101 protein-coding genes (1 of these 101 running past the window's edge) are annotated in these 115,343 nt (G+C 44.8%); 76 read left to right on the top strand and 25 right to left on the bottom strand.

The features are described 5' to 3' along the window. The first annotated feature begins 74 nt into the window (after positions 1-74). The 6 genes from metK (at position 75) to DFP79_RS11865 (ending at position 6,279) form a co-directional block, all read left to right on the top strand. Positions 75-1,238, top strand: coding sequence for a methionine adenosyltransferase (gene metK, locus DFP79_RS11890; RefSeq protein ID WP_133504152.1), 1,164 nt, complete (start codon positions 75-77; stop codon positions 1,236-1,238). Positions 1,239-1,289: 51 nt separating this feature from the next. Next, on the top strand, positions 1,290-2,021 hold the full coding sequence (locus DFP79_RS11885; RefSeq protein ID WP_133504151.1) for a 16S rRNA (uracil(1498)-N(3))-methyltransferase: 732 nt from the start codon (positions 1,290-1,292) through the stop codon (positions 2,019-2,021). 124 nt (positions 2,022-2,145) lie between these two features. Then, positions 2,146-3,654 carry a TolC family outer membrane protein gene (locus DFP79_RS11880; RefSeq protein ID WP_133504150.1) on the top strand — a complete coding sequence of 503 codons (1,509 nt, stop codon included), beginning with the start codon at positions 2,146-2,148 and terminating at the stop codon, positions 3,652-3,654. After that, positions 3,654-4,262 (top strand): OmpA family protein, encoded by a 609-nt coding sequence (locus DFP79_RS11875; RefSeq protein ID WP_133504149.1) that lies wholly within the window; start codon positions 3,654-3,656, stop codon positions 4,260-4,262. The genes DFP79_RS11880 and DFP79_RS11875 overlap by 1 nt, the downstream gene beginning before the upstream one ends. A gap of 148 nt (positions 4,263-4,410) precedes the next feature. Then, entirely contained in the window at positions 4,411-5,358 is a 948-nt protein-coding gene (gene gshB, locus DFP79_RS11870) for a glutathione synthase (RefSeq protein WP_133504148.1), read from the top strand. 57 nt (positions 5,359-5,415) lie between these two features. Further along, on the top strand, positions 5,416-6,279 hold the full coding sequence (locus DFP79_RS11865; protein WP_133504147.1) for an energy transducer TonB: 864 nt from the start codon (positions 5,416-5,418) through the stop codon (positions 6,277-6,279). A 75-nt stretch (positions 6,280-6,354) separates the two neighbouring features. Here DFP79_RS11865 and rpoH read toward each other — a convergent pair whose 3' ends face one another. From rpoH to ftsY, 4 genes are all read right to left on the bottom strand, one after another. Further along, positions 6,355-7,221: an RNA polymerase sigma factor RpoH gene (rpoH, locus tag DFP79_RS11860; protein ID WP_133504146.1), complete on the bottom strand. Its 867-nt coding sequence runs from the start codon at positions 7,219-7,221 to the stop codon at positions 6,355-6,357. A 154-nt stretch (positions 7,222-7,375) separates the two neighbouring features. Continuing rightward, on the bottom strand, positions 7,376-8,389 hold the full coding sequence (gene ftsX / locus DFP79_RS11855) for a permease-like cell division protein FtsX (RefSeq protein WP_133504145.1): 1,014 nt from the start codon (positions 8,387-8,389) through the stop codon (positions 7,376-7,378). After that, positions 8,389-9,060 (bottom strand): cell division ATP-binding protein FtsE, encoded by a 672-nt coding sequence (gene ftsE / locus DFP79_RS11850; protein ID WP_133504144.1) that lies wholly within the window; start codon positions 9,058-9,060, stop codon positions 8,389-8,391. Before ftsE ends, ftsX begins: the two co-directional genes overlap by 1 nt. A gap of 48 nt (positions 9,061-9,108) precedes the next feature. Continuing rightward, complete coding sequence (ftsY, locus tag DFP79_RS11845; protein ID WP_133504143.1) at positions 9,109-10,410, bottom strand: signal recognition particle-docking protein FtsY; 1,302 nt, start codon at positions 10,408-10,410, stop codon at positions 9,109-9,111. Positions 10,411-10,572: 162 nt separating this feature from the next. On the opposite strand from ftsY, the gene DFP79_RS11840 reads away from it, so the two are divergent. The 11 genes from DFP79_RS11840 (at position 10,573) to DFP79_RS11790 (ending at position 24,773) form a co-directional block, all read left to right on the top strand. Continuing rightward, positions 10,573-11,850 carry a hypothetical protein gene (locus tag DFP79_RS11840; RefSeq protein ID WP_133504142.1) on the top strand — a complete coding sequence of 426 codons (1,278 nt, stop codon included), beginning with the start codon at positions 10,573-10,575 and terminating at the stop codon, positions 11,848-11,850. Then, on the top strand, positions 11,847-12,443 hold the full coding sequence (gene rsmD / locus DFP79_RS11835) for a 16S rRNA (guanine(966)-N(2))-methyltransferase RsmD (RefSeq protein WP_133504141.1): 597 nt from the start codon (positions 11,847-11,849) through the stop codon (positions 12,441-12,443). Before DFP79_RS11840 ends, rsmD begins: the two co-directional genes overlap by 4 nt. A 215-nt stretch (positions 12,444-12,658) precedes the next feature. After that, a complete protein-coding gene (locus DFP79_RS11830) occupies positions 12,659-14,557 on the top strand; it encodes a methyl-accepting chemotaxis protein (protein ID WP_133504183.1) in 1,899 nt (632 codons plus the stop codon). 236 nt (positions 14,558-14,793) lie between these two features. Continuing rightward, a complete protein-coding gene (metX, locus tag DFP79_RS11825; RefSeq protein ID WP_133504140.1) occupies positions 14,794-15,951 on the top strand; it encodes a homoserine O-succinyltransferase MetX in 1,158 nt (385 codons plus the stop codon). Between the two features lies 1 nt (position 15,952). Then, positions 15,953-16,543 carry a methionine biosynthesis protein MetW gene (metW, locus tag DFP79_RS11820; RefSeq protein ID WP_133504139.1) on the top strand — a complete coding sequence of 197 codons (591 nt, stop codon included), beginning with the start codon at positions 15,953-15,955 and terminating at the stop codon, positions 16,541-16,543. A gap of 48 nt (positions 16,544-16,591) precedes the next feature. After that, on the top strand, positions 16,592-17,200 hold the full coding sequence (gene rdgB / locus DFP79_RS11815) for an RdgB/HAM1 family non-canonical purine NTP pyrophosphatase (protein ID WP_133504138.1): 609 nt from the start codon (positions 16,592-16,594) through the stop codon (positions 17,198-17,200). After that, the gene (hemW, locus tag DFP79_RS11810) at positions 17,197-18,372 is read left to right on the top strand and encodes a radical SAM family heme chaperone HemW (protein WP_133504137.1); all 1,176 of its coding nucleotides are present in this window, start codon (positions 17,197-17,199) and stop codon (positions 18,370-18,372) included. The genes rdgB and hemW overlap by 4 nt, the downstream gene beginning before the upstream one ends. Before the next feature lie 375 nt (positions 18,373-18,747). Next, the gene (locus DFP79_RS11805) at positions 18,748-20,331 is read left to right on the top strand and encodes a BCCT family transporter (RefSeq protein ID WP_133504136.1); all 1,584 of its coding nucleotides are present in this window, start codon (positions 18,748-18,750) and stop codon (positions 20,329-20,331) included. Positions 20,332-20,655: 324 nt separating this feature from the next. Further along, positions 20,656-21,204, top strand: coding sequence for a TMEM165/GDT1 family protein (locus DFP79_RS11800; protein ID WP_133504135.1), 549 nt, complete (start codon positions 20,656-20,658; stop codon positions 21,202-21,204). A 247-nt stretch (positions 21,205-21,451) separates the two neighbouring features. After that, on the top strand, positions 21,452-22,507 hold the full coding sequence (gene dctP / locus DFP79_RS11795) for a TRAP transporter substrate-binding protein DctP (protein WP_133504134.1): 1,056 nt from the start codon (positions 21,452-21,454) through the stop codon (positions 22,505-22,507). A gap of 37 nt (positions 22,508-22,544) precedes the next feature. Further along, positions 22,545-24,773, top strand: coding sequence for a GGDEF and EAL domain-containing protein (locus tag DFP79_RS11790; protein ID WP_208111424.1), 2,229 nt, complete (start codon positions 22,545-22,547; stop codon positions 24,771-24,773). A 53-nt stretch (positions 24,774-24,826) separates the two neighbouring features. Here the strand turns inward: DFP79_RS11790 and DFP79_RS11785 are convergent, their stop codons facing one another. The 7 genes from DFP79_RS11785 to DFP79_RS11755 all read right to left on the bottom strand — a co-directional run bounded on the left by DFP79_RS11785 (position 24,827) and on the right by DFP79_RS11755 (position 33,934). Further along, the gene (locus DFP79_RS11785) at positions 24,827-25,891 is read right to left on the bottom strand and encodes a LacI family DNA-binding transcriptional regulator (RefSeq protein WP_133504132.1); all 1,065 of its coding nucleotides are present in this window, start codon (positions 25,889-25,891) and stop codon (positions 24,827-24,829) included. 86 nt (positions 25,892-25,977) lie between these two features. Next, the gene (locus tag DFP79_RS11780; protein WP_133504131.1) at positions 25,978-27,597 is read right to left on the bottom strand and encodes an alpha-glucosidase family protein; all 1,620 of its coding nucleotides are present in this window, start codon (positions 27,595-27,597) and stop codon (positions 25,978-25,980) included. A gap of 32 nt (positions 27,598-27,629) precedes the next feature. Further along, positions 27,630-28,727 (bottom strand): ABC transporter ATP-binding protein, encoded by a 1,098-nt coding sequence (locus DFP79_RS11775; RefSeq protein WP_133504130.1) that lies wholly within the window; start codon positions 28,725-28,727, stop codon positions 27,630-27,632. A 101-nt stretch (positions 28,728-28,828) separates the two neighbouring features. Next, positions 28,829-29,965, bottom strand: coding sequence for a carbohydrate ABC transporter permease (locus DFP79_RS11770; protein WP_133504129.1), 1,137 nt, complete (start codon positions 29,963-29,965; stop codon positions 28,829-28,831). 2 nt (positions 29,966-29,967) lie between these two features. Beyond that, on the bottom strand, positions 29,968-30,978 hold the full coding sequence (locus tag DFP79_RS11765; RefSeq protein WP_133504128.1) for a carbohydrate ABC transporter permease: 1,011 nt from the start codon (positions 30,976-30,978) through the stop codon (positions 29,968-29,970). A gap of 145 nt (positions 30,979-31,123) precedes the next feature. Further along, positions 31,124-32,485 carry an ABC transporter substrate-binding protein gene (locus DFP79_RS11760; protein WP_133504127.1) on the bottom strand — a complete coding sequence of 454 codons (1,362 nt, stop codon included), beginning with the start codon at positions 32,483-32,485 and terminating at the stop codon, positions 31,124-31,126. Positions 32,486-32,965: 480 nt separating this feature from the next. After that, positions 32,966-33,934, bottom strand: a complete 969-nt coding sequence (locus tag DFP79_RS11755) for a carbohydrate kinase family protein (protein WP_133504126.1) — start codon at positions 33,932-33,934, stop codon at positions 32,966-32,968. Positions 33,935-34,137: 203 nt separating this feature from the next. On the opposite strand from DFP79_RS11755, the gene DFP79_RS11750 reads away from it, so the two are divergent. Then, on the top strand, positions 34,138-34,884 hold the full coding sequence (locus DFP79_RS11750) for a response regulator (protein WP_133504125.1): 747 nt from the start codon (positions 34,138-34,140) through the stop codon (positions 34,882-34,884). Continuing rightward, entirely contained in the window at positions 34,868-36,322 is a 1,455-nt protein-coding gene (locus DFP79_RS11745; RefSeq protein WP_133504124.1) for an ATP-binding protein, read from the top strand. The genes DFP79_RS11750 and DFP79_RS11745 overlap by 17 nt, the downstream gene beginning before the upstream one ends. 18 nt (positions 36,323-36,340) lie before the next feature. Here DFP79_RS11745 and DFP79_RS11740 read toward each other — a convergent pair whose 3' ends face one another. Further along, positions 36,341-38,071: a putative bifunctional diguanylate cyclase/phosphodiesterase gene (locus DFP79_RS11740; RefSeq protein WP_166637695.1), complete on the bottom strand. Its 1,731-nt coding sequence runs from the start codon at positions 38,069-38,071 to the stop codon at positions 36,341-36,343. A gap of 472 nt (positions 38,072-38,543) precedes the next feature. Between DFP79_RS11740 and DFP79_RS11735 the strand changes: the two genes are divergently transcribed. From DFP79_RS11735 to ushA, 5 genes are all read left to right on the top strand, one after another. Continuing rightward, positions 38,544-39,794, top strand: a complete 1,251-nt coding sequence (locus DFP79_RS11735) for an ABC transporter substrate-binding protein (RefSeq protein ID WP_133504122.1) — start codon at positions 38,544-38,546, stop codon at positions 39,792-39,794. 223 nt (positions 39,795-40,017) lie between these two features. Further along, positions 40,018-40,947: a carbohydrate ABC transporter permease gene (locus DFP79_RS11730; protein ID WP_133504121.1), complete on the top strand. Its 930-nt coding sequence runs from the start codon at positions 40,018-40,020 to the stop codon at positions 40,945-40,947. Further along, complete coding sequence (locus DFP79_RS11725) at positions 40,940-41,821, top strand: carbohydrate ABC transporter permease (RefSeq protein WP_133504120.1); 882 nt, start codon at positions 40,940-40,942, stop codon at positions 41,819-41,821. Before DFP79_RS11730 ends, DFP79_RS11725 begins: the two co-directional genes overlap by 8 nt. Before the next feature lie 100 nt (positions 41,822-41,921). After that, positions 41,922-43,031 (top strand): ABC transporter ATP-binding protein, encoded by a 1,110-nt coding sequence (locus tag DFP79_RS11720; RefSeq protein WP_133504119.1) that lies wholly within the window; start codon positions 41,922-41,924, stop codon positions 43,029-43,031. A 490-nt stretch (positions 43,032-43,521) separates the two neighbouring features. Next, positions 43,522-45,132 carry a bifunctional UDP-sugar hydrolase/5'-nucleotidase UshA gene (gene ushA / locus DFP79_RS11715; RefSeq protein WP_133504118.1) on the top strand — a complete coding sequence of 537 codons (1,611 nt, stop codon included), beginning with the start codon at positions 43,522-43,524 and terminating at the stop codon, positions 45,130-45,132. Between the two features lie 111 nt (positions 45,133-45,243). Here ushA and DFP79_RS11710 read toward each other — a convergent pair whose 3' ends face one another. The 3 genes from DFP79_RS11710 to rph form a co-directional block, all read right to left on the bottom strand. Continuing rightward, entirely contained in the window at positions 45,244-46,233 is a 990-nt protein-coding gene (locus DFP79_RS11710; RefSeq protein WP_133504117.1) for an alpha/beta hydrolase, read from the bottom strand. 242 nt (positions 46,234-46,475) lie between these two features. Then, a complete protein-coding gene (locus DFP79_RS11705) occupies positions 46,476-47,006 on the bottom strand; it encodes a hypothetical protein (protein WP_133504116.1) in 531 nt (176 codons plus the stop codon). Between the two features lie 259 nt (positions 47,007-47,265). After that, complete coding sequence (gene rph, locus DFP79_RS11700; protein WP_133504115.1) at positions 47,266-47,991, bottom strand: ribonuclease PH; 726 nt, start codon at positions 47,989-47,991, stop codon at positions 47,266-47,268. 151 nt (positions 47,992-48,142) lie between these two features. Between rph and DFP79_RS11695 the strand changes: the two genes are divergently transcribed. The 5 genes from DFP79_RS11695 (at position 48,143) to DFP79_RS11675 (ending at position 51,886) form a co-directional block, all read left to right on the top strand. Then, positions 48,143-49,009, top strand: a complete 867-nt coding sequence (locus DFP79_RS11695; RefSeq protein WP_133504114.1) for a YicC/YloC family endoribonuclease — start codon at positions 48,143-48,145, stop codon at positions 49,007-49,009. A gap of 49 nt (positions 49,010-49,058) precedes the next feature. After that, a complete protein-coding gene (gene hepT, locus DFP79_RS11690) occupies positions 49,059-49,484 on the top strand; it encodes a type VII toxin-antitoxin system HepT family RNase toxin (RefSeq protein ID WP_208111423.1) in 426 nt (141 codons plus the stop codon). Positions 49,485-50,374: 890 nt separating this feature from the next. Beyond that, positions 50,375-50,689, top strand: coding sequence for a helix-turn-helix domain-containing protein (locus tag DFP79_RS11685; protein ID WP_133504113.1), 315 nt, complete (start codon positions 50,375-50,377; stop codon positions 50,687-50,689). Positions 50,690-50,701: 12 nt separating this feature from the next. Beyond that, complete coding sequence (locus DFP79_RS11680; RefSeq protein ID WP_208111422.1) at positions 50,702-50,941, top strand: hypothetical protein; 240 nt, start codon at positions 50,702-50,704, stop codon at positions 50,939-50,941. A 204-nt stretch (positions 50,942-51,145) separates the two neighbouring features. Beyond that, entirely contained in the window at positions 51,146-51,886 is a 741-nt protein-coding gene (locus DFP79_RS11675) for a class I SAM-dependent methyltransferase (RefSeq protein WP_133504112.1), read from the top strand. A gap of 6 nt (positions 51,887-51,892) precedes the next feature. Here the strand turns inward: DFP79_RS11675 and DFP79_RS11670 are convergent, their stop codons facing one another. Next, on the bottom strand, positions 51,893-52,615 hold the full coding sequence (locus tag DFP79_RS11670) for a TrmH family RNA methyltransferase (protein ID WP_133504111.1): 723 nt from the start codon (positions 52,613-52,615) through the stop codon (positions 51,893-51,895). A gap of 187 nt (positions 52,616-52,802) precedes the next feature. Here DFP79_RS11670 and rlmE point away from each other — a divergent pair, with 187 nt between their 5' ends. The 8 genes from rlmE to DFP79_RS11630 all read left to right on the top strand — a co-directional run bounded on the left by rlmE (position 52,803) and on the right by DFP79_RS11630 (position 67,551). Continuing rightward, positions 52,803-53,423 (top strand): 23S rRNA (uridine(2552)-2'-O)-methyltransferase RlmE, encoded by a 621-nt coding sequence (rlmE, locus tag DFP79_RS11665; protein ID WP_133504110.1) that lies wholly within the window; start codon positions 52,803-52,805, stop codon positions 53,421-53,423. Positions 53,424-53,493: 70 nt separating this feature from the next. Then, positions 53,494-54,564: a 23S rRNA pseudouridine(2604) synthase RluF gene (rluF, locus tag DFP79_RS11660; RefSeq protein ID WP_133504109.1), complete on the top strand. Its 1,071-nt coding sequence runs from the start codon at positions 53,494-53,496 to the stop codon at positions 54,562-54,564. A 309-nt stretch (positions 54,565-54,873) separates the two neighbouring features. Then, positions 54,874-56,460, top strand: a complete 1,587-nt coding sequence (locus DFP79_RS11655) for a TadE/TadG family type IV pilus assembly protein (RefSeq protein WP_133504108.1) — start codon at positions 54,874-54,876, stop codon at positions 56,458-56,460. Between the two features lie 40 nt (positions 56,461-56,500). Then, the gene (locus tag DFP79_RS11650; RefSeq protein ID WP_133504107.1) at positions 56,501-61,540 is read left to right on the top strand and encodes a beta-propeller fold lactonase family protein; all 5,040 of its coding nucleotides are present in this window, start codon (positions 56,501-56,503) and stop codon (positions 61,538-61,540) included. A 34-nt stretch (positions 61,541-61,574) separates the two neighbouring features. Beyond that, entirely contained in the window at positions 61,575-63,266 is a 1,692-nt protein-coding gene (locus tag DFP79_RS11645) for a TolC family protein (RefSeq protein WP_133504106.1), read from the top strand. Then, positions 63,263-64,078: an efflux RND transporter periplasmic adaptor subunit gene (locus DFP79_RS11640; protein WP_133504105.1), complete on the top strand. Its 816-nt coding sequence runs from the start codon at positions 63,263-63,265 to the stop codon at positions 64,076-64,078. The genes DFP79_RS11645 and DFP79_RS11640 overlap by 4 nt, the downstream gene beginning before the upstream one ends. Beyond that, positions 64,075-65,424, top strand: a complete 1,350-nt coding sequence (locus tag DFP79_RS11635) for an efflux RND transporter periplasmic adaptor subunit (RefSeq protein WP_133504104.1) — start codon at positions 64,075-64,077, stop codon at positions 65,422-65,424. Before DFP79_RS11640 ends, DFP79_RS11635 begins: the two co-directional genes overlap by 4 nt. Positions 65,425-65,430: 6 nt before the next feature. Continuing rightward, on the top strand, positions 65,431-67,551 hold the full coding sequence (locus tag DFP79_RS11630; RefSeq protein WP_133504103.1) for an HlyD family efflux transporter periplasmic adaptor subunit: 2,121 nt from the start codon (positions 65,431-65,433) through the stop codon (positions 67,549-67,551). Here the strand turns inward: DFP79_RS11630 and DFP79_RS11625 are convergent. Together DFP79_RS11625 and DFP79_RS11620 are read right to left on the bottom strand one after the other, a co-directional pair. Beyond that, on the bottom strand, positions 67,548-68,924 hold the full coding sequence (locus tag DFP79_RS11625) for a sensor histidine kinase (RefSeq protein WP_133504102.1): 1,377 nt from the start codon (positions 68,922-68,924) through the stop codon (positions 67,548-67,550). The genes DFP79_RS11630 and DFP79_RS11625 overlap by 4 nt on opposite strands. Positions 68,925-68,927: 3 nt before the next feature. After that, on the bottom strand, positions 68,928-69,593 hold the full coding sequence (locus DFP79_RS11620) for a response regulator transcription factor (protein WP_013663209.1): 666 nt from the start codon (positions 69,591-69,593) through the stop codon (positions 68,928-68,930). Positions 69,594-69,972: 379 nt separating this feature from the next. Here DFP79_RS11620 and DFP79_RS11615 point away from each other — a divergent pair, with 379 nt between their 5' ends. From DFP79_RS11615 to DFP79_RS11550, 14 genes are all read left to right on the top strand, one after another. Then, positions 69,973-70,170 (top strand): Flp family type IVb pilin, encoded by a 198-nt coding sequence (locus DFP79_RS11615; protein WP_013663210.1) that lies wholly within the window; start codon positions 69,973-69,975, stop codon positions 70,168-70,170. 16 nt (positions 70,171-70,186) lie between these two features. Beyond that, the gene (locus DFP79_RS11610; RefSeq protein ID WP_013663211.1) at positions 70,187-70,735 is read left to right on the top strand and encodes an A24 family peptidase; all 549 of its coding nucleotides are present in this window, start codon (positions 70,187-70,189) and stop codon (positions 70,733-70,735) included. 18 nt (positions 70,736-70,753) lie between these two features. After that, positions 70,754-71,701 carry a Flp pilus assembly protein CpaB gene (gene cpaB / locus DFP79_RS11605; RefSeq protein ID WP_133504101.1) on the top strand — a complete coding sequence of 316 codons (948 nt, stop codon included), beginning with the start codon at positions 70,754-70,756 and terminating at the stop codon, positions 71,699-71,701. A 47-nt stretch (positions 71,702-71,748) separates the two neighbouring features. Next, a complete protein-coding gene (locus tag DFP79_RS11600) occupies positions 71,749-73,143 on the top strand; it encodes a type II and III secretion system protein family protein (RefSeq protein ID WP_133504100.1) in 1,395 nt (464 codons plus the stop codon). A 16-nt stretch (positions 73,144-73,159) separates the two neighbouring features. Next, positions 73,160-73,834 (top strand): CpaD family pilus assembly protein, encoded by a 675-nt coding sequence (locus DFP79_RS11595; RefSeq protein ID WP_133504099.1) that lies wholly within the window; start codon positions 73,160-73,162, stop codon positions 73,832-73,834. A 15-nt stretch (positions 73,835-73,849) separates the two neighbouring features. After that, positions 73,850-75,094, top strand: coding sequence for a CpaE/TadZ family protein (locus tag DFP79_RS11590; protein ID WP_013663215.1), 1,245 nt, complete (start codon positions 73,850-73,852; stop codon positions 75,092-75,094). After that, the gene (locus DFP79_RS11585; protein ID WP_133504098.1) at positions 75,091-76,458 is read left to right on the top strand and encodes a TadA family conjugal transfer-associated ATPase; all 1,368 of its coding nucleotides are present in this window, start codon (positions 75,091-75,093) and stop codon (positions 76,456-76,458) included. The genes DFP79_RS11590 and DFP79_RS11585 overlap by 4 nt, the downstream gene beginning before the upstream one ends. Next, positions 76,459-77,442, top strand: a complete 984-nt coding sequence (locus DFP79_RS11580) for a type II secretion system F family protein (RefSeq protein ID WP_133504097.1) — start codon at positions 76,459-76,461, stop codon at positions 77,440-77,442. Beyond that, a complete protein-coding gene (locus DFP79_RS11575) occupies positions 77,439-78,389 on the top strand; it encodes a type II secretion system F family protein (RefSeq protein WP_133504096.1) in 951 nt (316 codons plus the stop codon). The genes DFP79_RS11580 and DFP79_RS11575 overlap by 4 nt, the downstream gene beginning before the upstream one ends. 2 nt (positions 78,390-78,391) lie before the next feature. Then, positions 78,392-79,279, top strand: a complete 888-nt coding sequence (locus DFP79_RS11570; protein WP_133504095.1) for a tetratricopeptide repeat protein — start codon at positions 78,392-78,394, stop codon at positions 79,277-79,279. Then, positions 79,279-79,764 (top strand): TadE/TadG family type IV pilus assembly protein, encoded by a 486-nt coding sequence (locus tag DFP79_RS11565; RefSeq protein ID WP_013663220.1) that lies wholly within the window; start codon positions 79,279-79,281, stop codon positions 79,762-79,764. Before DFP79_RS11570 ends, DFP79_RS11565 begins: the two co-directional genes overlap by 1 nt. Continuing rightward, positions 79,764-80,327, top strand: a complete 564-nt coding sequence (locus DFP79_RS11560) for a TadE/TadG family type IV pilus assembly protein (protein WP_133504094.1) — start codon at positions 79,764-79,766, stop codon at positions 80,325-80,327. Before DFP79_RS11565 ends, DFP79_RS11560 begins: the two co-directional genes overlap by 1 nt. Positions 80,328-80,366: 39 nt before the next feature. Beyond that, positions 80,367-80,714 (top strand): YbaN family protein, encoded by a 348-nt coding sequence (locus tag DFP79_RS11555; protein ID WP_243730256.1) that lies wholly within the window; start codon positions 80,367-80,369, stop codon positions 80,712-80,714. Between the two features lie 101 nt (positions 80,715-80,815). Then, on the top strand, positions 80,816-81,475 hold the full coding sequence (locus DFP79_RS11550; protein ID WP_243730255.1) for a biliverdin-producing heme oxygenase: 660 nt from the start codon (positions 80,816-80,818) through the stop codon (positions 81,473-81,475). 125 nt (positions 81,476-81,600) lie between these two features. Here DFP79_RS11550 and DFP79_RS11545 read toward each other — a convergent pair whose 3' ends face one another. Then, positions 81,601-82,491, bottom strand: coding sequence for an alpha/beta hydrolase (locus tag DFP79_RS11545; protein ID WP_013663224.1), 891 nt, complete (start codon positions 82,489-82,491; stop codon positions 81,601-81,603). Positions 82,492-82,692: 201 nt separating this feature from the next. Further along, positions 82,693-83,553, bottom strand: a complete 861-nt coding sequence (locus DFP79_RS11540; RefSeq protein WP_133504092.1) for an AraC family transcriptional regulator — start codon at positions 83,551-83,553, stop codon at positions 82,693-82,695. A 264-nt stretch (positions 83,554-83,817) separates the two neighbouring features. On the opposite strand from DFP79_RS11540, the gene DFP79_RS11535 reads away from it, so the two are divergent. The 5 genes from DFP79_RS11535 (at position 83,818) to DFP79_RS11515 (ending at position 88,634) form a co-directional block, all read left to right on the top strand. After that, entirely contained in the window at positions 83,818-85,041 is a 1,224-nt protein-coding gene (locus tag DFP79_RS11535; RefSeq protein ID WP_133504091.1) for an MFS transporter, read from the top strand. A gap of 82 nt (positions 85,042-85,123) precedes the next feature. Continuing rightward, entirely contained in the window at positions 85,124-85,750 is a 627-nt protein-coding gene (gmk, locus tag DFP79_RS11530) for a guanylate kinase (RefSeq protein WP_133504090.1), read from the top strand. A gap of 57 nt (positions 85,751-85,807) precedes the next feature. Beyond that, positions 85,808-86,035, top strand: a complete 228-nt coding sequence (gene rpoZ, locus DFP79_RS11525; RefSeq protein ID WP_133504089.1) for a DNA-directed RNA polymerase subunit omega — start codon at positions 85,808-85,810, stop codon at positions 86,033-86,035. 66 nt (positions 86,036-86,101) lie between these two features. Next, complete coding sequence (locus DFP79_RS11520) at positions 86,102-88,213, top strand: RelA/SpoT family protein (RefSeq protein ID WP_133504088.1); 2,112 nt, start codon at positions 86,102-86,104, stop codon at positions 88,211-88,213. A gap of 34 nt (positions 88,214-88,247) precedes the next feature. Continuing rightward, positions 88,248-88,634 carry a RidA family protein gene (locus tag DFP79_RS11515; protein WP_133504087.1) on the top strand — a complete coding sequence of 129 codons (387 nt, stop codon included), beginning with the start codon at positions 88,248-88,250 and terminating at the stop codon, positions 88,632-88,634. A gap of 110 nt (positions 88,635-88,744) precedes the next feature. On the opposite strand, the gene DFP79_RS11510 is transcribed toward DFP79_RS11515, so the two are convergent. Continuing rightward, complete coding sequence (locus tag DFP79_RS11510; protein ID WP_133504086.1) at positions 88,745-89,614, bottom strand: NAD-dependent epimerase/dehydratase family protein; 870 nt, start codon at positions 89,612-89,614, stop codon at positions 88,745-88,747. Positions 89,615-89,720: 106 nt separating this feature from the next. Between DFP79_RS11510 and DFP79_RS11505 the strand changes: the two genes are divergently transcribed. From DFP79_RS11505 to DFP79_RS11495, 3 genes are all read left to right on the top strand, one after another. Further along, entirely contained in the window at positions 89,721-90,629 is a 909-nt protein-coding gene (locus DFP79_RS11505; RefSeq protein ID WP_133504085.1) for a hydrogen peroxide-inducible genes activator, read from the top strand. Positions 90,630-90,686: 57 nt separating this feature from the next. Continuing rightward, positions 90,687-92,768 (top strand): ATP-dependent DNA helicase RecG, encoded by a 2,082-nt coding sequence (recG, locus tag DFP79_RS11500; protein WP_133504084.1) that lies wholly within the window; start codon positions 90,687-90,689, stop codon positions 92,766-92,768. A 245-nt stretch (positions 92,769-93,013) separates the two neighbouring features. Beyond that, positions 93,014-93,841 (top strand): ComEA family DNA-binding protein, encoded by an 828-nt coding sequence (locus tag DFP79_RS11495; protein WP_166637694.1) that lies wholly within the window; start codon positions 93,014-93,016, stop codon positions 93,839-93,841. A gap of 87 nt (positions 93,842-93,928) precedes the next feature. Here DFP79_RS11495 and DFP79_RS11490 read toward each other — a convergent pair whose 3' ends face one another. After that, positions 93,929-94,405: an Lrp/AsnC ligand binding domain-containing protein gene (locus DFP79_RS11490; protein ID WP_133504082.1), complete on the bottom strand. Its 477-nt coding sequence runs from the start codon at positions 94,403-94,405 to the stop codon at positions 93,929-93,931. Positions 94,406-94,987: 582 nt separating this feature from the next. On the opposite strand from DFP79_RS11490, the gene DFP79_RS11485 reads away from it, so the two are divergent. From DFP79_RS11485 to phoR, 9 genes are all read left to right on the top strand, one after another. Then, positions 94,988-96,010, top strand: a complete 1,023-nt coding sequence (locus DFP79_RS11485) for an amino acid ABC transporter substrate-binding protein (RefSeq protein ID WP_133504081.1) — start codon at positions 94,988-94,990, stop codon at positions 96,008-96,010. Positions 96,011-96,142: 132 nt separating this feature from the next. Beyond that, positions 96,143-97,315 (top strand): amino acid ABC transporter permease, encoded by a 1,173-nt coding sequence (locus DFP79_RS11480; RefSeq protein ID WP_133504080.1) that lies wholly within the window; start codon positions 96,143-96,145, stop codon positions 97,313-97,315. A gap of 13 nt (positions 97,316-97,328) precedes the next feature. After that, positions 97,329-98,429, top strand: a complete 1,101-nt coding sequence (locus DFP79_RS11475) for an amino acid ABC transporter permease (protein ID WP_133504079.1) — start codon at positions 97,329-97,331, stop codon at positions 98,427-98,429. Positions 98,430-98,453: 24 nt separating this feature from the next. Then, complete coding sequence (locus DFP79_RS11470) at positions 98,454-99,233, top strand: amino acid ABC transporter ATP-binding protein (protein WP_013663240.1); 780 nt, start codon at positions 98,454-98,456, stop codon at positions 99,231-99,233. A 138-nt stretch (positions 99,234-99,371) separates the two neighbouring features. Beyond that, entirely contained in the window at positions 99,372-100,640 is a 1,269-nt protein-coding gene (locus DFP79_RS11465) for an HDOD domain-containing protein (RefSeq protein ID WP_243730254.1), read from the top strand. Continuing rightward, the gene (locus DFP79_RS11460; protein ID WP_133504078.1) at positions 100,637-101,191 is read left to right on the top strand and encodes a chorismate--pyruvate lyase family protein; all 555 of its coding nucleotides are present in this window, start codon (positions 100,637-100,639) and stop codon (positions 101,189-101,191) included. Before DFP79_RS11465 ends, DFP79_RS11460 begins: the two co-directional genes overlap by 4 nt. 114 nt (positions 101,192-101,305) lie before the next feature. Next, positions 101,306-102,160 carry a 4-hydroxybenzoate octaprenyltransferase gene (gene ubiA / locus DFP79_RS11455; protein ID WP_133504077.1) on the top strand — a complete coding sequence of 285 codons (855 nt, stop codon included), beginning with the start codon at positions 101,306-101,308 and terminating at the stop codon, positions 102,158-102,160. Between the two features lie 118 nt (positions 102,161-102,278). Then, positions 102,279-102,974 (top strand): phosphate regulon transcriptional regulator PhoB, encoded by a 696-nt coding sequence (gene phoB / locus DFP79_RS11450; RefSeq protein ID WP_133504076.1) that lies wholly within the window; start codon positions 102,279-102,281, stop codon positions 102,972-102,974. Positions 102,975-103,010: 36 nt separating this feature from the next. After that, complete coding sequence (gene phoR, locus DFP79_RS11445; RefSeq protein ID WP_133504075.1) at positions 103,011-104,357, top strand: phosphate regulon sensor histidine kinase PhoR; 1,347 nt, start codon at positions 103,011-103,013, stop codon at positions 104,355-104,357. Between the two features lie 19 nt (positions 104,358-104,376). Here phoR and DFP79_RS11440 read toward each other — a convergent pair whose 3' ends face one another. After that, on the bottom strand, positions 104,377-105,225 hold the full coding sequence (locus tag DFP79_RS11440) for a response regulator (RefSeq protein ID WP_133504074.1): 849 nt from the start codon (positions 105,223-105,225) through the stop codon (positions 104,377-104,379). Positions 105,226-105,259: 34 nt separating this feature from the next. Then, the gene (gene cysZ / locus DFP79_RS11435) at positions 105,260-106,033 is read right to left on the bottom strand and encodes a sulfate transporter CysZ (RefSeq protein WP_133504073.1); all 774 of its coding nucleotides are present in this window, start codon (positions 106,031-106,033) and stop codon (positions 105,260-105,262) included. Between the two features lie 163 nt (positions 106,034-106,196). On the opposite strand from cysZ, the gene DFP79_RS11430 reads away from it, so the two are divergent. From DFP79_RS11430 to oppF, 6 genes are all read left to right on the top strand, one after another. Further along, positions 106,197-107,810, top strand: coding sequence for a peptide ABC transporter substrate-binding protein (locus tag DFP79_RS11430; RefSeq protein WP_133504072.1), 1,614 nt, complete (start codon positions 106,197-106,199; stop codon positions 107,808-107,810). 232 nt (positions 107,811-108,042) lie between these two features. Further along, entirely contained in the window at positions 108,043-109,665 is a 1,623-nt protein-coding gene (locus DFP79_RS11425; protein ID WP_133504071.1) for an ABC transporter substrate-binding protein, read from the top strand. Positions 109,666-109,791: 126 nt separating this feature from the next. After that, complete coding sequence (gene oppB, locus DFP79_RS11420) at positions 109,792-110,712, top strand: oligopeptide ABC transporter permease OppB (RefSeq protein ID WP_133504070.1); 921 nt, start codon at positions 109,792-109,794, stop codon at positions 110,710-110,712. 11 nt (positions 110,713-110,723) lie between these two features. Then, positions 110,724-111,650: an oligopeptide ABC transporter permease OppC gene (oppC, locus tag DFP79_RS11415; RefSeq protein ID WP_133504069.1), complete on the top strand. Its 927-nt coding sequence runs from the start codon at positions 110,724-110,726 to the stop codon at positions 111,648-111,650. 9 nt (positions 111,651-111,659) lie between these two features. After that, entirely contained in the window at positions 111,660-112,634 is a 975-nt protein-coding gene (gene oppD / locus DFP79_RS11410) for an oligopeptide ABC transporter ATP-binding protein OppD (RefSeq protein ID WP_133504068.1), read from the top strand. Beyond that, positions 112,631-113,653, top strand: a complete 1,023-nt coding sequence (gene oppF, locus DFP79_RS11405) for a murein tripeptide/oligopeptide ABC transporter ATP binding protein OppF (RefSeq protein WP_166637693.1) — start codon at positions 112,631-112,633, stop codon at positions 113,651-113,653. Before oppD ends, oppF begins: the two co-directional genes overlap by 4 nt. A gap of 109 nt (positions 113,654-113,762) precedes the next feature. Here oppF and DFP79_RS11400 read toward each other — a convergent pair whose 3' ends face one another. After that, complete coding sequence (locus DFP79_RS11400) at positions 113,763-114,056, bottom strand: SemiSWEET transporter (RefSeq protein WP_133504180.1); 294 nt, start codon at positions 114,054-114,056, stop codon at positions 113,763-113,765. A 263-nt stretch (positions 114,057-114,319) separates the two neighbouring features. On the opposite strand from DFP79_RS11400, the gene DFP79_RS11395 reads away from it, so the two are divergent. Both DFP79_RS11395 and DFP79_RS11390 read left to right on the top strand, forming a co-directional pair. Beyond that, positions 114,320-114,847 carry a putative pterin-binding protein gene (locus DFP79_RS11395; protein WP_133504066.1) on the top strand — a complete coding sequence of 176 codons (528 nt, stop codon included), beginning with the start codon at positions 114,320-114,322 and terminating at the stop codon, positions 114,845-114,847. Positions 114,848-114,863: 16 nt separating this feature from the next. Then, on the top strand, positions 114,864-115,343 hold the 5' end (the start) of the coding sequence (locus DFP79_RS11390; protein WP_133504065.1) for a sensor histidine kinase. The gene runs 1,353 nt beyond the window's last position; the window shows 480 of its 1,833 coding nt (coding positions 1-480); it begins with the start codon at positions 114,864-114,866; its stop codon lies off the right edge, out of view.

Below are 115,343 nucleotides of genomic sequence, written 5' to 3'. Positions count from 1 at the left end.
GCAAAATTTATGCTAAGCGGGTTTTTTTATGCCTGTTTGGCGCTTTTTTATCTTATTCGATAGAGGCACTAAACATGTCAGAATATTCTTTATTTACTTCCGAATCTGTTTCAGAAGGTCACCCAGACAAAGTGGCCGACCAAGTTTCAGATGCCATCCTTGACGCCATTCTTGCAGAAGACAGCGAAGCACGCGTCGCATGTGAAACTCTTGTAAAAACCGGCATGGTTTTAGTCGCAGGCGAAATACGCACAAACGCATGGGTTGATATCGAAGAGATCGCTCGTGGCGTTATAAAAGAAATCGGCTATAACAGTTCAGAAATGGGGTTTGACTGGGAATCTTGTGCTGTTATGAATGCCATCGGCAAGCAATCCGCAGACATTGCAGTCGGTGTAGACGAAGCAAACGAGAAGGAACTCGGAGCAGGAGACCAAGGTCTAATGTTCGGTTTCGCAACGAATGAAACCGACGTTCTTATGCCCGCTCCTATTACTTACGCTCACCGCCTAGTAGAACGCCAAGCTGAAGTACGCAAAAACGGCACGTTAGATTTCCTTCGCCCAGATGCGAAAAGTCAGGTCACTTTCCGTTATGATGAAAACGGCAAACCATGTGCAATTGATGCTGTTGTATTGTCAACACAACACAGTGCAGCCGTTAAGCAGGCAGACCTTCGTGAAGCGGTTTTGGAAGAAATCATCAAGCCTGTACTTCCTGAAGAGTGGTTGTCTAACGAGACTAAATACTTCATTAACCCTACCGGCCAATTCGTCATTGGTGGCCCAGTAGGTGATTGTGGTCTAACTGGTCGTAAAATTATCGTTGATACCTACGGCGGTATGGCTCGTCACGGCGGTGGTGCGTTCTCGGGCAAAGACCCATCAAAAGTTGACCGTTCTGCGGCTTACGCAGGCCGCTACGTCGCTAAAAATATCGTTGCTGCTGGATTAGCCGATAAATGCGAAATTCAAGTATCTTATGCAATCGGCGTGTCTGAACCAACCTCGATCAGCATAAATACATTCGGGACGGGTAGAATTAGCGATGCACAAATCGTAGAAATCGTTCGTGAGCATTTTGATCTACGCCCAGCTGGTTTAATTCAAATGTTGGATCTGAAACGCCCAATTTACCTACCAACTGCAGCTTACGGCCACTTCGGACGTACTGGTGACAACTTCACTTGGGAAAAAACAGACAAAGCAGACGTATTACGTACCGCTGCTGGTTTATAATTCTCTCAAATTCCGTTATAAAAGCCTTCTCACGTGAGAGGGCTTTTTTGTATGCGAATACCGCGAATATATGTAGAAATTGATTTGGCTGAAAACACCACGATTACCTTGCCGGATTCAGCCTTCCAGCATTGCTGCAAAGTGCTAAGATTAAAAGAGGGGCAGTCGCTAACCTTGTTTAACGGTACAGGAGGCGAATACGACGCTACGCTGGCGGATGTTCAAAAGCGAACCGCCAATGCGCATTTAAAGAACTATCGAATACTGGAAAACGAATCGCCTTTGAAAGTAACCATTGGCCAATCCCTCTCTCGTGGCGAACGCATGGATTACGCAATTCAAAAAGCGGTAGAGTCAGGTGTTTTCCAAATACAACCACTCTTCAGTGAGCGCTGTGAAGTAAAGCTTCAAGATGACAGGATCGAAAAGCGTCTTAAACATTGGCAGCAAGTTTCAATCAGCGCAGCGGAACAATGCGGTCGAGGAATCGTTCCTAAAATACTTTCGCCTATCAATTTATTAGATTGGGTAGAGAAATGTAACGATTTGTTAAAGCTCACTTTGCACCACCATTGCGCTCAGCCTATCCAACATTTTGAACCACCAAAAGAAAATGATATTGCACTGCTAATCGGCCCAGAAGGCGGGTTAACAGAGACGGAAGTAACAAAAGCTTGTCAATTTGGCTTTCAGGCTATCGCGCTTGGCCCCAGAGTGTTAAGAACAGAAACCGCTCCTATTGTCGCATTGACGACACTAAACCTACTGTGGGGCGATATTTAGACGAAGATTAGCAACAAATTTTTACGCTAAATTCATGCTATTTAGCGTCATACTATTGGGGATAACTTAGTACTTTATGGTTAGGAAGATCATAATAATGATTCAATTTGGATACAGGTGAAATATGCTGTTTAAAAGACGACTTATCTCTAGTGCATGCACTGTTACTTTAGCATCGATTTGCGCTAGCGCTAGTGCCATTTCGCTTGAACAAGCTACTTATATTGCGATAGAGAATAGCCCCACAGTACGCCAGACAATATCTGCGTACAGAGAAGGTTTAACCAACACTGAAATTACTCATCGAGGTGGTTTATACCCCCGGATCGACCTTTCGGCAGGTATCGGTCATGAAACAACGTATGACTTCCAACAATCGGGGGAAGACGTAGACTTGACTCGTCGAGAACTGTCTCTGACGCTAACTCAGCCTATTTATGACGGTTCTCTTTCCAGAAACGAAACAAAACGTCTTTCTGACGAAGCAGAAGCGTCTCGCTGGCAAGCTCTGGCTTCGGTAGAAAATACTGCACTGGAAGTTGCCGAAGCGTATGCCAACATTCTTAGATTTCGTGAGCTGGTCGATTTAGCCGATTTAAACCTTGAAACTCATACTCGCATTTACAAACAAATCAAACTAAAAAGTAACGCGGGTGTAGGTCGTCAATCTGATTTTAGTCAGATCACGGCTCGATTAGCCAAAGCGAAATCCAATCGTTTGTCTGCCGTCAACAATTTGCGAAATGCAGAAAGCCAATACAAGAAGGTGGTTGGCGAATTGCCACCCGAAGAACTGACCTATCCTGTCCCAGATAGAGAGCTGCTCCCCAAAAGTCTTGACGATGCATTAGATCAGGCCATGAAAAAGAACCCTGCTATAGAAGGTTCATATTGGGATGTTATGGCTACGGACAGTTTCATAAAAGCAACAAAGGCGGACAATCTACCCACCATTAACTTTGAGCTTGAACGAACGTTCAATAACAATCTAGATGGCAGCGAATCCGCTTCTGAAGATCTAACGGCTATGTTCCGCTTAACGTATAACTTATACAGTGGCGGCCTTACTACTCGTCGAACTCAAGTCGCAACAGAGCAGAATACTCAAGCGAAAGAAATTCAACGAGAAACTCAAAGAGAAACTGAGTTGACGGTTCGACAATCATGGGCAGCGTACGAAGCGACTTTGGAACAAAAAGAACACATTCGCGAATACGTTATTGCCACTAAAGAATCGCAAATTGCCTACGAAAAACAATTCCGTTTAGGTCGTAGAACCTTACTAGATGTCTTAGACAGTGAAAATGAGCTATTCCAAGCTCGACAAGACTACGTCAACACCGACTACGACGAACTGTTTTCAGAGTTTCGCTTATTCAATGCAAAAGGCGATTTAATGCGCGCGTTCCGCATCTACCGTCCACCAGTCTTAGGCTTCGAAGATGAATTTATCGACGATAAACCGCCTGTTGGGCAAACAGCAATCGAAGAGTTGCAAGACGCAGAAACTCAAATAACACCCGCTACAGTCCCCGCTGCGCCTGCACCATCAACAGAATTACCAGATACCGATAACACGACATCGGAAGACGAGTTATTCCTTGATACTGGTGAAGAGGGAGGCAACTGGTAATGAAACGTGGCCCGTTAGTCCTGTTATTATTAGGGCTGGTTGGAGTATGGATCCATTCTCCAGCCACAGCGGGCTCTGTTTACGGAGACAACGTTCAGGAGAGCCGACTTGCCGACAACGACAAAGACGGCGTTATTAACATTCGTGATCGTTGCTCCAATACACCTGCTGGAGCAGAAGTTGACAATCACGGCTGTCCGCACGTAAACAAGCGTTTGCTTTCTGTGGAACTAAACATACTGTTTGATTCAGGGAAGTTCCAAGTCAAGCCTCGCTTCTATGGCGAAGTCAAAAACCTTGCTGATTTCATGAAAAGCAATTCGGGAAGCAGCGTTGTCATAGAAGGCCACACGGACGATGTCGGAGCGGCTGAGTATAATGAAAACTTGTCTCAAAACCGAGCAGATGCCATTGCGGATGTATTGATCAACAGCTTTAAAATTGACCGAAAAAGGGTCAGAGCCATCGGTTATGGTGAGAGTCGTCCCATTGCTGACAATGATACTATTGATGGCCGCGCAACCAATCGCCGAGTTGTCGCAGAAGTGTTTGCAAGTAAGGTTGCAGATGTACAACGCTGGACGATTTACAGTGTAGACCGACGTTAAATTTTTACCTTTCGTCCAGGTAAGCCTATTATTTCTTCTCTTAGCCCCTATATTTCTATAGCATCTACTACATTAATTTCGATAGCGGCTGAATTCTGTATCCACTCATTTAGCTCTATCTTCTTTTAGCGCGGACGGAACAAAACAGATGACCATTAAACTCGGCATCGTAATGGACCCAATTCAATCCATTACCTATAAAAAAGACACTTCTTTAGCGATGTTATGGGCGGCAGCAGACAAAGGCTGGGAGCTTATTTACATGGAACAATCTGACCTGTTTCTTAAGCAAGGCAAAGCCCATGCAATGGTGCGCCCTTTAAAAGTATTTAGAGATGAAGAAAAATTTTACGAATTAGGCTCAGAGCAACAATGTGCTTTAGGAGATTTAGACGTTATCTTAATGCGTAAAGACCCGCCATTCGACGGCGAGTTTATGTACAGCACAATGATACTGGAGCAGGCACAAAGAGACGGCGCGATGGTCGTTAACAACCCAGCAAGCCTGCGAGACTGTAATGAGAAGTTATTTGCCACTCAGTTCCCGCAGTGTTGCCCAGAAGTACTCGTAACACGCCGTCCAGACCTACTACGAGCGTTTCATAGCACTCATAAAGACGTCATATTTAAACCGCTAGACGGAATGGGTGGCACGTCGATATTTCGATTAAAAGAAGACGATCCAAACGTCAGCGTTATCATCGAGTCGTTAACAGAAATGGGAAGCCAGCAAATTATGGCTCAAAAATTCATTCCTGAAATCAAAGAAGGTGACAAACGCATTCTGATCGTAAACGGTGAGCCCATTCCCTATGCTTTAGCCAGGATTCCCGCAAGCGGTGAAACCCGAGGAAACTTAGCAGCTGGAGGCCGTGGTGAAGGTCGACCACTATCAGATCGAGATCGATGGATTTGTGATCAAGTCATTCCAACTTTGAAAGAAAAAGATCTAATGTTTGTAGGTCTGGATGTTATAGGCGACTATTTAACGGAAATCAACGTCACCAGTCCTACCTGTGTCAGAGAATTGGACAACCAATACGGCCTCAATATTGCTAAGCAACTGATGGACGCTATTGAAGCTAAACTAATATAAGTGATCACTGTTTATGATGCATAAATATTTGCGTTCACTGTAGGCGACACATTAATCGTGCGAGCTGCAGATCGTTTTTCTATCGCTTTATTCATAGCGATCACATTGCATGTGGTCGCCGTGATGCTCGTGAGCTTTGATTTCTCTCTCGGTGCACCCGCTCGCCCTCCTACGTTAGAGATCACTCTCGTCCAGCATAAAACGAAAGCGCCAAAAGAAGCCGACTTCCTCGCACAAGCAAATCAGCTAGCCAGTGGCACAGAGATTCGTAAACAAAAACTAACGAGCACAGAGACCGCTCAGTTCATTGCTGACGAAATTCAGGACATTACCCCGCCCGTCCAACCTCAATTAGCGTCTAAACAGCCTGTGGATCAGCCTGATGTCATTGTAAGTGCACATCAAGAAGCGAAACTCATTATTAATGACAACATGGAGCAAGAGCTTAAAACACTTGAAGAACAGTTTCGAGGTGAAACTCAAATACCCAGCCGACTCTCTAGCGATATTGCCTCTCTTGAAGCTTTATTGGATCAACAACGCCAAGCCTACGCAAAAAGGCCACGTATTCGTCGCTTAACATCCGTTTCAGCAAAATCAGCGCTCGATGCAGAATACTTAGACAACTGGCGAAAACGGATTGAACGTATTGGTAATATCCACTATCCATCTGAAGCGAAACGTCAAAAGCTATTTGGTCAGTTACGATTAGCGGTAGTTTTACAGCCCAATGGTTATGTGGATAAAATCGATGTTTTGCAATCTTCTGGCTTACGCATACTAGACGACGCTGCTATGAGAATCGTCCGACTATCAGAGCCCTTCGCCCCTTTTCCAATAGAGATGAAAAAAGAAGTCGATAAACTAGAAGTCATAAGGACTTGGAAATTTGTTCCAGGCAATCAACTTCAAAGCCGCTAACAAGCATAAACAGTAAAAACAAAAATGCCCTCATATAAGAGGGCATTTTTTATCTATTAAGCAGTACGCGTACGACTACTGAAACTGTTCTTCACCCATTGCTAAGCGAATTTTCTTCATCGCGTTTTTCTCAAGTTGACGAATACGCTCAGCGGAAACACCGTATTCATCCGCAAGATCATGCAGTGTGGATTTGTTTTCAGATAACCAACGCTGCACAAGTATATTTCGGCTGCGCTCGTCCAAATCAGACAGTGCTTGCTCTAGTCGACGATTAGAATCGGCTTCCCAGTTACCGTTTTCGAGCAACATCGCAGGGTCATATCGGCCGTCTTCCAAATAGTTTGCAGGCGCCTGAAATACACTGTCATCGTCATCGTCTGTTGTTGCATCAAACGCCATGTCAGTAGAACTCATACGTCCTTCCATCTGGCGAACAACTTCAGGAGACACGCCCAAATCGTTTGCAACCGCATCCACTTCTGAGTTGTTTAACCAAGACAACGTCTTTTTGGCGCTGCGTAGGTTAAAGAACATTTTGCGTTGCGCTTTGGTCGTCGCAACTTTCACAATTCGCCAGTTTTTGAGAATAAACTCATGAATTTCGGCTTTGATCCAATGAACAGCAAACGAAACCAAGCGAACCCCAACTTCAGGGTTGAATCGTTTCACGGCTTTCATTAAACCAACATTACCTTCTTGAACTAAGTCACCTTGAGACAATCCGTATCCTGAGTAGCTTTTTGCAATGTGGACAACAAATCTTAGGTGCGACATAACTAATGCGCGGGCCGCTTCTAGGTCACCTTCATAATAAAGGCGCTCTGCTAGCTTTTTTTCCTCTTCTGCTGTAAGAATTGGAATTGTGCTGACGCCCTGAACATAGGATTCCAAATGTTGGCCAGGAATCATCATGTCAATTGGCTGAAGAGCTTTACCCATTTTTGTATTCACCTCTAAATTGTTCATACAACACAGTATGACCAAATACTAACAAGTTTGTTCCAAATATTTGTGGCATAAATATGAATAAAAATGCCACACTTGTAAAGATGGAGAAACAATAAATATCTCCGCGGAACAACTATTCCTTAAATTACTGCAATTCTATGTCGGCAATATGGCGGCTTACCGCTATCCATGCCCCACTCGTGCCAACGATTGCGCTAATAGTTAAGCATAAAACGACTTCGCTCGCATTAAAAGTCTGCAACTCAAAACCACTATGGTACAGCTCTATTAACCGCACAGCAGGTGTACTGACCCACCAGCTTAAAAGCAAAATCATCATACAGGCGAGCAAACCGCCAAGCGTACCGAACCAAAAGCCCATATATAAAAACGGTCGTCTTATATACGCATCGGTAGCGCCAACCAGTTTCATCACCAAGACTTCTTCTCGCCGACTTTCCACCGCCATACGAATGGTATTACCGACAATCAACAATACAGCAGCAATAAGCAATGCGGACAACGCATAAACAAACCGTTGCCCAAAATTAAGAATCGTCGCTAAACGCTGTAACCATTGCGCGTCCAATTCTACATACTCTACCTGCGCTAACTCGGCTAAATCCTCTTTTAAGTCGGTCAAAGATTGTAATGTCGCCAATGAGACTGGCGCCGTCGGGATTACTTTTAGCACAATCGGAAGAGGGTTTTCAGGCAAAGCAGACAGTATCTCTTCATAACCACTGGATTGTTCGAAATAACGCAAGCCTTCTTCTTTGGAAATGTATTCAACAGAACGAATATCAGAACGTGTCGACAACTGATGCGAGAGCGATAACGCTTCTGTATCGTCAAGGTTGGAAAACAAATACAAAGAAATAACAGATTGACGCTCCCATTGATCTGTCACACGCTCAACGTTTTTGAGCATCACAAACAAACCACCGGGAAGAGACAGTGAGATGGAAATCACGACAACGGTCATAATGCTGGCAAGCGGATACCCGAATAATCGGATTAGGCTTTCCAACATCGTTTGCTGATGCAAACGAAAATATTGAGCGAAACTGAACCCTTTAGCGCTTGCCAATTTTGACTGAGTCGAGACACTCGGTGCGGCTTGTCGGGTCGCGCCTCGACGGTTCTGTTTAGGGCTCATTAGTTAAAGCCCCCATCATTAACAATACGACCTTGGTTGAGGGTTAACACCCTATGTCGCATTCGCGCAATCAAGGCCAAATCATGGCTCGCAACCATAACCGTCACGCCCACACGATTAAACTCTTGAAACAAGTTCATGATCTCTGCTGAAAGGCGAGGATCAAGGTTACCTGTTGGTTCATCTGCAAGTAATAGTTGAGGTTTATTAACCACTGCTCGCGCAATGCCAATGCGTTGCTGCTCCCCTCCAGACAAAGCCATGGGATTAAACTTTTCTTTTCCAAGCAATCCAACTTTGTCCAACGCGGCCCGCACTCGCTTGCCGATTTGCATAGGGTCTGCACCGCTAACTTGTAACGGAAGCGCAACATTATCAAAGACGCTGCGGTCAAAAAGCAGTTGATGATTTTGAAAAACAACGCCCACTCGACGGCGATGAGCAGGAATGGATTTTGGCCCTAACGTTCGAAGATCAACGCCGTCGACTAAAATCTGACCATAACTCTGACGCTCAATCATCATTATCAGCTTCATTAAAGTACTCTTACCCGCGCCAGAATGCCCAGTAAGAAACGCCATTTCGCCCTGCCTCAAGTGAAAGTTCACCTGAGACAACGCCTCTTGACCACTGTCGTACTTTTTACCTACCCGCTGAAATTCGATTTCCACGTCAGAGCAAGTCCTTACTGTTTAAATATTGAATGGTTTGTTTCACTCTTACTCATTTTCAAATAAAGCGTCAACAAATTCTTGAGCAACGAAAGGTCTTAAGTCTTCTGCTTGTTCACCTACGCCAATATAGCGAATAGGCAAATTAAACTGTTTAGCAATTGCGAAGATGATGCCACCTTTCGCCGTTCCATCGAGTTTGGTTAATGTGATACCGGAAACGCCAACCGCTTCCATAAATAGCTTCGCCTGACTCAATGCATTTTGTCCGGTTCCCGCATCCAGCACCAACATAACTTCGTGTGGCGCAGACACATCAAGCTTTTTCATTACACGAACTACTTTTTCTAATTCGCTCATCAAGTTTGCTTTGTTTTGCAAACGTCCCGCCGTATCCGCGATCACAACATCAACGCCTTTTGCCTTAGCGGATTCGATCGCATCATAGATAACGGAAGCAGAGTCAGCGCCAGTATGCTGTGCGACAACAGGAACTTGGTTACGTTCGCCCCACACTTGCAGTTGCTCAACAGCGGCGGCTCGGAACGTATCACCAGCTGCCAGCATAACACTCTTACCTTCGGCCTGATATTTTTTCGCTAGTTTACCGATTGTTGTGGTCTTTCCTACGCCGTTAACGCCAACCATCAAAATAACAAAAGGACCGTCTTTCTTTTCAAGTAATAATGGCTGCTCTGAAGTGATCAGAATGTCATTCATATCGGCTTTAAGAGAAGACATCAATGCATCTGCGTCTTTTAGCTCTTTTCGGTTTAGCTTTTCAGTCAATCCAGCAATAAGAGACTGAGTGGCATCGATTCCCACATCCGCAGTCAGTAATTGGGTTTCCAACTCTTCAAGCAGATCATCGTCGAGTTTTTTACTGCCTAATACAAGTGAAGATAGCCCGCTCCCTAAACCGCTGCGTGTTCTGGAAAGGCCTGACTGAATACGTTCTCGCCAAGATAGGCTAGGCTCTTGGGGTATTTTCTCGGCTTCTTGGTCATTCCCAACGGCCGCACTTTCGACTTGCTCAGGTTCTGTTGCCTTTGCAGTGTCGGCATTTTCGTTGGCGCTGTCTACTTCAACCTTCTGCCCATCACTTAGAGTCTCAGAGGCTTGATCCGGCAGCGTACTATCCGAACCTTGATCATCGTGTTCTTTTGTTTCCTGAGCTTCTGTTACTTTTTTCTCGGCTGCTTTAATATCTGCACCCATACTTTTTACAGTACGGCGTTTCACTAAAATGGCCAGTAACGCTAAAATAACACCAATGGCGATGGGGGCAAAACGAGCGTACTCGCCCAAGTATGGCGTAAAGAACGCAATGATCTGATTCACTATTTCCATTAAATTTTCTCTTGGCTAATACCGTTGTTGCATAAAGGTTTCCAACTATAAACTGAAAAGAAACCTTTTAGACACATATAGAATGATGATTTTATCATCATTCTGATTGGCAAAAAGCCCTAGATTCATGGAAAAATGCACTCACTATGATAATGGAACTCAATGCGCACTATGTTTGATCGAAATAAACCTCTGTTTAGTCGCCCTGTCTTAGCTGCAATCATGGTGTTTGCCACACTTGGAATTTGGCTGCTCAACCTCATCTCTTCTGATGTGAAACTGCCCTCGCCTGACGTCACCTCATGGGAAACAGAGAGTGGCATCCCCGTTAACTGGATTAACATGGATCCTTGGGGAAACGGCAACAAAATCATTGTGAAGTTTGTCTTTGAAGCTGAGCAAACTGAGAACAGACTCACGGAAGCTACTTTTGACCTTCTAATGGGAAACAGCCTTCCAATCAGTCAATCCACCATCAATCAGCGCCTTTCTCCCCTTTCAGCAAAAGCATCAAGCTATGTCACGCCGTTGCAGCAAACATTACAACTTACACTTAATTCTGAGGGAAATTATTTAACACCCAGCTTATCGGTAATTGAAAACTGGCTACAACATGCAACGTTTAAACCTAGATCGCTAGTCAGCTGGCAAAAAAGGCATTCAGACATAAAAAGCGACGAACAGAAGTTACTGGATATGCTACTTATCAGTAACGGCACTCCGACTGACGAGATTTCATTAGATGCCATCAATGCGTATTACACGGTAATTCAACAGTCTACCTCACACATCAGTATCGTAGGCCACCTAGACAAGACCTCTCAGACCACGCTCAAGCGTTTTTTGAATACACTGTCTGGTCATTTTAAGCCAAGAGCAACGTCTTCAATCATTCCGCACATTCAACCCAGTTCACAGCTGCAATTTGGAGAAGGACACCTGCACGATAGCCACAGCATGCTGGCTGTCCTGCAGCCAGCCAGTGTACAAGATTGGGCAACCTATTTAATCTGGGCAAGAGATGCCGTAGCCCGCGCCAACAATCATGCAGAAATCAATTTTATGCAATGGCATCTAAGCTTAACTACCATGCCTAGCTATGTTTGGTGGAGCCAACAATATGCCTCTACTCAGAAAGAATCAGCTCCTACGCCAGATCACTGGATGGATTATCAAGACTTGCAGTCTTACTCCGATGGTCAGCACTTCAAATTGCTAAAAGAACAACTGCTTACTCAGTTGAAATCGCGAACGCTTACGCCAGATTGGTGGGCTTATATCAGTACTCAAATTACACACCCAAATTCGTCGCTGGCACTCGAAACCTTTATAGAAAACTATAGTGATGCCCTGAATTCCTTTACTATAGAAGATTATAGAAACCGTTTAGAAACGCTGATCGATCTCAACAGCTATCAGGAAATCCAAGTCAATCGATGAAAAAGAACGCCCGTAAACAAAATGCCGTAACAAGTAAGAACGCAAAACTTCGTATTATTGGCGGAGATTGGCGTTCACGCCAACTTCCGATCCCAGAAGTTGAAGGGCTTCGGCCAACACCTGATCGAGTAAGAGAAACCGTTTTCAATTGGCTAAACTTCGATGTTGCTGGTGCGCATTGCGCAGACTTGTTTTGTGGTACAGGTGCTCTGGGCTTAGAAGCACTATCACGAGGGGCAGCAAGCTGTACTTTTGTTGATGCAAACCGCTCGGCATCACAACAACTTAAAAACAACCTCAATACACTGAACGCGACCAATGGCGAAGTTCATTTTACCAACGCGCTATCCTATCTGGATCAAGAAAACAGCCGCCCCTTAGATATTGTTTTTTTAGATCCTCCTTTTCGCAAAGGATGGCTTGAACAAATCCTGCCATTGCTCGAAGAAAAAAAGTGGCTCGCACAAAAAGCACTGATATACATCGAACGCGAAAGCGAGAATTCACCGAACTTTCCTTCCCACTGGCGATTACTAAAAGAAAAGTCCGCAGGTCAACTTACGTACGCTCTTTACGAACGTCAGGCTAACTAGCCTCTTTTCCCTCTCTATTTTGTTTTAGGTGCACTGCAATCTACATTTGTTGCGCACCAAAACAACGCGAACCATTCTGCTCTCACACTATCTCGCATCGAAAATTATCCTACTCAATACTAAACATCATGGATGCAACGAATGTGTATGGAACTTGCATTCTCAAAATCGCTCAACACTTTTTAGCGTTTATGATTACAACGGAGGTACTCGTGATGTTCAATAATCTTTCGTTCAGAACCAAACTGACCAGCTTGCTTATCAGTGCTATTTTAGGTTTTGCCATTTTAGCCAGTGTCGCGGTCATGTCTTTGACCTCACAGCAAGAAGCCAGCAACACACTCAGGCAGTACTTTAGCACTCAGGCTTCTGTAAACCATCTTTCAATGGGAATGCTAGAACTCGGAGACAGATTGTGGACATTAACCGACGCTGATTACAGTGCATACCAAGAGGATCTATCAACCAGCTACAATGAATATGGCGCTCTACTCAGCAAAGCGATAGACAACGTATCTGATCCAAAGATATCCACCGCCCTTACCGATTTAAAGAAACACTTAATCCGATATGAATCCGCGCTTAAGCAATACGTAGCCCAAAAAGGAACCGTTGGCTTTACTACACAAACCGGTTTACAAGGGAACATCATCTCTCTAAGTGATCAAATCACCGCCTCAGTAGCAAAACTAAGCTTGCTTAAACGCGAGTTCGTAAACGTAAAGAAAGCAGAAACAACCTATTTAATTCAGCCTACTGACGAGAACATGCAACCGATTACAAAAAGTTTTGAACGGTTTAAAATCCGCGTAGATAACTTTGGTTTCTCTGAAACCATTGGTAAACAAGCGGATGAATATTATAACCACCTTAAATCGTATCGAACTGAATTTGATCGACTGGTCACCCTTAGCACGACGTTTAAACAGGAAAAAGCACTCTATGATGAGTATCAGCAAGCCGCCATTTATTTAATTAAAGATTCAGTTAAAGGCGCGGAAGATCAAGCAACCCATCAATCACAACAATCCCTTACCGCCCTTATCGTCATCAGCGTAATGGTTGCCTTATTTGCAGCCATTCTTATGTTCTCTATCGGTAAAAACGCACGTAATACTCTACAAAAAATAGTGACCGACTTAACCAAAGTAAAACAAGGCGATATGACGGCAGTGGCCGAGGTTAACAAAAAACGAAATGACGAGTTTGACACTCTAAGCCAATCCCTTAATGAAATGACAAACGGTTTAGGAGGCGTTTTATCTGATGTAGTGAACTCAACATCCGAAGTGACAGGAATGGTGTCCGAATTAAATAGCACGCTCAATAATATTGCAGGTAACAACCGCTCTACTACCGAACGTACCAACGACATTGCTGCGTCAACGGACGATATATCCAATCGCATCGCTTCACTATCAGATACAACAGAAGAGCTTCGCGGGCACTCGAACGAAACCTACGAATCCGCTAAGGCGGGAGCGAAAACGATTCAAGACGTTCTCGGCAACTTGAATGAAGTGGTCATGCAAGCCAACATAACCAGTCAGCAGTTGGATGAATTGGGCCACCTATCCAGCAACATAGACAATGTTATTGAAATGATTAATGACCTAGCCAATCAAACCAACTTACTCGCGCTCAACGCGGCCATTGAAGCGGCACGCGCGGGCGAAGCTGGCCGTGGCTTCTCCGTCGTTGCAGACGAAGTACGTTCACTGGCTGAAAAAACCGTTGATGCGACCTCAAGAATCACATCGACTGTCGGCGCAATTCAGCAATCCACCAAATCGGCAATCGAATCAATGAAACAAGGTCAACACAGCCTTAAGCGCATTGAAAGCAGTGGTAGCGAAGCGGAAGATGCCATGAAAATCATCGAGCAAAACGCGATGACCAGCTCAGATGCTTCAAATGCTATGGCGCAATCCATTCATAACGTTGCAAACACTGCATTGAAAATGAGCGACGACATGGATCAAATCGCAGAACAACTCCGAAATGACAGCAGCTCGATTGAAATAATCGTCAATAAAACAGAACAAATCAGTGGTATTTCGTCCGATCTAGCAGGCAAAACTCAAGTATTTACCCTTCCCAAAGCAGTCGCATAAGGCAAAATATAAGCAGAGTGATTGAAAGAAACTCTGCTTATATTCTCATGAATAAACGGGCTCGTAAGTCTGCTACTTGATGCAACAAACGGCACAGGATAGACTGTGCCACACTGTATTTATCGAGTTACTTCAACCCTAGTAAACGATTCAACACTCGATCATGTTGTAATTGACTTGCTCATGGTGACTCGACCCATTTATTCACTTTATATTCATCAGGATATTCACTACCTATGCCAGACGTCATTCCTGTTGATTCCGTCGGTATCGTCACTCCAAAAATCGCTCAATTCGCGGAGCCTTTGGCACTTACATGTGGCAAATCACTGACAAGTTATCAGCTTATCTATGAAACTTATGGCACCTTAAATCAAGATGCTTCTAATGCGATTTTGATCTGCCATGCTTTAAGCGGCGATCATCATGCGGCGGGCTATCACTCGATGGATGATAAAAAACCAGGTTGGTGGGACTCTGCAATCGGCCCGGGAAAAGCCATAGATACCAACACACACTTCGTCGTCAGCTTAAACAACCTAAGCGGTTGTTGCGGAAGCACGGGGCCAACCAGTATCAATCCGGAGACAGGCAAAATTTGGGGCGCGGATTTTCCCATTGTTACGGTTGAAGACTGGGTCGAAAGTCAAGCAAGGCTGGCAGACAAACTGGGTATCAAAACCTTTGCCGCTATTATTGGTGGCAGTTTAGGCGGGATGCAGGTTCTTGAATGGAGCATTCGTTTTCCCGATCGTTTAAGAGCGGCCGTTGTGATCGCTTCGGCTCCTAAACTGTCGGCTCAGAATATTGCCTTTAACGAAGTAGCACGCCAGTCCATAAGCCGTGATCCAGATTTCAGGCATGGAAACTACCTCAATGAAGAAACCCTGCCGAAAAATGGATTGGGGTTAGCCCGCATGCTTGCCCACATTACCTACCTATCAGACGATTCAATGGATTCTAAGTTTGGTCGCAAGATGCGACACGACGCATTCCAATACAATTATGACATTGAATTTGAGATCGAAAGCTATCTTCGTTATCAAGGCGAAGCTTTTACCAATCGTTTTGACGCCAACACCTACTTGTTAATGACCAAGGCTCTAGATTACTTTGACCCTGCCGCACGAACGGGCGGTGATTTATCAAAGGCTCTTGAAAAAGCAACGTGTGAATTCCTGCTGGTTTCCTTCACTACTGATTGGCGCTTTTCTCCTGCTCGAAGTGAAGAGATTGTAGACGCGCTCGTAAAAGCAGGTAAAAAAGTATCGTACGCTAAAGTAGAAGAAGACGGAGGACATGACGCATTTCTTTTCCCTATTCCTCGCTATATGGCCGCTTTAAAGGGCTTACTAAATCGAATTGGTAACCAAATTAAAGAGGAGGCGAACTAACATGCGTTCGGATCTCGTAATAATCAATGATTGGATAAAACCGAACTCCCGAGTGCTTGATTTAGGGTGCGGTGACGGTGAACTGTTAAGCCATTTAATTGGTAACAAAAGCGTTAACGGCTATGGCTTAGAAATCGATGCAGATCAAATCAATACCTGTATCGAAAAAGGCGTACCAGTTCTAGAACAAAACATTGATAACGGCTTGCAGAACTTTGGGAATCAGAGTTTTGATATCGTTGTTATGACGCATGCTCTTCAGCAATTTCGACGCCCTGATTTGTTACTTGATGAAATGCTGCGCATCGGAAAAGAGTGCATCATCACCTTTCCAAACTTCGGCCATTGGCGCAACCGACTTCACCTTGGATTAAAAGGCCGTATGCCGGTATCTGAGTTTTTGCCTTACAACTGGTATGACACACCTAACATTCACTTTTGTACATTTGAAGATTTTCGCCGACTTTGCGATGAAAGGGGCATAAAAATCGAACGTTGGGCCGCCGTCGATGGCGATTTAAAAGGGCATCTATGGACACGCTTGATGCCCAATCTATTTAGCGAAACCGCTATCTTTCATGTCAGCCGATAACGACTAATTTAAATCAATGGTTAGAATGCCATTTTGGACTAAACGATTATGAGCAAAACCATCGTTCTGGCCAGCAACAACGCTGGTAAAATTAAAGAGTTCAATACTCTGTTCTCACAATATGGAATTGAAGTAAAACCTCAAGGTGAATTTAATGTTGACGAGGCAGAAGAAACAGGCCTGAGCTTTATCGAAAATGCGATCCTTAAAGCTCGAAATGCCTGCGAACACACAGGGCTGGCGTCCATTGCTGATGATTCAGGTATCGAAGTCGATTATTTAGACGGAGCCCCCGGTATTTACTCCGCTCGCTTTGCGGGTGAGCATGGAGACAATGAAGCCAACAACGCGTTATTGCTTCAAAAACTTGAAGGCGTTCCTACTGAACAACGCACCGCTCGCTTTCATTGTGTTCTCGCCTACATGCGCCACAAGGACGATCCGACGCCTCTTGTTGTTCAAGGTAGCTGGGAAGGTCGCATCCTTGAATCGAGCGCTGGAGTGGAAGGGTTTGGTTACGATCCCATCTTTTTTGTACCAGAAAAAGGCTGCAGTTCGGCAAGCCTACCGAAAGAAGTAAAAAACCAGTTGAGCCATCGGGCGAAAGCACTAAATTTACTCATGTCCGCATTTAAAGAGAAAAATATCCTCGCATGAGTTCTAATCTAGCTCTCCCTCCTCTGAGTCTATATATTCATCTTCCTTGGTGTGTACGTAAGTGCCCTTATTGTGATTTTAACTCACATCAAGCAGATCGATTCGAGCAAAACGGCAAACTCCCTGAAGACGCATACCTTAATCAACTGTTAGCCGATCTAGAAGTAGACCTTCCGTACGTTGCCAACAGACCGATTCAAACAGCGTTTATTGGCGGTGGAACTCCCAGCTTAATGAGCGCCGATTTCTATTATCGCCTGATGGAAGCCCTGAAATGCAAACTCAATTGGGCTGACGATGCTGAGATCACCATGGAAGCTAACCCAGGCACCTTTGAACAAGAAAAATTCGCCCATTTTAGAAAAGCTGGGATAAACCGACTGTCTATTGGTATCCAAAGTTTCCACACAGACCTGTTGAAAACCCTAGGAAGAATCCACAACCGCGAAGAAGCCATCAAGGCTGTGGAAAAGTCGAGACTGGCTGGGTTTGAGAACATTAATCTTGACCTAATGCACGGTTTACCTGATCAATCTATTGATATGGCTCTGAATGATCTGTATCTCGCAATGGATCTGGCTCCTGAGCATTTATCCTGGTATCAATTAACCATTGAACCCAACACAGAGTTCTACCGCCGCCCTCCAGAGCTCCCTGAAGACAACACGCTTTGGAATATACAAGATGAAGGCTTATCAGCATTAGAGTCCAAAGGTTATCAACAATATGAGGTCTCTGCCAACGCACGATCAGGAAAGCAGGCGCAACACAATTTAAACTATTGGCGATTTGGTGATTACATCGGAATTGGCGCGGGTGCTCACGGGAAAATCACCCTTGAAAATGGCGATATATTTAGAACTCGAAAGACTCGACACCCTAATCATTATTTATCTAATCTGCCAGAAGCGCTTGTAATTAAAGAATCAATTGAGACCGAAGACTTGCCCTTAGAGTTTATGATGAATCGACTGCGTTTATTCGAGATATTTGATCTTGATGATTTTTCTCGGTTCACCTATCAAAAAGTACCGAAAAAACTACTAGAAGGATGCGAAAAGGCCTTAAAAATGGGGCTTATTAGTCACGAAGCATGGAGCATGAATCAGGTACGAACCACCCAGAAAGGCAAGCTCTTTTTAAATGAGTTACTCGAACTCTTTCTTCCTTAAGATTTACCCAAATGCGCAAGAAATAAGTAAAGGGATTTTAATTCATTAGACATCAAATTATTTGTTATACACTACCTACCCGCTGTGCATTTCAGCACAGCGAAAAAAATCGCTAATTCACTGATTTCTGTATTTTTTCTTAATAACGCACTTTGTGTAAAAAACGTTCAAATAGAACAGTATTTGTCGCAGAGAGTTAATTAATTGAACTCAGCTTTAATATTATCAAAGGGTGGGGAGCGCCGTCTTCCCTCTTTGATTTAAGTACTCCATGAGTACCGCGACATTAAGATTCAATATCCACCCGAAATACAGCTAAATTAATATTCGCTACCAACTAAGAAGCTTAAGCTTCCATCGTGAAAGGAGAAGAGTATGGATCATTCAAAGCCCAACTCGGGCCGAGAAGAATACGATACAGAATACGAAATAGGACAAGATAATATTCAATTTATGGGCTTGGATGTCCACAACCCCGTCTTTAGTATAAGTGCCCTACTTGTGCTTGCTTTCATTGTCGGAGCCATCGCTTTTCCAGGAGATGCAAAAGATATCCTGCTGAGCGCTCGAGGCTGGTCAATTAATAACTTTGATTGGTTCTTCATGATTGCGGGCAATATCTTTGTACTTTTCTGTCTCGCCTTAATTGCCCTACCTATGGGTAAAATAAGACTAGGCGGTAGTAACGCAACACCAGAGCACTCAACACTGACTTGGTTTTGCATGCTGTTCGCAGCAGGCATGGGCATCGGCCTAATGTTCTGGAGCGTAGCAGAACCTGTCGCTTACTATACTGGCTGGTATGGAACACCTTTAGATGTTGCAGCGAAAACACCCGATGCTAAATCTCTCGCGATGGGAGCAACGATGTTCCATTGGGGGCTTCACCCATGGGCGATTTACGGTGTCGTAGCACTTTCCTTAGCGTTTGTTGCTTACAATAAAGGCTTGCCACTGACGATTCGCTCTGCATTCTACCCACTGTTTGGCGATAAAGTTTGGGGCGTTTTAGGACATGCTATTGATATTCTATCCGTCATTGCGACCATTTTTGGTCTTGCAACGTCATTAGGATTCGGAGCTCAACAGGCGACCAGTGGATTAAACTTCTTGTTTGGCATTCCAAATACATTAGCCACTCAAATTGTTGTCATCGCCGTCGTTACGGCTGTCGCGATCATTTCCGTTGCGCGTGGCTTGGAAGGCGGTGTTAAACTCCTTTCTAACGTCAACATGATCATTGCGGCATTGCTCGCTGCTTTTGTTTTAATTGTCGGCCAAACTGGCGCTATTTTCGGCGCAATAGGCACCTTGTTCGTTGGGTATGTCGAAAACATCATTCCACTCAGTAATTGGGTCGGTCGAGAAGACACAACCTTCTATCACGGATGGACAGTATTCTATTGGGCTTGGTGGATATCTTGGTCACCATTCGTAGGCATGTTCATCGCGCGCGTATCTCGTGGCCGTACAGTTCGAGAATTCATCATTGCCGTATTGCTTGTTCCAACGCTTGTGTCCGTTCTATGGATGGCAATCTTTGGAGGCTCTGCAATTGAACAAGTTGAAAATGGCGTTGGCGCTTTGTCGAACGGTATTTCAGATGCTTCGTTGGCAATGTTCCAAATGTTTGAGCAGCTTCCACTTACTTCAGTCATTTCATTCGTCGCAATTATACTGGTATTGGTATTCTTCGTGACGTCATCTGACTCAGGTTCACTTGTGATCGATGGTATTACCGCTGGCGGTAAAACAGACGCTCCGATGACTCAGCGCATATTCTGGGCAGTGTTAGAAGGTGTCATTGCAGTCGCATTGCTAGTCGGTGGTGGTTCAGAAGCACTCACAGCGATCCAAGCCGCAGCCATTACTATTGGCCTACCTTTCACACTATTAATGTTATTAATGTGTGCAAGTCTATGGAAAGGCCTGCGTTCAGACATGCATTTGATAAAGTAGCGTTCTACCGAATCAACTGAAGATCTGATATGCAGCAATCGCCCCTACTTATGTTTTAAGTCTGAAGTCGGGGGCGATTGCAATTCAACGACCAGTTACGCTATTATCTCGCCAATCTTAGGGGAGTAATCTCTTTTGTTTCCTCACTAGAGGAATTCGAAGGTTTTCTGTCAACATAATCGAGCCTCAATGCTCGTGGCAGGAGAGTCTAATGAACGTTCAAAGCCGTTTACTAGATTGATGAGACTTAAGACAATACTTGGTTCGTAAGGTGGGCCCAGGTACTTGTCTTTTCGTCATTATGCCCACCAAGATAATAATTAAATGGAATCACTTCTAACGTCTACTCTAACCGTTGCTCTCGCTGAAATCGGCGACAAAACGCAACTTCTAGCACTCTTTCTAGCTACACGTTTCTCCTCTAAACGCCAGATTGTTTTAGGGATTCTTGTCGCGACACTGTTGAACCACGCCGTTTCAGTTTGGTTTGGAATAACGCTCTCCGAATGGATACCCGCAGACCAAATAAACCATATCATTGCCATCAGTTTTATCGCTGTGGGCCTTTGGCTTCTAATACCTGACAAAGACGACAACGATGAAAACACAAAAACCAAGCGCAACGCCTTTATCACTACATTTTTATTGTTCTCTATTGCAGAAATAGGGGACAAAACTCAAGTAGCAAGCATGATACTCGGCGCTCATTATCAATCTGTTTTACTGGTCACGATAGGCACAACGATAGGCATGATGGCCGCCAATGTACCCGTCGTTTTTGCCGGACAACATATAATGAAGAAATTGGGCTCTTTAAAAGTCAATCGCATTGCTTGCATACTGTTTGTCGGCATAGGTCTGTTTATCTGGTAAGTAATTACTTATTTTGGCGATTTTTCCAACATAAAGGCCTCAAAACAACCATAAAATCACTCGCCATAAATTATGAACCACATTATACTTTTTTGAAGTGAGCATCTAATATCTCACCCAATATAAGAATTAGTCTCAAGAAAGGAGATTGATTCTTATCTGATAGAACTGAAACTTAAGGGAGTTGTTACTACTTCATTTGATCTGTATTCGAAATAGCGTCCTGTATACTGTCGAGGCATTTAAAATGTTACATTTCAAAAATACCCTAGTAATCGTTTTTTTGCTTTTAACGCTCTCAGGATGCCATTCTAAAAAAGACGCCGATATTTTTAAATGGCGACTGCAATCTCAAGCCCCCGCTTCAAGCGTCAGTTTTATAGAGCTACAAACTTTTTGTCAGAATATTCAAGTGATGACCAATGGACGCTTGATCATCACGCCCTTCCCAGCAGGTGAACTTGTTAGAGGCCCTGATATTTTTAATGCTGTGAGCGAAAACCGCATTGAAATGGGCAATGGATGGCCGAATTGGTGGTCAGCTCAACACCCTGCTTGGTCGCTATTAAACGCAGGACCGTTTGATTTAATGAACCTAGATGCCTCAATGATATTTTTCTTTGAAGAAAATGGCATTGAGCTTGCAAACACAATATCCCAACCAAAAGGTATTATTTGGCGTCCAGCTTGGTGGACAGGTATGGAATTTGGATTAGTCTCCAGCACGCCACTGTCTAACCTAGACGACCTAACTGGCAAGAAAATCCGCATTGGACCTGGCATACCTAGTGAAGTTCTGACGGAAGCGTCTGGTAGCCTTGCGATTCCTCTTGTACCGGAAGAAATAAAAGCGTCTTTAGAAAATGGTAACCTCGACGCCGCTGAGTGGACCACCGCCGACGGCATTCTTGAGTTAGGCCTTGATGAAATTGCACCTCATGCGCTGGTTCCTGCCATTTGGCAACCGTCCGTACTTTCTGATTTCTTAATCAACCAAACGGCCTACGAGCAATTACCAGTAGATATAAAAACAACCTTAGAAACTGCCATAAAAGCCTACACACTGACCACGACACTAAAGTCAAAAGCAAAAGACATCGATGCGCTCATTTCGCTCCGTAGGGGCGGTATGACATTACGCACATGGAATGATAATGACCTAAAACGATGGAAAAAAGCCACGGAAAAAGTTTACAGCCGCTATACTAATAATGATGGGCTTTCTGCAGAAATATATACGGAAAAGAAAGCATTCAAGGATAAGTATGTTGATTACTATCAACTATTTGGCCCATATAAGTAACTTTTTTATGAAATATACGTTCAACTTTAGAATATTTTTGACCCTAATAATCAGCACTGTCTTTATTATGTCAGTCTTTGTAGCGGCTCGGTTTCACTTTTCTAGCATTGAATTTGATAAGGATCTTAATTTTCAAATAGCCCAGTCGGCCAATAGGATTGGCGAAGCAGTTAAGCCCGCTATATGGACTCTTTTCAGCAGTTCAGTAAAACGCTCATTCTCCGATGAATTTTCTTCCAGCCTACTCGACTCGGAACTGCAAAATAAGTTTCTAAAAGGCATCGTTGTTTACAGCCAGTTCGGTCGAAGATACATGGGAAGAGTAAAAGTAAATCAATCCACTGCACCGTATTCAACGTCCATGAGAGAGAAATTACTATCAGAATCCGACTTAGTGAGTTCTTACCCTATCAAAATCGAAACAATGACTTTTGGAAGAGTCGAACTGTTCATCGACTTAAAGGATCACAAAGAAGCGCAGTTTCGATCTTTAATGATCGAGCTTCTTCAGATCGGGATAGTCTCAATCTTTTTCGTTTTTATTTTGTATTTTTCCATAAAGAAAGCCTTAGCCGAACCTGTCAGTCGCCTTCAAGTCGCAAGAAAAACCTTTGAAAGCATGGGTGAAGGTGTCGTTTTCACCAACAGTGATGGTTATATTTACGATTCAAATCCCGCCTTCCTCACGTTCTTAAAAACAACAAACAACGCCATCACTAACAAACACATCGACGACTTTCTCTTAACGACATTCTCACAGATTAAAAAACTCATTAATGAAAACCCTTCCCAAGCAAGTTGGACAGGGGAATCCGAGTGTTTACTGGAAACCCACAAAATTCCCGTTTGGCTTATCGTTACCCAAATCAGCAGTAAAAAAAGTGATGTAAGCGATGAATATGCGTTTATCGTCAACGACATTTCTGAGGACAAAGAGCAACGAGAAAAGCTGCGAAAGTTGGCTTATTACGATGTTCTCACTGGCTTACCAAATCGCCAGTTCTTTGAACGGGAAATAGAAAACCGTATTCAAGAGGCAAAATCCAAACACAGAAAAGTAGGCCTGATCTTTATCGACCTAGATAACTTCAAACACATTAACGATGGTCTAGGTCATGAAAGTGGCGACATCGTCATTACCGAGGCAGGCACGCGGTTACAGCAGAACATAAAAGAAGGCTGCTTTTTAGCTCGATTGGGCGGCGACGAATTCACCATCATTGCAGACGATATTATCAGTGACGATTGTCTTGAAACGCTTGCCAATAACTTAATTAAAGCCTTTCATAAGCCGTTTATCATTCACGAAGTAGGCTACAAAGTCAGTATTAGCGTGGGGCTGTCGACCTTTCCAACAGACGCTGCAGATAAAAAGAACCTGATCAAAAATTCAGATATCGCCATGTACAATGCCAAACGACTTGGCAAGAGCCAGTATTCATTCTTTTCTCACGCTTTGAATGACGAGTTTACCCATCATTTAGACGTGTACCGAGACATAGAATCTGCACTGGAAAAACAGGAATTTACGCTGTACTTCCAACCTAAGATTGATTTAATCGACGATAAAATCGTCGCTGCTGAAGCGCTCATTCGCTGGATAAAGCAAGATGGATCTCTCATTAGACCTGATAAATTTATTCCTATCGCGGAAGAAACCAAACAAATTATTCCGATAGGAGAGTGGGTTATCCAACAAGCGATCGCTCAACTTCTATCGTGGAAAAACACCGAACTCAGTGAGTTATCAATTTCCGTAAACTTATCTACCGTTCAACTTTATGATGAAAATATCGTTCATTATTTAAAAGAGAACTTGCAAGAAAGCGGCATCAGACCCGATCTACTTGAAATTGAAATAACCGAATCTTCCATCATCAAAAATATGGAACGTGCAATTGATATCTTGAATCAGATAAAAAGTTTGGGGGTGAAATTATCACTGGATGACTTTGGAACAGGTTACTCGTCATTAAGCTACTTACAACGCTTGCCCGTAGACACGCTCAAGATTGATCGCTCTTTTATTGCGACGGCGACAAAAGAAAATGTGAGCGGGAAGATACTTAAAACAATCATTGAGCTTGCCCAATCTCTGTCTATGGAAGTGGTTGCAGAAGGCGTTGAAGACATTGAACATCACCAGCTCATCGTCATGCATCACTGCCAATATGGACAAGGCTACTATTATTCACCGCCCATGGCAGAAGACACGTTCGAACGTTACGCTAGAGACAACCAAAAGCAACTCACCGTGATCCAATAAGGAAGGGCACAAATCTCTGTTAGAACGTGTTCCGCCTTCCTTGTATGTTCAGATCAAGACAAGGTGTGTGGGCAACTTTCGCGAATGACCAATTCTGTTTCCAGAACGACGTCTTTCTCCTCGCGAAGGCCGAGAAATACTTCCGCAGCGACACGCCCTTTTTCAACCGTTTGCTGGTGTACGGTCGTTATTGAAGGGTGAAAATTTCCACTCTCTGGAATGCCATCAAAACCGACAACCTGAAGCTCTTCAGGTACCTTAATGCCCATATGCAATGCAGCTTGAACGGCCGCAATGGCAATCCGGTCACTCATACAAATTAATAGTTGCGGTCTGTCAGCCATGGTCAAGGCTTCACGTGCAGCTTGGTAAGCCAACTTATGGCTGTTGATTGGAATATGCCAGACACGCTCAGACGGTAGGCTCATTCCAGTCTCTTTGAGTGCTCTTTCATAGCCTTTTAAACGCTGAATGGAGATTGACGCCGCCGCATCCCAAAGCTCATCTTCACGGATACGACATACCCGATCCGTATCCAACAACGCCAGCCCCATAATAGCGACACTGGATGGCTTATGAGACAACGCATGACGAGCAATTTGATAAGCGCTCTCGGAGTTTTCAACGTTGACCGATGTCATGCCCTTTATAAAGCTGTCGACCGTAATAACGTTTTTATTCGAAACAAGCCAAGGTGCGTTTTTACACTGCTGAGGTTTATGGCCGTACACCACAAATCCATCCACCATAGAGGCTTGCATTCTAGACTTGGCATCCTGCTCCGATTCATAGGCAGACAGAAGCAGCATGTTGTAATCGTTTTCACTCAATACCTCTGCCATTCCTTTTAAGAATTGGTTGGCTACAGGATCGGTAAGCGAGTAACTCAGATCGTCTGACAATACGATCCCCACAATCCCCGTACGGCCGGTACGTAGGCTTCGAGCTGCCGCGTTTGGACCAAAATAGCCCATTTGTTCACATTCATTCAGAATGCTCTGACGAAGATTGGCCGAAAGCTGATCAGGTCGATTAAACGCATTAGAGATGGTGGCAGTTGATACATTAAGATGATCGGCCACGTCCTTGAGAGTCAGTTTTTTACTATTATTTTTCATACTATTCTCAAATATAAGCCAGCGATATGAACCACTCAATCCATTGTATGTGGCTCATTAATCACAGTTCAGTTGTCGCAATTTAATTAAACAAGTTTAACATAAGCGACTTGATAAGGTGGCAATGTAACCGTGTTACCAGAAATAGATACATCGAAGCCATGCCCTTCAATCGAAGTTTCTAGCGTGCCTTCAAGTTGAGCTGTATGCGTGTCTGCGGTCATATTCAACACAACCACCCAACGCTCACCTTCAAATTCACGAACAAAACTCACCAATTTCTCGTTTCCTACTTCAACCAAAGTCAAAGAACCGTTAACAAGTACTGACTGTTGTTGGCGCCATTTTATAAATTGGCGTACCTTGTGAAGTAAGGCACTCGTATCCTTTTCCTGTTCCGCTACACTCAAAGGCAACTGATTTGCGTCGACAGGTAGCCATGGCTCAACGTTTGAAAAACCACCCTGCTGAGTATTCTCCCAAACCATTGGCGTACGACAACCATCACGACCTTTAAATACAGGCCACAAAGGAATGCCATAAGGGTCTTGTATGCGCTCAAACGGTACGTTAGCTTCCGGTAGGCCCAGCTCTTCACCTTGATACATACACACACTGCCACGCAAAGACATAATCAATGCTAATGCAACGAGAGGATACGCTTGTGGATCTTCCTCGGCACCCCAGCGAGTGCGTGAACGCACCACATCGTGGTTAGACAGAGCCCAACAAGGCCAACCGTCTCCAACAATCTCATCCATATTCGCCAATACTTCGCGAATATATTCTGGAGAATGAGGCTTATTTAAGAAATCAAATGTATACGCCATATGCAGCTTATCGCCACCTGAGGTGTATTCAGCCATGCGCTCAAGAGGGAAATCATCTCCGATCTCCCCTACCGTTGTTGTACCAGGATACTCATCCATCATCTCGCGCAAGTCTTTAAGGAAGTCCAAGTTTTCAGGACGACTTAAGTCATATACATGACGCTGGTAAGAGTACGGGTTATCTTCTGGAGCGCCTTTGGTTTTTGGCTCACCGGCAGGAACTGGTGGGTTATCTTCAAGGCCTTCGCTGTGGAAGTAAAAGTTAACCGTATCCAAACGGAATCCATCGACACCTAACTCTAACCAGAAGCGCATGTTATCCAAGTTCGCCTGACGTACTTCAGGGTTATGGAAGTTCAAGTCTGGCTGAGTGTCTAAAAAGTTATGCAGATAATACTGAAGACGACGACTGTCCCACTTCCATGCGCTTCCACCGAAAATAGACAGCCAGTTATTTGGTGGCGATCCATCGGGTTTAGGGTCTGCCCAAACATACCAATCCGCTTTTGGATTGGATTTATTTTGGCGGCTCTCTTCAAACCATGGATGCTGATCGGAAGAGTGACTGATAACCTGATCAATCATAACCTTAAGGCCCAAATCATGGGCACGATCTGTCATCTCTTTAAAATCGGCCAATGAACCGAACATAGGGTCAATGTCTCGATAATCAGACACATCGTACCCAAAGTCCTTCATGGGTGAGGTAAAGATTGGAGAAAGCCAAATCGCATCGACACCTAAGGAAGCAACATAGTCTAGTTTGCCTGTAATCCCTTTTAGATCGCCGACACCATCACCATTGGAGTCCATAAAACTGCGTGGATAAATTTGGTAAATAATCCCGCCTTTCCACCAATTAAGATTGGATGTCATAACCTTCTCCAAATTTTAATTCTTTATCTCAATTACAAGCAGCGGTAAGACTGCTCATCTTGATTAAATAGATGCAGTTTTTCCGGTACTGCGGTCACGCGTATTGTATCGCCTTTCTGAATCTGAAGAGTACCTTGCTGCTTAGAAATAACAGCCTCTTCCAAACCAGGCACGGTAATATACAACAGAGTTGCTTCACCTAGAGATTCAACAAAAGACACTTCACCTTCCAATAACGCAGGTTCGCCGTCTTGTGCCAGTGCGAGGTCCTCAGGACGTACACCGAAGAAACCTGGCTTACCGCTGTCACCCGCTGGTGATGCAATTGGCGTATTGATTGAGAATGTATTCGCTACTTTAATTTGAGTATTTTCTCCAGCAGTCTCAACGATGCACGGCATTACGTTCATTGCAGGAGAGCCGATAAACTTCGCGACAAATACATTTTCTGGGTTTGCATACAGATCCAGAGGTGAACCCACTTGCTCAATATTACCCGCAGAAAGCAAAACAATACGGTCCGCAAGCGTCATCGCTTCAACCTGATCATGCGTTACATAGATCATGGTCGAATCAGGCATGCTTTCTTTTAAATTCGCAATTTCCATTCGTGTCGCAACACGAAGAGCCGCATCTAGGTTAGACAAAGGCTCATCGAATAGGAAAACTTTAGGGCGACGTACAATCGCTCGGCCAATCGCGACACGTTGACGCTGACCGCCTGAAAGCGCTTTTGGCAAGCGATCTAAATAAGGAGTCAGTTGTAGCATCTCAGCAGCGCGACGCACTTGAGCATCCACTTCTTTCTTATCAATTTTCGCGATTTGAAGGCTGAACGCCATGTTGTCGTACACCGTCATATGCGGGTACAACGCGTAGCTTTGGAACACCATCGCCACACCACGTAGTGAAGGTGGGACTTGAGTTACATCTTGATTGTCTATTTCAAGCGTGCCAGAAGAGATGTCTTCCAAGCCAGAAATCATACGTAAAAGCGTTGATTTACCACAACCTGATGGACCAACGAATACAATAAATTCGCCTTGTTTAATATCTAAGTTAATGTCGCGCATTACTTCGACATTATTCGAGTAGACTTTCTTTACGTTGGTTAATTTTACATTTGCCATCTTAATCTTACTCCGTTGTCGCTCTTGTGAGCATAATGCCTTCCTTTCTTGTTATGCAATTTATCGCTGCTAGGAAGGCATTCAGTTATTTTTGCTGTTTACTATTTAACAGAACCCGCTAATAAGCCACGTACTAAATAACGTTGCAGCCCGAAGAAAACACACAGCGGGATAATAATCGTAATAAACGCGGACGCTGTCAGAATTTCCCAATTACCGCCGCGAGATCCGAGAAGCTCACGCAAACGACCAGTCAATACAAGACTTTCTTCCGTATTCCCCAAGAATACCGTGGCAATCAACAGATCATTCCATACCCATAGGAATTGGAAGATCGCAAACGATGCCAGTGCAGGGAACGACAACGGTAATATAATTTTGCGGAAAATCACGAAATCAGAGGCGCCATCCACGCGTGCAGATTCAATAATTTCACCGGGTAGACCGGAAATGTAGTTACGCAATAGATAGATCGCAAGCGGTAAACCAAACCCAGTATGTGCGAGCCATATCCCGACATACCCTTTAGCATCAACACCGAAGAAAGCGCCTATTTTGCTGTACACCGTAAGCAAAGGAATCAACGACATTTGCAGCGGTACAACCAACAGTCCGACCACACCCGCGATTAGTAATGCGCGTCCCGGAAACTTCATCCAAGCCAATGCATACGCAGCAAACGCCGCAATCAAAATCGGAATAACGGTTGCCGGAATCGTAACGGTTAAAGAGTTAATAAAAGACTGACCTAACCCTTCTGAACTCATGACGGTGCGATAGTTGTCCAGCGTAAAACGAGGCGGTATTTCGGCCGTATAGAAAATACGAACACCACGACGGAAGGATTTTTCTGAAATCACTTCATAGTCGCCATTTTCCATCACCTTGAACCTAACATCGCGACGGCTTTTGGCTTCTTGACCGGGCGCAAATGCTTCTGGTTTTAGTGAGCTAATACCGAACTTAGTCACCTCACCGCTTCCACCTTCTAGCAGGTTTCCACGCAACACATACACGCCGTTTTCCTGAATTTCGGATTCAGCGCCAGCAGTACGATAGACTTTTTGCTGCTCAGAAGCAGACAAGGCAGTCCACCAGCCAGAGACTGACAACTGGTCTTTATCACGAATAGACGAAATAAACAGTCCAGCCGTTGGAATCGTCCACATAATAACTAAAAAAAGCACGGTTGCATGAACAACCAGATTTAATGCAGAGCCTTTATTTGATGTAACCATGATTAACGACCCTCCATTTCAGCATTGGCGTTTTTAATGTTCCAGACCATAATCGGTACCACCAAAGCCATGATAACCAAAGCAATTACTGCGCTTCGACCGTAATCACCGCCGCCTTGGAACAGCCAACTAAACATCTGATTTGCGAGAACTTGTGTTCCCCATTGCCCGTTTGTCATGGCCAATACGATATCGAAAACCTTCAACACCAGAATGGTAATGGTTGTCCAGACAACAGCAATCGTGCCCCAAATTTGTGGTACCATGATGCGGAAAAATATCTGAAGGCCACTCGCGCCATCCAGTACCGCTGCTTCAATGGTTTCATCTGGAATACCACGTAATGCAGCAGACAAAATCACCATAGCAAAACCGGTTTGAATCCAAACCAATATGATCATTAGGAAGAAGTTGTTCCAGAATGGTATTTGGATCCACGTCTGCGGCTCACCACCAAAGAACACAACCAGCGCATTTAATAGGCCGATTTGTTCATCGCCGCCACTGCGGTATTCGTAAATAAACTTCCAAATAATGGAAGCACCAATGAAAGAAATCGCCATTGGCATGAAAATTAAACTTTTGGCAATGTTGCCCCACCAGATACGGTCTGTCATTGTCGCAATGATTAAACCGAAAAAGGTCGATAAAGTAGGCACAACAATCAACCACAGCATGTTGTTGCGGAACGATTCTAAAAATTCACCGCTCTGGAACAGCCAAATGTAGTTGGCAAATCCCACAAATTCTTCCCCAGTACGGCCATAAAAAGACAAGATGGCGGACTGTACTACTGGATAAAACAGATAAAAAACCAATAGCAGCAAAGCAGGCCCTAAGAACAACCAAGGGCGAACCTGATTAACGATACGCAAATTTCGTGCGATGACTTCTGCGGGGCGGTTTTTTGATGGAAAGATAGAGTCCAAGAGCGCGTTAGAGCCATAAAAATAGCCTGCGCAGGCAAGGACGCCAAGGGTCATGGTCACAAACGCAATAGCGAGCTGTCCCATAGAGTCTCCGTTTTACAATGTTTGATTACGTGGAGTCACAAAAATGCGAGTATTCGATGAGAGTCCGTTCTCTAAATAGCAGTTAAAAATAAAGCGTCAGGTTTCATCAACCTAACGCTTTATGGCTATTTATTCTTAAAGTGTTTTACTTAAGAGCATCCCAAGTTTTTTGGATTTCTTTCGTAACGCTTTCTGCGCTTTCTCCGTCAGCATAGTTAACCATGCCAGTCCAGAATGCGCCTGCTCCAATTTTACCTGGCATTAGATCAGATGCATCAAAGCGGAATGTCGTAGCGTAACGTAGAATTTCACCTTGTTTTTTAGCCGTCTCCGTCGCATACAACTCAGGGTTTGCACCCAAATGAGCACTTAAGAAGCCTTTTTGAGCCATCCAAAGTTCGTGTGCAATCGGTGAGCGAATGAAATCGATGAATTCACGAGCCGCTTCAGAGTCATTGGTAATACTGACCAAGGTACCAGCACCCAGTACTGGGCTACCCAGATCTTTTGACTCATATGAAGGGAAGTAGAAGAAATCCGCATCAAGGCCTAGCTCAACGTCTTCTGGGAAGAACGCAGGAACGAAGGATGCTTGACGATGCAAATAACATTTTGGTGGTGATGCAAACAATCCTTTAGGGCTATCACGGAAATCAGTCGCCGCGACCGCTTTCGTACCGCCATCAACAAAGGCATCGTTATGAGCAAACCAACCGAACTCTTCAACAGCACCAACAACACGAGGATCATCAAACTTAATGTCGTTTGTTACCCATTGGTCATACACATCAGCAGGTTGAGTACGAAGCATTAGATCTTCTACCCAGTCTGTCGCTGGCCAACCCGTTGCAGCGCCTGAACCCAGACCGATACACCAAGGAGTGCCGCCATCGGCAACAATTTGCTCAGTCAACGCTTTTAGGCTTTCCATGGTTTTAGGCACTTCGTAGCCTGCATCATAGAAGTTATCAGGAGAGTACCACACCAACGATTTCAGATCGGCACGGTAGAAAACACCGTACAAGTCTTTATTTCCGTCTTGGTCTTTGAAGGTAGCAAGATCAACCCAAGATTGCCCTGCGGCATAATCTTTCTTAATCGCATCTTTATCTTCATCATCTAATGGCGTTAGCAAACCTTTTGCTGCTAAATCCGCCGCCAGACCTGGCTGTGGGAATATAGAAATGTTTGGCGCACTGCCAGCTTGTGCATCAATAACGACTTGCTGCTCAAACGAATCAGAGCCTGCATAACTTACTTTTGCACCCGTTGCATTTGCAAAATACGCAATAACTTTATCAAAACGTTCTTTCTCAGAACCCAACCAAGGGCCAAATACAGTCAAAGATTGACCTGTCAAATCGACAGATTTCAGATCTTCATAGCTAGACCAGTGGAAACGAGAATCTTGGCCAGGTTCAAAAATTAAACCATCATGACCATCTGCGTAAGAGAACGAGGCACTGAGAGTTGCAGCAACAGCTACAGACAAGAGACGCTTTTTCATATTCACTCCTCAAATCGGCTTCATGCGCTAGAGCATAAAACCTTGTTGTTATTATCTGTTGGGGATAAGTTTATGTATAACCTTAACACACCATCTTTATGCATTAAGATGACCTAGAATTATTGTCAATCGTTCAAAGTTCATCAAGCAAGATACAGACTTAAATTTAACTTAATTTTAGAACATACCAGTAGAAAATTAGTACAGAAACCATCAAGCTATTTAGATCAATTGCTTACAAAGCAACCTACACTGGTTATAAGTCATACAAAAAATTTATAAAACAAACCAATCAGATTAAATTTGACACAATTTTATGGAGCAATAATATCACGGTTAACCCGCAGAGTTTGCTTTTGATTTGTAATTTGGAAGTGAGAGACAAGGCTCTTAAGAAAATCTTAATCGTTTTAAGATCCTGGAAATTCATTCACCTTCTATTTTCGAAAATGAATGAATTTTTGGGCAGGTTATAACAGGTTAAATTTGAGCTAAACGCGCTTCGACCTGTGCCAAGTTAGGCAACGATGGATACGCGCCGAGTCGCGTAACAGAATCAGCACCGCAAGCGACAGCAAAACGTATAATTGCATGAAGCTGGTCAGCGGTTAGCGACTGAATGGAAGCACGATCTCCCGCTTGTTCCGCAAGCTGATAAAGTAATCCACCCACAAAGGCATCACCTGCTGCAGTGGTGTCTTTCACAGCAACGGTTGGTGTTTGTACCTCACCTTCTCCTGCCAAAGTATAATAACGAACAGGGTTCCCACCGTCTGTCAGTACGAACACTGCGACTTCATTTTCAAGCGACGCTTTAATCAACTCAAAAGGGTCTGACGCTAAAACGCTTAGCTCTTCAAGGCTCGCTTTCACGACATCCGCAGCTTGCATCCATTGAATAACGCGCTCTGAATCCACTTCATTGTTCGGCCATAAGTTTGCACGTAAATTGACATCAACGCTCACGACCCAATTTGCTTCTTTTGCCAACGCCATTCCCGCCATCGTTGCAGCAGTAATATTGTCGTCAGTAAGCGTGTTTGAGCAGGTATGGAAAACACCTTGGTCACTCTCAAACCAGCTCGACTGAAAATCGTCACTTGCAAATAACATATCAGCAGAAGGGTTACGATAGAATTCAAAGCTACGCTCCCCGGTCTCGTCAAGGCTAACAAACGCCAATGCTGTTTTTGCTTCCTTGGTCATGAGCATGGCATCGGTTTTTACACCGTATCCTTCAAGCTCACTTTTTAAGAAATGACCGAACGCATCATCACCAACTTGACCAACAAAGTGGCTATCGCCACCCAACAATGCCGCAGCAACCGCGACATTCGCAGGCGCACCACCAGGGAATTTCGTAAACGTTTCTAATTCACCTGTTTGAATCGCACCATTGGAAAGAAAGTCGATTAACGCTTCACCAAAAGAAAGTATTTTTGTTGTCATAACTGTTTGTCTCAAATGTTCAAAGGCATATACCGGAAGTTTGATGAAAAAGTATGCGGATAGAAGGGCATTAAATCAACTAAATTTATTTAATGCCCTTCTATCCGCATACTTTTATAAATTTAACTTATTTTTTGCGTCTCTATATCATAGGTGAGGTTTTACAGTATCATTTGATAAATTAGGGACTAGGATATGTTGTTATGACAAAATCAAGGTATGTTTATGTAGTCGACGACGACAATGATATCCGCTCATTGTTAAAATCTTATCTTGAACGACATCAATTCCAAGTATTAACTGCAGAGTCTGGCGAAGCGTTTCTAGAGAATTTTCATCCCGATCTCGGCGTTGAACTCGTCATTCTAGATATCATGCTACCTGGGCAAGATGGCTTTGCAGTCTGCCGTGCACTTCGATCCGTATCTGAAGTGCCTGTCATCATGCTTACCGCCAATTCCGATGAGATGGATCGAATCATTGGTCTTGAGATCGGGGCAGACGATTACTTAGCAAAACCGTTCAACCCTCGCGAACTACTGGCACGGATGAAAGCCATCCTCCGCCGTATTGAACCTAGCGACATTACAAAAGAAGAGCCCGAAAAAAGCAAAGCCTGCCGCTATTATCAATTTGCCCAATTTACACTGGATACATTATCCCGAGAGCTGATGTATGAAGACAGCAAAGAGGCATTAACAGGAGCAGATTTCAATTTACTCATGCTGTTCTTAGCAGGGCCTGGAGAAGTATTAAGCCGAGATTATATTGCCGAAAACACCCGAGGTAGAGACAGCGCGCCGCTGGATCGCTTTATCGATGTACATGTCAGTCGACTAAGACAACGCTTAAAAGAAGATGCTCGACACCCCCAACTGATCAAAACCGTAAGGGGCGAAGGCTATATCATGACCGCAACCGTAGAAACACGTAATGAGCTTGCTGAGTAAGCGCCTCTCGCGCTGGTTTCAGTCTTTAACAGGGCAAATCCTCATTATAATGGCGCTTGGTGTAGCCAGCGCCCAGCTCATCAGTTCGGCCATTTGGTTGCGCCAGATCGAGACAGATACGGAGAAAAATGTCCAAGAAGTATCGACTCATATGGCCTTTCGTATTGCCGCAACCGTCAGCTACTTCAGCTCTCTTCCGCAAAATTATCGCCACATTGTCATTGATCAGCTGCAAGATATGGGGGGAACTCGATTTTTTGTTACGCTTAATAAAACACACATTCATATAAACGCTCTGCCCGAATCGAAACTCAAAAACATCGTGAAGGACGAAATTCACGATACGCTTTCACGTCAACTGGGCATCCATAACGCAGATATTTCGTTCTCCAGCCCTACCAACTTACATGTCATCAATAATCAAACCAAACTGTCGGATTTACCCGAACGTTGGGGGCATCATAGCCTGATGATGAAGCCGTTAACCCCTCCTATTGTCGTCATCCAGATTCAAATCAATGAATCTGATTGGTTGTACTTAGCGAGCATAATGCCCTCCCCGTACTTCCTTGATGAATCCTCTCTGTTAACGGCCGACCGTTTATTCTCGCTGACGGCGTCAGTGATTACCGTACTGTTGCTGACGCTTCTTTTTATTCGACGTGTGACACGCCCACTTGCGCTACTTGTCCGAGCTGCGGAGCAATTTGGTAAAGGAGATTGGAAGCCTCTAAAAGAAGACGGCGCACTGGAAGTCCGAAAAACCGCCCACGCATTTAATGACATGCAAAAGCGCATTCAACGCTATGTTGATGACAGAGAACGTTTGTTTGCTTCCATTTCTCACGATTTAAAAACGCCCATTACACGTCTACGCTTGCGCGCTGAAATGCTCGACGAAGACGAGGCTCGTGAAGCCATGATCCGAGATTTGGAAGATTTGGACATGCTCGTAAAAGGCGCGCTTCAGAGTGTAAAAGAGACGGACATTCACGAAAATCGCGTCGAACTCAATATCGAGCGCTTACTAAAAGACATTCAAAGCTCAGCCAATATTCAAGGCACCAAAGTTCAGGTGTCAGGAACATTGCTTCACCCTTACGTCGGCAAACCATTGGCGATAAAACGCTGCATCGGCAACCTAATAGACAATGCGCTCTATTACGGCAGTAGCGCAGACATCATCATTGAAGACACCGAAGATTCATTGTGCATTCGTATCCGTGACAAAGGGCCAGGGATTCCGCTTGATAAACTGGATAAAGTCTTTCAACCCTACACGCGATTGGTTCCTGAGCACGTTGGACATCATCCTACAGGAATGGGACTAGGCTTAAGCATCGCTCGCAACATTGCCCGAGCACACGGCGGAGAAGTGTCGCTCAGTAACCAAGCCAATCAAGGGCTTGAAGCGAGACTTTGGCTACCAAGGCATTAAAAGTACCTTGCCTACTTTCTAGTAGGTTTCTTGTGCTTTGTAGCCAATTTCTGGGAATAATATTTGATTAAGTAAACGCGATGGAATCGGTGGACTGAACACAAAGCCCTGCACTTTATCGCAACCAATGTCTTTCAATGTTTGTTTTTGCGCTTCCGTCTCAACACCTTCAGCGACCACATCAAGAGACAGGCCTTTCGCTAAGAAAATAATGGCTTGGGTAATGGTAGGATCGGACAATTCCACCCCCTCTCCACCTGAAATAAAGGTTTTATCTATCTTTACACAATCAATGGGCAAGACTTTCAAATACCGCATTGAAGAGTACCCGGTACCAAAGTCATCAATGGCAATTCTGACGCCCGCCTGCCGGATCTCTTGAAGAATAAAGATATTGCTCGCGCCAGTTTCCACTAACGCTTCTTCCGTCAATTCTAACTCAAGAAGCCCTGGGTCAATATCATAGCGCTTTACCTTTTCCAGAAGCTTTCCAGTGAATTCTGGAAGCTTAAGGTGTCTAGGCGATATGTTGACGGCAATGGGAATACGAGCGCCTAAATCACGCCATTGGGCAATTTGCTTACACGCCACTTCAAGTGCCCATTCGCCAATAGGAATGATCGCGCCGGTTCGAACCGCTTCAGGGATAAAGTCTCCTGGCATTCGGATCGAGCCATCCGGCATGGGCCAACGAATCAAAGCTTCAACCCCAATAACAGTTTCGCTTTTCAAATCGATTTTAGGTTGATAATACAGCTCAAACGCTTCTGTCTCGATGGCATGATTCAATTCACGTTCTAATGTCAGCATATGCTTAAGTTTTTCCTGCATACGCTCATTAAATAGCAAAAATTGCTGATCAAGTTGCTGCTTACATTCGTACAAGGCCATATCGGCTTTTTGCATGAGTTCGGTACAATTTGTTCCATGCTGAGGGTACATCGCGACCCCCATACTTGCACTTACCTCAATAGAATGTTCACCGATAATGGCGGGACGAGTAACCGCATGTAGAATTTTGCCAGCAATCAAACTGGCATTATTAGGGCGCTCAATATTGTCCAGTAACAAAACGAACTCATCCCCGCCAATACGAGCAACCACATCGCTTTTACGGATTGAACGATCAAGACGTTGGGAAATAAGCGTTAGCAACAAATCCCCTACATGATGACCTAACGAGTCATTTACTTGCTTAAAGCGATCCAAATCCATGAAAATAACGGCAATTTGATAGGAATTTCGTCTCGCTCTAGCAATCGCTAATTCAGCATGCTCTTCAAAAATCAGACGATTACCTAACCCCGTCAGCGGGTCACGTTTCAATAATTGAGCAATTTGGGTTTCTATGTATTTTCGTTCTACAACGTGGCGGATACTGCGTTCGAGCAAGCCACGAGTCAATTCAGATTGAGGAATAAAGTCCGAAGCCCCCAGATGTAGCAACGCTTCTTCAAGTTCAGAGACATCTTTCGTCACACGATCGTCATTCAAGACAATAACAGGCATCTCAAAGCCGACAATATTGGCATGCTTTAAAAAGTCCGTTGCGATCAAGCCATCCACCGACATGTCTAGCAAGACCAGATCAAAACGGTCACTCATCAATCGTGCGATGGATTCGTGAAAGCCATTTGCAACATCGACCGAGAATTCCGTTTTCTGGCATTGCTCCAGATAACGGCGAACGACGCTAGGAGGTTGATGCTCACCTTCAACTAATAATAATGTGTAGTGTTGTTTTTCCATTAACATTCACTCTTAATTTTGAGTTAGTTTTACTCACTTATCGTGACTCTTACGCCCTCTTTCCTAGTAATAAGGACGTCCATAATAAAAGATCCGGCGAGTCCCGATAGTATAGTGCACCTCTGAAAATTGCAGAGTACTGGCCACAAACTGTACAAAATTTAACCTTAGTTCCAATATGTAACTTCCCAGTTACACTTTGATAAATTGCATCGCGTAACATTGTTCTTCGTTAAAACCCATTAGAGATTAATCAAATACAGCTTGCAAGACTTTGTTACACTAGGTTGCTCTACTTTACTCCCACAGCAACAAGGCTTTTGCTATCTTCAGGGTAAGCTTCATTTAAGCTATTTATTAGCAGCGGATTCATATATCAGGCGCTTTTGCCTGAACACAATCCAATCTGAACGCTTACTAAGAATCATAAAATACGTGATTACGACAGATAACAATAACAAGGGTTACTATCATGAAAAAAATTGCATTCGGTTTATCTACCGTGGCTTTATCACTTGCCGCTGCCACAGCTCAGGCAGGCGAAGTAGAAGTTCTCCACTGGTGGACATCAGGCGGTGAAGCAGCAGCGATTAACGTTCTTAAACAAGAAATGACCGATGCCGGTCATACCTGGAAAGATTTCGCTGTAGCTGGCGGCGGCGGTGAATCCGCAATGACGGTTCTTAAATCTCGCGCAATTGCTGGCAACCCTCCTGCCAGTGCTCAGATCAAAGGCCCCACTATCCAAGAATGGGGTGATCTAGGTTTCCTAACAAATCTTGACGATGTCGCAGCAAAAGGCGAATGGGATACAGTACTTCCAAGCGTGGTCAGCAGCGTAATGAAGTACGATGGCCACTATGTTGCAGCGCCCGTGAACGTTCACCGTGTAAACTGGATGTGGGCAAACCCTGAAGTCTTCAAGAAAGCGGGTGCGAGCATCCCGACCACATGGGATCAATTCATCACAGAAGCGAAAAAAATCAAAGCCGCTGGGTTCACGCCTTTGGCGCACGGCGGACAAGCTTGGCAAGACGCAACACTATTCGAAGCCATTGCTCTGGCGAAAGGATCTGATTTCTACAACAGTGCTTTCCTATCTATGTCTGACGAGACATTGCGTAGCCAAGACATGATCGATGTATTTTCTACGTTCAAAGCCATGCGTGAATTCGTTGATCCAGGTTTCTCAGGTAGAGACTGGAACATCGCAACGTCTATGGTCATCAACGGCGAAGCAGCTATGCAAATCATGGGTGACTGGGCGAAAGGCGAGTTCACCGCAGCAGGTAAAAAAGCCGGTATAGACTATGTTTGTTACCCAGCACCTGGCACCAGCGGTCAGTTTACCTTTAACATCGACTCATTAGCGATGTTCGAAGTGGACAGCGAAGACGCGCAAATGGCACAACAAGACCTTGCTCGCCTTATCCTAGAACCGACATTCCAAGAAACATTCAACCTGAATAAAGGTTCGATCCCTGCACGTTTAAACATGCCTCGTGACAAGTTTGATACCTGTGCACACGCATCTATGGACGCATTTTTAGCCAGCGCTTCAACGGGTGATTTAGTACCGAGTTATGCTCATGGCATGGCAGTGAACTCTATGGTTCAAGGTGCGATCAATGACGTTGTAACAAACTTCTTCAACAGCGAATCCATGACCGCTGAAGAAGCGGTCGACAAGTTAGCTCGTGCAGTGAAAGCCGCTAATATGTAATTCACTCTCTGATCAGGCTTTCATCTGAGCATTTGATGGAGGCCTTTTCGAAGACTGTACTCTAAATAAAACGCAGATGGATTGAGCTTTTCAAACTCTGTTGAGAATCTTAACCCTTCTGTGTTTTATTTAAATTCACTCTTTCAAAGAGATTATTTTAAATCGTTACGCTTTTAGTTAACCGTTTTGAAATGACCTCTTTCATAGCGAAGAAACATCAATTATGACTACTAAATCCGCCAATTCTGGGTCAGGAATGACTCAGTCAAGGCGTCCTGCACGCCTTAGTTTGGCCGACTGGATGCCCAAACTGGTTATGGCACCGACTGTCATTACGACGATAGTGTGCATTTACGGCTATATGATATGGACTGCCGTACTGTCTTTTACCAACTCGCGTATGCTGCCAACGTACAAATTTGTCGGTACCGCTCAATATGAACGCCTTTTTGAAAACGACCGTTGGTTGGTTGCCCTGTCGAATTTAGGTGTATTTGGTGGATTGTTCATCCTAATCTGTCTGTTTCTAGGGGTTATGCTGGCCATTTTCCTAGACCAGAAGATCCGAGCTGAAGGCGCCATTCGAACCATTTACCTTTACCCAATGGCGATTTCTTTCATCGTAACGGGTACCGCTTGGAAATGGCTCCTCAACCCAACCAATGGTATCGAGAAAATGATGATCGAGTTTGGGTTTGAAGATTTCAAATTCAACTGGTTAAGCGACCCAGACATGGTGGTTTACTGTCTTGTTATTGCCGCCGTTTGGCAGGCATCTGGCTTTGTTATGGCGCTCTTTTTAGCAGGCCTTCGCGGTGTTGATGGCGAAATGATAAAAGCCGCGCAACTTGATGGCGCAGGCATTTTCACCACCTATCGTCGCATCATCTTGCCATCACTGAAACCCGTCTTTTTCAGTGCTTTAGTGATTTTGTCCCACATTGCGATTAAGAGCTTTGATTTGGTGGCGTCTTTAACAAACGGTGGTCCGGGATACTCATCAGACCTTCCCGCTAACTTCATGTACACGCACGCTTTTAACCGCAGCCAGATGGGACTCGGCTCCGCCTCCGCTATGGTGATGCTGGGTTGTGTTCTTGCCATCTTAATCCCATACCTGTACTCAGAATTGCGAGGTGAGCGTCATGAGTAATATTGCAAAACGCCAAACCTCTACACTCGATAAAGTACTGCGCGTTGCACTGTATGTAACGTTGCTTGCCATGGCATTCGTTTACCTAGCGCCCTTCATAGTAATGCTGCTAACGTCACTGAAAGACGTCGAAGAGATCCGTACAGGAACCTTACTCTCGTTGCCAGCAAGCTTAGATTTCTACGCTTGGGGTAAAGCATGGTCGGGTGCCTGTACAGGCGGAACATGTGAAGGCATTGCGCCTTACTTTCTTAACTCTTTCCAGATCGTTATTCCCGCCGTTTTGATTTCTACGATTGTCGGTGCGCTGAATGGCTATGTTATTTCACACTGGAAGTTTCGCGGTAGTAACTTCTTCTTCGCCGCTTTACTACTGGGCTGCTTTATCCCATTTCAAGTGATTCTTTTGCCGATGGCGAAGACATTGGGCTGGTTGGGCGTCGCCAACACCACATCAGGGCTGGTGTTTGTTCACGTCGTCTACGGTGTTGCCTTCACGACGCTGTTCTTCCGTAACTTTTATCAAGCGGTTCCGGCTGAATTGGTAAAAGCAGCGCGTTTAGATGGAGCAGGTTTTTTTACCATTTTCTATCGTATTATTTTGCCAATCTCGACTCCGATCATTGTCGTAACGATCATTTGGCAATTCACACAAATCTGGAACGACTTCCTATTTGGTGTCGCCTTCTCAGGGTTTGATACTCAACCTGTAACGGTCGCACTGAACAACTTGGTAAATACCAGCTTTGGCGGTAAGGAATACAACGTCGACATGGCTGCTGCCATCATCGCCGCATTACCTACATTACTCGTCTATGTATTGGCAGGTAAATACTTTGTCCGCGGTTTAACCGCTGGTGCGGTAAAAGGTTAATCACATTTTATTCGAAGCACACGCCGACTGATTCAGGTGAGTTTCATGAGAGCTGAGCCAACAAGACGGCACGCTCGTTACAGTATTCTGGAGTAAAAACATGGCAAATTTAGTCATTGAAAATGTTAAAAAGCGTTACGGTCAAAATGAGATCCTAAAAGGCATCAATATTTCCATCGAGACGGGTGAGTTCCTAATTCTAGTTGGTCCGTCTGGCTGTGGTAAATCGACTCTTATGAACTCGATTGCGGGTCTAGAAGAAGTAAGCGATGGTCGCATTATGATCGATGGGCAAGACGTCACCTTTGCAAGCCCGAAAGACCGCGACATCGCAATGGTTTTTCAATCATATGCCCTGTACCCAAACATGACCGTTGCAGAGAACATTTCCTTTGGTTTGGAAATGCGTAAAGTCCCTAAAGAAGAACGCGAAAAGGAAGTCTCTCGCGTGGCAGACATGCTGCAAATTGGACACTTACTGAAACGTAAACCCGCGCAACTATCAGGCGGACAACGCCAACGTGTAGCTATGGGTCGCGCATTGGCACGTCGACCAAAAATGTATCTGTTTGATGAGCCGCTGTCCAACCTTGACGCTAAGCTGCGTGTTGAAATGCGCACCGAGATTAAAAAGCTCCATCAAAAGCTGGGCACCACCATTGTTTACGTAACTCACGATCAGATCGAAGCAATGACATTAGCAGACCGTATCGCGGTCATGAAAGACGGTGAAGTACAGCAACTTGGTACACCTCAAGAAATCTACGATGATCCAGCCAACTTATTTGTGGCTGGCTTCATGGGCTCACCGGCGATGAACTTTATTCCCGCGCAAGTTGTTGAACAAAACGGTGTGTGTGCTTTGTCACTAAAAACTCAATCCAATGTGGTATTGCCCTTCCCTAAACCTGACGCTCTTTCCGGTCACCTTGGTCAAACCGTATTACTTGGCTTGCGCCCTGAGATGATCACCGAACCTCAGCCCCATAAAGAAGGTTTAGAGTTTGTCGTAAAAGCCGACATCGAAGTGGAAGTTACAGAACCGATGGGAGCAGACACCATGATTGTCACACGCATTGAAAACGCCGAAGTAAACTGTCGTTCAAACCCCGCGTACTCCGCTCAACCAGGCGACACCATCGCCATGATGTTCGACACGTCTAAGGCCGTTGTCTTTGATTGCGAAACCGAAGAACGTTTAGACAAATAATACTCCAACATACTCTTAAGTATGTACTTTTCGACCAGCCTTCGGGCTGGTTTTTTTCGCCTCTCGATTGTATTTTTTACTCAAAAAACGAAAATATAATAACAATGAAGAACAAGCAGATGAGCACGATTCTGAAGCAAAGCCCTTAGTAGAATAATGTCTACTCAAGCCACTGGCAGAAAGCACTCCACCTAGATATCCGTTCTAACAACTTACTGTTAAAACACGTTCAATTTTGAAAAAATCACCCTTAAGTCCTGTATCTATCAAACGGTATAGGGCTTTTTTTATGCTTATTCCTTCCTTAAATTGGCCTCAGTCTTACTAAATCTGATCAAATGGTTAATTATTGTGCTATTTGCACTCGAACTTGTAACAATTATGAGATAGAGTGATATGACGTCGTTTTGTCCAAAACAAAAACCGCATAATCAGTTTGGTTCAAACGAGTGTTAAACGGATCACTAACAACTCTGCAAGGTAAGTAATAATGAAAGCAACTCGCTATTTTACGCATCTAGCTGTGTCAGGCGTTGCTCTGGCAGTAGCTGGCTGTTCAGTTATGTCTGGTACGTCTGAAGGCCCAATGTGGGAACAAGATAAAGAGTACAACCTAACTATACTTCATACGAACGATCACCATGGTCGCTTCTGGAAAAACGGCAAAGGCGAGTACGGCATGGCTGCTCGTAAGACGCTGATTGACAACATTCGTGAAGAAGTTGCATTAGAAAACGGTAACTCGTTGTTGCTTTCAGGTGGTGACATCAACACAGGTGTTCCAGAGTCTGACCTACAAGACGCAGAGCCAGATTTCCGTGGCATGAACATGCTTAAGTACGATGCAATGGCATTGGGTAACCACGAATTCGACAACCCGATCTCTGTACTTAAACAACAGCAAGAGTGGGCGGGTTTCCCATTCCTTTCTGCAAACATCCTAGACAAAGAAACAGGCAAGCCTCTGTTCGACGCGTACAAAATCTTCCAAGTTGAAGACCTTCGCGTTGCAGTAGTCGGTTTCACTACCGATGATACAATCCGTATCGGTAACCCTGAATACCTTGAAGGCCTAGAAATCAAATCGCCTGTCGAAGTGGCGAAAACCTTGATTCCTGAGCTTCGCAAAAAAGCGGACATCGTCATTGCTGCGACTCACATGGGGCACTACGCAAACGGCAACTACGGTGGTAATGCACCGGGTGACGTAACACTAGCCCGCTCTGTACCCGGCATCGACATCATTGTTGGTGGTCACTCTCAAAACCCATTGTTCGAACCTGATGTGCAAAATGGCACACTCATTCTTCAGGCATACGAGTGGGGTAAATACGTGGGTCGTTTAGACTTCACGTTCAAAAACGGCGAAATCGTAGCTCCAGATTACCGACTCATTCCAGTTAACTTGAAGAAGAAAGTGAAACAGGCTGACGGCACTAAGAAGCGCGTATTCATCGAGAAAGAAATTCCTGAAAACGCTGAAATGCTAGAAATGCTGACACCTTTCCAAGAAAAAGGCCAAGCAGAGCTTAATGTTAAAATCGGTTACGCAACGGCTGACCTAGTAGGTGAGCGTAAAGTTGTTCGTAGCAACGAGACTAACCTAGGTAACTTGATTGCTACTGCAATGATGGACAAAGTTGGCGCAGACATCGGCATCATGAACTCTGGTGGTATTCGCGACAACATGGAAGCAGGCGACATCACCTACAAAAGCGTATTGAAAGTACAGCCTTTCGGTAACGCGATCTCTTACGTTGATCTAACGGCTGAAGAGCTTAAAGATTACCTATCTGTTGTTGCTGCGAAGCAACAAGGAAGCGGTGCTTTCGCTCAATTCGCAGGTGTTGCTCTAACGCTTAAAGACGGCCGTGCAACTGAGATTCAGGTAAACGGTGCGCCTTTAGAAGAAGGTAAAACGTACCGCATCGCGATTAACAGCTACGTAGCAACAGGCGGCGACGGTTACCCTAAAGTAACGGATCACCCTAACTACGTGAACTCTGGCTATGTTGATGCAGATGTATTGGTTGAATACTTCCAAAACAACTCTCCAGTAGACGTTGCAGCATTCGCTCCATCTGGCGCAGTTAAGCGTTAAGACTCTTCTTTAACTCTGCGTAATGCTAAAAAGCCCTGACAAGTTATCTTGTCAGGGCTTTTTTAATTCTTCTTTATTATTTCTTATCTTTGATCAAAACGCGTTAACGCTCTAATCAATATTACGTTGTATAAAATTATCCACAATATCGAGCATATCATCTTGCCAATACGGCGCTCTGCCGTGATCTGCATTGTGCAATCGAATCATGCGCGCAGGTTGCTTGTGCTTTTTTAACGTTTCAAACAACATCACACTTTGTCCAAAAGGGACTAATCGATCTTTGTCACCATGAACAATCAAGTACGGTGGCATATTTTCTGTGCTGGAAACATAGTGCATAGGGTTGGCAAGCTTGGCTTTATCTTTGTTCTCCAAAACATTTACCCCACCCAATAACATACCTTCTGGCGAATTCGGCTGAATATGATCGTAAGTGGACGGCTCTTCGTTCATCTTATCGATGGCTGTTGGTCCGTAGTAGTCCACAACCGCCTTTAAGGTAATCGCAGGTTTTGTCGTGTCGTCAAAATCACGCGTATCAAGCGTTGCACCCACCATCGCAGACGTATGGCCGCCGGATGAATCCCCCCAAACAATCATATTATTAGGATCACCCAAATATTGCTTAGCATGAGCCTTCATATAATGAATCGCGGTTTTGGTATCTTCTACCTGTGCTGGAAACGGAGCAAGAGGTGACGGCCTGTACTCTACCATCGCGACCACATAACCACGCTCAGCGAAACGAGCAAGTTGCGCTAATCCATTGTCCATATCTTGTTTAAACCAAGCAGAGCCTGGAACATAAACGATCATTGGAAATTGGCTATTTTCCTCTGTTTCACCCAGCACTCGTCTAAGCTCTGGTCGAATAATGGTAAGGTGCAAATCCATATCCGATTTGTGCGCATACTTCACCTTCGTAAATGTACGCAAAGAACGTCGGTCTCTTTGAGCATTCAACGTTTCAATGCCGTCAGTGGACACTGTGCTGAACGGGAAGTCTTCAAAACTGGAAGGTGTCGCAGGAATGATGTGATCGTGAGCCAAGACGTTCAAGCTGAACGTAAGCGCGATAAGCGGTAAACCGTATTTCATACAAAATCCTTATTATTGTTTTCAAACAAACGGCCCAAAAGCAAGGTACAGAGAGTCCATTGCAACCGAACCCGTATTCGCCATCTTAAACCTCTCAAGTGTCGGATGAAAATGCTTTGTTCGCTATTTCAATTTCTGCTTTTTGATTTCGATTTGTGCGAATAATAAGGGCGCACACCTGCGAGAGTTGCTGTGCCGCTTTTCCCCCTTACTTAAGAGGGAGACAGAAGCAAGTCTTTAAATCAGCGTTTATAAGTAAGCGTCCAAGTAAGCGGTTTGGGCAACTTTTCCGACTCCAGTGTCGCAGTATATTCCAATGTATTGGGATCGGTCAGCAGCCAATAATTGGTGCGCGTTCCTCGGTCAGAAGCAAGCTCGATGGTTAGGCTCTTTTCATCAAACTGGACAGTATTGTAAATCGTTCTGTCTTTATCATCTTCAGCCTTCGTCTCATAGCGAAGAGCATTGGCAGGCAACTCTTGTGCTGACTCGTCGCCACATTGCCAAAGAACGGTTTTGCTATCGAGCAGTATCTGCCATGTGTCGCATACTTTTGTTTCTTTTTTCAGAATGGGGCGGGCAAATGAGCGAACAAAGAAGTTCATATCTGCCACCACTTCGTCAACTGAGCGCTCTAGCTGTTTGGAAATATCACCCTCTTGATTCAATTGCCAAACCCCTTCAATCGGCGAGGCAGCCAACGTATTCATAGCTACAAGAGCACTGATAGAAACAACAGAGCCCATAACCCTTCTAAAACACGCTCGTTTCATGGTTTTTCACCTCTTGTTTTTATTGTTGGTATTCATTGATAAACGGTACAAGTTTGACACAGACCGGTCTCAAATTTAGGCGCAAAAAACATCAAACTGGGTGACATATTGAATCAATATCTCTCTACCATCTAATCCTACGAATGTTCAAATAACAAACAGCGAAACAAAACGAAAAAACGACCTTACTAAAAATGAACCAAAAAAAAGGAGCCAATGGCTCCTTTCGTCAACAGAGATTAAAGAGAGTCTGAAGCTCTTATTCTGCCTCGTTAAATAATACTTGGCGTTGCATTTCCATAATCTCGTTAATGCCTTTACGAGCAACAGACAACATGCCCAGCATCTCTTCATCACCAAACGCTGCGCCTTCAGCCGTGCCTTGAATCTCGATAAAGCCGCCTTTATCGTTCATGATCACGTTCATGTCTGTCTCAGCATTGGAATCTTCTGGGTAATCCAAATCTAAAACTGGCGTGCCTTTGTATACACCGACTGAGATCGCCGCGATCTGAGATACAATCGGGTTTTCTTTCAGCTTCTTCTTTTCTACCAAGGTTTTCACGGCGTCTGCAAGTGCAACAAAACCACCTGAAATAGACGCGGTACGCGTACCGCCGTCTGCCTGAATCACATCACAGTCGATCGTAATGGTGTTTTCACCCAGTTTTTTAAGATCGATGGCAGCACGTAAAGAACGGCCAATCAAACGTTGAATCTCAACAGTACGACCGCCCTGCTTACCACGCGCAGCTTCACGATCCATACGGCTGTGTGTCGAACGCGGCAACATGCCATATTCAGCAGTAATCCAGCCTTGTCCCTTACCTTTCAAAAAACGAGGAACGCCCGGCACAACCGTCGCGGTACAGATGACCTTAGTATCACCACACTCAACCAGCACGGAACCTTCCGCGTGTTTGGTAAAATTACGGGTGAACTTCATTGGGCGCAATTGATCTGCTGCTCTACCACTTGGACGCATACTTGTCTCTCTACTTAATTCAATGGAAGCGCCATTATAGCGAACCAAAAGTCATTTTACTTCCCGAAATTTCATACTTGACCATCTGACCTATCCAGATCATTTGCGGTACACTATCCGCCTTTAAATAAACTGCAATTAGGTGATACATATGACCGCAAGCATGACCGCTTTCTCACGCCAAGAGGCTGTATTCGATTGGGGTACAATCAGCTGGGAAGTTCGCTCGGTAAACCAACGCTACCTTGAGCCGCATTTCCGCCTGCCTGAAAATTTTCGTGAGTTAGAGTTCAGCTTCCGTGATGTACTGCGTAAAAAGCTAAATCGAGGCAAAGTGGAATGCCAGCTTCGTTTTCAAGCCGTCGATAAAGCGGCCACCAGCCTAACCATTAACCCAGACAACGCACAAGCTCTGGCCAACGCTGTACAAGAGCTGGGTACTTGGTTCGATGGCATCAAAACCCCTTCTCCACTGCAAATTTTACAATGGCCGGGCATCCTAAGCGACACCAGCGACGATGCAGAAGCAATGAAAAAAGCCGTTGTTGAGCTGTTCAACAAGACCGTCGACGAAATGATTCAAATGCGTTTGCGTGAAGGCGAACAACTGGTCGAGATCATCGAACAACGCCTAACAAGCATCGACGCGATTGTTGCTGATGTAAAAGAAAAGCTACCAACCATCATCGCCGCGCAAAAACAAAACCTACTCGACAAACTGGCCGATGCTAAAGCGGAACTTGACCCAATGCGCGTCGAAGCGGAAATCGTCCTTTTGGCACAAAAAGCCGACGTCGCCGAAGAGCTTGACCGCCTAATCACTCATACCAAAGAAGTCCGCCGCCAACTTAAACAAAAAGGCCCTATCGGCCGCCGTTTGGACTTCCTAATGCAAGAACTCAACCGCGAAGCGAATACGCTTTCTTCTAAGTCTATCGTGGTCGAAACGACACAGAGCGCGGTGGAATTGAAGGTATTGATTGAACAGATGAGAGAACAGATTCAGAATATTGAGTAAGTCATTCGGGCTGTTTTAATTACCTTCCAGAATTCAATAGGAGCATTTTATGGTTTTGATTAGTGATGCTATTCACCATAAATTTGCTTCTATTGAACATGCAGTAAAACGCATCGAAGAAGTGTATTTCGCTTCCTCTCACTTCGAAAACGACTTAACCCGCCAAGACTCCGTCATCTTCAACCTCCAACGGGCTTGTGAAGCCAGTATCGACATCGCCAACATTCTCAACAAACACCACAAAACAGGTGTTCCACAAAGTGGTGTGGACAGTTTTGAACAACTCAAAAAAGTAGGGCTACTTTCAGCTCAATTGGCCGACAACCTACAAAAAATGGTTGGTGTTAGAGACATCGCCGTGAGCGACTACCAAAATCTCAACCTAGAGAGAGTCAAGCATGTTGTGGAACACAAACTAAGTGAATTATCAGACTTTATAGAAGAAGTAAAACAACAGCAAAGCACTCTCGACTAGCGACTGAATTTAGACGTAACAACCGCATCAACTAATCACACAATATAGAAGACGAAGAACTCAACCGCCTAACCAGTATATTGTCTTCTACCCTAACCAAACGCACGAATCGACAGTATTGGTATTCGCGCACGATGAATAGCCCTATGAGTTAGCAGTAAAGAAGAAAGAGAGCTATTGAGGGGCTGTTTTAGACTCGACTAGAGCACCACAGCACTTTTATGCGTATAAAAACTTATTCAAGCCCCCCATAAAACACAGCTTCCAATTTGAAAAGTAGCTCTATCTGCGTGTCTGCGCTCATACCAACTTTAGCTCGCTTTTTCGGTTGCCGTCTTGTTAGATTAAGCAAATCCTGTGGGAAAATTTTTTTCAAAAAGTGAAGTAGCCAATGCAGTTCCAAATTATAGTTTTTGGGTAACGCGTTCATTCATTTCAGGATAATAAAACCAAAGTAGCCGCCAAGCTTTACACTGTTACCTCAACTCATACCCCGCTGAATGGCTGGGTTCATGCAGTTCTTTTTTCAAAACAGTCCTCACTGGTCTGTTACATTTCGTTAGAAATTAACATGTATAGAAAAACGGTTTTTTTATACATGTCACTTTGCATATGTATAAACTTTAGCCTGATAAACCATGTCGAAAAAAGAAGAATGGATCGACTTAAACTCTTAAGATCTCAGCTCACTCTACTTCGCACTTTTAGCCATTTGATGGGTGACAACTTAAAACCGAACCAAAAGAAAACTATAGCTTCACAATAAATATAAAAAGGTAATTTTAGTTTCACATCGGTGCGCCTAATAACATCAAACTGTCAATTTGCTTAAAGCAGATAGCGAAACTATACTTTCACAAAACAGCCATTAGAGAAATTATAGTTTCACTATGAATATTATCGAATCAAAAACAAAGCGTACCGCTGTCGTTTTCCCAAAACACAAAAAAGTGTTAAACATCTTGGGCGAAAATTTAACGCTGGCGATGAAGCGACGTAGCATTACACAAGAAATGATGCACAGCAGAACAGGGATCTCTAAACCGACGCTACGAAAAATTTTAAAGGGCGATCCTTCCGTTTCACTTGGTCACTATGTCAACGTATTAGCTTCCCTCGGCCTATTGGACGACCTAACCAAAGTTGCATTTGATGACGAGCTGGGAAGAAAGCTGCAAGACATCCAATTGCTGAATAAAAAATAAGAGCGCCGCATTATGGAAATCTACGTTTATGCTGATTGGACAGACTTAACTGACCCAATATTGGTCGGTACATTACGCTCGTCTGAAATTAGAGGTAAAGAGCATTTCAGCTTTAGCTATGATGAGAAGTGGTTAGCCTCTGACTATGTTCGCCAAATTGATCCCTCTCTAAATCTAGTTGAGTACTCGTCCATGCGTCTTACTGAACAGGAAAAACCAGCGGTAAGAGCTCTGCACAAAGTGACTTTATAGGTCACAATCTGTAGACCTTATCTACCGCATCTATTCTCTAAATCAGCCGTAAGCCAATCGATTTTTACAGCGGTTCTTCATCAAAGTTTTGACCCCTCTATAACGTCGTCGTTTGTCACCCTGCTATACTCTTGCTACCTGACATTATAACTTAAAGGTCTTAATAAACAGCAAGCCCAACATCTAAGAAGGTTGTAGAACGATATGAATGAGCATGATGAATACATGGCTGACTTTATGACGGTGTTCCAAACGTTAGAGCGTTGGGGGCCAAGCACCGATGCCGACTCGTTAAAAGCATTATCAATGCTGCCCATCACGCCTGCAAACATCATTGATATTGGCTGCGGTAAAGGGTTTTCTACCCGCCTGTTAGCACAACATACAAAGGCGCAGATCATCGCTGTGGATAACGAGCCAAGCGCGCTCGATACTCTTGGTGAACGCTTCGCTGAGCAAGCATTAGATGCACGCGTTTCTCTTTTCTGCGCCAGTATGACGGAGCTGCCGTTTTCTCCTTCAAGCTTTGATTGTGTTTGGTCGGAAGGTTCTGCTTACGTTATGGGAGTCGAACAAGCGTTAACACAGTGGCGACCGTTACTTAAAGAAAACGGCTGTATGGTGATCAGTGATTTAGTCTGGTTAACTGACAACCCAAGTAGCGATGCGATAAAGTTCTGGAAGAGTGAATACGCTGACATGCAATCGGTAACGAAACGCTTAGCGCAAATGCAGCAAGCTGGCTTTGACGTGATCGATCACTTCACTCTCAGTGAACAAGCGTGGTTTGACTATTACCAACCATTAAAAGCACGTGTTGCCGATGTTAAAGCCAGCATGCCTGATTCCGCCGCAATCGCCGATTTAGAGCGCGAAATTGCGATTTATGAACGTTACTTGGGTGAGTTTGGCTACCATATGTTTGTGCTGAAGAAAGAGTCTTAACAAGATCTATCGCTGACGTTCATACACGCTGAGGTTCACCGCGGTGGCGAGGTTTAGAGATTCGATTAAACCAACACCAGAGATGGTAAACGGTTGCGCTTTTAGCGCTTGCAGTTTCTCTCGCGGTACGCCGCGTGCTTCGTTGCCAAAGATATAGCAATCACAAGCTTTGAACTCTGGTGAGCTTAAGGTTTCCCCTTCCATATCAAGGCAGCCGATTTTGGCGAAGCGTTCTGGTAACGTGTCGATTGATACATCCAGTTCCATTGGCACGTGAAACACCGCGCCCATACTAGAGCGAATCACTTTGGGGTTAAACGGGTCCACACTGCCGGGGCTTAATAAGCAACGAAAGCCACCAAACCAAGCCAATGTGCGAAGGATCGTGCCCAGATTTCCGGGGTCTTGTATTTCATGCAGGTAGATTGCGGCCAACGATGTGTCTTGTGCCGGTTGAATCGCTTCCATTGGCACAACGGCAAGCACACCTTGTGGTGTTTTTGTCCCTGCGATGGTCGCCATCTGACGTTCTGTGACGTCGTGTTTCTCAAAACGGGTCGGCCAATCCTGATAAGCGGGTGTAACGTAGAGCTTTGATGCGTTCAAGGCCGGGTTATTTTTGGCCGCTTTTTCCAGCTCCAGTACCAGATGCTCTCCTTCCACCAGACAATGACCCAGCTCTTGACGATACTTCTTTTGGTGTAGCTTTTTAATGTTGTCTAGTTTCATAAGATATAAGAGAGCAGTAGTTTTGAAGGCTGCATTATACCTGCCCGTTGGCAGTAAGTCAGTGCTCTTATCACGGCGCAGAAAACCGGAAAACAAGGAGAGACTCTCTCCAACGCCCTACCCACATTTCACTCTATTTAAGGTACAATGAGCGCTTCACTCAGCAATAAAGTAATACGACGATATCATGGCGAGATCCAAAAGCAGCAACCGTTGGCTAGACGAACATGTCAACGACCCTTACGTTAAACAAGCTCAGGTCGATGGCTACCGTTCACGAGCAAGTTACAAGTTATTAGAATTAAACGATAAGGATAAGCTGATCAAGCCCGGAAATTTGGTGATGGATTTGGGGTCAGCGCCGGGCGGTTGGTCACAGATCGCATCGAAGCTCGTTGGCAACAAGGGCAAGGTGATCGCGTCGGATATATTACCGATGGATTCGCTTGCTGGCGTTGAATTTATTCAGGGTGATTTTACCGAACAAAGTGTGTTTGATGAGATCATGGTGGCGGTAAACGGCGACCCTGTCGATGTTGTTGTTTCAGATATGGCTCCAAATTTAAGCGGTATCTCTTCTTCAGATCAGGCGTCTTCTATCTATTTGGTAGAACTTGCGTTGGATATGGCGACTCAGGTACTGAAGCCCAAAGGCAGCTTTGCGGTCAAAGTCTTTCACGGTGAAGGCTACGACGAGTTCGTTAAAGAAGTACGTAAGCACTTTCAAACCGTTGTAATACGCAAGCCAGATTCGTCTCGCGCTCGATCTCGCGAAGTGTATCTTGTTGGTAAAGGTTTCAAAGGTTAGTACGGCGAACAGACCGTCCTCTTAGAACACAAGAAAATACAGATAATTCACCCCGAAGGCACACCATAAGATGAACTTTAAAACCTCGATCCGTATCAATAAATACATCAGCGAAAGCGGCTTGTGCTCAAGGCGCGAAGCCGACCGTTTTATCGATCAGGGAAATGTCTTCATCAATGGTAAGCGTGCTGGAACAGGCGATCAGGTATCACCGGGTGATTTAGTCAAAGTTAACGGCCAAACCATTGAGCCGCAAGAAGCCGAAGATCTGATCTTTATTGCTTTAAATAAGCCTGTTGGCATTGTCAGTACGACCGAATCCAGCGAACCGTCCAATATTGTCAGCTTTGTGAAACACGGAGCTCGGATTTTCCCGATTGGCCGTCTTGATAAAGATTCGCAAGGTCTGATCTTTCTGACCAATAATGGCGATCTGGTGAATAAGATTCTCCGCGCCGCGAACAATCATGAAAAAGAATATCTGGTCACGGTGAACAAGCCCATCACTCAAGCATTTATTGATGGAATGTCGAACGGCGTGCCGATTCTTGGACAAGTCACGAAAAAGTGTAAAGTGGTTAAAGAATCGACCTATGTGTTCAACATTACGCTTGTTCAAGGCTTAAACCGCCAGATTCGCCGTATGGCGGAACATTTTGGTTTCGAAGTTACGCGCCTTGAACGTGTGCGTATCATGAATGTCTCACTCAAAGGGCTTGCACTTGGTGATTGGCGCGATCTGACGAAAAAAGAGCTGACAACGCTCGTTCAGCTGACCGCCGATTCGGATACAACAAACCCACCTGCGAAGAACCCGAGAAAACCCAAGCCACAAGGCAATCGACATTCTGGGAACCGCTCAGATAATCGCAGTGCAAACGGTAAGAATACTGGTGGAGCAAGACGCGGAACGGGCCAAAACGAAAAACCGAAAAGCGGCAATCGACCTAACACGCCTGCTAAAGGTAAGCCTGGAAGCTCGAAACCAAACAGTTCAAAGCCGAACAGCTCAAAACCACCGCATCACAAAGGCAGCGGCAAACCCGCTCCAAAAGGTAAAACAGGACCAGGAACAAAAGGCAGACCACCTGCTGGGCGCAGTGCTCCAAAGCCTGCTGGAAAAAGAAAGCCTTCTCGATAAGCTATTCGCATCAGCCGCAACGGCTTTTCGAGTTTTGCTTCTTCTCGCTTTTATTCCTTCTAACGCTTATTTGGTCTCTCCCTTCCTTTTGGTTGAGATCATGTCACCCGTCCCTTAAAGGGCGCGGGTGAAAGAAAGACCCTCTTCCCTCTCCGCTGTAACGGTACATTCAAGCGTTCTGCTGCTTTTCGACGAACAAATATTAATGATTATTAATAAAGCCAAATCGTTATTTTATTGCGAATAGTAATCATCTGCACTAACCTCTCCCGACATTATTTTTAATCACTCTTAAGAGTTTCGCTGTTGATGAAAACCCGTTGTCTGCATACCCATGTTTCGAGCACACGAAATGCATTAAACACTTTTTTAAGAAGCGATTCTGGCGCGGCTTTACCTTTCATTGTGTTGATATTAGTGGGCGCGCTCGTGGGGCTTTCATTTGCGTTTGATACGGTTCGAATGGTGAATACCGCTGGCCAGCTAAAACGCGCTACTGACGCTGCCGCCCTTGCGATTGGTCAGATACAACTGCGAAACAACAACGATGATGAAACCGATCTAGATTCCATTGCCCAAGGCTATGTGCTGAATAACCTTGGTATGGATTCAGGCCTTATAGATCAAATTGATACAACTTCCATTTCTGTCACGCAGGGTACGAACGATGGCCACCCTACTTTTACCGTTACCGTCACACTTAAAACTCAATCTGATTTATTGAATGCGCAGACGGAAGATCAGGTTATTTCTTCAAAGGTTGAAGTGGTGTCTACTCCCACAGAAGTCGCCTTGTTATTGCCGAATACCCTAACAGAGGATGAACCTGAGCTGGTCGCTTTGCGAAAACTGGGGAAGAATTTTGCTCGAAACCTTCTTGGGGAAGATACGGATGCATCTAATAGCGCACAAAAAGTCTGGCTGTCTTTAGTGCCATTTAGTCAGACCGTGAATGTCTATGATGCTGATGATCCGGAACGAATCTCCAGATGGGCGGCCGCCGGAGCCTTGAACCCACCTGAATTGCGCAGCTTATTTAAGACCGGAAAAGTCCGCAGTTTAGCGGACCCCCGTTTTCCAGATCGCGTAGCGAAATTGCTTTGTATGTATCGTGGGTTGGGGGCTGGAGAGAATTTCAATTGGGATCAACAACCTGACAGTCAATTCGGGGTGTATTACCGCCATGACCTCCCTCAAAACGGCAGTCCCGGCGCGACGCCCATTTCGTGGGTAGGCCCTAACCCCAGCTTATGGCCAAGCTCGGTGGCTGAGGATGTTCGCTGGATTGTTGCGGATAAAGGCTGCCCTAATGCCCCACTCCTACCCTTAACAAATGACTTAGACGCGATTGATGGCCGCCTTGATGAAATGTCGACTCGATTCAACGTCAATTATGCCATTGCAATGGGTTGGGCCGGCCATGCGCTCTCACCAAACATGCGCGGAAGCTCTGGCTGGGGGGACAGCGAATTACCGCTCGACTTCAGTAAAAGCAAGAGCAATGTGAAGGTGATTGTGATGCTGGCAAATACAGCCGGAGAGTGGTTCGACACGGATGCTTATAACTTCAACCGTGATCAAGCTTTGGATTCAACGGGGCCAGGCTCAGCTAAAGCCTTTGCGACGCAGCGCTTCCACGATGTGTGCCGGAGTTTTAGAGATAAGAATATTAAGTTTTTCTTCATCGGTGTTCGCCCGGGCGACCCAGCAGATTTCAGCAGGACGTTATTTGCAGATATTGCAGGCCCAGGATTACGAGAATGTGCAGGGGGCGGTGGTGGCCTGTATTTCGCTGACGCATCTAGCTTTGTCGAAGGAAAAAGCCAAATCGACAACTCACTTGAAGAGATCGCAGAAGAGATTCGACAGAATTATTACGTACGCTTAATAAAGTAAAAAACGTCAGGAAAAAGATTCACTAAGCAGGAGTATTGCTATGTTGTTTGCCAAACCATCGCGTTCATTAGGGGTCTTTGCCCTTGAGCAGAGAATGATGTTCGATGCTGCTGGGGCCGCCACTTTGGAAGTGGAGTCAACCAACATTGATTATGTCGACGAGACGAACGATTACGATTCAAGCACGTATTCTAATGTATTGGCTGCGGCCGAAGACGTGTCTGTCTCTGAAGACGGCAATTTTGTCTATGCAGTGAGCAGTAACTCAAGTTCATGGAGCACTGATTCCTCCGTTTTAAGTGTGTTTAGCGTGGCGGAAGATGGCTCATTAACCTTAGTGCAAAGCTATTACAACTACACGTCTGTGTTCAATTTAGAGACTTATACTAACGACCAAGTGGTACAAAACGAAGGCTTGGCGGGTGCCAGTTTGATCAGTATGTCGTCTGATCAAAACTACCTCTATGTGTTTGGTGAAGACGACAACAGCTTGGTTGTGTTTAGTCGAGATACGCAGACGGGCGAGTTAACACGCCTGAGCAGTACTGAAATAACCGACTTTGGTATTGATGGCGTATCCAGTTTTGTCTTCGATATAGAAACCTCCGGCGATTATTTGTACGTCACGGGAGGCGACCAAGTCCTTGTTTTATCGTCAGATGATGAAGGGTCGCTGTCTCTTGTTGCGCAATATAGCAATGATACGGAAGGCGTTTCTGGGCTAACAGGCGCAAACAGTATTGCGATTAGTGCAGACGGTACTCGTCTGGTGGTGGGAGCCAGTGGTGGTTCGAATGCGGTGACACTCTTTGATGTAAACGACGACGGCACACTTACCTACGTCAGCTCCGTAACGGGAGAAGACGATCAGTATTTTATCAATTCGGTAAAAATTTCTGCTGACGGTCAAACCATCTATGCGTTGAATGATAACGACGGCTCTAGTTTATTGGTCATGACGTACGACGATGCCGGTGAATTGACCTTGGCGGATACTTATTCTGTGTCCGATGAAGCCAGAACCATTTTAGTGTCGGAAGACGGTACGGGCGTTTTTGTTATGGGCGCATACATAGATGTCTTCTTGCAAGATGACACTGCTGACCTAACGGCAGTTCAAACTATTGATGGCTCTGACAACGATCTCGGTGCGAACTTTTCTAGCATCACTCAAGCCTATTTAAGCGCAGATCATTCAAAACTGTTTGTGGTGATCAGTGATGGCATTTTATCGTTTAGTTTTGATGTCCCTGCGGCGTCTTACACCGAAAATGAACAAGGTACGCTATTGCTGCCCACTGGCATCATCAGTGATTCGGAGCTGGACGCACTGGATGACTATCAGGGTGCCAGCTACACCATCACCCGCGAATCTGGCGCGTTAGTAGAAGACGAATTCGGTTTTCAAGAGGCGAATGGCCTAACACTTGAAGACGGAAAGATTCTCAAGGATGGAAGTGAAATCGCGACATTCACGGTGGTAGACAATTTGTTAACCGTGTCTTTTACGGCTTCAACGTCTCAAGCCACGGCACAACAAGTGTTGCGTCAAATCACCTATTCCAACTCAAGTAATGATCCGGTAGCGAATGGCGCCAGTCCTAGTTTTTCAATCACGGTCAATGACGGGGACGGTAATGAAACCTCGGTGAATGTTCAAGTGAATTTGATCGGGGTGAATAATCCGGCGGAGATCTCCACGACCACAAACGAGATAACCTACCAGACTGGCGATGATTACACTCTCTTGTTTAGCGATACCAGCATCGAAACCATAGAAGCAGACCAGACCATCTGGAAAGTTCAGATCGCCATTACAGGAGCCACCGCCGATGACCTACTAAAAGTAGGCAAGGGTAAGATCACCTTAGAAGCTTTTTCAGGAACATCCCAAACGGTGGACAATACATCGTACTCCATCACAGAAAAAGATGGTGTCGTGACGGTGACGCTTTATATCATGGACTCTTCCGAAAATGCGGCGTCAGTTATTGACGGTATTGCTTATAAATATACGGGGGATGACACGAGTGGAGAACGAACCGTAAGCCTCAGTATTATCGAGTACACAAGCCAGTCGGATATCGGTGAAACGACCACTTTGTACGATGGTACGACCACAATCACCTTAGCCGCCGCAGATGAAGATAATGTTGCTCCAACCATAACCAGCACAACCAATCAGATCGCTTACACAGAAAATGGTGCCGCCACGTCAGTGTTCCCCGATGCTGTTCTAACAGATTCGCAAATGGACGCCTACAACGACGGGGCAGGTAATTATCACGGTGCTGAATTAATTGTGTCTATAGCCGACGTAACGTCGAGCGATCAGCTGGTATTTGAAGAGGCAAATGGGCTGGCTTTAACAGGAAGTTCTTTGACAAAAGACGGTGTGGTGATTGCCACTGTTTCAAATGAGGGTGGGGTTTTAACCATTACCTTTACGGAAGATAACGGCACTGTCCCTACCACAGAAGACGTGCAAAATGTTCTCAACCAAATTCAATACCAAAACAGCAGCGAAACGCCTGAGTCGACAGTCAATGTGTCCGTGACCTTGTCGGATCAATTTGGCCTCACGTCAAATATCCTGATGGCTCAAATTAACATTACAGCGCTCAACGATACGCCTGAGGTTACCCAAGACGCTTCCATTGCGGCGGGTGAAATGTCTTTAACTGAGACGTTAAGTGCGGCCGAAGGGCTTACGGATGTTAGCGCTTCCAATGTGTCGAGTGACGGCGGTGTGCTTTATGTGGCGGACAGCAGTGGCAACATTGCGGTCTTTACCCTCAACGATGAAAGCAGCGAATGGGAATATCAAAGCACCCTAACCTCCGTTGATGGTGTTGATTCCGTGGATAAATTAATTACCACGGCCGATGGTCAAAACCTTTATCTGCTTGGCAATGAGGGCGATGTTATCGCCGTGTATTCGTTATCAGAAGATCTTGTGTTGTCGAATACTCAAGTAATTGTTGCTGACTATGAAACCAACGAAATCACCGTGAGTGGCGTTCAAGACATTGTCTTATCAGAAGATGGACTGCACTTTTATTACATCAACAGTACAGCGTTAAGTGAAATGACTCGTGACGCCGAAACCGGTGAATTAAGCTTTGTGCAAAAGATAGCCGATGCGTGGAGCTCCCCCTACCTGTGGAACCCTAGCAGCCTGACTGTTTCGGGAGATTATGTCTTCGTAACCACTAATTTTCGTACCTCAACGCTAATTGTATTTGAACAAGAGGAATCCGGCCTTGAATGGAAAGCTTACATTCGTGATGGCAGTGAAGACTCGGCTGGCAATAGTGCCATATTGAGTTCAACCACACATGTGGCGGCAACAGACGACGGTGAATACATCTATGTGGTGAACGATACGAGTATTTATACCTATTCGTATGATGCTGAAAGCGAATCCTTTTTACTGGTTACTGACGAGGCCATTCTTGTCGAAAACCTATCGGATTTAGTCGTGTCTGCGGATAATGAGAAGTTGTTCGTATTGACCTCTGACGGCAGCTTATACCGCTATATTATCGGTGAAGACGGATCCTTAACGCAGGCGGGCATTATGCAAGGAGCGTCGTCTGAGGGAGCGTATCTTTCTATTTCGGACGCCGGCCATGTGTTCCTGCAAGGTACTGATGTCGTTGCAATTTATGATGCGACGGGGCGTGAAGAGTCCTTGTATGAAATCGGTTTTGATGCAGTTGTATTGGCTCCTGAACTGACCATTTTTGATGAAGAAATGTCAGCCTCTGACAATTACTCAGGCCTAACCATTACGCTTTCAGGTTCGACCATCAATGCCTCCGATACCTTCGGTTTGGCAAGCGACAGTGAGTTTACACTGGACGGTGAAAATTTATTGTATCAAGGCGAGGTGGTTGGCCGCTTTGTAAATGATGACGGTACTCTCTCAGTCGCGATCTCATCCGCGCTAACGCAAGATCAAGTAAACGCCCTAGCAAGAAGCCTAACCTTTGAAAATGCCTCACTCACGCAAGCGGCCACCTTGTCTTTTACCGTCTCAATTAATGACGGCGACGCATCGAGTAATTCTGTCGAAATAGCGCTAAATGTCGCAGAAAATCTACCGCCACAGCTTGCAGACAGTTATCAATTTTCCAATATCACGGAAACGGAATCCGTAAGTATCCAGCTACCGGATACATTGTTCTCCGATGCCTCTAATGACACGTTAACGTGGCAAGTCACTGGGTTACCAAACGGTTTAAGCTTTAACTCAGACACCTTGGTCATTTCTGGCAATGCGGTCGAGTCAGGTGAATTTTTAGTGGTCATACAAACCACCGATACGAAAGGTCAGAGCGCTCAAATTGAAGTGACGCTCACGGTGGAATCTATGGTGGTTCCCTCATCGCCCAGTTCGTCTCAAATAGACGCGAGCGAAACGACCGCTAATCCAAGTAGCGCGACAGTGAGTCCAAGTAGCACGACAGTGAGTCCAAGCGAAGCGGCAATGCAGTACTTTACTCAGTTCGATTCACAAAATATTTCTTCACTAGACAACCAAGTAAGCAGCATGGATGTTTCTGCAAATACCGCCCTTATCACATCGACCCTTGGTTCCGATTCATTTAGCACGTCACTTTCGTTTACTGAAAATACTCGATTAGACAGCGCACAAACCGAGTCTACAACGTCATTGCAGTCCTATAGATCAACGTCCATAGAATGGTCGCAAGGCATAAGTAACGCTCAACTTTCATTACTAGACAGTGTGATGTCAGAAGAGGAAAAAGCCATTCTTGCGGTGATGTCGGCAGATGGTATTGGGTTGCCAGAAGGCGTTGAATATGACCTTGAGACGGGTCGGCTGAATCTAGACAAGGACGTGCTTGGAGACACTCAACAAATAGAGCTGCATGTGCTTGTAGTTGATGAAAATGGTGAGACGTCAGTGATACCCGTAGAAGTGAAATTGGAATCCGGCAGCCATGCCCAAGTGAATAACGCGCCTTTCTCAGAACAGGTGAATGACGCGAGTTCGCTGAGTGTTTTTAACATTAACAAGCTGTTATTGAATGATCTGACGGCGGCATCTTAAGAATTGTAAATGATGGAATTAAAAGGTTTATAACGTGACTATAAAAAGCAAAGTATTAGAGTATAAAACGTTACATCGTACGGCGGTTGCAGGTGCCATTTTATTCAGCCTGACGGCCTGCTCTGTCACACCAACGCCCATTACGTTTGAGCAAAAATTAGCATTGGTGGACGCAGACCGAAAAGCCATGTTTCAGGATCAAGAGCCAATTACACAGCCAATCAGCCTTGAAGAAGCAATGGCGAGAGCCGTTAAATACAACCTTAAAGAACGTCTCGCCTTGATGGAAAAATTGGCGCAAGACAATATTTTGGGTCTGCAAAGCTTTGATATGTTGCCAAAAGTGGCCGCCAGTGCAGGATGGACAGCACGAAATAACGAAGCCGCATCATCGAGTAAATCGATTGCTACAGGCACTGAGTCCTTGGTGTCTTCTACTAGCCAAGATAAGCAATCGTCATCGGCAGATTTAAGCGTTTCTTGGAATGTTCTGGACTTTGGGATTGGGTATTTTGGCTCGAAAGCACAGGCGAACAATGTCCTTGCCGCAGAAGAAAGACGTCGCAGTGTGGTCGCCGATATTATTCAAAATGTACGAGGTGCGTATTGGGAAGCAGTGAAAGCTCAAGAGCTTCAGCCGCTGGTAAAACGTACGTTAAAAGACGCCTACAGTGCGTTAGAAACCTCCAAGCAAACCGCCGCTGAGCGTTTGATCTCGCCATTAGAATCCTTGAAATATCAGAAAAGCTTGCTCGAAATGATCAGTCGTTTGGAAACGCTGGAAGGCGATCTAGCGGCGTCCAAATCTCGTTTAGCAGGTTTAATGAACCTTCCACCCGCAACGCAATATGAGCTAGCCTCTCAAAGTACTCAGCCGTTAGCGCTGCCTTATCAGCTGGAAGAGCTTGAGACACTTTCTATGGTCAATCGACCAGAAATCAATGAAGAAGCTTATCGTGCAAGAAACACGGTCTTAGAGACGCGCTCTTCACTAATGCGTTTGTTGCCCGGCGCATCTTTGTTTGTCGGTGCTCACTACAATAGTAACAGTTACTCCTTGAACAATGATTGGGCCGATGCAGGTGTCCAAGTTAGTTGGAATCTACTCAGTGCGTTTTCCTATAGCGATGTAAAAAGCGTTGGTGAAGCAAAAGAAAAAATTGCAGATTTACGTCGTCAAGCATTGAGAATGGCGGTTCTAACTCAGGTTAACCTCGCATGGCAACAGTACAAACAAGCCGATAATCAATTTCAACGTACGGCTGAGCTGTCGAGGATTCAAGACGCCATTTTTGTGCAAAGTACGGGAGCGTATCAAAATAACACCCAATCTTTGGTTGAACGTGTCCGTATCGCGACAGAAAGCGTGCTGGCGAAACGTAACCGAGATCAAAGCTTCGCTATGATGCAAAGTGCATATGGCGCGATTTACAAAGCCGCTGGGCTTGATCCATTACCGAAATCCATTGCAGACACCAGTGTTGAAACCTTATCAGCGTCAATTGCGCATCAAGATGCATTACTTCAGCAAGGCCGCATTTCAGACGAAGCACTTGCATCACAGGTCGCTCTGAACGGCGCATTAGGCAACCTGTCAGATCAATATGAAAAGACCGACACTAAGCCAAAAGAAGAAATACCGAAGCCACAACTGGTGATGCTGTCCACTGGCGATTCTTTACAAGAAACGGCCATCATTGATTATACGAATTACGTCCAGCCATGAGTGTTTATTGTCGTACTAGATCGTGTGTTACGTTTGTTCTTGGCATGATGTTAAGCGGTGTCTTAAATGCAAATACCTTGTTAAAAGACAATGAACCGCTTGGCGCGAAGTGGGTATCTCAGCCGACTATTCGAGTGCAGTTGAACGCCAAAGACAGAGCGGTGCTATCCAGCCAGCTCTCTGGTCGGATTAAAACACTGACCTTAAAAGAAGGCCAAAGTTTTAAAAAGGGGCAAACGCTCGTTGAGTTTGATTGTGACATTTATAAAGCCAAGCTGGATTATGCCAAAGCGGCGGCGCAAGCCGCCGAACAAAAGCGAGCCGTTGCTAAGCGCTTAGACAATTTGCAGTCAATCAGTGTGATGGAAGTCAATCAAGCTGAATCCGATGCCTTGATGGCGCAAGCCGAGCGTCGTATTGGTGAAATAATGGTCAACCGATGTGGTGTTTACGCCCCTTTTAATGGTCGTGTGGTTAAACGTTTAGTACAGCAAGGCGAGTTCGTATCGGAAGGCGAACCGATTCTCGAAGTCTACAACAGCAAAGTCTTTGAGGTCGCTTTAATAGTCCCATCTCGTTGGATTAGCGATATAAAAATTGGGCACGCCTTCCAAGTTAAATTGGACGAAACTCAGCAAATGTATAACGCCAAGGTAACGCGTTTAGGCGCAGTCATAGACCCGCTTAGTCAGTCTTTTACGGTGTTTGGGGAGATCCTAAAGACGCCAAATGTGCGCCTCATTCCCGGAATGAGTGGCAACGCTTATTTCGATCCGTCTCAATGGACATCAACAACTGAGAGCGTGAGATGACGATCAGCCTAAAGGATCAAAAGGCCGTTACGGTAGAGGAAACGCTGCTCACGTTAGTGCAGTTAGAGCAAAAAATACGGGGCGCGGAAAATTTACAAGAATGGCAATTTATCTGCCTGAATGACACGCAGTTATTAGTGCCTTTTCAGCAAAGTTTGTTGTGGATGTTTGGCTCTAAAAAAGTAGAAGGCGCATCAGGCTTAGTTGATGTCGATTCCAATGCCCCCTTTTGCAGCTGGTTAAATCGTGTGTTATCTGGGATCGCGAAAACAGAGAAAGCCGATAGAATCCATGCTATTGAAGTGGCAGATTTAAGTCCTGAAGATGCAAAACAAGGTTCGGAATACTTTTCTACACGATTCATTTGGCTCCCGATTAAATCTGCCAAGGGGGATTTAATCGGGGCTTTATTATTATCAAGATCAACCCCGCTAAACCTACGAGACAAAAAACTATTAGGCTTTCTGCTAGAAGCCTACGGCCACGCTTGGATTGGGTTAACTGGCGCTAAAAAGCCCAAAGGGCAGCGGAAAAAATCCGCACTGTGGTGGTTGCTGGGCCTGCTTGCGACGATTGGGGTTTTATCGCTCCCTGTTCAACAATCTGTTATCGCTCCGGCGGATATCGTACCGCAGCAGCCAAGTGTGTTAAGAGCCCCCATTGAAGGGGTGATCAGCGAGCTATTGGTTAAACCCAATGAACAGGTTAAGCAAGGTCAACTGGTCGCTAAGTTGAATGCTCAAGCATTAACACAAGAATTAGAAAGCGCGCATCAGACTTATGTGATAACCGGTGCAGAGTTGAGAATGGCCCAACAGCAGTCGTTCATTGATGAGCAGAGGAAGGCGACTCTGGCCATTCTAGAAGGCAAACTTCTGCAAGCCAAATCAGATATGAACTACTTGCAGGATCAGCTGCGCCGCACAGAATTTAGAGCACCTCACAGTGGCGTCGCTATTTTTGATGATGCGGGCGACTGGCTGGGCAAGCCCATGACGCTTGGTGAACCTCTCATGACCATCGCCAATCCGGATGAGATTGAGCTTGAGGTGCGCTTACCCCTTGAAGATGTGATTGGTATCACAGCAGGCTCTAGTGTGAAATACTTTCTCGATAGCAACCCTAGTGCGCCAATTAAAGCGCAGGTTCAGAGCATTGATTACCAAGCCCGGCCTACTCAAGATGGGCAATATGCTTTACACCTTACAGCAGTATTTGTGAATGATAATGCGACGCTCAGGTTAGGAAAAAAGGGCTTAGCAAAGTTATATGGGGAGCAAACTTCTCTGTTTTACTATGTGTTTAGAAAACCGCTCACCAAGCTGCGTATTTGGTTAAGTTGGTAGTCAATCATGCTTGATGCAACGGCGACAGAATGGGCTCCGTTAAGAGAAGATCTGAAACTCTTCGAAGCGCCAGAAGATGCATTCGGTGCGCCGACTTGGACACTAGAAGATCCAATCAGTGGGCAATTTTATCGTCTCGGTTGGCATGAAATGGAGATGCTAGCACGCTGGTCTCTGAACAGTGCTCAAGCGATTGCTGAGGATATTTGCCAGCACTTGACTTTGCTTGTCTCAGTAGAGGATGTGAAGGCCTTTTATAATTTTTTGCAGGGTCGCCATTTATTGATAAATACGCGTCTCGCCAAGCCTGAGAACGAAGCGAAATGGGGTTCAATAAACCCTATTCGATGGCTGTTACGCCATTATTTATTTATGCGCGTTCCCCTATGTCGCCCTGATGCTTTTTTAGCGCTTACCTTGCCTTTAACGCGGTTCTTTTTCAGTCGGTTATTTATATTTCTCTCTGTACTTGCAGCTGTTCTAGGGCTCTTTTTAGTGAGCCGCCAATGGCAAGCGTTTACGCATACTTATATGCACTTTTTTTCTTTTGAAGGCATGTTAGCCCTTGTACTAGCGCTCTTTTTTACTAAGTCGCTACATGAGTTAGGCCATGCCTATACTTGCAAACATTACGGCGGAAAGGTCGCAACAATGGGCGTTGCTTTACTCGTACTGTGGCCGGTTTTATACACAGACACCTCAAGTGCTTGGCGGTTAAAAAGTAAAAAACAAAGGATGTTGATTGGTGCGGCTGGCGTCATCGTTGAGCTGTTAGTAGGCGCTTGGGGGCTGTTGCTGTGGAGTTTCATGCCAGAAGGAACGGGCAAGAGCCTCGCCTTTATGTTGGCTACGACGACTTGGATCTTATCCTTACTGATTAATTTAAGCCCCTTTATGCGTTTTGATGGGTATTTTTTGTTATCCGATTTTCTTGGAATAGCAAACTTACAACCCAGAGCTTTTGCTTTCACTCGGTGGAAGATTAGAGAATGGATTTTTGCGTTTAATCAATCGCCACCCGAGATTTTCTCTGTGCAAATGCAGAGAGTATTGTTGAGTTATACGCTTGTCACCTGGTTGTATCGATTGTTTTTATACGTCGGCATCGCCCTTATGGTGTACCACTTTGCGTTTAAGTTATTGGGCATTGCTTTATTTATCGTGGAATTGTGGGTGTTTATTGTATTGCCTGTATTCAAAGAATTGAAAGTTTGGCAGCAGAAGAGAAGTATTATGAGTTGGAATAAAAACACCGTATGCAGTCTGACACTGTTGGCCATTCTGTTATTTGTATTGTGCTACCCATGGCAAAGCCAAGTCGGAGCGCCTGCTGTGATGCGATCTTCTCAACAGTTTAACCTATACGTTCCTGCAAACGCGCAGCTGCATCGTTCATTTGTTGAGCCTCATCAGGCCGTAAAGAAAGGACAAAAGCTATTTGAATTTGTTTCACCGGAGCTGAACCGAGAAGCGGACAGGTTGACGTTGCGTATTACTCGATTGCAAAAACAAGCCGATGTGAATCCATTCAGTCCGAACGCTTCCGCCAGTATAAAGGTGATTAACGAGGAGCTTGTGACAGCCAACCAGCGTTTAACGCTAATCAACCAACAATTGGCACAGTTAACCCTAACCGCGCCCTTTGAGGGTGTCGTGATGACGCAATCCAATCTGCATCAGGAAGGCGATTGGCTGGCCGCAGGGGAAGGGTTAGGAATGCTTGTTAATACTCGATCAAATACCGTCGAAGCTTATATAAAGGAAAGCGATCTCAATCGAATTAAGGTCGATTCTGACGCGTATTTTATCCCCGAAAGCCTTTCTTATCCGAAGTTGTCTCTATTCTTAGAAGGTGTTGAAAATATTGCTTCGACTAAGTTAACTTCTGCACCGGAATTAGCTTCGGTTTATGGCGGAAGAGTGGCGTCTAGCAACGCTAAAAATGACCCAATTCCTATCGCTGAGGAAGCGGTCTATCGGGCTTTTCTAACACCAACAGAACCTAATGCGGTTTCGCCAAATTGGGTAATACGGGGTGAAGTCTATATTGATGCCAAGGCAGAAAGTCTATTGAGTCAGCTTGTGAAAAGAGTGGTCTCAGTCCTTGTTAGGGAATCTTCGTTCTAGTTTATTTCATTAGAGTGAAGTGCGATGCAGACGGATAATCCCGGATGATTATTGATTAGCGTTAACTCGCCATTATGCAAAGTGGTGATGGCTTGAACTAGAGTGAGTCCCAAACCATGACCAAAAACATCTTGTTTACTGGTGAGCCGTTTGAAGCGCTTGGTGACAACAGATTGATCTTCTTCGGCGATCCCTTTTCCTTGATCAGACACCTTGATAAGGGTGTTACCTAATGAAGATTCTATGCTAAGAGTGATGATTTTACTGTCAGGCGCATACTTAAGAGCATTATCCAATAGGTTAGCAATGGCCTGAAAAATTAAGATCTTATCCGCATAAAAATGGTATTTTTTATTGGCCACTATGTTTAATTGAATATCGAGGTTTTCTGCCAGAGGTAGGTAATACTCATACGCTTCATGGAGTATGTCGTATGCATTTATTTTATTTTTTTGATGACTGACTTGTCCGGTTTCAACCTCAGACAAACGCATAATTGAGCGAAACAACCTCTGGATTTGTTCTGTTTCTTTAATCGCGTCTTCCAACTCCTGAAGCTCTTTTTCATCTATTTTTTCAGACACGTTAATAAGCTTATGTTGTAAACGCGTTAATGGCGTTCTCAGTTCATGGGCAACATGACTAGTAATGGTGCGTACTTCGCCCATTAAGGTTTCAGTGCGACTGAGAACCAAATTAATTTCTTTACCCAATTGGCCAAACTCATCACCGTTGTTCTTATAATTGACTCTAACGTCGTGCTTGCCTTGTGCATACTGCTCTAAGACTTCGATGATGTGGTTTACGCGAAAGAGATTGTGCAGACTGAAAGGCAGACTAATCAGTAAGATCGACAATTGGATGGCCAGCAAGCCTGCACCTGTCATCAAAGGAATAATGCGCGTTTGTTGCAGCATGGGTTGAACGTTATAGGCATTAAAGTAAAGGCCGCCGTCAGCCAGAGGTGTCAACAACCCGAATAATTCACTGTGCTGGCTTTTTAACGATAAAATTTTCGGGGCATTCGACCGGTTGTCGCTCAAAACCAGAATTTGAGCTTGCGTAAGTATCGCCTGTTGGCCATATATCAGCTGATCTTGGCTATCCAGAATGAATGAAAAATGGTCTTTACGAGTGTCTAGTTGGTAATCGGTGGAGAGCTGATTAGCGAGCCATCTACTGTTGTTAAAAAGTCCTTTAAGTTTTTGATTTTCAAGGTTTTCAAAAATCATCCCGCGAACATGGCTTTTCATAATATTGCTGAGAACATGATCGCAAATGGGTATGGCGGCAGAAGAAATAAGTAAACAAATAAACGCAATGGTCGCAGCTTGCCGAAAACTGCTGCTATGAAGTAATGGCTTTATAAACACAGTTTACCCTAATGCATACCCAACGGACCGTATCGTTCGGATAATTGGGTTTTTAGAACCACCATCGAGCTTGTTTCTAAGTTTGGACAAGTGAACATCCAGCACATTGGTCTGTGGATCAAAGTGGTAGCCCCATGCTTTTTCAAGCAACATACTGCGCGTTACCGTCTGCCCCGGGTGCTCAGCCAACACATAAAGCAGTTTGAATTCCTTGTTGGTGAGATCTACTCGATGTCCAGAGCGAGTCACTTCATGGCGCTCTAAATTAATGATCATGTCTTTGATTTTTATGAAGTTACTCGATGCGACTTGTTTTGTACGGCAGTAAAGTCTTTCCAGACGCAACAGCAACTCAGCAAAATCAAATGGCTTACCTAGGTAGTCATCCGCTCCGGCTCTCAAGCCTTCAATCCGATCTGAAGTTTGATCATTTGCGGATAAGATTAAAACCGGTGGATGAGATTCATTTGCCAGCAAACCCAACAGTTGAATACCATCAATCTTGGGAATGACCCGATCAAGCAAGATGACATCAAACACTTCTTCCTTGATGAGCTTAAGGGCATCTTCCCCATTATCGACTAATTTACACGAGTGCCCTGAGGTATGCAGTTTACTGCTAATCCAATGACTGACAGAGGCATCATCTTCAACAATCAGAATACGCATAATAGTAATCTCGGCAAGGGTTGAATTTATGGGTTTTGAAACTTTGGTTTTCACACAACAGTTTGTCGGATTCTAGACTCAACGATAATCATTATCAACTACATTATCTTTACCTAGCGTTACATAACTTAACTTTCACATTCGTTACTTAATCTTAACTGTTCAAAAAGAATCCATATTTCAAGCAGTAAACGTTCAATGTGGTGCCTGCTTGTCCTATGTGACATTCAGGGGTTCATCCTACCAACGGCCACGCAACAAGAGCCAGTCTGTATTCATTAAGCATTCTTAATGCTTTGCCTATTGTATCGCTAATGAGAATCAATCTTAATATGTCTCGATTCAGGAACAACCACTATTGTGATATTGAGAGGAAGAAATGAAATCAAGCATAAAACGTTTTTTGTCTGACGAGCGCGGCGTAACGGCGATTGAGTACGGCATTCTTGCTGCGGCGATGGCGGCGGCCATCGGTGTCATATTTGGTTCAGACGGCGTATTTGTAACGGCACTAAAAGATCGTTTTTCTTCGATCGCCGATCAGATTACAAACACCAACAACCCTGGCACAGAATAGGCAATTGACGCCCTTCATGTTTGATTTCGCCATGCCAGTCATCCTGACGTTTGCCTCTTTGTGGGTCATTGTGACGGATCTATTTTACCGACGTATACACAATCGTTTGGTGTTGATGCTGTTGGTGCTTTGGCTGGTTTCTGCCGCCCTATCTTTGATCACATCAGACGAAAATAGATCTGCGCTATTAGCGGATTTTGGTTATACGAGTTTGGGGGCTGTCGGCGTTTTACTGGTGGGGTTCTGCTTGTTCTTGGTCGGTCAAATGGGTGCAGGAGACGTTAAGTTGATGTCAATTTTATGCTTATGGGTAGGCGTTGAGCAGCAGCTGACGTTTTTAGTAGTGACGGCGTTAGCGGGCGGCGTGCTGGCCTTGTTTTTGCCGTTTATTTCGCTCATCGAGCTTGCTGGCGCGAAAGCCATATTGCAGCTTTCAGAACGATATCCAAGTTTCAAAATCCCGGCTCCTATCGCGTTCTCACGTGAAGGAGTGAAAGGACTGCCCTATGGACTGGCCATATCGGTTGGTTATTTTTACGTCCTCATAAGCCCCTTATTTCGTTAACACAAGAGAGATTGTTAAATGAAAGCTTCATCTGTTTTTTTCGTGTCTGGTGCGCTGATTTTCGCATTAGGCGGTGCGCTTCTTGGTAGCGCTCTTTTGACCTCAGAGCCACCGCCAAAAACGGTAACTAAAGTTGTGCCGAAAAAGCCCAATTATCGCGCGGTGCTAGTGGCGTCAAATACGTTAAGGCCGGGGGACTTTATGAACGCAACGTCCATCGAATGGCGAGCTGCAGACAAACAGTATCCAGAAGATGCTTTTTTCCTAAAAGGGTTGGATGAAAAAAGTCAACTGTACGGCGCGACCGTAACGCAACCGATTCCAGCCGGAACAGAATTAGAAAGCGACTTGCTGGTATCTCCGGGTGAGCCTGGATTCATTGCATCAGTATTAAAGCCGGGAATGAGAGCGGTGGCGATACCAGCTGATGTAGTAACGAGTAATGCAGGGTTAATCTCAGGTGGCGATCGTGTCGATGTGATTTTGAGTTTAAAACGAGATTATGAGCAAGGGGCTAATAACAATCCACTCGCGACCATTAAGCTTCCAAAATTGGCCTCGCAAACCTTGTTGCGAAATGTCCGTGTCTTATCACTGAACGGCACACTGGACGCCTTTCGAGAAAAAGTACAGAAAGTCGAATCAAAGAAAGAGAAGAAAACCGATTCAAACAAGCGTAAATCCTACGAAACCGTCACGTTAGAAGTGCTTCCCAAAGACGTTGAGCGGCTCACCGTTGCGCGCGAAGTCGGGATATTACAATTAGCGCTAAGAAGCGTTCAAGGTCAAGACCTTGCCTTGTCTACCTCCCCTGAAAAAGATTCAAAAGAATCTCAAAGTGAAGTCACCACGTTAGGACAAGTGACTGACATTTATGACAGCTTCAAACCAATGGAAGACGACGATATGACCTCTGTGTTGATGTTCCGAGGAGAAGAGCAAGATACCGCAGAATTCATGAATTAAGTGCGGCTCATGAACCGCCTAGTTAATTTTACAATGGAATTTTTTTGATGTTTTCCAAATACTATTTTTTAACATTGTTTGCCGTTTGCAGCGTTCAGTCAACGCTCGCTTTTGCCACCTATGATGTGGAACAACCCGCTGATAACAATAGTCGTATCGCCGAGTCTCGATTCGAAGAAGTTGCTGTCAGTGGTCAAGTTAAGCTGCACGTCAACCAAGGCACATTGCTTAATTTGCCAAAAGCCGCGTCAAAGGTATTGATCGCCAATCCAGAAGTGGCCAGCTTCCAAATGCCTTCACCGGATAATGTCTTCGTGTTTGCCAAAGCACCGGGGGACACAACCTTATATGCATTAGATGAAAACAACGATGTGATTATTGCGGTGACGTTAACATCAGGTTATGACTTAGAGGGATTAACCCGTCAGGTCGCAAAAGAGGTTCCCGGAACAGAAGTTCAGGTCGGTCCAGCAACAGATAAAGGATTAATTGTTCGAGGAACCGTTCAAACTCCGCAGCAAGCCAAACAAGTCATTAGCAGTGTGGAGTCGTATCTGGGGGCCAGCACATCAGCAAACGGTCGGGGCGGTCAGGGCGGTCAGGGCAACCAAAGCCTACGAATTGTTAATCAGCTTAAAGTTGCCTTGTCCTCGCAAGTGAACATCAGCGTTCGAATCGTTGAAGTGTCTCGTAGCCTAACTCACGCCTTAGGGTTTAGTTGGGATACATTGTTTGACAACAACACAGGTTTTATCCGTAACGGCAGTAGCTTATTCGATGCCTCAACAGGTGTCTTCGATGGAAGTGGTCTCTCCTTGGGGGTGTTGGGCGGCACCATAGGCGACGTGGGTGGCGTACTTTCAGCGCTTTCTAATGATGGAATGGCGAGTATTTTAGCAGAGCCTAACTTGACCGCCATGTCGGGTGAAACAGCGGGATTTGCGGTGGGCGGAGAAGTGCCTATCGTGATTCAGACCAACAACAGCGTAACCATTGAATATAAACAATATGGGGTCATTATGCGCATGACGCCAACACTCCTATCGCCCAATCGAATCAGTTTGCACATTGCCCCTGAAGTCAGTGACCTATCGGATGATGGATCCGTTGTACTTAATGGCACAACAATTCCAGCCTTTAAAGTTCGACGGGCGAATACCACCGTTGAGCTTGCCAGTGGTCAAAGTTTTGCGCTGGCCGGGATGCTTCGAAGCAGTGTCAGTCAAACGGTAAGCGGCGTCCCTGGCTTACGCAGTATTCCCGTACTAGGACGCATGTTTGAAACGGAACTAAATCAAAAGGAAGAAACGGAGCTGGTCATTATTGCAACGGCGTATATTGTCGAACCTACGTCAGCCAACAATCTTCAATCCCCGGCACAAGGCATCAGCACGATTGACGCGCATTTACCGCCTTTAGCATCGGCCGGTTATTTATATTGATCAAGAGGGTTCTAGTATGCGTATTTTTTCCATAAGTATTGTGTTTTTACTTTTTTTAAGTGGCTGTGATCACACCGTTCATCGTCTACGAAATGGTTCTTCTGAAGCGGAAAAAGGCACTCCAGCGTTTGTCGTAAAGCCAACGGTTTCGTCTATTTCATTGCAGTTACAAGAAAACGGGAGTTTAAAAAAGTCTGCTCTTGACGGTGTGAATGCTTTGTTACGAAACCAAGGGCGTTTATCCAGCCAAGTCATTAGGCTCCAGCCTTATACGGACAAAGGCAATGTATTCGCTTCGCATTTAAAAGATTCGTTGTTGTCGCTGGGTGCTCAGGAAAGCAAGCTCAAGATTTTGCCCATTCAATACCAAGCCACGACCACCGAGCCTGATTTAGAAAACGATAAACAAGACAAGTGGGATCTGTCGCTCACCTCTGAAGCCATGGTGGTAGTGACAAAGGATTGCAGCATTGAGGATTCACAAGCTTGGTCAGTACATTCATATGAGTCAATTGGAACACTGGGGTGTGCCAATCGAGCCAATATTGCGCAGATGGTTTCCGACCCTCGTGATCTCATTCGTGGCAGGACACTGGATGACGCTGATGGTGTTCATGCTGTTGAAGCGATGACACGTTATCACGAATCTGACGTGACACCGCTTTTAGATATCGATTTCAATGAAGACTAAGCTTGGAGATGCAAGATGAGTGATATAAACATGCAAACTGAGAAAGCGGCTTCAATCGTCTATTTTACTGCGCAAAAAGAAGAAAAAGCGGCCGTCTGTGATCGTTTGGTGAGGCTGGGGTACGCCAGTGATGTGGTGCATTCTGGTGGTATTTCAGCGGCTAATGAGTGGTGTAAGCACAACGCCATTCCTCATCTTATTTTTGCGGATATCGATAAAGTGAACACGCCTTTGCTCGCCGTGGCCGAACTGATAGAGCGAACAAGTCCCACCAGCAAACTGATTGTCGTGGGGTCAGATCAGAGTATTGATCAATATCGCGCATTGCTCTCCATTGGGGTGTTTGATTACTTGGTGAAACCCGCTCCTTTAGACATGATGGCCAAAATGATCCAGAAGGCACGCAGAGGCGACGAAAGTGAATCGTTCGGCACAGGTCGCACTATTTCTGTCACAGGCTCTTCAGGTGGAATCGGCACATCACTCGTTGCCTATGCTTTGGGGAGGCTGCTTTCAAATCAACGCTACTTTAAATCAGCTTTAGTCGATTTTGACCGTAAAAATGGCTGTCTTGATCTGATGCTAGGCGCGCAAGGCGAGTCTGGCTTAGACAGCGTATTACAGACCGACAAGATCGATTCTCGTTTGCTAGAACGCTCTATGACAGAAATTGACGGTCGCTTGAGCCTACTGGCACAACAACCAAACTATCAAGCAAAAGACATCGACGATACCGATCAGCTGTTGCTGTTAGGGGCGGGGCTGTGCCGTATATTTAATCAAGTGATTTGGGATTTACCTTCTTCTCAACCCTATGGATCATTGGAAGTCTTAAAGCACAGCCAGGCCCGAATTATTCTGGTTGATCTGACCGTGGCCGATGCGAGAAATACCCTGAGATTACTCAACGAAATCGGAGATGAGTCAAACGGTCAGCGCATTTTATTAGTACGCAATACCTGTCGCCAACAGAATGTCGATGTGATTACTCAAACCGCTTTTGAAGAATTTGTGGGACGAAAAATCGACATGCAGCTGCCCTTTGTTGGGGGAGGCTTAAGTAAAAGTCTACTGCAAGGTAAATTGTCATTTGACGCGTTCCCTGAATTAACACGACATTTGCTGCACCTTACGGATCTGGCATGTGGGAAAGAACCTCAAGAACTCTCCTCTTCGCTCCCTTTTATGGCGTCTTTTTTGAGTAAACTTCGACCAAATAACACAAGCAAGAAGCTGCGCCTGAAAGGAGCACGATTGTGATCATTAAGTCGGCTTTAAAAGAAAAGCAAACGGTAAAGAAAGCGCCCGAACACTCTCCATCGGGGAGCACAGACAAGCCGCATGATCAGCCAATTTCACGGTCTAAAATGGCAGATGAGTCCAGCGACTTAAACTATAAGAATAAACGTTTGATTCGCCAGAAACTCTACGAGCAAATTGACCCCGTTAAAGCGGCCACTCTAAGCCACGAGCAACTGAATCAACAAATTGAATCGATCATTCGAGGCATTTCAGACCACAACCGATTGCAGTTATCACTCGATGATGAGCAAACCATTTGCCGTGAAATGTTTCATGAAATGATTGGAATAGGTCCAATTGAACCTTTATTGGCCGATGATTCCGTGAACGATATTTTGGTAAACGGTGCTGGACAAGTGTTCATTGAACGCTACGGAAAGCTTGAGTTATCGACCATCCGATTTATTGACGAAGAGCATGTATTGAACATTGCGCAACGGATTGCCGCAGCCGTTGGCCGCCGTATCGATGAAACTCAACCCATGGTGGATGCACGTCTGGCGGACGGCAGTCGAGTCAATATAATCACGCACCCTCTTGCGATTGATGGCACGTCAATTTCGATACGGAAATTCATGCGCCGCAACATGTCATTAGAAGTGTTAGAAAGCGGAAACGCCCTATCTACTGGTATGGTGACAGTGCTGCGCAGAGCGATGCAGGGTAAATTAAACATCATTGTTTCTGGCGGAACGGGCGCAGGTAAAACGACACTTCTTAACGCCTTATCTCAAGAGATCAGCGGTGATGATCGAATCATCACAATTGAAGATGCAGCCGAACTTCAATTGCAACAAATTCACGTGGTGCGCTTAGAAACGCGCCCTGTCAGCGCGGAAGGAACCGGGAAAGTAGATCAACGCGATTTAGTGCGAAATGCGTTACGGATGCGACCAGATCGTATTATTTTGGGTGAGGTACGAGGTGGCGAAAGCTTTGACATGCTACAAGCCATGAACACCGGGCATGACGGCTCGCTTTGTACGGTACATGCAAACACCCCACGCGACGCCATTATGCGGCTTGAAAATATGGTGATGATGGCGGGAATGCAGTTGCCGCAAGAAGCCATACGACGACAAATCGCGAGTGCGGTCGATTTGGTTGTACAAGTTGAAAGAATGCGAGATGGCTCTCGTCGAATTGTTTCTGTGACAGAAGTGTGTGGTATGGAAGACGATGTCATTCAAACTCAAGAAATATTCGGCTTTCGAACTGACAGCGTTGATTCGTTGGGTAAAATTGTCGGGGAATTTGTATCCTCAGGTCAACGGCCCGCGTTCTATGCCACTCATTCTCATTATTTTCAGGACGTTGAGTAAATGAGCGCATTTAACCTGCTTCCCGTTGTAATTTTCAGCTTAATTCTCGGTGCATTTTTACTGGTCTATTTAGGCGTTCAAAGTCGCAAGAAAGCGAAACAGAGCGAAGCCTTTCTGACTTCATTGAAGCAGCAATTAACCATGAACCAACGTGCTGCCGTTGAAGAGTCTATGAACATTAAGCGAAACAATGCAGAATCGTTTTGGTTTGATTTGCCTATTATCGGTGGCTGGATCAACCGTATTTGGCTCGATTTTTCCTTGCTCGGTTGGCAAGAAAAATGGCGCTCTAGAGCCACACTATTAGCCACACCTTGTTTGCTGCTGGGTTTTACCTTGGGCAAAAGCAGTCAATTCCCCATTGGAGCCAGTGTGTTGTTGTCCTTAGGGTTCTTTTTCGCCCTAATTTTTTTGTTGTACCGCAATGCGATGGGGAAGCATTTAAAAGAATTTAAGCAAAACTTACCACAGGCCATTGATTCCATTGTACGTGTCGTAAAAGCGGGCGTACCTGCAACCAACGCATTTGGACTCATTGCAAACAACTTACCGGGTCCCTTGGCAAAAGAACTTGCCCTCATTGATAAATGGCTGTCGCTAGGGTTGTCATTGCGTCAAGCAATGCAAGATTCCGCCATCCGCGTGCCTCTTAATGAATATCGATTTTTTGCGGTCATTTTGGTGATTAACCAAGAAGCCGGGGGACGACTGAGTGATACGTTAGAGCGTCTTTCTGAAACATTACGCGAACGTCATGAATTGGCTCTGAAAATCCGCGCCAAAACGTCAGAAGTGAGAGCGTCTGCTGTTATTGTGGCAATGCTAGCGCCTTTATCCTTAGCCTATATGTATTTCAATTCTCCCAAAGATTTTCAGTTTTTGCTAAGCGACCCCACGGGAAACAGTGTCTTGATCTATGCGTTTGGCAGCGTTCTGACTGGATTGGCAATTACGCACTTTATGATCAAACGGGTGATTCGATGAACGAACAGATGATACTCCCAGCACTCATAGGTTTTTTACTGTGCGCTGCGGGCATGGTTTTACTGGCTCTGTATGTGCGAACCAAACCTAAGACGTTGGCCGAGCGGTTGGCGTCACAGCAAGATAATGCTTCTACTACAGCACACGAAGCGTCGCTTTTGGTTGAAGCCGAAATGAGTTCCTCATGGTGGCGTAAATGCTTGGCTCCTATCGATCGTATCGGCCAAGAATTGGCCGGAACCGAAAGCGATCGTTTTGCAACGAGAAAGTTATTGTTGATGGCGGGGTTAAGACATTCTCAATCCTTAGGACTTTATACCTTCGGCAAGTTGGCAGTGGGTCTTTTCTTGTCGGTAATGTTTGTCTTTTTTGTATTAGAAAAAGGCGACCGACTCAGCTTAAGCGCTTTAGCAGGCAGTTTGATCATTCTCTTTTTATCGTCATTCAGTGCAGAAATCTGGTTAAAAATGCGCGCAGCCAGCCGTGGAGGAAAATTGTCATCCAGTTTACCGGATGCATTGGATTTGATGGTCATTTGCGCGGAAGCAGGTTTGCCCCTAGGGCGTATTTTTAAAACCGTTTCTAAAGAACTGGCTTTTTCCTCACCGGAATTGGCCGAAGAGATCGGTTATACCCATGCTGAATTACAAATTCTCAGTGATCGATCAAAAGCGTTAATGAATTTGGCCGACCGCTGTGGTGTCGATAACGTCGCAGCCATGGTATCGACCTTGATACAAGCAGAACGTTACGGCACTCCCCTGTCTCAGGCTCTACGTACCATTTCGGTAGAAAGTAGAAAAAACATGGTTTTAGAGTTGGAAGAGAAAGCGGGAAAGTTACCGGCTCAATTAAGTGTCCCGCTGATGGTTTTCATTTTACCTCCCGTAATCGCCATGATGGGAACGCCCGCCATGATTCGCATTATCCGTATGCTAGGAAGTTAACAATGTCACTGATAAAAAACACTCACAATTCATTCCGTTTTGGCGCTCTAACCGCAACCGCACTCTTGTTAGTAATGCTCGCTGGGTGCTCCAGCCAAGTGATAAAAGACGGCGAACCAGTGATAGAGAACGCGCCCTACGAAGCAGAAAGTGCAGAAGAAGCGTTAAAATTGGCACATTTATTAAGAGACAATGGCCGCTATAAAGCCGCTTATGAAGTCTACGAAAATATGGATGAAAAAGGCCAATTAGAAGGCGCTTTTGTATTGGAATATGCCAGCATATCTGCGTCTTTTTTGCCTCCACTGGAGGCCATTGCCTTGTTTAAGCGCGCAGAATTGGCGTTAGATGGCAACATAACTTCGGAACAAACGCAGGCAATTTGCGTCGGCACGGGCCGTGCTCATCTGGCGCTATCACAGCTCGAACAGGCTTCCTCTAATTTTCAATGCGCTCTTCAGGCCAACCCAAACAGTGTAGTCGCATTGAATGGGATGGGCGTTGTTTTAAATAAGCAGGGAAACTTTCCTGAAGCCTTAAAACATCTACAAAAAGCCATCGACTTATCCCCATCAAGTAAATTGGTGGTCAATAACTTATCTCTAACGTGGCTCGCTCTGGGAAAACATCAAAAAGCCATTAGTTTATTAAGAACAAAACACAATAACATGGCCATTTCGACTCGCCTTAATTTGGCCTTGGTGTATGTTTTTAACCATAGAGAAGACATGGCAAGGAAGGTGTTACTAGAAGCACTGCCTCAAGAGAACACGGAACAAATACTCGATCAATATTCCTCTTCTCTTCATCGTGTGGAAAATGGCGTTGCCATCGAAACTGAACTTTTTGCGCTAAGCAACACGCCTATTAAATTAAAGGATCTGGACTAATGGGCTCTATTGCGCATTTTTTAAGGAATAAAGATGCCGTTGTTTCAATCGAAGTTGCTCTTATATTCCCCGTGATTTTATTTATATTGATGATGTTTTTTGAGCTGGCAAGAATCGCACTTGTTATTACCTTAGTCGACGTATCTATTGAGCAAAGTGTGCAGAGTTTTAGAGAAGATGCTCTGTTTAATACCTTAACTGAAGAAGAGATAAAAACCACGACAAGTGAAAATATCATTGCGCACTCATTTAATATGATTCATGAAGACAGTATTCAAATTGAATTACAGCGATTCTCAAACCTAAATGAATTTGCAGATGTCAAAGAGTCTGAAAATACGTACTACTCTCTGCCAATTCTTAACTTCAGTGTGTATCTAAATGAGAATTTTATAACGCCATTGCCTCAGTTTTTTGGCCTAGGTGATTCATTCCAGCATGAATACCGACACGTTTTAGGCGATCTATTAGGAGACGAAGCCTAATGCGTCGACGCTTCTTAGCCAACGAAAGCGGGGCAACCGTTATTGAATTTGCTTTGTCGCTCCCCATAATGTTTGGAATACTGTTAGTAAGCACTGACTTATACAACATCAATCGTATGAGGGGCGATATGGAGCAGGCATCTCATAATCTTGCTTCTATTTTGGCCAATCAGCAGGAGTGGAATGCCGACAGTTTTGACTATTTAATTGAACACACCATTGATAACTCAGTGGGTGAAGAGTATGAATTGATTGTATCCAAGGTCAATATAGATAGATCAATGGATTGGTCGCCCATTAGGCGGGGAGAGATAAGCGATGTCTGTGCTGACAAGAGCTCTGGGAAGTACTATTCAGATCAAATGCCAGAAGAAGACCCCGATAGCAATACGGCCTCCTTTTTAGTTATTCAGTTATGCCGTTACAATGATGATTTGATAATAAACAGTGGTTTGTTGGGCAGTAAAAAAATGGAATCGACGTCCATAAATCGCCTGCTTTATCATTCTGTTGTGTTGGATAAGAGACTTTCAGGGGAAGTCGGTGTGGAATATGAAGAATAAGGACGAAGAAACAAGGTGCTGACAAAAAGTAAACAGTTTATGTATCAAGTAATCGCCGTAATTAGTTTAGGGCTGGCGATATTTGGTGTCATTACCCCAGGTTTTCCGGCAACGGAGTTTGTATTATTGTGCGCTTGGTCTTCTGCTAAGGGATCACCGAAAATTTATCATCTTTTACACACCAATCGTTTCACTGGCCCGGTTTTAAACGACTGGAAAAATGGAAAAGTTATATCACTCAATAATAAAATTTTCTCATCGATCAGCATGATTCTATGTGTCTTTTTTTTATTTTATAGCGGCATCCACATTTATCTGATTAGTTTTGGTCTCATTGGCATCAGCATTAGTTTTATTTGGGTTTGGTCACGACCAAGTCGTGTATAAAAAAACAAACAACTATGAGTTTTTCTTAATATAAATCTCATGGCTATTTGATCAGTCAGTTCTTATTATTTTAAGAATTTCAAATGTTATCGAGGTGCCCAATGGAAACTATTCAAGAAAAGCCAGAAACTCTTACCTTTGCAAAAAAACTGAAGTTTTCAACCAGAACCAATCACGACAGCGTTGATCAACTTGTAATGCAATCCGCACCCTTTTTGAACAACATAAATTACGCAAAATTTCTGCGTCTACAGCACATCTTCCACTTAAGCGTCGCGCCTTTTTATCAAAATGATGTTTTACAGGATTGGTTCCCTGGATTAGCCGATTTACCAAGGCTATCCGCAGTAGAATCTGATTTAAAAGATCTAGGGCTTGAGCCAAATGTCTCATCTTATCAACTCGCGACTGTGTCAAATCTCTTCCAAGCAATTGGCTGGTTGTATTGCGCTGAAGGCTCCAACATCGGTGCGGCATTTTTGTATAAGGAAACGCAGAAGCTTAATTTTGATGCGGAACATGGTGCTAAACACTTAGCAGCACACCCGGAAGGTCGAGCACCGCACTGGCGTAAATTTGTCGCACAATTGGATGCGTTGAACCTGACAGAAGAACAAGAGAGCGAAGCCGTGAAGGGCGCTACAGAGGCTTTCGCTTTTTACAAGAAAACCTTAATAAGCCTAGAAGAGAGCGAAGCCGTGAAGGGCGCTACAGAGGCTTTCGCTTTTTACAAGAAAACCTTAATAAGCCTAGAAGACTGAGCAGAATAAAACAATTGTATTGCTAGAAAAAGCGATAGCAAGGTCGATAAAAAACAGCTGCGTGATGATGCGATGCATTCTACACCGCTGCACGCAGCCGTTATCATTCAATACCTTAGCAGGTATTACATTTCAAACGTGTTGTTTAAGAATTCAATCACGGCTGGAACTTCTGCATTGAACGCATCACCACCGTGTTTGCCTTCTTTAACACGACGAAGCTCAACCGATTCTACGCCTGAGCGTTTCTTCATTTCATTATAAAGACGCTCTGTTTGCAGCGGAGAAATAACGAAATCTTTAGCACCATGAACCAGCAAGCTTGGTGGAAGCGGCGTGCTCAGCGGCAATTTCATAAGGAATCGATAAGGGCTCGCAGCATCTGCTAACGCTTTGTTTTCCGGTACGGGTTTCCCAACCAACAAAGATTCTGGCGTCGGTTCTTTTGCCATATTTCCACGGTCAGGGACGTCATCGTTTGCACGGTCAGGAATGATGCTGATCAAATCGGAAGGAGCATACCAAGAGACTAAAGCATCAAGTTGAGTTTCAGGGTTTTGCGCCTGATCAAATGCCGCCCACAAGGCTAAATGTGCCCCCGAAGATTGCCCCCAAACCGCCATGCGATCGGCATCATAACCATACTTATCGCCATTAGCTCTGACGAAATCAAACGCATCACGTAAATCGTGCAGTTGCGTTGGCCAAATGTCTTCGCTGCTGTAGGTATAATTAATTGCAACCACGGCGTAACCTGCATCAGTTACTTGAGGCACACGGTTATACAATTCAAATTGTGTTTTGTCGTTTCGGAACCAGCGACCACCGTGAATAAATACAACAACAGGCGGTTTTTCTGCTTTCATGGTGTCCGGTAGATAGATATCCAATTGGTTTCGCGTACGCTCACCATATGTAACGTCTTTAATCAGCTCCATTGCCTGCACTGCTCCGGAAAAAGCGCCTAACATAGTAAGGCCAATTGTTATTTTTTTAACTTTTTCTGCCAAATTCATTTTGAGCTCCTCGATTTTTTTACTCTGGCTTTAACACCAAACATTCTAATGCATTCAAACTAATGCGTTCGAAAACATACATTTCAACGAATGCTTTTCATTGATGGAAAAACAAAACTGTTTATCCATAAAACAGTTTAAGGCAGCTGAACCAGAATACAAGTGTGAAGCCAGTGGACTTGTTCACGCTTTCCCTAGCTTTTACGATTGAATAGGCAGATACACATCGGTTATCAGTTCATGTTCATTAACGTCAGGAAAGCGATTAATGTATTCGAAGAACATTGGTGCATCGCGCAGTTCTTCTCCACTTTCAGGCAACCACTGGCGATACATAGCATAGACTGTATCACTGATTTGATCGTGGGAACCCAAATGACGTGCAACCGCATAACGCCCTCCGGTCAGTGTTTTATTAACCAATCCAAATTCATTAGGAGGAATCGGTTCTTTCACTTCTGCCGCGATATCAAAGCGGAACGCCTCTTCAGGAACACTTTTGGGATCATGGAAAACAATGCCAAAACTTTTGGATTCGGTGACAGGTGATAAACCGGTGCTTTTACGCCAGCCGATCATCTTAGCGACGCTTTCCATCACTTTTTGGGGTGAGCCATGGTGCTCAACTACAGCAATGGGCATATCCGCTATGTCTTTAATATCTACGTTCACATGTAACTCCAGTCTGCTCTCTATTCGATGGTAGTAACGATGCCACAACAACCAATCGGGAGATTTTCTAAACTGAGACGGCGACATTTGAAATCGTTTTTTGAACGTTCTCGAAAACGATTCAGAGTGTTCAAATTTTGCCTGATACGCAATTTCTGTGATCGACAAGTCAGGATGAAACGCCAGTTGATAAGCGGCTCGCTTTAACCTTGCTTGTTGAATAAATTGATACAGGCTCACACCCATGTGCGCAGAAAATAATCTTAAGAAATGGTACTTAGAATAGAAGGCTTTCTCGCTGATTTCTTCAAGCGTTAGCTCTGAATCAAGATTGTCTTCTATATACTTGCATACTTGGTTTACTCGCTCACCATATCTGCCATTGCCCATTGTTTCACTCTCTTATTTTATTATTTTCAGCTCGCACCTCACGACGTGTTGTGGCCGAGCCAGTGTCTCTCTAACACACCAAATATTCCTGACCATTATTGCGCTCTTATTTGAGCCTATCTGATTGTTTCATCAATGTGCGTTAGGTTACATACAATAAATGTAGTCAAAGCGTTACCCGTTTGTTACTTTGCCCGCTGCGAAACACAGACAAATCTGAGCATTGCATCCCATTCAATTGACAACAATAAAGGACTGACAAGCATGTCGGCACAAACGCGAATTTTTACAGCCAACAACCTTGCATTACTCGCCTTTATTCTATTGCTCGCACTGAACCTTCGTGGCCCTGTTACCAGTTTTTCGCCTCTCATTCCGGAGATTGCAGCAAATCTGTCGTTAAACGGCAGTCAGTTAGGGCTCATTACCACGATTCCATTAGTGTGCTTTGCTCTATTCGCATTGCTTACCTCCAAACTGGTGAGGCATTTTGATGTTTATCGTATTTTGTTAGTAGGCACTGGGCTCATTCTATTAGGAATGTTGTGCCGTGCGGCAAACGGTTACAGCACATTGGTCGTCGGGGTGACTCTCATTGGCGCTGGGATTGCGGTTGGTAACACCTTACTTCCCAGTGTGTTAAAGCGCCATTTCCCGTTACATATCCCTTCATTGACTGCTCTGTACGTTTTGATGATGAGCATCGGCGGATTTGTGATTGCCAGCTCATCCGTCCCTCTTTCTTTATGGTATGTTGAATCCAATTACGCAGAGTCAGGGTGGCGCTTTGCATTACTCTGCCAAGCCAGTATCGTTCTGTTACCTGTGCTTGCTTACTTTTTTATTAAGCAGAACAAACCAACCAAACACACTCAATCAGACGCACCTCATCATTCTGATAACAAGCCTGTTCCGCCTTCTAAAACGAGTATTTGGCGCTCGACTACCGCTTGGCAGGTCTCAGGCTTCTTGGCACTGAACTCGTTTCTTAATTATGTGATGGTGGCTTGGTTTCCATCGATTTTGATCGAATCCCATTTCTCCCAAACAACCGCTGGGCTGAATCTAGGCTATATGCAACTTGCAGGCGCTCTACCCTCTCTATTATTAACCCCGTTTATCAATCGCAAGAGTGTTTTTCCTCTGCTTTGTTTGCTCGCCACCAGCACAAGCACTCTGTCTATTTTTGCTTTGTTTTTGTTGCCGAAATTGGCCGTAATTTGGGCAATCACGTTCGGTTTTTCCAGCAGTTTAGGGTTTATTCTTGGGTTGTCCTTGGTTGCCATTAAATCAAAAGACATTCTTGAAGCAGCGGAGTTATCGGGCATGGCGCAACTATTAGGTTATTCTCTTGCTGCGATTGGTCCGGTTACTTTTGGCGCGCTTCATGATCAAGTGGGCACATGGCATCCACTCCTGTTGATTCTTGGGTTGGTCGCGGTGATGTGGTCAATGATTGGTTGGAAGGTTTCGCGCCCCAATTTCTGACATTCCAGCATAGTCGTTGTAGGGTAACCTCTGTTATAGTTGGAGGTCACAATCATATTGGCAATTCACTAAAGTGACAGCAATGGCGAACAAGCATTTAGGCAATTTATTCATTCTTTCCGCACCGTCCGGTGCTGGCAAATCGTCCCTCTATAAAGCACTGCTTGCAGAGGACAGTAATGTTCGAATTTCCGTCTCTCATACGACGAGAGCGCCCCGTGACGGCGAACAGGATGGACGCGAATATTTCTTTACCAACGTCGATCATTTCCTAGACATGATTGCTGACGAAGCTTTTTTCGAACATGCACAGGTGTTTGACAACTACTATGGCACGTCCAAGCAAGCGATCTTTGATATGTTGGAGCAAGGTTTAGACGTCATCTTAGAAATCGATTGGCAAGGCGCACGACAAATCAGAGAGCAATACCCAGATGCCATTGGCATCTTCATTTTGCCGCCGTCCATTGAGGCACTTGAAAGCCGATTACGAGGTCGCGGAACGGACAGTGACGAGGTCATTGCTCGCCGCATGTCGAAGGCCGTCGATGAAATCAGTCACTATGATGAATACGATTTTGTGATCGTGAACGATGAATTTGATGAGGCATTTGCGCAACTGTGCAGTATTTTCACAGCAATGCGCTCCAAATCAGTCGTAATGAAGGAAAAACATACAAATCTGATAAATGATCTCTTGTCATTGTAAGAGGCGGTTCAGTAGAATTACAGTTAGGAAACTAGCTAAACACAATTAGAGGTCAAAATGGCTCGAGTTACAGTAGAAGATTGTTTGGAAAACGTAGACAACCGTTTTCAATTGGTAATGGTTGCAGCGAAACGCGCTCGTCAATTAGCGACAGGCGGCGAAGAAGCAAAAGTAGCATTGGAAGACGACAAAATGACTGTTGTAGCGCTACGTGAAATTGCAGAAAATTTGGTCAATGCAGGTAATGTCGATAAGCCTGCTGTCGAACCGCTTCCAGAGTTTTAATCTATATGGTATTCGTCGCTCCTCCTAAAGCTGTTTTGTTGTACCGTTGTTGTTAAGGGGTGAGCGATGTTAACTATCGAAAGTCTTGCAGAATCTCTGAGTGAGTACCTACCTCTCGATCAAATCGCTAAAGTAAAACGCGCTTACTACTACGCAGAGCAAGCTCACGACGGCCAACGTCGTAAAAGTGGCGAGCCGTATGTTACGCATCCTTTGGCGGTTGCTGATATCTTAGCCAATATCCGAATGGATTGTGATGGCTTAGCGGCCGCATTGCTGCACGATGTCATCGAAGACACAGGCATCCCACGCGAAGCGCTGTCTAAGCAATTTGGCGAACAAGTCGCTTTGCTCGTAGACGGTGTCAGTAAGCTGACACACCTTGAGTTTAATGATCAACTTGAGAAGCAAGCACACAACTTCCAGAAAATGGCCATGGCTATGGCTGATGACATTCGCGTCATCATGGTCAAGCTTGCAGATCGCCTGCATAACATGCGCACACTGGATGCAATGCCGGCTCATAAGAAACGTCGCATCGCAAAAGAAACCCTTGATATTTATGCACCCATCGCCAACCGACTCGGTATGTACAATGTTCGCCTAGCGTTAGAATCTCTTGCGTTCCAGGCTTACTATCCGATGCGTGCGAACATGCTTCAAAGGGCGATCAATAAGAAGTATGGCCAACGTCAAAAGGCCATGGAGAAACTGGAAACGTATCTTCAGTCTGAGCTTCGATCAGAGTACTTTGAAGTTGAAGTCAGTATTCGGGAAAAGCACCTTTACAGCATCTATAAAAAGATGGAAAAGAAACGGCGCTCTCTTGAAGAAATTATGGACGTGGTCGGTGTTCGCATCGTCACGGACAAACACGATACCTGTTATCGAATTTTGGGTGTTATCCATACCCTATTTAAACCAATCGAAGGTCGATTCAAAGACTACATCGCAGTACCAAAATCAAACGGTTATCAATCTCTCCATACAACGGTAATGGGCACCAATGGCTTGCCTATGGAAGTTCAGATTAGAACGAACGAGATGGATACCGTAGCAAACAATGGTATTGCGGCGCATTGGTCTTACAAAGCATCTGGGCAATCCATCGCAGGCAATCACGACCGAGCGACCAAGTGGGTTAAAAGCTTGATCGAAATTCAAGAAAAAGCCCGCAACCCTATGGAATTTGTCGATAATGTGAAAAGCGACTTATTCCCAGATGAAGTGTATGTTTTTACTCCAAAAGGGAAAATCATTGAATTACCTTCTGGTGCAACCGCTGTAGACTTTGCATACGGCGTACATACCGAAGTGGGCAACTCTTGTATTTCTTGTCGAGTTAACCGACGCCTTGCACCGCTCAGTACCCAACTAGAAAGCGGCCAAACAGTCGAGATTATTACGGCAAAAACGGCTCAGCCGAACGTTGCTTGGTTGAGCTTTGCGATTACTGGCAAAGCCCGCACAAACATCCGCCATTATTTAAAAGGTAAGCAGCGAGAAAACGCCATTAGCATTGGTTATCGTTTGTTGACCCGATCTCTAAATGCCTTCAAAACCACCATTGAAGAGCTTTCAGAAACACAGATTAATTTGGTCCTTGAGCACTACGAATTAGAAACCTTCGACGATCTACTAGAATCGATTGGCAAAGGCCGCCATGTTGGGTATGTGGTTACTCGTGAACTGTTCCCGAATTACAATGAAGAAGAGTTGGCAACGCCCAAGTCCTTTAAGGTAAATGGCTCAGAAGGCATGTTAATTTCGTACGCGAAGTGCTGTTCGCCGATTCCAGGTGACCCAATTGTCGGTTATGTGCAAATGGATAAGGGCATTATTATTCATCATGACCAGTGCCCGAACATTCAAGACCATTTACAAAATCCGGAACGCTTTATCCGTATGACATGGGGTAAAGAGATAGAAGAAGAGCTGAACGTAAGCTTGATCGTCTCCTACGTCAATCAACGCGGCGCGGTGGCCGACATTGCGGCTTCGATCAGTGATACTGATTTCCAAGTCTCGGATTTGAAGATTATTGAGCGCGGACGCATTTCGCGCCTTCGCTTGAATGTCACGATTTCAAGTCGCGTGGGCCTTGCGGACGTCATGCGCCGAGTTAAAGCGGTGCGATGCGTAGATAAAGTATCTCGTGAAACCGTCGTCAGTCGATAAACCTATTTAAAAGCTAGAAGGATGATTCATAATCATGGCTAAAAAAGTAATTCATACAGAAAACGCTCCCGCTGCAATTGGCCCTTATTCTCAAGCAATTCAAGCAGGCAACACTATTTACCTATCTGGCCAGATCCCACTGGTTCCAGAAACAATGGAAATTGTGGAAGGCGGCGTTGAAGAACAAACAGCGCAAGTTTTCAAAAACATTCAAGCGGTATGTGAAGCAGCTGGCGGTTCTTTAAAAGACATCGTTAAGCTAAACATCTACATGACAGATTTGGGTAACTTCACCAAAGTGAATGATGTGATGATGCAGTTTTTCGAGCAACCTTACCCAGCTCGCGCAGCGTTAGGTGTTCGCGCCCTACCGAAAGACGTAGCGGTTGAAATCGAAGGGGTTGTTGTTTTAGAGGATTAACCCTTTAAACGCTCGCTCTTATGTCTAGTTGCTCTTCGTTTAAATATACGAAGAGCAACATTCAACACAGTCACAAAAAAGTCTGACTTCCTGCCATCACCCGTTTGTTATTACTGAAGCGTCTCGCCCTTTTCTCGCAATAAATCTTCGTACCCTGAAACATAGCTCGGAAATTTTGGTGCCCAACCACATTGTCTCAAAAAATCCGCTCGGATCCGTTTTCCCGTTTGTGGAATAAACTCATTTACGGCTCCCAAAGTGACCTTTGCACCGATACGAGATGCGATCCAAAGCTTTACTTCCCACATAGATACAGGTGTCTGATCAGTGAGTATTACATGCGATGGCACTGGCGCTTCGCGCGATCCCTCATCCAGCAGGCGTTGGCCTAGAATCATCAACCCAGACACGACGTCATCTCGATGAATTCGGTTCGTCCAGCTATTGGCCCCCCATTCACTCTCGCCTTTTATCTTATCGATTAATCGGTAACGCCCTAGACCGTAAATTCCAGAACACCTTGCTGAACATGCCTGCATCGACTCAGATAAGATTTTTTCAGCGTTTAATAGGCATTTTGAGGTTTCTTTTTTTGCTTTTGCTACCGACGATTCATCAATCCATTCGCCTTCGTTTTCGCCGTATACACTGGTACTGGAGACAAACACTACCTTGGGCTGCTTAATTCGATCTTGGCGGGCATACCGAGAAACCAACGCCTTTGCGGTTTCAACATACGCACTTTGATAGGCTGTTTCGGTGCGACTTTGAGGCGTCATAATAAGATAAATCAGATCCACATCTGGAAGCTGTGCTGAAGGCATTGTCGTCAGATCGGCTGTAATCCCCGATACCTGATCAGGAAACTGCGTTCCTGATCGTCTAATCGCACTCACTTGCGCACCTGCACTTACCCAATTTTTCGCGATGCTGGTGCCAATATCGCCACACCCAGCAATCAAAACCCGAGGTTGAATCATGAGTTGTACTCTTTAAACAAAAATTGAATAGAGATATCCCTCGCACACTTTATCAAAATATGTATTATCATAGCTATTAACAATGACGATAAGACAGGTGGCTGCCATGACGTTGACCGAACTCAAATACATTGTAATGCTAGCAGAAGAGAAGCACTTTGGCCGTGCTGCTGATCGCTGCTACGTTTCACAACCGACATTGAGTGTCGCGGTAAAAAAGCTCGAAGAAGAGCTGGGAGCAGCCATTTTTGAACGCAGCAAAAGCTCGGTCTACATAACGCCACTCGGTGAACAGATTATCGAGCAAGCGAAAAAAGTGCTCGAACAAGCCAACATGATTAAAGAATTGGCATCGTCAGGACAAAACCAGCTAAAAGGCCCTCTTAAAGTCGGCGCAATCTTTACCATTGCGCCTTATTTATTTCCCTATATGATTCCTCATCTCAATAGACTCACCGAAGGCATGCCTTTGCTGATTGAGGAAGACTTAACCGAACAGCTACGACCAAAGCTGCGTAATGGCGACTTAGACGCCATTATCATTGCTCTTCCCTTCAAAGAACCCGATGTGGTCACACAACCCATCTATGAAGAAGAGTTTGTTGTCCTTATGCCTAAAAATCACGCATGGACGGAGCTGGAAGAGATTGAAACGGCACAGTTAACAACAGACAATTTACTCTTGCTGGGCAAAGGCCACTGCTTTAGCGATCAAGTACTCGAAGCCTGCCCGATGATCAACGAAGATCAATTCGGCGAGGGTCGAACCATCGTCAACGGCAGCTCACTGGAGACCATACGCTACATGGTGTCGTCAGGGTTAGGCGTTACCGTCTTGCCAAAGTCGGCTGCAACAAACATTGATCACGAGACGTTAGAAGTACGCCCTTTTGCCGAGCCAGCACCTAAACGTACCGTAGCGTTAGCATGGCGTGCTAGCTTCCCACGACCGAAGGCAATCGAATCTCTTAGCCAGTCGATTCGAGAAGCCTGCAATCAATTAGAGCTTGATTGAACGACTCGTTGCCGAACATATACGGCGATATGCCGACATTAAACATCGATAAGTAAGATGCTAACTGGATTAGACACTCAAGACATAAAAGAGCTTAAAGGCGTCGGTGGAGCCATGGCGGAGAAACTCGCTAAGCTCCACTTGCATACAGTTCAGGACTTACTGTTCCATTTGCCTATTCGCTACCAAGATCGTACGACGGTCGTTCCAATTGGCCACCTTCGATTTGGTGACGAAGCCGTTATTGAGGGCAAGGTCATTGGCTGTGAAATCAAAATGGGAAAACGTCGTAGCTTGATCTGCCGTGTTAAGGACATGAGTGGCACCCTCAGTTTGCGATTTTTTCACTTTTCAGCCGCGCAAAAAAAACAGCTAGAAAACAGTGAAAAGATTCGTTGCTTTGGGGAAATTCGTCGTGGCAGTACGGGCTTTGAAATGTATCATCCTGAATACAGTGCCATTAAAGTAGATGATACGCTGAGTGGACAGCAGCAATTAACGCCCATTTACCCTTTAACAGACGGTTTAACGCAGAACAAGATTCGCGGGCTATGCGAGCAAGCACTGGAACGCTTAACCCCTTTTAATTTGCAAGAATGGCTCCCTGAAGCGATATTGAATCAGTTCAGTCTACCGCCCTTAGCCAATGCGATTCAGTTTTTACATCACCCAGATAAAGGTGTCGACCTTGCTCAGCTAAAATCCGGCGCACATCCCGCACAATACCGGCTTTCATTCGAAGAACTGTTAGCCCATCAATTGTCTCTTATTGGAAAGCGCATTAAAGCGAAAGAAGATAAAGCCATTGCAGTGACGGAAGCCGGCGAGTTGACACAACGATTACTTGGCGGCTTACCCTTTTCACCGACTGGCGCGCAAAATAGAGTGTTTTCAGAGATTCTAAACGACATGAGCAGTGGCCACCCTATGCTTAGACTCGTTCAAGGCGATGTTGGCTCCGGTAAAACACTGGTAGCAGGCATGACCGCCGCAGCCGTTGTTCAAAAAGGGTTTCAGGTCGCCATCATGGCGCCTACTGAGATTCTAGCAGAGCAGCACTACCTGAATTTCAAAAGCTGGTTTGAACCCCTAGATGTCCCCGTCGCTTGGATGATAGGAAAACTCAAAGGCAAACAACGCGAAGCGGAGCTTTTAAAAATCTCTTCAGGTGAAGCAAAAATTGTTGTGGGAACACACGCGCTTTTTCAGGACACTGTGACATTCAAGAACTTAGCGCTCGCTGTCATTGATGAACAACACCGCTTTGGTGTTCATCAAAGAATGGCGCTCAGAGAAAAGGGATTACAAGCAGGGTTTCAGCCTCATCAACTCATCATGACGGCAACGCCTATTCCCAGAACATTAGCCATGTCAGCCTACGCGGATTTGGATTGTTCTATTATTGACGAGTTACCTCCGGGACGAACGCCCATAAATACCGTGGTTGTTTCAGACCAAAGACGCCCAGAAGTCATCAATCGAGTGCGCAGTGCCTGCTCTGAAGGCCGACAAGCTTACTGGGTATGTACCCTCATTGAAGAATCTGAGGCGCTACAATGTCAGGCCGCGGAAGACACCGCCGTATTGCTTCAAGAACAATTAACCGATCTAAAAATAGGCTTAGTTCACGGTCGGCTTAAAGCACAAGAAAAAGCCGACATAATGGCCAGCTTCAAATCAGGTTCACTCGATTTACTCGTGGCGACGACCGTTATCGAAGTTGGCGTGGATGTCCCCAATGCCAGCCTAATGGTCATTGAAAACCCTGAACGTTTAGGTCTCGCTCAATTGCATCAGCTTAGAGGCCGAGTGGGGCGTGGAACCACTGCTAGCCATTGTGTATTACTGTATAAAGCGCCCCTTAGCCAACAAGGAAAAGAGCGTCTTAGCACAATGCGCGAGCACACTGACGGTTTCAAAATAGCCGAAAAGGACCTTGAATTACGCGGACCGGGAGAACTTCTAGGAACAAGACAAACAGGCTTACTGGAATTTAAAGTGGCCGATTTGCAACGTGATAAGAGCTTACTAAATGATGTTCAGTCTGCTGCAATGATGTTATACCAGTCATTCCCTGAGCATGTATCCCCTCTATTGCAGCGTTGGCTCCCAAACCAAAGCCAATATTTAAATGTGTAACCTTTCTTATTATCCCTCTCAGGCTTTAAACCTCTGACTGTATATCGCTCGAATCGATTCTGACACTTCAAAATAAAAGCCGATTGAATTTTAATCACATTGTCACGCTTTCAAACTAGGATTAAGCTTAGGCACACAAGGATTGCACTTCAAGGAAGCAGTAAGCAAGCCTAACGTTTAGAAGACTTAACCAAAGCTTCTGCATGTGCAACGTAAACAACAGCAATGTTATTGAGGAAAACACATTGAATACTCTTTCCACTTCGTTTAACGACGATCGCAATAATGACAGCCAAACACAGATCAAGCTCCAGCTAGAAGGCCAATGCGGATACCAGTTAGACGAAGGCACTTGCAGAGCATTGATAAACATTGAAAAGATATCCAATCATAGAGATCTGGGCAATTTAAGCGGCACACTGGCCATTCAGTTGCGAGCTTATCGAGCAAATCAACCTAAAGACGATCAGTCTTATCTGCTGGCCTCGACGACCGTGGGTCAGATTAACGGCCAATACTATTTGGAGAATTGCCTGTACGATCTGATTTACACCGCTCCAGCACCTGGAACGTGGCGCATCTGCTTAGAACTGCGCGAATGGAGCGAACAAGACTATTCTCTGTGCGATCAGATTACATTTCCTGTTCCTATGCAAATCGACTTTCAACCTACTCTTGTGGAAAAAGGGGTTGAGCGCCCGGTTGTAAAAACGACGGATAAAATTGCGGCTGAGAAAACAACGAGCAAGCTCAACACAACAGAAAAGCACACAACTGACTTCGCAACGCCTCAAACACTCGGTGAGATTGACGAGTCTACTGAAAAAACGCCCACTAAAAGTCGAAAATCCTCGAAAAGCAAAACAAAACGAGTGGATCAATCTGGACTTACATTCGTCAATCAATGCTCGATGGAAGACATTCTCGATACAAAAGGTATCTCCAAGAAAATCGCAAAAGAAATCGTACAACATCGCCCTTACAATAAGTGGAAAGAGCTATTAGATATAAAAGGGGTAGGGCCAAAGCTATTGGAAAGAATCAAAAAAGCACTAAAAGAAAAAGCGCTCTAAGAATTATCTTGAAAGGCACGAAGGTCATTCCTGCTTTCGTACCTTTCAGTCTCACACTCGCATTTTAAATATCATTCTATTGATACGTTAAGGGATTTTTACAACGGTCGTGCTCTTAACTTCTTCCATTGCAACATAGGTACGTGATTCACGCACATGCGGCAACGTCAGCAACGTTTCACCCAACAGCTTTCGGTACGTATCCATATTAGAGACGCGTGCCTTCAGTAAATATTCGAAGTCACCTGCGATAAGATGACATTCCAGTACTTCAGGGATTTGCAAGACAGACTCTTTGAATTCGAGAAAGCCTTCTGGAGAGGTTGTCTTGAGACGAATCTCAACAAACACCAATAATCCAGCATCGACCTTTTTGGGGTCAACCATTGCACAATACCCTGTGATATATCCATTGCGCTCTAAACGCCTTACCCTTTCTAGGCAAGGTGTCGCACTTAGACCAACACGGCTTGCAAGTTCAACATTAGAAAGACGACCATTAATTTGAAGTTCTCGCAGAATCTTCTTATCTAACCTATCTAAAGGTTTCGCGGAAGTTTCCATTAATCATGGGGCTCCTTATTTAGGATCTATATCACGTTTAGTTTCTATAGATTCGGACCTTGAACGGTTACTTTTTATTTTTTGAATAAGCGAGTCTAACATGAGCCAACCCGAAAACAGAAAAAACCAATATTTCGGCGGAAGCAAGCAACCATGCATAGTTTTGCACCATTTATAAACACGATTACATATGCGCACCATTTAAAGGCAAAAAAACCTATCTTCCGGAAAAAACTCTACTAAACTAAATTTTCTCGCACCAATATATAACAATGACAAAATTTCAAACGAAATATACAAAAAAACTATAAAAAAACTTTTTTTGATAGCGTCACAAAAGAGGAATGTGCAAAAAAGTTGTGACTGATGCTAGTTTTTTACACTTTTCTCTTGACTATAGCCTATAAAAAGTCGTTCTATAAAGTGAAGTGAGGGTCTCATAGAAGATTCCACTGAAAAACCCACAAAAAAACAACAACTCTAATTTTGGCAAAGATTTTGCTTATAGAGCTTAAAGCTTGATAAAGCTGTTTTGCTAAAAAAAGATAATATATACAAAAGTGACGCCTGGGAGGCTCTTAAATGAAATCGAATATGGGTAAAATCCTTACTACTGCAGCCATTGCTGCGACAGTAAGCGCAACTGCTGGTGCAGGTACTTTAGACGATGTTAAATCTAAAGGTTTCATTCAGTGTGGCGTGAGTCAAGGTGTTCCTGGCTTCTCAAACGCTGACGAAGCAGGTAACTGGTCTGGTATAGATGTTGATGCTTGTCGTGCAGCCGCTGCCGCAGTATTTGGAGATGCTCAAGCAGTTAAATTCACTCCTCTGTCAGCTAAAGAGCGTTTCACAGCACTACAATCTGGCGAGATCGACATGTTGTCTCGTAACACAACTTGGACGTACACTCGTGATACAGCGCTAGGTTTAGATTTCACTGCTGTAAACTTCTATGACGGTCAGGGCTTCATGGTTCGTAACGACCTAGGTGTTACTTCTGCATTGGAACTAGACGGTGCAACAGTATGTACAGAACAAGGTACAACTACTGAATTGAACATGGCTGACTTCTTCCGTAAGCACGGTCTATCTTATGTTCCAGTAATCGTTCAAAAAGCAGACGAAGCGCTTGCAGCTTACGCGTCTGGTCGTTGTGATGTATTCACAACTGATAAATCAGGTCTTGCAGCACACCGTTCTAAGCTAGCAGAACCAAATGCACACGTAATCTTACCTGAAACTATTTCTAAAGAGCCTTTGGGTCCTGTTGTTCGTCACGGCGACAACCAGTGGAAAGACATCGTAACTTGGGCAATGTTCGTTCAGGTTAACGCTGAAGAAATGGGCATTACATCTAAAAATGTTGCGAAAATCAAAGAAGAGTCTAAAGACCCAGCAATTCGTCGTCTTCTAGGTGCTGAAGGTAACATGGGTGATTCTTTAGGTCTTGGTTCTAGCTGGGCATACGACGTTATCGCTGAAGTAGGTAACTACGGCGAAGTATTTGAAAACAACGTTGGTCCAAACACTCCTGTAGGTCTACCACGTGGTATTAACAACCTATGGACTGAAGGCGGCGTAATGTACGCTCCACCAGTTCGCTAATACCCTTATAAGTCTACCTATACTGGCGCAGTCACTTTAGTAAGATATCCAGCATGGATTTACCTCTTAAGTGCCCTGCGCCAGTCTTGTTTCTGAAACACATCTGACGAGCATATCACTGCCTGAACCAAGATGAGCGAAAATACTAATACGAATACGAGCTTCTTGAATGACGCTGGCAATCGCGCCCTAATCTTTCAAGCCGTTCTGTTGGCTGTAGTCGTCTTTGTTGGATATTACTTATTCAGCAATCTACAGGCTAACCTTGAAACACGCGGGATATCTACTGGTTTCTCATTCTTCAATGAACCAGCGGGCTTCCCAGTCCTGATCCACCTAATTGAATATACTGAAGCAGATTCATACGGCCGAGCATTTGCTGTAGCCCTTATCAATACGTTTGTAATCTCTTTGCTCGGTATTATTTTGGCGACCATTATCGGCGTCATAATGGGCCTCGCACGCCTGTCCAACAACTGGCTGGTTGCAAGACTTGCTACTGTTTACATTGAGACATTGCGTAATATTCCATTACTGCTGCAAATGTTCTTCTGGTACTTTGCCGTTTTGGCTGCCATGCCACACCCTCGCAATAGTATTGTGTTCGGTGATTTCTTTATCAACAAACGCGGCATCTACTCACCAAACCCACAATTCCAAGACGGTTCTGGCTTTGTATTAGCAGCCTTCTTGCTTTCTATCGTGGGTGCATTTTTTATTGTTCGTTGGGCAAAAGAGCGTCAAAAAGCGACGGGGCACTGGTTCCCTGCCTATTGGGCCTCTTTTGGCACCATTATAGGTGTTACCTTACTTGCTTTTGTTGTTACCGGTTTCCCTGTTGAATTCGATCTACCTTCTAAAAGTCGCTTCAATGTGACGGGTGGTATGGTATTAGTACCTGAATTTGTTGCGGTGCTTATTGCACTGTCTACATACACGGGTTCTTTTATTGCAGAGATCGTACGTGCAGGTATCTTATCTGTTAACTGGGGACAAACCGAGGCATCACGCTCATTAGGTTTACCAGACGGTAAAACTCAACGTCTTATCGTATTACCTCAAGCGTTACGCGTTATCATCCCCCCTCTTACTAGCCAATACCTAAACCTAGCGAAAAACTCTTCTTTAGGTGCAGCGATTGCCTACCCTGAACTGGTTGCAGTTGTTATGGGTACGACCTTGAACCAAACAGGTCAAGCAATCGAAACCATTGGTTTATGTATGCTTGTTTACGGTTCTTTGAGCTTATCTATCTCGCTCTTTATGAACTGGTACAACAAACGTATGTCTTTAGTAGAACGTTAAGGAGGCTATTATCATGGCGATCGAATTTAAACCATCTCCAAGCCTCCCACCACCGTCTGATTCGGTAGGTCCGGTAGCTTGGGTTCGAGCAAACTTTTTCTCTTCTCCTTTGAATATTGCTCTGACTTTGTTCAGCATATATGTTCTGTATTTGATGATTCCACCTGTTTTACAGTGGGGACTTCTTGATGCAACGTGGGAAGGATCTTCCAAAGCAGCGTGTACAGCAGGCGGCGCATGTTGGGCTTTCATCGGGGCGTACTTTGAGCAATTTATGTACGGCCTGTACCCTGAAACTGAGTACTGGCGCATCAACCTCGCATTGATCTTACTCATTGTGCTTGTTGGTATGTTTGCGATAAAAGCGGTTAACAAGCTTTTCTTGTCAATTGCAATTATCGTGGTGTACCCAATTGTTGCGTTTATATTGTTCTCTGGCGGCATGTTCGGCCTTGAGACAGTTGAAACATCAAACTGGGGCGGACTGTTCCTAACAACCTTACTTGGGGTTGTCGGTATTGTTGCATCTTTCCCTCTTGGTGTGCTTCTAGCACTGGGTCGTCGTTCTAACATGCCGATTGTTAAATCAGTATGTGTTGTATTCATCGAGACCATTCGTGCTGTTCCATTGATCACGATTTTGTTTATGGCATCCGTTATGATTCCATTGTTCTTGCCAGAAGGCTTGAACTTCAACAAACTACTTCGTGTACTCATTGGTATTACATTGTTCTCTGCTGCTTACATGGCAGAGGTTATTCGTGGTGGTCTTCAGGCGATACCTAAAGGTCAGTACGAAGCCGCAGATGCAATGGGACTCACCTACTGGCAATCAATGTGTTTGGTCATCTTGCCACAAGCATTGAAACTGGTTATTCCAGGTATCGTGAATACCTTTATCGGTTTGTTCAAAGATACGACTCTGGTTTACATCGTTGGTATGTTCGATCTACTGGGTCGAATCCAAGCAGCAAACCACGATGCTAACTGGTTAGGTACAACTATCGAAGGTTATGCCTTCGCAGGCTTTGTTTATTGGATTATCTGCTTCGGTATGTCCCGCTACAGTATGGCGGTTGAGCGTAAGTTAGATACCGGACACAAGCGGAAATAATATAGATTTTGAGGCTTTAAAAAGATGACTGATAACAACATGGCACTTGCCCAACTTGAGCCGGGCGAAGAAGCAATTATTGAATTTAGCGACGTGAATAAGTGGTACGGTGACTTCCACGTTCTAAAGAATATTAATTTTAGTATCCGTAAAGGCGAACGTATTGTTGTGTGTGGGCCGTCAGGTTCAGGTAAATCAACAATGACTCGCTGCATCAACCGTCTAGAGGAACACCAAAAAGGTTCGATCCTTGTTGACGGTATTGAGATGAACGATAACCTGAAAAACATCGAGGCAATCCGTAAAGATGTGGGCATGGTGTTTCAGCACTTTAACTTGTTCCCACATTTGACGATTCTTGAAAACCTGACATTGGCTCCGATCTGGGTACGTAAAATGCCTAAGAAAGAAGCTGAAGAGATGGCGATGCATTACCTTGAGCGAGTTAAAATCGCGAACCAAGCAGGTAAATATCCAGGTCAGCTATCCGGTGGACAACAACAACGTGTTGCGATCGCTCGTGGCCTATGTATGAAGCCTCGCATCATGCTTTTTGATGAGCCAACATCTGCACTTGATCCTGAAATGATCAAAGAAGTATTGGATGTAATGGTTCAACTAGCAGACGAAGGCATGACCATGGTGTGTGTAACACACGAGATGGGCTTCGCTAAAACCGTTGCTGACCGTGTTGTCTTCATGGATGCGGGAGAAATTGTGGAAGCAAATACGCCACACGAGTTCTTCGAGAACCCACAGCATGATCGTACTCAGTTGTTCTTAAGCCAAATCCTGAACCACTAATTACGATGTAAAAACTAAAGAAATTAGACTTCTTTGAAAAAGGCTCCTGTTGGAGCCTTTTTTATTAACCTATAGTTATACATGCAAGCTTATATAAGATATAAAGGCAGCGCTAATTTGACTATGGGACCAACAGAAGTGGACCACGCACCAACATTCGTACGCATAATTCATTTTTCAGATAGCAGTGGCAAAGTTCAGGCTCTCTTCAGCCAGAACCGCTTCCTCGACCTTACGGCGTTATCACGCCTAACCAAGCGACGCTTGCTGCCGCGATCAGTCTCTCCCATAAATGGCGACGTATTACTTGATGCCAATAGGACCCCGACCTACATCGACAAGTCACTGCTCAATGAAGAACGTGTTGCCCTGCAACATGACAAAAACACGGACGCTGACTATCTTGCTCGAAACACCATGAGTGGCCGTCAACTAGGTGAAAAGCTTGCCAGTCAACTTACTTACATTGAGAACATCACCCATACTCCGGAAAACATGCAATATCCCGTTATCGACATGGGCAATGATGAAGATCAAATGCGTGTCGCGTTAGGTCGATTTCAATCTATTCGATTAAAGCAGCGCCTTGAAGAAACACTGGAAATCCCACCGCTGTCAGGCTCCAGCTCTCAGATTATTCAGCTTTGCGCTGACCCCAACGCAAACTCTGAGCAGCTTTGTAAAATAGTCAATTTGGATCCTAGTTTATCCGCCCAAGTCATTAGTTGGGCTTCATCTCCGTACTATGGCGTAACGGACCCAGTGGAATCAATCGAAGACGCCATCATTCGCGTGCTTGGGTTTGATATGGTGATGAACCTTGCTCTTGGGTTATCCATGGGAGGCGTGTTCGATTTACCTAAAAATGGACCAAAACATTACGATGATTTTTGGTTCAATGCGGTGTCGCATGCGGTTTTAATGGAAGCCCTAGTGAAAGCCATTTCGGCGGATCATCCAAAACCCCGTTTGGGTCACGCCTATTTAGCAGGACTACTTCATAACTTCGGTTACTTGGCAATCAGTGTCATTTTACCGCCGCACTTTTCTATCTTATCGCGTAATTTGGAAGCCAATGCCCATTTACCCAGCGACGTTGTTGAAATGCAAGTATTGCACTTTACAAAGGAGCAGCTCGGGGCGTGGTTACTCAAACACTGGAATATTCCATCCAGTATTTATGGTGCTGTGCGCTACTGCAAAGACAAAAATTACCAAGGAGAGCATCAGCTATTAGCTAACCTGCTTCATGTGGCAAACAACCTACTCAATGAACAACATATCGACGACGAACTTTTGACGACGTTAGGATTAAGCGAAGAAATCGCGTTACAATGTCGCTCGCGAGTTTTAAACTCCTCGCAAGACTTGAGAGACATGGTAAATCTGATACGCGGCGAGACATGACGTTACTGAATCAAAATGCAGCTCGACAATTTAATTATGAGTGGCACCAATTAAGCCGTGAAAATCGCCAGCAAATCCCAAACGCAATTCTACCGTGGGTCAGCACATCCGACTCTTTAACCGCACGATTGCGACACGCTGGCGCATTCAAAGTAGAAGTGGTGAGTGATTACATAGGCTCACCAACATTAAGAGAGCGCACTCGGCTTGGCTTGCGCTCACGAGAGCAAGCTCGTATACGTACCGTCTTACTGTATTGCAATCAAGATGTCGTGATCTATGGCCGATCCATCATTCCACTTCGATCCATTCGAGGTCATTGGCGCTGCTTGTCTAAGCTTGGAGACAAACCTCTGGGCGGCTACCTGTTTAAAAGTAAAAAACTTACTCGCAGCCCAATCGAAATCACACAGCTACCTTCTGGCTTAATGCAGAATTCAGATGAGAGCTTATGGGCGCGACGTTCTGTTTTCTATGGCTATGGACCCGGTATATTGGTGAATGAAGCGTTTTACCCTACTATAGGACAGCTAAGGTGGGGACGACTATGAACAGCGTTAACAACACGCCGAACTTTGTGGTGTACATCATCACTCACAGCACAGCGCCCCTTAGTGCAAACAACATTGAGTTAAACCCTTTTTACTAGGACACGTATAACCACAATGAGTAAACTCACTGATTACGCAGACCTTACCCGATTCAATCGCCCTATTGGCTCGCTTTTGTTAATGTGGCCGACGTTATGGGCGCTCTGGCTGGCGGCGGACGGTTGGCCAGAATGGCACTTGGTGCTGATCTTCGTATTGGGAGTATTCAGTATGCGCTCTGCGGGCTGCGTCATTAATGATTACGCCGACAGAAAAGTAGACGGTCATGTCGACAGAACAAAAAACCGCCCTCTGCCATCCGGCCGAGTTACCGAAAAAGAAGCCCTAATTGTCTTCGCGGGTTTAGTTCTTCTCAGTTTTGTTCTTGTTCTCTTCACAGACTTACGCACAATAGCGCTTTCGTTTGCAGGCTTATTTTTAGCGGCTCTGTATCCCTTTATGAAACGCTATACTCATCTGCCTCAAGTGTTTCTTGGATTGGCCTTCTCTTGGGCCATTCCCATGGCTTACAGTGCTCAAGGCGGCAATCTACTCGATACTCAACTTTGGATGTTGTTTGTCGCTAACCTATTCTGGACCGTTGCATACGACACCTACTACGCAATGACAGACCGCCCAGACGATTTGAAGATCGGCGTTAAATCTACCGCAATATTGTTCGGCCAATACGACTTGTTTATCATTATCGTGTTGCAAGGTTTAACGCTGTCTTTATTAACATGGATTGGTGTGACCTCTGACCTTTCTTGGCCGTACTTTTTCGGCTTAGTTGTTTCGGTTTTCTGGTTCTTTCAACAGTATCAACAAGCAAAAGATAGGGAACGCCAAGCTTGTTTTCGTTCTTTCCTAGATAACAATAGAGTTGGCTATACGGTCTTTATTGGTTTAGTTTTGAGCTACATAATCTAAAACCGTACACTTTTTACGTCTATTCATGTCTTAATTGTGGCATAGTTATGACATTTTAATGTAATTGTCATATTTACTCGCTTAAATATTCACCGTTCCTGAGATGAGGATAAATCCCGTGACCGGTAAGAAAGTACTTATCATTGATGACGAAGCACCAATAAGAGAAATGATTGCCGTAGCGCTTGAAATGGCTGGCTACGAATATTTTGAAGCAGAAAATGCGCAACACGGACATGAGATCATTGTCGATCATCGTCCTGACTTGATTCTTGTGGACTGGATGATGCCAGGTGGAAGCGGTATTGAGCTTACTCGCCGTCTTAAAAAAGACAGCACGACAGCCGAAATTCCCGTGATCATGTTGACCGCAAAAAGTGAAGAGGACAATAAAATTCAGGGGTTAGAAGCAGGGGCGGATGATTACATCACTAAACCTTTTTCTCCCAGAGAGTTAGTTGCACGCCTCAAAGCAGTACTGCGACGTGCGACACCTCAAGGTGTGGATGAGCCTATAGAAGTAGACGGCCTACTTTTGGACCCGATCAGTCAACGCGTTAGTATCGGTAATAAGCCGTTAGAAATGGGACCGACTGAGTACCGATTGTTAAAATTCTTGATGACACATCAGGAACGCGCGTATTCTCGTGCTCAATTATTGGATCAAGTATGGGGTGGAAATGTTTATGTCGAAGAACGCACCGTTGACGTACATATCCGTCGCCTGCGCAAAGCGATTGGCAGCACACACGATTCTTTGATTCAAACAGTTCGCGGTACAGGATACCGATTTTCCGCTAAACGAACTGCTTAGAAACGTTTAAACAGCAAAACGGATTGTAAAAGAAACATGAAACGAATCTGGAAACAGGCTCTGCTAAATTGGGTTGTTGGTTTTGTCGCAACTTTTGCAATCGGCTTTGTATTGGGAAACATTGCGCTTGCGCTGCTGCTTTATGTATTAGTGAGTCTAGCGTGGCAAATGTATCAACTTTACCAGTTTCATTCATGGTTACGCCGTTCTGGCAAAGCCTCGCCTCCAGAAACCAGTGGTATCTGGGGAGAGGTATTTGACGCCGTTTACCGTCTGCAAAAAAAGCAGCGAAAATCGAAACGTAAAATGCGTCAGGCCCTAAATCGAATAGAGAATTCAACCGCCGCCTTAAAAGAAGGCGTCATTATGGCGGACAATCAGGGCAATTTGGAATGGTGGAACAACTCTGCTGGGAACTTTCTCGGATTAGTCCGTCCTGTCGACCGCAGCCAAGCTATCACCAATATTGTTCGCAATCCCGATTTTTATCGTTACTTTACCCAAAAGCGATTTGGCGAGCCTCTTATTATCAAGAGTCCGGCAAAAGAAGGCGTATATCTGGAAATACAAACTACATTGTATGATCAAAACGACCATTTGATCTTCATCCGTGATGTGACTCGCCTTCAACTGCTAGAGCAAATGCGTAAAGACTTCGTGGCGAATGCCTCACACGAACTCAAAACACCTCTGACGGTGATCAAAGGCTATTTAGAAACTCTGGGCATGTTCAAAGACAATCTCCCTCAGAGTATGCAGCGCGGCATCGACAATATGTCGGATCAATCCGATCGCATGGAAAACCTGATCGAAGACCTGCTTCTTCTCTCTCGCCTCGAAAGCAACGATAAACGAGAAAATGATACTTGGCTTCACATTTCAGATCTCTTCTCAGCGATTGAAAAAATGGCGCAACCCATTCTGCTCCCCGAACACACTTTAGTCTTTAGTGAAGCCAAAGGGGCGCAAGTCTACGGCTCCTATAACGAGCTCTACAGTGCGTTTTCAAATCTCGTCGTTAATGCCATTAAATATTCTCCAAATGGCGGAGAAATTCGCGTGAAGTGGGAATCAGACGACGTAAGCGGTCTATTTTCAGTACAAGATGAAGGATTAGGTATCGACCCTCGCTATATCCCTCGATTAACCGAACGTTTTTTCCGAGTAGATAAAGGCCGTAGCTCTAAGACAGGAGGGACAGGGTTAGGGCTTGCGATCGTTAAGCACGTTTTACTGCATCACTCTGCAAAACTGCAAATTCGAAGTCAGCCTAGGTTCGGCAGTACATTCTCATGCCATTTCCCTATGGAGCGCATCAAAAACGATGTACTACAGGGTAACGACAACCTATCAAGCCAAACACACAATCAGCAAACAAGCTAAACCGCTTGTTTGCTTTGTATTAAAGGCTTTCAAAAAGCGCTTTCACAAACGCTTCTTTTTCCTCATCTTGATCAATCAGGCCCAACACTACGGTAAGAAACGCAGAATCATGCTTCTTATCCGTTGTTGCAACCGACTGAATAAAGTAATTGAGGCGATTTACTTTTTTCTCGAATTCCAAATCAAGTACCGCTTGCCCTAATACCTGAGGGATTACATCGTCACTTTTAATAAGAACCGTGGCTTCGGTTTTCGCGAACTTAACCACCATACAACGGAACTGTTTACCTTCGAAGCGCACCAACGTCGGAATTTTAACGTCTTTAACAGAGACTTCAGTCGTTGGATTAACGATCTTTGGTGACGCATTTTTTGGCGCCTTACTGGCACCGCCCATCAAAACATCCAACGAAGCAGTGGCAACGCCACCTGAACTCGGAGCGGCTTTTGCTGGGGTATTTCCCGAGCGAAGTTTTTTGTCTATGCCGTGTTTTTTTGCCGCAGATATGATCTTTTGGTTAAGCTGCTCAGCAGAAAAAGGTTTACCGAGATAATCCGTTACACCAGATTGAACAGCCTCAACAACGTGAGATTTATCGCCACGGCTGGTGATCATCACAAAAGGCAGCGTTTCCTTTGCGTACTGCGGCTGCTCACGGCACCATTTCAATAACTCAACGCCGGTCATTTCCGGCATTTCCCAGTCACACAGAACCATATCAAACTGTATTTTCTGAAGCAGCTGTTGAGCTTTTCGCCCGTTTACTGCTTCTTCAACCGTCATACCGGGGAAGGATTTTCGTACAGAACGTTTTATAAGATCACGTGTAAACGATGCATCGTCTACAACCAAAATTTTTAAAGACATGCAAGCGCCTGTTTTTATTGCCTATTGTTAATTTTTAGTCGTTACTAAACGCGTTTTGTGTACTCGCAAGCTCAAAACGGTCACTGAATTGGTCAATCCACAGCAATGTCGCAGCAACCACAGCAATAGGCATTACAAACAAATTCAAAAACGGAACAGTCAACCCTACCATTACGATGAAACCAAAGGTCCAACATAACAAAGGCTTACTGCGAAGAGCCTCTCTCATTTCACGGAAACTTAACTTATGATTATCAAAAGAGTAATCCATATACTGGATCGCAAGCATCCAAGCTGAGAAAAGTAATAATAAAATAGGAGATACAAGGTTTATCACAGGAACAAAAGAAAGGAGAAGCAATACAATCAATCTGGGTAAAAAGTAGAACAGTTTTTGCAGCTCTCGTTGGATTGATCTGCCCGCGATTTTAACCACTTCGCTCAAGCTCAGTGTCGACTCGAACTGATGTCCGGTTTCTTTTTCTTCTACTTTTTCAGCAAGAAATGCCATAAAAGGCGCCGCTATAATATTAACGCCCACAGAAAAACTGTAAAAAAACAGAACCGCTACAATTCCGCCAAATACCAGTAAGAAAAGCCAATTTAAGAAGCTCATCCAGTCTGGCAAAAAGCCCATTAAGAAATCCACAGCCGAACCAAAATAAGACAACGCAACCATATACAGTAGCGCCATCAGGGCGATGTTGGCAACCAGCGGAGCGAGAATAAAGAGACGCATTCCGGGAGACAAAATAATAGGCAATGACTTAAAAAAAGCGCCAACAACTTGAAAAGGTTGGATAATCACATTTATACCTTTCGATAAGAATCCATTAGATAAGCCAAGAATATCATGGCTTGATATTTGGCTCTATAAAACCTCTGCAAATTGCGTTATATATAAAAACAGAACGCCCTAATGCACATACGTTCCGCTGTCGAATGCCATCCAAATCATTGAAAGGACTATCATGAAGAGTAAATCGAGTTTGCGCCTAGCCGCATTTTTTTCCGCCACCCTTTCTTGTTTATCTGTCCACGCTGCCGTGATACCAGAAGGCGTTACCCTATCGCCTGTTCAAGATATTGTTAGAAACGGTGGTCAAGAACCTACCTCCATCGACCCACAGCTGATTCAGGAGGATGCAGGCTGGATACGCGCTTTCGACTTATTCGAAGGGTTGTACAGTCAAGATTCCGAAGGAAACCTTGAGCCCGGTGTCGCAAGCAGTTACGCCGTTAACGAAGACAATACGGTTTACACCTTTAATTTGCGCAAAGATGCAAAGTGGTCAAATGGTGACTCCGTTACAGCGCATGACTTTGTTTATGGTTTTCAGCGCGCAGTAGCCCCTAAAACGGCCTCACCATACGCTTGGTATATGCAAATTCCGTCTATCGTGAATGCGGATCATATTATCAATGGCGACATCGAACCGTCTGAATTGGGCGTAAAAGCGTTGGACGACTATACCTTCCAAGTGACACTTGAACGTCCTGTACCTTATTTCATGAAGATGATCACTTACCCCACTATGTTTCCAGCACCAAAGAAAGCCATAGAGAAATGGGGCGCATCGTGGACGAAACCAGAACACATCGTTTCAAACGGCGCATATACTTTGAAAACGTGGAACGTGAATGAAAAGATGGAGCTTGTACGAAATCCACAGTATTGGAATAACGCCGAAACCGTCATTAACAAGGTGACCTATTTGCCAATCACCGACGGAAGCGCTCAATTTAAACGCTATCAAGCAGGTGACTTAGACGTTTCTGGATTCCCTCTCTCTCACTTTAAAAAGATTAAAAAAGACTTACCAAATGACGTCCGCATCGATCCTATGCTGGGCATCTACTACTATATTTTCAACACAAACGTTGCGCCGTTTAACGATATACGCGTTCGTAAAGCGCTGTCTTATAGTATTGATAGAGAAATGATCACGAAATACGTATTAGGCACTGGGCAGCTTCCTGCCTACGGCTTTGCTCCAGAAGCCGTCGCTGGCTATACGCCGCCTAAACTTGATTACTCAACGTGGACACAAAAAGAGCGTGATAACAAAGCGATGGCGCTTCTTAAAGACGCGGGCTACTCCAAATCCAATCCTTTGAGTTTCACTTTACTCTACAACACTAATGAGTTTCATAAAAAACTGGCCATTGCCATTGCCGCTATGTGGAAAAAGACCCTAGGGGTAAAAGTCACGTTAGAAAACCAAGAATGGAAAACAGCGCTCTCCACCATGAGCGCAGGTAATTTTCAGGTTGGTCGCTATGCGTGGATCAGTGACTACAACGAAGCTTCCAGTACGTTGGATGTACTGACGTCTGAGCACGGAAATAACTATGGGCATTACCAACGTCAAGCGTACGATAATTTAATGAATCAATCGCGCACGATGAAAGACCCATCTAAGCAGTATCAAGCGGCTGAAAAAATCGCAATCGAAGAAGATATGGCCGTTGCACCCATCTATCAATACACCTCAGTAAAAGTGGTTAAGCCTTATGTTGGCGGTTATAACCCGAACCCACAAGCAGTCGTATACACTCGTAACTTGTATATAAAATCCCACTAAATCATCTAAAAGCCTTTTAAAATATTGTTTTAAAAGGCTTTTCTAATCATGAAATAAACAGCATAGATTTTTTCATACAAACGCTTTCACGAAACGCATAGCCTGATTCGTTATTTCGATTGTGACTGTTTAGGAATTGTTGAACTATGGATACTCACGGTAAGTCTAGAACCATTCCAGCCCTACCCTATAGACAACAGCAACACCATAAAAAACGTTAAGGAACCTTTGTATGAAACTCAAACAATCACTGATTGCCAGTGCTGTGCTTGCAGCAGCGTTAGGCGCATCCTACGTTCAAGCCGCTAAAGTACCAGAAGGCGTGAAATTAGCCGCAGTTCAAGAAATCGTTAAAGGCGGTGAATCCGAACCTGCGACACTTGACCAGCAAAAACTGCAGGGTACGCCCGGCTCACTTCGTGGTCGTGATTTGTTTGAAGGATTGTTTAACGAAGATGGCGACGGCAACCTAATTCCCGGTGTCGCAACAAGCTACGACGCCAATGAAGACAACACCGTATATACGTTCCACCTGCGCGACGATGCAAAGTGGTCAAATGGCGACTCCGTAACCGCACACGACTTCGTTTTCGCGTTCCAACGCTTAGTTGACCCTAAAACAGCGGCTGATTACGCTTGGTTTGCTGAGCTTCCTGGTATGATCAATGCGACCGACATCATTAACGGTAAAAAACCTGCAACAGAGTTAGGCGTAGAAGCGGCGGATGACTATACATTCGTTGTTCGTCTAGAAAAGCCAAACGCTTACTTCCCGAAGATGACGATCCACAACACGCTTTTCCCTGCACCTAAAAAAGTCATCGAAAAATGGGGTGATGACTGGACCAAACAAGACCATATTGTCTTTAACGGCGCTTACGTTTTGGATAAGTGGAATGTGAATGAAAAAATGGTGCTAGTACGTAACCCTATGTACTGGAACGACAAAGAAACCGTCATCAACAAAGTAACCTATTTGCCGATTCCAGATGTATCTGTTGAATTTAAACGCTATCAAGCGGGTGAAATGGATCTGACCTCTTATACAGGCATCCCGACCAACCGCTACAAACAATTAATGAAAGACACGCCTGATGAAGTGCATATCACGCCTCAGCTTGGTACTTATTACTACCTATTCAATACAACCAAAGCACCGTTTGACGACGTTCGTGTTCGTAAAGCGCTGTCTTACGCCATCGACCGAGATATCATTGTTAAATACGTTAAGGGAACGGGTGAACTGCCAGCCTACGGCTTTACTCCAGACATTGTGAACGGATTTAATCCTATCAAGCCAGATTACGCAACGTGGACTCAAGCAGAGCGAAATGAGAAAGCCAAAGAGCTACTTGCAGAAGCAGGTTTTGGCCCTTCCAACCCATTGAAATTCCCACTGCTGTACAATACAAACGACCAACATAAAAAAGTGGCGGTTGCGATCGCTTCTATGTGGAAGAAAAATATTGGTGTAACAGCAACGCTTGAAAACCAAGAATGGAAAACCTACCTTGATACACGTAACACTCAGAACTTCTCAGTTGCGCGTGCAGGCTGGATCGGTGACTACAACGAAGCCTCTACCTTCTTGCAAATTCTAACCACGACAGCGGGCAGCAACGACGGTAAATACAGCAACGCTGAATACGACCGACTAATGAATGAAGCCTCTTCTATGCAGGACCCTTCTGTGAACTACGCAAAAGCAGAAGATATTCTGATCAATCAAGATATGGGTATTGCTCCAATCTATACCTACATCACTAAACGTCTAGTGAAGCCTTATGTTGGCGGCTACATGCCAAACCCAGAAGACAACACTTACACACGCGATCAGTACATTATCGCTCACTAAGTAAGACCGTTGTTTGTATGACTCAGCATGCTGTGCTGAGTCATACTCTTTACTATTTGCTTTTACGTTTCAAACGCTGGTAATAACCTGACGTTAGAATCAGTTGTATTACCTCGGACATTACTTATGCTCTCATTGATTTTAAAACGCATTTTAGAAGCCATTCCGACATTGCTGGTGTTGATCACTGTGTCCTTCTTTTTGATGCATTTCGCTCCCGGCAGCCCGCTTACCTCAGAGCGTGGACTACCACCGGAAATTATGGCTAACATCGCCGCCAAGTATCATCTGGACGAACCCGTTACATCGCAATATTTGCGCTACCTTTGGAATATATTACAAGGGGATCTAGGGGCGTCTTTTGTTCATAAAGATTTTACAATCAATGATCTTGTCGCTCAGAGTTTTCCTGTTTCAGCAGAAATCGGCGTATGGTCGTTTATAGTCGCCGTGGTAATTGGTGTCGGATGCGGTATTTTTGCTGCGCTTCGCCAAAATTCATGGATTGATTACTCCGTTATGGCGTTTGCAAACCTAGGGATCGTGTTGCCAAACTTTGTGTTAGCACCACTCTGTATCCTATTCTTCTCTATCTATTTGCAATGGCTTCCTTCTGGAGGCTGGAACGATGGCGCTTGGCCTTATCTGGTCATGCCTGTTATCGCCATGTCCACCAGTTACATCGCTCAAATCGCCCGTATTACACGCGGCAGCATGATCGAAACCATGCACTCTAATTTTATTCGTACCGCTCGTGCAAAGGGTTTACCCGGCTATAAAATAGTCCTCCAACACGCCCTTCGCCCTGCTATCGTGCCGGTTTTATCGTATCTTGGCCCTGCTTTTGTCGGCATCATTACTGGATCCGTCATTGTTGACGTCTATTTCAGCACCGGTGGCATCGGACAACACTTTGTGAATGGCGCCATCAACCGCGATTACCCTATGGTTATGGCGGTGACGATTTTGATCGGCTCACTCACTATTCTTTTTAATGCGATCGTCGATATTTTGTACGCGTTGATCGATCCTAAAATTCGTTACTAGGTAGCTTTGCAATGATTACAACCAAAGACAAAGTTGATGTCGTAGAAGCGTTCGCAGAGCAGGTTGTCGAAGTAGAAGGCCGAAGCCTTTGGCAAGATGCACGTCGACGTTTTTTCTCGAACCATGCAGCGGTTCTGAGTTTAATTATTCTCGGATTAATCGCCCTTATTTCTCTTTTTGGCCCATGGCTAAGTCAATGGAACTACGACGATATTGATTGGGAAGCCCTTTCAGACATTGCTACTCTGGGCCGCCCGAACATTGAAAACGGGCACTATTTTGGCACCGATCCTTTAGGGCGCGATATTTTTGTACGCACCTTACAAGGAGGGCAAATCTCCTTGATGGTTGGTTTGATGGGCAGCTTAGTCGCTATCGTCATAGGTACGTTATACGGTGCGACATCTGGCTACCTAGGTGGCCGTGTCGACAGCTTAATGATGCGTGTGCTTGAGATCCTGAACTCATTTCCATTCATGTTTTTCGTCATCATCATGATGACGCTATTTGGCCGACACATCGTTTTGATTTTTGTCGCGATTGGCGCAATCTCTTGGCTGGACATGGCCAGAATCGTCCGTGGACAAACATTAAGCCTGAAAAATAAAGAGTACATTGAAGCCGCTCATGCTTGTGGCGTTTCAACGACGAATATTATCTTACGTCATATTGTTCCGAACGTGCTGGGTATCGTTGTGGTGTACGCGACATTGCTTGTGCCCAATATGATTTTATTGGAATCCTTTATCAGTTTCCTTGGGCTGGGTGTTCAAGAACCTATGACCAGTTGGGGAGCTTTGATCTCAGAAGGAGCTGTGAACATGGAAATCGCCGTATGGCAATTAGCATGGCCACTTGGCTTCTTAGTCGTAACACTCTTTTGTTTTAACTTCCTCGGTGACGGTCTACGCGACGCACTGGATCCGAAAGACCGCTAGGGGGAAATAATGAACTTACTTGATGTAAACAATCTACGCGTTAACTTTGGCACACCGGATGGCTACGTTACCGCCGTAAATAACTTGAATTTTTCTCTTGCTCAAGGAGAAACCCTTGGCATTGTAGGAGAGTCAGGATCAGGCAAAAGCCAAACAGCATTTGCGCTGATGGGTCTTTTGGCTAAAAACGGTCTCGTTGAAGGTGAGGCTCTGTTTGAAGGTAAAAATATTCTTGGGTACAACGAAAAAGCGATGAATCGCGTGCGTGCGGAAAAAATCGCGATGATTTTCCAAGATCCTATGACGTCTTTAAACCCTTACATGAAAGTCGGTAAGCAACTGATGGAAGTCCTAATGTTGCACAAAGGATACAGTAAGGCCGACGCGTTTGAAGCATCAGTGAAGATGTTGGATGCGGTAAAAATGCCCGAAGCACGCAAACGCATGAACATGTACCCTCACGAATTTTCAGGCGGTATGCGCCAACGAGTCATGATCGCCATGGCACTATTGTGCCAGCCTAAACTGCTGATAGCAGACGAACCTACAACGGCTTTGGATGTGACCGTACAAGCGCAAATACTCACGCTTTTAAATGAACTAAAAGATGAGTTCAATACTGCCATCATTATGATCACCCACGATCTCGGTGTCGTCGCAGGGTTGTGCGACAAAGTACTGGTCATGTACGCAGGCAGAACCATGGAATACGGTGAAACGAGCGATGTGTTCTATCGCCCTACTCACCCTTACACAAAAGGGTTATTGGAAGCCATACCTCGCTTAGACGCCAATGACGATGTACTTGCAACGATTCCCGGCAACCCTCCAAACCTTCTTAGCCTTCCAGCGGGCTGTCCTTTTCAAGCGCGCTGTGTGCACGTTGAAGATCGTTGTCGCAAAGAAGCGCCGAATCTGGAGGAATATCAACAAGGGAAATTACGTGCTTGTCATAAGCCCATCGATTTCGGAGTCGCATCATGAGCCTAGACCAAAACAATCAAACGTCTGATAAAAAGCTCTTAATGGACGTAAAAGACCTTAAAGTCCACTTTAATATTAAAAAAGACAACGCTTTACCTTGGTCTAAAGGCCAAACGTTAAAAGCAGTTGATGGCGTCAGTTTAAGTATTTACGAAGGTGAAACACTGGGGATCGTTGGCGAATCAGGGTGTGGTAAATCAACCTTAGCACGAGCGCTTTTACGACTGTTACCGATTACAGAAGGTCATGTTGTCTGGTTGGGGCAGGATTTAACTCAGCTTGATAAAAAGCAAATGCGAGATAAGCGCCAAGAGCTGCAAATGATTTTCCAAGATCCCTTGGCATCGTTAAACCCTCGTATGACCGTAGGCGAGATCATTGCAGAGCCACTCAAGACGTTCCACCCTTCTCTGTCTAAAGAAGAAGTACGTGATAAGGTCAAATCCATTATGACACGCGTTGGGTTATTGCCGAATGTCATTAACCGTTATCCGCACGAGTTTTCGGGAGGACAATGTCAGCGTATTGGTATCGCACGCGCATTGATTTTAAAACCCAAGCTCATCGTATGTGATGAACCCGTTTCGGCATTAGATGTGTCGATTCAGGCACAAGTCGTTAATTTGCTTAAAGAATTGCAAGCAGAGATGGGTCTCTCTTTGGTCTTCATCGCCCACGATTTGAGTGTTGTAAAACACATTTCTGATCGCGTTTTGGTGATGTACCTAGGTAATGCAGTGGAGCTGGCCGATAAAGAATCCCTGTATGCCAAACCCACTCATCCATACACGCGTGCTTTACTTTCCGCCGTGCCCATTCCCGATCCGGATCTGGAAAGAAAGAAAAAAGTTCAGTTGCTTGTGGGCGATTTGCCGTCCCCTATCAACCCGCCGTCGGGGTGTGTTTTTAGAACACGTTGTCCACATGCTAACGAAAATTGCGCGCAGTCTAAACCTGTCTTATCGCCAATTGAAACGAATCACATGGCAGCCTGCATTCGCTTAGAAGACATCGCTTAGACAATTCCTTCAGTAACGTTTAATCAGAAAATAGAAAAAAACACATAAAAAAAGCCATGTTCGTATCAAAAACGAACATGGCTTTTTCAATTCTAACGCCCCACTCACTTTACTGGGCGAGATTCGCTCCCGATATTTCATTCTCTAACGCCGCTTTTCGCTTCAAACGAATGGTTAAACACAGCACCGTAAAAGCAAGAGAAAAAGTAACGGCATTGGCGATAATGATCGGGAGATCCTTCGCGAGAATGCCATATATCAACCACAGAAAGACCCCGCTGGTGAAGACGCTATACATACTTAACGAAATGCCGTCGATATTGCGTGTCTTAATAATTGCCCATACTTGAGGCACGAACGAAAGCGTTGTACTAAAGGCTGCGAGCAACCCAATAATTGTCATAGTATCCAAAATACACCCTTATAAAGCGACTTTAAGTGAAAACAGTTTTAGGAGGTGAAATACAATTCATACGATGAACTGTGTGTCAGGGCGACAAAAGCTCGATCAATGAAGGTCGTTTACCAAACAATTATTATTTTTAGACGGAAGGACTTAGCCGGATTTCACTGTTGTTAATTGCTGCTATTTTAGACATTGTTTACCACTTAGCATAGTGCTATAAAGTGTCGAATTTCTAAGAATCATAAAAAATAGGCAATTGAATGCAAAATTCCCGTTATTCTTCTCAGACACGTCGTTTCATGGGCTATTTATTCCTACTCCTTTGCCTATTTTCGACGACTGTTTCAGCCTTGGAAATGCCGAAAAACAGAGTGGTGTTAACCGTCACTGGGCAAATCACCAATACCAACTCAAACCAAGCCGCTAAATTCGATCTGGACATGCTATCGAGTCTTCCTACTGCGACCATTCTGACCGATGCCCCTTGGACGAAAACCGTCCATAAATACGAAGGGTTTTACTTGCAAGATTTACTGAAAGTCGTGAACGCACACGCCTCGACGGTTCGAGTAACCGCACTTAACGAGTACATTAGCGAAATTCCCATTGAAGACTTCACAGAAAAAGGCGCTATAATTGCTACTCACATGGACGGCAAACGTATCAGTGTACGTAAATTGGGCCCTCTGCTTGTAATCTATGACTTCGACTCTCACCGAGAGTTACGAAAAGAGACCTACTTTGGAAGATCGGTCTGGCAAGTCAAGTCCATTGAATTTATAGAGTAAGGAATGTACTCACAACATGTCGAAACTTCTTAGGTCACAATGGCTGTTTGGTTCACGACAGTATTTAGGCTATGGGCTAATTGGCATGTTGCTCACGATGGTCATCGTGTGCTTTTTGCTGATACTGGCAGTCAGTGACGGCCAAAGAGCCAATAACCGCACTATTTTCGAAAGCTATCGTTGGAATGCGCTGCAACTTCAACTTCAAAGCTATCGATTCGAACAATTCCTTCTCAACGTACAAGACGACGATTTTCCACTACAAGGCGCTGCGTACGATCAATATGATATCGTCATGAGCCGCATTGATTTATTACGTAATAATCAGGTCGGCACGCTTTTTCGTAATTACACCGACGCTCGAACCATACGGTTACTGAACATCATCAATGGCGAGTTCGAACTAGTCAGTTTGGGCATCGAGCGTCTTGAGAACAACGATGCAACAGCGATAAAAAGGTTGCTTACCCGACTCGAACGCATCGCTCCTCAAATC

Source organism: Marinomonas balearica (genome assembly GCF_004362145.1).
In the GTDB taxonomy this organism is placed as follows: Bacteria; Pseudomonadota; Gammaproteobacteria; order Pseudomonadales; family Marinomonadaceae; genus Marinomonas; species Marinomonas balearica.
This window is presented reverse-complemented; position numbering and strand designations above follow the sequence as displayed.

Bases quoted from the DNA above. Each gene is read 5' to 3' on its own strand.
- oppC (WP_133504069.1), top strand. From the start codon at position 110,724: ATGATTACAACCAAAGACAAAGTTGATGTCGTAGAAGCGTTCGCAGAG.
- DFP79_RS11480 (WP_133504080.1), top strand. From the start codon at position 96,143: ATGAGCGAAAATACTAATACGAATACGAGCTTCTTGAATGACGCTGGC.
- DFP79_RS11725 (WP_133504120.1), top strand. From the start codon at position 40,940: ATGAGTAATATTGCAAAACGCCAAACCTCTACACTCGATAAAGTACTG.
- DFP79_RS11570 (WP_133504095.1), top strand. From the start codon at position 78,392: ATGTCACTGATAAAAAACACTCACAATTCATTCCGTTTTGGCGCTCTA.
- DFP79_RS11695 (WP_133504114.1), top strand. From the start codon at position 48,143: ATGACCGCAAGCATGACCGCTTTCTCACGCCAAGAGGCTGTATTCGAT.
- ftsX (WP_133504145.1), bottom strand. From the start codon at position 8,389: ATGAGCCCTAAACAGAACCGTCGAGGCGCGACCCGACAAGCCGCACCG.
- DFP79_RS11875 (WP_133504149.1), top strand. From the start codon at position 3,654: ATGAAACGTGGCCCGTTAGTCCTGTTATTATTAGGGCTGGTTGGAGTA.
- DFP79_RS11880 (WP_133504150.1), top strand. From the start codon at position 2,146: ATGCTGTTTAAAAGACGACTTATCTCTAGTGCATGCACTGTTACTTTA.
- DFP79_RS11510 (WP_133504086.1), bottom strand. From the start codon at position 89,614: ATGATTCAACCTCGGGTTTTGATTGCTGGGTGTGGCGATATTGGCACC.
- ubiA (WP_133504077.1), top strand. From the start codon at position 101,306: ATGAGTAAACTCACTGATTACGCAGACCTTACCCGATTCAATCGCCCT.
- metX (WP_133504140.1), top strand. From the start codon at position 14,794: ATGCCAGACGTCATTCCTGTTGATTCCGTCGGTATCGTCACTCCAAAA.
- hepT (WP_208111423.1), top strand. From the start codon at position 49,059: ATGGTTTTGATTAGTGATGCTATTCACCATAAATTTGCTTCTATTGAA.
- DFP79_RS11460 (WP_133504078.1), top strand. From the start codon at position 100,637: ATGACGTTACTGAATCAAAATGCAGCTCGACAATTTAATTATGAGTGG.
- DFP79_RS11885 (WP_133504151.1), top strand. From the start codon at position 1,290: ATGCGAATACCGCGAATATATGTAGAAATTGATTTGGCTGAAAACACC.
- DFP79_RS11600 (WP_133504100.1), top strand. From the start codon at position 71,749: ATGTTTTCCAAATACTATTTTTTAACATTGTTTGCCGTTTGCAGCGTT.
- DFP79_RS11705 (WP_133504116.1), bottom strand. From the start codon at position 47,006: ATGAAACGAGCGTGTTTTAGAAGGGTTATGGGCTCTGTTGTTTCTATC.
- oppB (WP_133504070.1), top strand. From the start codon at position 109,792: ATGCTCTCATTGATTTTAAAACGCATTTTAGAAGCCATTCCGACATTG.
- DFP79_RS11560 (WP_133504094.1), top strand. From the start codon at position 79,764: ATGCGTCGACGCTTCTTAGCCAACGAAAGCGGGGCAACCGTTATTGAA.
- DFP79_RS11485 (WP_133504081.1), top strand. From the start codon at position 94,988: ATGAAATCGAATATGGGTAAAATCCTTACTACTGCAGCCATTGCTGCG.
- DFP79_RS11565 (WP_013663220.1), top strand. From the start codon at position 79,279: ATGGGCTCTATTGCGCATTTTTTAAGGAATAAAGATGCCGTTGTTTCA.
- rsmD (WP_133504141.1), top strand. From the start codon at position 11,847: ATGAAAAAGAACGCCCGTAAACAAAATGCCGTAACAAGTAAGAACGCA.
- DFP79_RS11710 (WP_133504117.1), bottom strand. From the start codon at position 46,233: ATGAAATACGGTTTACCGCTTATCGCGCTTACGTTCAGCTTGAACGTC.
- ftsY (WP_133504143.1), bottom strand. From the start codon at position 10,410: ATGGAAATAGTGAATCAGATCATTGCGTTCTTTACGCCATACTTGGGC.
- DFP79_RS11680 (WP_208111422.1), top strand. From the start codon at position 50,702: ATGGAAATCTACGTTTATGCTGATTGGACAGACTTAACTGACCCAATA.
- cpaB (WP_133504101.1), top strand. From the start codon at position 70,754: ATGAAAGCTTCATCTGTTTTTTTCGTGTCTGGTGCGCTGATTTTCGCA.
- rpoZ (WP_133504089.1), top strand. From the start codon at position 85,808: ATGGCTCGAGTTACAGTAGAAGATTGTTTGGAAAACGTAGACAACCGT.
- oppD (WP_133504068.1), top strand. From the start codon at position 111,660: ATGAACTTACTTGATGTAAACAATCTACGCGTTAACTTTGGCACACCG.
- DFP79_RS11620 (WP_013663209.1), bottom strand. From the start codon at position 69,593: ATGCGTATTCTGATTGTTGAAGATGATGCCTCTGTCAGTCATTGGATT.
- DFP79_RS11425 (WP_133504071.1), top strand. From the start codon at position 108,043: ATGAAACTCAAACAATCACTGATTGCCAGTGCTGTGCTTGCAGCAGCG.
- DFP79_RS11630 (WP_133504103.1), top strand. From the start codon at position 65,431: ATGCTTGATGCAACGGCGACAGAATGGGCTCCGTTAAGAGAAGATCTG.
- DFP79_RS11520 (WP_133504088.1), top strand. From the start codon at position 86,102: ATGTTAACTATCGAAAGTCTTGCAGAATCTCTGAGTGAGTACCTACCT.
- DFP79_RS11800 (WP_133504135.1), top strand. From the start codon at position 20,656: ATGGAATCACTTCTAACGTCTACTCTAACCGTTGCTCTCGCTGAAATC.
- DFP79_RS11675 (WP_133504112.1), top strand. From the start codon at position 51,146: ATGAATGAGCATGATGAATACATGGCTGACTTTATGACGGTGTTCCAA.
- DFP79_RS11805 (WP_133504136.1), top strand. From the start codon at position 18,748: ATGGATCATTCAAAGCCCAACTCGGGCCGAGAAGAATACGATACAGAA.
- DFP79_RS11655 (WP_133504108.1), top strand. From the start codon at position 54,874: ATGAAAACCCGTTGTCTGCATACCCATGTTTCGAGCACACGAAATGCA.
- DFP79_RS11635 (WP_133504104.1), top strand. From the start codon at position 64,075: ATGACGATCAGCCTAAAGGATCAAAAGGCCGTTACGGTAGAGGAAACG.
- phoR (WP_133504075.1), top strand. From the start codon at position 103,011: ATGAAACGAATCTGGAAACAGGCTCTGCTAAATTGGGTTGTTGGTTTT.
- DFP79_RS11670 (WP_133504111.1), bottom strand. From the start codon at position 52,615: ATGAAACTAGACAACATTAAAAAGCTACACCAAAAGAAGTATCGTCAA.
- rph (WP_133504115.1), bottom strand. From the start codon at position 47,991: ATGCGTCCAAGTGGTAGAGCAGCAGATCAATTGCGCCCAATGAAGTTC.
- DFP79_RS11745 (WP_133504124.1), top strand. From the start codon at position 34,868: ATGAGCTTGCTGAGTAAGCGCCTCTCGCGCTGGTTTCAGTCTTTAACA.
- DFP79_RS11830 (WP_133504183.1), top strand. From the start codon at position 12,659: ATGTTCAATAATCTTTCGTTCAGAACCAAACTGACCAGCTTGCTTATC.
- DFP79_RS11650 (WP_133504107.1), top strand. From the start codon at position 56,501: ATGTTGTTTGCCAAACCATCGCGTTCATTAGGGGTCTTTGCCCTTGAG.
- DFP79_RS11775 (WP_133504130.1), bottom strand. From the start codon at position 28,727: ATGGCAAATGTAAAATTAACCAACGTAAAGAAAGTCTACTCGAATAAT.
- DFP79_RS11490 (WP_133504082.1), bottom strand. From the start codon at position 94,405: ATGGAAACTTCCGCGAAACCTTTAGATAGGTTAGATAAGAAGATTCTG.
- DFP79_RS11470 (WP_013663240.1), top strand. From the start codon at position 98,454: ATGACTGATAACAACATGGCACTTGCCCAACTTGAGCCGGGCGAAGAA.
- ushA (WP_133504118.1), top strand. From the start codon at position 43,522: ATGAAAGCAACTCGCTATTTTACGCATCTAGCTGTGTCAGGCGTTGCT.
- DFP79_RS11785 (WP_133504132.1), bottom strand. From the start codon at position 25,891: ATGAAAAATAATAGTAAAAAACTGACTCTCAAGGACGTGGCCGATCAT.
- DFP79_RS11760 (WP_133504127.1), bottom strand. From the start codon at position 32,485: ATGAAAAAGCGTCTCTTGTCTGTAGCTGTTGCTGCAACTCTCAGTGCC.
- metW (WP_133504139.1), top strand. From the start codon at position 15,953: ATGCGTTCGGATCTCGTAATAATCAATGATTGGATAAAACCGAACTCC.
- DFP79_RS11640 (WP_133504105.1), top strand. From the start codon at position 63,263: ATGAGTGTTTATTGTCGTACTAGATCGTGTGTTACGTTTGTTCTTGGC.
- recG (WP_133504084.1), top strand. From the start codon at position 90,687: ATGCTAACTGGATTAGACACTCAAGACATAAAAGAGCTTAAAGGCGTC.
- DFP79_RS11590 (WP_013663215.1), top strand. From the start codon at position 73,850: ATGAGTGATATAAACATGCAAACTGAGAAAGCGGCTTCAATCGTCTAT.
- gshB (WP_133504148.1), top strand. From the start codon at position 4,411: ATGACCATTAAACTCGGCATCGTAATGGACCCAATTCAATCCATTACC.
- rlmE (WP_133504110.1), top strand. From the start codon at position 52,803: ATGGCGAGATCCAAAAGCAGCAACCGTTGGCTAGACGAACATGTCAAC.
- rluF (WP_133504109.1), top strand. From the start codon at position 53,494: ATGAACTTTAAAACCTCGATCCGTATCAATAAATACATCAGCGAAAGC.
- DFP79_RS11735 (WP_133504122.1), top strand. From the start codon at position 38,544: ATGAAAAAAATTGCATTCGGTTTATCTACCGTGGCTTTATCACTTGCC.
- oppF (WP_166637693.1), top strand. From the start codon at position 112,631: ATGAGCCTAGACCAAAACAATCAAACGTCTGATAAAAAGCTCTTAATG.
- DFP79_RS11750 (WP_133504125.1), top strand. From the start codon at position 34,138: ATGACAAAATCAAGGTATGTTTATGTAGTCGACGACGACAATGATATC.
- DFP79_RS11545 (WP_013663224.1), bottom strand. From the start codon at position 82,491: ATGAATTTGGCAGAAAAAGTTAAAAAAATAACAATTGGCCTTACTATG.
- DFP79_RS11720 (WP_133504119.1), top strand. From the start codon at position 41,922: ATGGCAAATTTAGTCATTGAAAATGTTAAAAAGCGTTACGGTCAAAAT.
- DFP79_RS11535 (WP_133504091.1), top strand. From the start codon at position 83,818: ATGTCGGCACAAACGCGAATTTTTACAGCCAACAACCTTGCATTACTC.
- DFP79_RS11540 (WP_133504092.1), bottom strand. From the start codon at position 83,553: ATGGGCAATGGCAGATATGGTGAGCGAGTAAACCAAGTATGCAAGTAT.
- DFP79_RS11555 (WP_243730256.1), top strand. From the start codon at position 80,367: ATGTATCAAGTAATCGCCGTAATTAGTTTAGGGCTGGCGATATTTGGT.
- DFP79_RS11780 (WP_133504131.1), bottom strand. From the start codon at position 27,597: ATGACATCCAATCTTAATTGGTGGAAAGGCGGGATTATTTACCAAATT.
- DFP79_RS11770 (WP_133504129.1), bottom strand. From the start codon at position 29,965: ATGGTTACATCAAATAAAGGCTCTGCATTAAATCTGGTTGTTCATGCA.
- DFP79_RS11575 (WP_133504096.1), top strand. From the start codon at position 77,439: ATGAACGAACAGATGATACTCCCAGCACTCATAGGTTTTTTACTGTGC.
- DFP79_RS11400 (WP_133504180.1), bottom strand. From the start codon at position 114,056: ATGACAATTATTGGGTTGCTCGCAGCCTTTAGTACAACGCTTTCGTTC.
- DFP79_RS11550 (WP_243730255.1), top strand. From the start codon at position 80,816: ATGGAAACTATTCAAGAAAAGCCAGAAACTCTTACCTTTGCAAAAAAA.
- DFP79_RS11740 (WP_166637695.1), bottom strand. From the start codon at position 38,071: ATGGAAAAACAACACTACACATTATTATTAGTTGAAGGTGAGCATCAA.
- DFP79_RS11505 (WP_133504085.1), top strand. From the start codon at position 89,721: ATGACGTTGACCGAACTCAAATACATTGTAATGCTAGCAGAAGAGAAG.
- DFP79_RS11685 (WP_133504113.1), top strand. From the start codon at position 50,375: ATGAATATTATCGAATCAAAAACAAAGCGTACCGCTGTCGTTTTCCCA.
- DFP79_RS11475 (WP_133504079.1), top strand. From the start codon at position 97,329: ATGGCGATCGAATTTAAACCATCTCCAAGCCTCCCACCACCGTCTGAT.
- DFP79_RS11595 (WP_133504099.1), top strand. From the start codon at position 73,160: ATGCGTATTTTTTCCATAAGTATTGTGTTTTTACTTTTTTTAAGTGGC.
- DFP79_RS11430 (WP_133504072.1), top strand. From the start codon at position 106,197: ATGAAGAGTAAATCGAGTTTGCGCCTAGCCGCATTTTTTTCCGCCACC.
- DFP79_RS11615 (WP_013663210.1), top strand. From the start codon at position 69,973: ATGAAATCAAGCATAAAACGTTTTTTGTCTGACGAGCGCGGCGTAACG.
- DFP79_RS11730 (WP_133504121.1), top strand. From the start codon at position 40,018: ATGACTACTAAATCCGCCAATTCTGGGTCAGGAATGACTCAGTCAAGG.
- DFP79_RS11580 (WP_133504097.1), top strand. From the start codon at position 76,459: ATGAGCGCATTTAACCTGCTTCCCGTTGTAATTTTCAGCTTAATTCTC.
- DFP79_RS11765 (WP_133504128.1), bottom strand. From the start codon at position 30,978: ATGGGACAGCTCGCTATTGCGTTTGTGACCATGACCCTTGGCGTCCTT.
- rdgB (WP_133504138.1), top strand. From the start codon at position 16,592: ATGAGCAAAACCATCGTTCTGGCCAGCAACAACGCTGGTAAAATTAAA.
- dctP (WP_133504134.1), top strand. From the start codon at position 21,452: ATGTTACATTTCAAAAATACCCTAGTAATCGTTTTTTTGCTTTTAACG.
- DFP79_RS11395 (WP_133504066.1), top strand. From the start codon at position 114,320: ATGCAAAATTCCCGTTATTCTTCTCAGACACGTCGTTTCATGGGCTAT.
- rpoH (WP_133504146.1), bottom strand. From the start codon at position 7,221: ATGGGTAAAGCTCTTCAGCCAATTGACATGATGATTCCTGGCCAACAT.
- DFP79_RS11440 (WP_133504074.1), bottom strand. From the start codon at position 105,225: ATGTCTTTAAAAATTTTGGTTGTAGACGATGCATCGTTTACACGTGAT.
- metK (WP_133504152.1), top strand. From the start codon at position 75: ATGTCAGAATATTCTTTATTTACTTCCGAATCTGTTTCAGAAGGTCAC.
- DFP79_RS11840 (WP_133504142.1), top strand. From the start codon at position 10,573: ATGCGCACTATGTTTGATCGAAATAAACCTCTGTTTAGTCGCCCTGTC.
- DFP79_RS11515 (WP_133504087.1), top strand. From the start codon at position 88,248: ATGGCTAAAAAAGTAATTCATACAGAAAACGCTCCCGCTGCAATTGGC.
- DFP79_RS11610 (WP_013663211.1), top strand. From the start codon at position 70,187: ATGTTTGATTTCGCCATGCCAGTCATCCTGACGTTTGCCTCTTTGTGG.
- hemW (WP_133504137.1), top strand. From the start codon at position 17,197: ATGAGTTCTAATCTAGCTCTCCCTCCTCTGAGTCTATATATTCATCTT.
- gmk (WP_133504090.1), top strand. From the start codon at position 85,124: ATGGCGAACAAGCATTTAGGCAATTTATTCATTCTTTCCGCACCGTCC.
- DFP79_RS11755 (WP_133504126.1), bottom strand. From the start codon at position 33,934: ATGACAACAAAAATACTTTCTTTTGGTGAAGCGTTAATCGACTTTCTT.